At 70.8% G+C, this 115,343-nt stretch carries 87 protein-coding genes (2 of these 87 running past the window's edge); 38 read left to right on the top strand and 49 right to left on the bottom strand.

Annotated elements, in window-relative coordinates:
- The 3 genes from WME75_RS37505 to WME75_RS37495 form a co-directional block, all read right to left on the bottom strand.
- On the bottom strand, window positions 1-1,041 hold the start of the coding sequence (locus tag WME75_RS37505) for an Rne/Rng family ribonuclease (RefSeq protein ID WP_437481299.1). Its footprint begins 1,632 nt before the window's first position; 1,041 of the gene's 2,673 nt are visible here — the first part of the coding sequence; its start codon is at window positions 1,039-1,041; its stop codon lies beyond the left edge, outside the window.
- A gap of 664 nt (window positions 1,042-1,705) precedes the next feature.
- Entirely contained in the window at window positions 1,706-2,275 is a 570-nt protein-coding gene (locus WME75_RS37500) for a hypothetical protein (protein ID WP_437481296.1), read from the bottom strand.
- Between the two features lie 321 nt (window positions 2,276-2,596).
- Window positions 2,597-4,162 (bottom strand): acyl-CoA carboxylase subunit beta, encoded by a 1,566-nt coding sequence (locus tag WME75_RS37495; protein ID WP_437481293.1) that lies wholly within the window; start codon window positions 4,160-4,162, stop codon window positions 2,597-2,599.
- A 671-nt stretch (window positions 4,163-4,833) separates the two neighbouring features.
- Here WME75_RS37495 and WME75_RS37490 point away from each other — a divergent pair.
- Window positions 4,834-7,533: a protein kinase domain-containing protein gene (locus WME75_RS37490; RefSeq protein ID WP_437481290.1), complete on the top strand. Its 2,700-nt coding sequence runs from the start codon at window positions 4,834-4,836 to the stop codon at window positions 7,531-7,533.
- 9 nt (window positions 7,534-7,542) lie between these two features.
- On the opposite strand, the gene WME75_RS37485 is transcribed toward WME75_RS37490, so the two are convergent.
- The 3 genes from WME75_RS37485 to pyrH all read right to left on the bottom strand — a co-directional run bounded on the left by WME75_RS37485 (window position 7,543) and on the right by pyrH (window position 10,730).
- Window positions 7,543-8,778 carry a KamA family radical SAM protein gene (locus WME75_RS37485; RefSeq protein WP_437481287.1) on the bottom strand — a complete coding sequence of 412 codons (1,236 nt, stop codon included), beginning with the start codon at window positions 8,776-8,778 and terminating at the stop codon, window positions 7,543-7,545.
- Entirely contained in the window at window positions 8,765-9,835 is a 1,071-nt protein-coding gene (locus WME75_RS37480) for a peptidylprolyl isomerase (RefSeq protein WP_437481284.1), read from the bottom strand. The genes WME75_RS37485 and WME75_RS37480 overlap by 14 nt, the downstream gene beginning before the upstream one ends.
- Before the next feature lie 133 nt (window positions 9,836-9,968).
- A complete protein-coding gene (gene pyrH, locus WME75_RS37475) occupies window positions 9,969-10,730 on the bottom strand; it encodes a UMP kinase (RefSeq protein WP_437481281.1) in 762 nt (253 codons plus the stop codon).
- Between the two features lie 149 nt (window positions 10,731-10,879).
- On the opposite strand from pyrH, the gene rpoZ reads away from it, so the two are divergent.
- Entirely contained in the window at window positions 10,880-11,125 is a 246-nt protein-coding gene (rpoZ, locus tag WME75_RS37470; protein ID WP_437481278.1) for a DNA-directed RNA polymerase subunit omega, read from the top strand.
- Between the two features lie 121 nt (window positions 11,126-11,246).
- Window positions 11,247-12,116 carry a class I SAM-dependent methyltransferase gene (locus WME75_RS37465; RefSeq protein ID WP_437481275.1) on the top strand — a complete coding sequence of 290 codons (870 nt, stop codon included), beginning with the start codon at window positions 11,247-11,249 and terminating at the stop codon, window positions 12,114-12,116.
- Window positions 12,117-12,267: 151 nt separating this feature from the next.
- Here WME75_RS37465 and WME75_RS37460 read toward each other — a convergent pair whose 3' ends face one another.
- Window positions 12,268-13,005 (bottom strand): metallophosphoesterase family protein, encoded by a 738-nt coding sequence (locus tag WME75_RS37460; protein WP_437481273.1) that lies wholly within the window; start codon window positions 13,003-13,005, stop codon window positions 12,268-12,270.
- Between the two features lie 511 nt (window positions 13,006-13,516).
- On the opposite strand from WME75_RS37460, the gene WME75_RS37455 reads away from it, so the two are divergent.
- Both WME75_RS37455 and tssM read left to right on the top strand, forming a co-directional pair.
- Entirely contained in the window at window positions 13,517-14,014 is a 498-nt protein-coding gene (locus WME75_RS37455) for a hypothetical protein (protein ID WP_437495003.1), read from the top strand.
- 123 nt (window positions 14,015-14,137) lie between these two features.
- Window positions 14,138-17,050 (top strand): type VI secretion system membrane subunit TssM, encoded by a 2,913-nt coding sequence (gene tssM, locus WME75_RS37450; protein WP_437481270.1) that lies wholly within the window; start codon window positions 14,138-14,140, stop codon window positions 17,048-17,050.
- Between the two features lie 15 nt (window positions 17,051-17,065).
- Here the strand turns inward: tssM and rimI are convergent, their stop codons facing one another.
- The 6 genes from rimI to WME75_RS37420 form a co-directional block, all read right to left on the bottom strand.
- Window positions 17,066-17,590, bottom strand: a complete 525-nt coding sequence (gene rimI, locus WME75_RS37445; RefSeq protein WP_437481268.1) for a ribosomal protein S18-alanine N-acetyltransferase — start codon at window positions 17,588-17,590, stop codon at window positions 17,066-17,068.
- Window positions 17,587-18,783, bottom strand: a complete 1,197-nt coding sequence (locus WME75_RS37440; RefSeq protein ID WP_437481265.1) for a vWA domain-containing protein — start codon at window positions 18,781-18,783, stop codon at window positions 17,587-17,589. Before WME75_RS37440 ends, rimI begins: the two co-directional genes overlap by 4 nt.
- Window positions 18,784-18,854: 71 nt before the next feature.
- Window positions 18,855-20,135, bottom strand: coding sequence for an alanine racemase (gene alr, locus WME75_RS37435; protein WP_437481264.1), 1,281 nt, complete (start codon window positions 20,133-20,135; stop codon window positions 18,855-18,857).
- 98 nt (window positions 20,136-20,233) lie between these two features.
- On the bottom strand, window positions 20,234-20,743 hold the full coding sequence (locus WME75_RS37430) for a hypothetical protein (RefSeq protein ID WP_437481261.1): 510 nt from the start codon (window positions 20,741-20,743) through the stop codon (window positions 20,234-20,236).
- A gap of 426 nt (window positions 20,744-21,169) precedes the next feature.
- Window positions 21,170-21,760, bottom strand: coding sequence for a GTP-binding protein (locus WME75_RS37425; protein WP_437481258.1), 591 nt, complete (start codon window positions 21,758-21,760; stop codon window positions 21,170-21,172).
- An 11-nt stretch (window positions 21,761-21,771) separates the two neighbouring features.
- Entirely contained in the window at window positions 21,772-22,254 is a 483-nt protein-coding gene (locus WME75_RS37420) for a roadblock/LC7 domain-containing protein (RefSeq protein ID WP_012239856.1), read from the bottom strand.
- Between the two features lie 723 nt (window positions 22,255-22,977).
- On the opposite strand from WME75_RS37420, the gene WME75_RS37415 reads away from it, so the two are divergent.
- The 4 genes from WME75_RS37415 to WME75_RS37400 all read left to right on the top strand — a co-directional run bounded on the left by WME75_RS37415 (window position 22,978) and on the right by WME75_RS37400 (window position 30,504).
- Window positions 22,978-26,826, top strand: coding sequence for a DUF3857 domain-containing protein (locus WME75_RS37415; RefSeq protein ID WP_437481255.1), 3,849 nt, complete (start codon window positions 22,978-22,980; stop codon window positions 26,824-26,826).
- Between the two features lie 186 nt (window positions 26,827-27,012).
- On the top strand, window positions 27,013-27,210 hold the full coding sequence (gene rpmI, locus WME75_RS37410) for a 50S ribosomal protein L35 (RefSeq protein WP_437481252.1): 198 nt from the start codon (window positions 27,013-27,015) through the stop codon (window positions 27,208-27,210).
- A 26-nt stretch (window positions 27,211-27,236) separates the two neighbouring features.
- Window positions 27,237-27,596 carry a 50S ribosomal protein L20 gene (gene rplT, locus WME75_RS37405; protein WP_437481250.1) on the top strand — a complete coding sequence of 120 codons (360 nt, stop codon included), beginning with the start codon at window positions 27,237-27,239 and terminating at the stop codon, window positions 27,594-27,596.
- Window positions 27,597-28,635: 1,039 nt separating this feature from the next.
- Window positions 28,636-30,504, top strand: a complete 1,869-nt coding sequence (locus WME75_RS37400; protein WP_437481247.1) for a sigma-70 family RNA polymerase sigma factor — start codon at window positions 28,636-28,638, stop codon at window positions 30,502-30,504.
- Between the two features lie 163 nt (window positions 30,505-30,667).
- Here WME75_RS37400 and dacB read toward each other — a convergent pair whose 3' ends face one another.
- Complete coding sequence (gene dacB, locus WME75_RS37395) at window positions 30,668-32,242, bottom strand: D-alanyl-D-alanine carboxypeptidase/D-alanyl-D-alanine endopeptidase (RefSeq protein ID WP_437481244.1); 1,575 nt, start codon at window positions 32,240-32,242, stop codon at window positions 30,668-30,670.
- Between the two features lie 169 nt (window positions 32,243-32,411).
- On the opposite strand from dacB, the gene WME75_RS37390 reads away from it, so the two are divergent.
- Together WME75_RS37390 and WME75_RS37385 are read left to right on the top strand one after the other, a co-directional pair.
- Window positions 32,412-32,927 (top strand): hypothetical protein, encoded by a 516-nt coding sequence (locus WME75_RS37390; protein WP_437481241.1) that lies wholly within the window; start codon window positions 32,412-32,414, stop codon window positions 32,925-32,927.
- Window positions 32,924-33,406: a hypothetical protein gene (locus tag WME75_RS37385; RefSeq protein WP_437481239.1), complete on the top strand. Its 483-nt coding sequence runs from the start codon at window positions 32,924-32,926 to the stop codon at window positions 33,404-33,406. Before WME75_RS37390 ends, WME75_RS37385 begins: the two co-directional genes overlap by 4 nt.
- 37 nt (window positions 33,407-33,443) lie before the next feature.
- On the opposite strand, the gene WME75_RS37380 is transcribed toward WME75_RS37385, so the two are convergent.
- Entirely contained in the window at window positions 33,444-34,343 is a 900-nt protein-coding gene (locus WME75_RS37380) for a fumarylacetoacetate hydrolase family protein (protein WP_437481236.1), read from the bottom strand.
- Window positions 34,344-34,790: 447 nt separating this feature from the next.
- Between WME75_RS37380 and WME75_RS37375 the strand changes: the two genes are divergently transcribed.
- A complete protein-coding gene (locus tag WME75_RS37375; RefSeq protein WP_437481234.1) occupies window positions 34,791-36,476 on the top strand; it encodes a CTP synthase in 1,686 nt (561 codons plus the stop codon).
- A 161-nt stretch (window positions 36,477-36,637) separates the two neighbouring features.
- Here the strand turns inward: WME75_RS37375 and WME75_RS37370 are convergent, their stop codons facing one another.
- Window positions 36,638-37,600, bottom strand: a complete 963-nt coding sequence (locus WME75_RS37370; RefSeq protein WP_437481232.1) for an acyl-CoA desaturase — start codon at window positions 37,598-37,600, stop codon at window positions 36,638-36,640.
- Window positions 37,601-37,731: 131 nt separating this feature from the next.
- A complete protein-coding gene (locus WME75_RS37365; protein WP_437481230.1) occupies window positions 37,732-38,721 on the bottom strand; it encodes a diacylglycerol/lipid kinase family protein in 990 nt (329 codons plus the stop codon).
- Window positions 38,722-38,816: 95 nt separating this feature from the next.
- Between WME75_RS37365 and WME75_RS37360 the strand changes: the two genes are divergently transcribed.
- On the top strand, window positions 38,817-40,139 hold the full coding sequence (locus tag WME75_RS37360; RefSeq protein WP_437481227.1) for a hypothetical protein: 1,323 nt from the start codon (window positions 38,817-38,819) through the stop codon (window positions 40,137-40,139).
- 36 nt (window positions 40,140-40,175) lie between these two features.
- Here the strand turns inward: WME75_RS37360 and WME75_RS37355 are convergent, their stop codons facing one another.
- From WME75_RS37355 to WME75_RS37345, 3 genes are all read right to left on the bottom strand, one after another.
- The gene (locus tag WME75_RS37355; RefSeq protein ID WP_437481224.1) at window positions 40,176-42,047 is read right to left on the bottom strand and encodes a DUF6029 family protein; all 1,872 of its coding nucleotides are present in this window, start codon (window positions 42,045-42,047) and stop codon (window positions 40,176-40,178) included.
- Window positions 42,048-42,122: 75 nt separating this feature from the next.
- Window positions 42,123-42,650 carry a peroxiredoxin family protein gene (locus WME75_RS37350; protein ID WP_437481222.1) on the bottom strand — a complete coding sequence of 176 codons (528 nt, stop codon included), beginning with the start codon at window positions 42,648-42,650 and terminating at the stop codon, window positions 42,123-42,125.
- Between the two features lie 151 nt (window positions 42,651-42,801).
- Complete coding sequence (locus WME75_RS37345; RefSeq protein WP_437481219.1) at window positions 42,802-43,509, bottom strand: TlpA family protein disulfide reductase; 708 nt, start codon at window positions 43,507-43,509, stop codon at window positions 42,802-42,804.
- Between the two features lie 173 nt (window positions 43,510-43,682).
- Here WME75_RS37345 and WME75_RS37340 point away from each other — a divergent pair, with 173 nt between their 5' ends.
- From WME75_RS37340 to WME75_RS37330, 3 genes are all read left to right on the top strand, one after another.
- Window positions 43,683-44,978, top strand: a complete 1,296-nt coding sequence (locus WME75_RS37340) for a hypothetical protein (protein WP_437481216.1) — start codon at window positions 43,683-43,685, stop codon at window positions 44,976-44,978.
- 128 nt (window positions 44,979-45,106) lie between these two features.
- On the top strand, window positions 45,107-46,207 hold the full coding sequence (locus tag WME75_RS37335) for a P-loop NTPase (protein WP_437481213.1): 1,101 nt from the start codon (window positions 45,107-45,109) through the stop codon (window positions 46,205-46,207).
- A gap of 127 nt (window positions 46,208-46,334) precedes the next feature.
- Complete coding sequence (locus WME75_RS37330; protein WP_437481211.1) at window positions 46,335-48,551, top strand: S1 RNA-binding domain-containing protein; 2,217 nt, start codon at window positions 46,335-46,337, stop codon at window positions 48,549-48,551.
- Between the two features lie 74 nt (window positions 48,552-48,625).
- Here the strand turns inward: WME75_RS37330 and WME75_RS37325 are convergent, their stop codons facing one another.
- The 4 genes from WME75_RS37325 to WME75_RS37310 are packed head-to-tail and all read right to left on the bottom strand — an operon-like array spanning window position 48,626 to window position 53,330.
- A complete protein-coding gene (locus WME75_RS37325) occupies window positions 48,626-49,858 on the bottom strand; it encodes an ABC transporter permease (RefSeq protein ID WP_437481208.1) in 1,233 nt (410 codons plus the stop codon).
- Window positions 49,855-51,075, bottom strand: coding sequence for an ABC transporter permease (locus WME75_RS37320; protein WP_437481206.1), 1,221 nt, complete (start codon window positions 51,073-51,075; stop codon window positions 49,855-49,857). The genes WME75_RS37325 and WME75_RS37320 overlap by 4 nt, the downstream gene beginning before the upstream one ends.
- A complete protein-coding gene (locus WME75_RS37315) occupies window positions 51,072-51,869 on the bottom strand; it encodes an ABC transporter ATP-binding protein (RefSeq protein WP_437481204.1) in 798 nt (265 codons plus the stop codon). The genes WME75_RS37320 and WME75_RS37315 overlap by 4 nt, the downstream gene beginning before the upstream one ends.
- 6 nt (window positions 51,870-51,875) lie before the next feature.
- Window positions 51,876-53,330: an efflux RND transporter periplasmic adaptor subunit gene (locus WME75_RS37310; RefSeq protein ID WP_437481202.1), complete on the bottom strand. Its 1,455-nt coding sequence runs from the start codon at window positions 53,328-53,330 to the stop codon at window positions 51,876-51,878.
- An 81-nt stretch (window positions 53,331-53,411) separates the two neighbouring features.
- Here WME75_RS37310 and WME75_RS37305 point away from each other — a divergent pair, with 81 nt between their 5' ends.
- From WME75_RS37305 to WME75_RS37275, 7 genes are all read left to right on the top strand, one after another.
- The gene (locus WME75_RS37305; protein ID WP_437481199.1) at window positions 53,412-54,023 is read left to right on the top strand and encodes an FKBP-type peptidyl-prolyl cis-trans isomerase; all 612 of its coding nucleotides are present in this window, start codon (window positions 53,412-53,414) and stop codon (window positions 54,021-54,023) included.
- Window positions 54,024-54,063: 40 nt separating this feature from the next.
- Window positions 54,064-54,294 (top strand): hypothetical protein, encoded by a 231-nt coding sequence (locus WME75_RS37300; protein ID WP_437481196.1) that lies wholly within the window; start codon window positions 54,064-54,066, stop codon window positions 54,292-54,294.
- On the top strand, window positions 54,291-54,593 hold the full coding sequence (locus WME75_RS37295) for a DUF1844 domain-containing protein (RefSeq protein WP_437481193.1): 303 nt from the start codon (window positions 54,291-54,293) through the stop codon (window positions 54,591-54,593). The genes WME75_RS37300 and WME75_RS37295 overlap by 4 nt, the downstream gene beginning before the upstream one ends.
- Entirely contained in the window at window positions 54,590-55,741 is a 1,152-nt protein-coding gene (locus WME75_RS37290; protein WP_437481190.1) for a S1C family serine protease, read from the top strand. The genes WME75_RS37295 and WME75_RS37290 overlap by 4 nt, the downstream gene beginning before the upstream one ends.
- A 110-nt stretch (window positions 55,742-55,851) precedes the next feature.
- Window positions 55,852-56,658: a sigma-70 family RNA polymerase sigma factor gene (locus tag WME75_RS37285; protein WP_437481188.1), complete on the top strand. Its 807-nt coding sequence runs from the start codon at window positions 55,852-55,854 to the stop codon at window positions 56,656-56,658.
- Window positions 56,655-57,356 (top strand): anti-sigma factor family protein, encoded by a 702-nt coding sequence (locus WME75_RS37280; protein WP_437481185.1) that lies wholly within the window; start codon window positions 56,655-56,657, stop codon window positions 57,354-57,356. Before WME75_RS37285 ends, WME75_RS37280 begins: the two co-directional genes overlap by 4 nt.
- Window positions 57,356-57,874 (top strand): hypothetical protein, encoded by a 519-nt coding sequence (locus tag WME75_RS37275; protein WP_437481182.1) that lies wholly within the window; start codon window positions 57,356-57,358, stop codon window positions 57,872-57,874. The genes WME75_RS37280 and WME75_RS37275 overlap by 1 nt, the downstream gene beginning before the upstream one ends.
- 22 nt (window positions 57,875-57,896) lie before the next feature.
- Here the strand turns inward: WME75_RS37275 and WME75_RS37270 are convergent, their stop codons facing one another.
- The 7 genes from WME75_RS37270 to WME75_RS37240 form a co-directional block, all read right to left on the bottom strand.
- Window positions 57,897-59,057: a sensor histidine kinase gene (locus tag WME75_RS37270; protein ID WP_437481180.1), complete on the bottom strand. Its 1,161-nt coding sequence runs from the start codon at window positions 59,055-59,057 to the stop codon at window positions 57,897-57,899.
- A 35-nt stretch (window positions 59,058-59,092) separates the two neighbouring features.
- Window positions 59,093-61,114 (bottom strand): PAS domain S-box protein, encoded by a 2,022-nt coding sequence (locus WME75_RS37265; RefSeq protein WP_437481178.1) that lies wholly within the window; start codon window positions 61,112-61,114, stop codon window positions 59,093-59,095.
- A 132-nt stretch (window positions 61,115-61,246) separates the two neighbouring features.
- Window positions 61,247-62,269, bottom strand: coding sequence for a Holliday junction branch migration DNA helicase RuvB (gene ruvB, locus WME75_RS37260; RefSeq protein WP_437481175.1), 1,023 nt, complete (start codon window positions 62,267-62,269; stop codon window positions 61,247-61,249).
- A gap of 83 nt (window positions 62,270-62,352) precedes the next feature.
- Window positions 62,353-64,272, bottom strand: coding sequence for a sensor histidine kinase (locus tag WME75_RS37255; RefSeq protein ID WP_437481173.1), 1,920 nt, complete (start codon window positions 64,270-64,272; stop codon window positions 62,353-62,355).
- Window positions 64,269-65,837: a sensor histidine kinase gene (locus WME75_RS37250; protein WP_437481171.1), complete on the bottom strand. Its 1,569-nt coding sequence runs from the start codon at window positions 65,835-65,837 to the stop codon at window positions 64,269-64,271. Before WME75_RS37250 ends, WME75_RS37255 begins: the two co-directional genes overlap by 4 nt.
- 77 nt (window positions 65,838-65,914) lie before the next feature.
- Complete coding sequence (locus WME75_RS37245; RefSeq protein WP_437481169.1) at window positions 65,915-66,490, bottom strand: GNAT family N-acetyltransferase; 576 nt, start codon at window positions 66,488-66,490, stop codon at window positions 65,915-65,917.
- Window positions 66,491-66,494: 4 nt separating this feature from the next.
- Complete coding sequence (locus WME75_RS37240) at window positions 66,495-69,218, bottom strand: serine/threonine protein kinase (RefSeq protein WP_437481166.1); 2,724 nt, start codon at window positions 69,216-69,218, stop codon at window positions 66,495-66,497.
- Between the two features lie 642 nt (window positions 69,219-69,860).
- Between WME75_RS37240 and WME75_RS37235 the strand changes: the two genes are divergently transcribed.
- From WME75_RS37235 to WME75_RS37225, 3 genes are all read left to right on the top strand, one after another.
- The gene (locus tag WME75_RS37235) at window positions 69,861-70,199 is read left to right on the top strand and encodes a P-II family nitrogen regulator (RefSeq protein ID WP_012239819.1); all 339 of its coding nucleotides are present in this window, start codon (window positions 69,861-69,863) and stop codon (window positions 70,197-70,199) included.
- Between the two features lie 141 nt (window positions 70,200-70,340).
- The gene (gene glnA, locus WME75_RS37230) at window positions 70,341-71,747 is read left to right on the top strand and encodes a type I glutamate--ammonia ligase (protein WP_437481163.1); all 1,407 of its coding nucleotides are present in this window, start codon (window positions 70,341-70,343) and stop codon (window positions 71,745-71,747) included.
- 343 nt (window positions 71,748-72,090) lie between these two features.
- Window positions 72,091-73,176: a serine/threonine-protein kinase gene (locus tag WME75_RS37225; protein ID WP_437481160.1), complete on the top strand. Its 1,086-nt coding sequence runs from the start codon at window positions 72,091-72,093 to the stop codon at window positions 73,174-73,176.
- 197 nt (window positions 73,177-73,373) lie between these two features.
- Here WME75_RS37225 and WME75_RS37220 read toward each other — a convergent pair whose 3' ends face one another.
- A complete protein-coding gene (locus tag WME75_RS37220) occupies window positions 73,374-75,080 on the bottom strand; it encodes a permease (RefSeq protein ID WP_437481157.1) in 1,707 nt (568 codons plus the stop codon).
- A gap of 229 nt (window positions 75,081-75,309) precedes the next feature.
- Complete coding sequence (locus WME75_RS37215) at window positions 75,310-75,762, bottom strand: Fur family transcriptional regulator (RefSeq protein ID WP_437481155.1); 453 nt, start codon at window positions 75,760-75,762, stop codon at window positions 75,310-75,312.
- 276 nt (window positions 75,763-76,038) lie between these two features.
- Between WME75_RS37215 and WME75_RS37210 the strand changes: the two genes are divergently transcribed.
- A complete protein-coding gene (locus tag WME75_RS37210) occupies window positions 76,039-76,515 on the top strand; it encodes a hypothetical protein (RefSeq protein WP_437481153.1) in 477 nt (158 codons plus the stop codon).
- A gap of 16 nt (window positions 76,516-76,531) precedes the next feature.
- Window positions 76,532-77,446 (top strand): zinc metalloprotease, encoded by a 915-nt coding sequence (locus WME75_RS37205; RefSeq protein ID WP_437481150.1) that lies wholly within the window; start codon window positions 76,532-76,534, stop codon window positions 77,444-77,446.
- A gap of 89 nt (window positions 77,447-77,535) precedes the next feature.
- On the opposite strand, the gene WME75_RS37200 is transcribed toward WME75_RS37205, so the two are convergent.
- From WME75_RS37200 to WME75_RS37175, 6 genes are all read right to left on the bottom strand, one after another.
- Complete coding sequence (locus WME75_RS37200; protein ID WP_437481147.1) at window positions 77,536-78,303, bottom strand: hypothetical protein; 768 nt, start codon at window positions 78,301-78,303, stop codon at window positions 77,536-77,538.
- Between the two features lie 375 nt (window positions 78,304-78,678).
- Window positions 78,679-79,515, bottom strand: coding sequence for a type II CAAX prenyl endopeptidase Rce1 family protein (locus tag WME75_RS37195; protein WP_437481144.1), 837 nt, complete (start codon window positions 79,513-79,515; stop codon window positions 78,679-78,681).
- Window positions 79,497-80,657 carry a peptidase MA family metallohydrolase gene (locus tag WME75_RS37190; RefSeq protein ID WP_437481142.1) on the bottom strand — a complete coding sequence of 387 codons (1,161 nt, stop codon included), beginning with the start codon at window positions 80,655-80,657 and terminating at the stop codon, window positions 79,497-79,499. The genes WME75_RS37195 and WME75_RS37190 overlap by 19 nt, the downstream gene beginning before the upstream one ends.
- A complete protein-coding gene (locus WME75_RS37185; protein WP_437481140.1) occupies window positions 80,654-81,571 on the bottom strand; it encodes a hypothetical protein in 918 nt (305 codons plus the stop codon). The genes WME75_RS37190 and WME75_RS37185 overlap by 4 nt, the downstream gene beginning before the upstream one ends.
- Before the next feature lie 58 nt (window positions 81,572-81,629).
- On the bottom strand, window positions 81,630-82,622 hold the full coding sequence (locus tag WME75_RS37180) for an NAD-dependent epimerase/dehydratase family protein (RefSeq protein ID WP_437481137.1): 993 nt from the start codon (window positions 82,620-82,622) through the stop codon (window positions 81,630-81,632).
- A 34-nt stretch (window positions 82,623-82,656) separates the two neighbouring features.
- Window positions 82,657-83,793 (bottom strand): hypothetical protein, encoded by a 1,137-nt coding sequence (locus tag WME75_RS37175; protein ID WP_437481134.1) that lies wholly within the window; start codon window positions 83,791-83,793, stop codon window positions 82,657-82,659.
- A 153-nt stretch (window positions 83,794-83,946) separates the two neighbouring features.
- Here WME75_RS37175 and WME75_RS37170 point away from each other — a divergent pair, with 153 nt between their 5' ends.
- Window positions 83,947-86,190: a cyclic nucleotide-binding domain-containing protein gene (locus WME75_RS37170; protein ID WP_437481131.1), complete on the top strand. Its 2,244-nt coding sequence runs from the start codon at window positions 83,947-83,949 to the stop codon at window positions 86,188-86,190.
- Between the two features lie 33 nt (window positions 86,191-86,223).
- Here WME75_RS37170 and WME75_RS37165 read toward each other — a convergent pair whose 3' ends face one another.
- Window positions 86,224-87,816, bottom strand: coding sequence for a serine/threonine-protein kinase (locus WME75_RS37165; protein WP_437481128.1), 1,593 nt, complete (start codon window positions 87,814-87,816; stop codon window positions 86,224-86,226).
- An 86-nt stretch (window positions 87,817-87,902) separates the two neighbouring features.
- Window positions 87,903-88,943, bottom strand: coding sequence for a serine/threonine-protein kinase (locus WME75_RS37160; protein WP_437481125.1), 1,041 nt, complete (start codon window positions 88,941-88,943; stop codon window positions 87,903-87,905).
- Between the two features lie 849 nt (window positions 88,944-89,792).
- Between WME75_RS37160 and WME75_RS37155 the strand changes: the two genes are divergently transcribed.
- Window positions 89,793-91,208 (top strand): hypothetical protein, encoded by a 1,416-nt coding sequence (locus WME75_RS37155; RefSeq protein ID WP_437481122.1) that lies wholly within the window; start codon window positions 89,793-89,795, stop codon window positions 91,206-91,208.
- 23 nt (window positions 91,209-91,231) lie between these two features.
- Here WME75_RS37155 and WME75_RS37150 read toward each other — a convergent pair whose 3' ends face one another.
- Window positions 91,232-93,001 (bottom strand): PE-PGRS family protein, encoded by a 1,770-nt coding sequence (locus tag WME75_RS37150; protein ID WP_437481119.1) that lies wholly within the window; start codon window positions 92,999-93,001, stop codon window positions 91,232-91,234.
- 363 nt (window positions 93,002-93,364) lie between these two features.
- Between WME75_RS37150 and WME75_RS37145 the strand changes: the two genes are divergently transcribed.
- The 7 genes from WME75_RS37145 (at window position 93,365) to WME75_RS37115 (ending at window position 103,636) form a co-directional block, all read left to right on the top strand.
- On the top strand, window positions 93,365-94,492 hold the full coding sequence (locus WME75_RS37145; RefSeq protein ID WP_437481116.1) for a vWA domain-containing protein: 1,128 nt from the start codon (window positions 93,365-93,367) through the stop codon (window positions 94,490-94,492).
- A gap of 432 nt (window positions 94,493-94,924) precedes the next feature.
- Window positions 94,925-97,201 (top strand): hypothetical protein, encoded by a 2,277-nt coding sequence (locus WME75_RS37140; RefSeq protein WP_437481113.1) that lies wholly within the window; start codon window positions 94,925-94,927, stop codon window positions 97,199-97,201.
- Window positions 97,202-97,265: 64 nt separating this feature from the next.
- On the top strand, window positions 97,266-101,306 hold the full coding sequence (locus WME75_RS37135; protein WP_437481110.1) for a hypothetical protein: 4,041 nt from the start codon (window positions 97,266-97,268) through the stop codon (window positions 101,304-101,306).
- Window positions 101,307-101,408: 102 nt separating this feature from the next.
- Window positions 101,409-102,149, top strand: a complete 741-nt coding sequence (locus WME75_RS37130; RefSeq protein ID WP_437481107.1) for a Crp/Fnr family transcriptional regulator — start codon at window positions 101,409-101,411, stop codon at window positions 102,147-102,149.
- 243 nt (window positions 102,150-102,392) lie between these two features.
- Complete coding sequence (locus WME75_RS37125; protein ID WP_437481104.1) at window positions 102,393-102,701, top strand: hypothetical protein; 309 nt, start codon at window positions 102,393-102,395, stop codon at window positions 102,699-102,701.
- 124 nt (window positions 102,702-102,825) lie between these two features.
- Window positions 102,826-103,206, top strand: coding sequence for a dihydroneopterin aldolase (locus WME75_RS37120; RefSeq protein ID WP_437481101.1), 381 nt, complete (start codon window positions 102,826-102,828; stop codon window positions 103,204-103,206).
- A 58-nt stretch (window positions 103,207-103,264) separates the two neighbouring features.
- Window positions 103,265-103,636, top strand: a complete 372-nt coding sequence (locus tag WME75_RS37115; protein WP_437481098.1) for a YidH family protein — start codon at window positions 103,265-103,267, stop codon at window positions 103,634-103,636.
- A 138-nt stretch (window positions 103,637-103,774) separates the two neighbouring features.
- On the opposite strand, the gene WME75_RS37110 is transcribed toward WME75_RS37115, so the two are convergent.
- The 6 genes from WME75_RS37110 to WME75_RS37085 all read right to left on the bottom strand — a co-directional run bounded on the left by WME75_RS37110 (window position 103,775) and on the right by WME75_RS37085 (window position 112,178).
- Entirely contained in the window at window positions 103,775-104,209 is a 435-nt protein-coding gene (locus WME75_RS37110; RefSeq protein WP_437481096.1) for a hypothetical protein, read from the bottom strand.
- A gap of 300 nt (window positions 104,210-104,509) precedes the next feature.
- Window positions 104,510-105,121, bottom strand: coding sequence for a hypothetical protein (locus tag WME75_RS37105; protein ID WP_437481093.1), 612 nt, complete (start codon window positions 105,119-105,121; stop codon window positions 104,510-104,512).
- On the bottom strand, window positions 105,115-106,149 hold the full coding sequence (locus tag WME75_RS37100; protein WP_437481091.1) for a hypothetical protein: 1,035 nt from the start codon (window positions 106,147-106,149) through the stop codon (window positions 105,115-105,117). The genes WME75_RS37105 and WME75_RS37100 overlap by 7 nt, the downstream gene beginning before the upstream one ends.
- Window positions 106,150-106,168: 19 nt before the next feature.
- Complete coding sequence (locus WME75_RS37095; RefSeq protein WP_437481088.1) at window positions 106,169-107,068, bottom strand: hypothetical protein; 900 nt, start codon at window positions 107,066-107,068, stop codon at window positions 106,169-106,171.
- 394 nt (window positions 107,069-107,462) lie between these two features.
- Complete coding sequence (locus tag WME75_RS37090; RefSeq protein ID WP_437481086.1) at window positions 107,463-107,786, bottom strand: response regulator transcription factor; 324 nt, start codon at window positions 107,784-107,786, stop codon at window positions 107,463-107,465.
- A 597-nt stretch (window positions 107,787-108,383) separates the two neighbouring features.
- A complete protein-coding gene (locus tag WME75_RS37085; RefSeq protein ID WP_437481083.1) occupies window positions 108,384-112,178 on the bottom strand; it encodes an AAA family ATPase in 3,795 nt (1,264 codons plus the stop codon).
- A gap of 1,130 nt (window positions 112,179-113,308) precedes the next feature.
- Between WME75_RS37085 and WME75_RS37080 the strand changes: the two genes are divergently transcribed.
- Window positions 113,309-113,617, top strand: a complete 309-nt coding sequence (locus WME75_RS37080) for a DUF6968 family protein (protein ID WP_437481081.1) — start codon at window positions 113,309-113,311, stop codon at window positions 113,615-113,617.
- Between the two features lie 743 nt (window positions 113,618-114,360).
- On the opposite strand, the gene WME75_RS37075 is transcribed toward WME75_RS37080, so the two are convergent.
- On the bottom strand, window positions 114,361-115,343 hold the 3' portion of the coding sequence (locus WME75_RS37075) for an MvdD family ATP-grasp ribosomal peptide maturase (protein WP_437481078.1). 43 nt of this gene lie beyond the right edge of the window; only the last 983 of its 1,026 coding nucleotides appear in the window; its start codon lies off the right edge, out of view — the gene reads right to left on this strand; the stop codon is at window positions 114,361-114,363.

The following is a 115,343-nucleotide window of genomic DNA, read 5'->3' as shown; positions in this document are numbered from 1 at the left end:
GTTGCCGTTGCGCGCACGCGCTGCCGGCGGCACCTCATCGCCCGGCGCGGTTGCCGTGACGGCGCCCTCGGTGGCCGGCGACGCGCTCGCCTCCTGCCTGGCCGGCCACTCGCCGGCGGCATGCGCGACGGGCTCGTCCGATGCGCTCGCTGCCGCCGGTTCTGTCTCCCCGCTGTCCGCGGCGTCGCTGCGCGTCTCCGGGCGCTCCACGTCCGCGCTCCACACGTCGGCGGCATCTTCCGGCGGTGGGGAGGCGGGCTCGACGTCGTAGGCGGGCGTGTCGAGCTCGTCGTCGTCCTCCGCCTCCGCTTCGCCGGGGCCCGACTCCTCCGGGCCGCCCTCGTCGACGTCGTCGCCGCCGCCTGGCGCGACAAGCTCTTCGTCGTCGTCGTCCGCGCCGCCGTGCACGTGTCCGCCGTCGATCTCCGGCGCCCGCTCGTCGTCGGCCTCGTCGAGGGTCACCATCGAGCCCACGCCGGTGAACACCTGTCCGGAGGCGCTTCCGAGCACGTCGAGCGCGGTGGGCAGCTCGATCGGCACGTCGCTCGCCTCGTCGAGCGGGCTGTCCGCCGCGAGCGGGTCTTCGGCCTCGAACCCTTCTTCGGCCCCGAAATTCGCCCCCTCCTGGGGCTCGTGGCGTTCGGCTGCCGCGTCGGTGCCCTCGGGCGCGGCCTCTGCGCCGGTTAGCTCGTGCGCCTCGCTTTCTGCATGCCCCGGCGCCTCGCTGGCGCGCGCGGCGCGGCCGCGGGAGGAGGCGCGCTCCTCCTCGGCGGGACGGCGGTGACCAGCCAGGTATGCCTCGAAATCGTCGGGCCGGATGAGGTCCTCGACGTGCAGGAAGGCGGCTCGCTCGAGCCCCACGTCGATGAACGCGGCCTGCATTCCGGGCAAAACGCGGCTGACCTTGCCGAGGTAGATGTTTCCGAGCGTCCCCTTGGAGCTCTCCCGCTCGAGATGCAGCTCGGCGATGATCCCATTTTCGATCAGCGCGACGCGTGTCTCGCGGATGTCCACATTGATGACGAGAAGGTTCTTTCCCATGTCGGATGCCGCACATCGGCGGCGCCGCCAAGCGTTACCACGGGTTGCCCGGGCCATGAAGGCGCAACCCGGAGCGCGCTGCGCGATTGAGGGCGTGGGGACGGAGATCGCCGAGGCGGGCCGGTCGCCAGTACGTGAGCTACCTCGCGTATTCGCCGCTCCGCCCCGAGGAACGGCGGCGCCTGCTGCCGGTCCCGAGCGACGGCGGCGTCTGGCACTGGACCCACTCTCTGGCCGGGGGGCGCTGGACCGCGGGCCGTCGCCGGCCAAGGGGCCGTCGCCGGCCAAGGCGCCGCCACCGGGAGCAAGCGCCCAACCCGGGACGGGGCCAGGCCAACCGGGGACGGGGCCAGGCCGACCCGGGACGGGGCCAGGCCAACCCGGGACGGCGTTCTCCCAGCGGCGAGCAGGCGGCCCTCGCTCGGCGTCCGGCCGCACCCGTCCTAGCGGCCTCGCCGGCACGGTGCCGCCCTCCTGCGCCTGATCTCGGCCAGCGCTGGCGAGCCGCTCGCCGAGCGCGCGTGCTTCGTGAATGCAGTTACAGCAGATTGCGCGGGGGCTGCGGAGTCCGGACGACGGCGGTCGTGCCGGGGAGCGTACAAAGGGCCGAAGGGGGCGGCCATCGGACGCCCCCTTCGGAGATGACCTGCTGTTGGTCAGCGCCTCACATCGCGCACAGCGGCTCTTCGGATGCACCGCAGTTGTTGGCGCACTGCTCACAGACAATGCACTTGGTGACGGCGTCGTAGGCCTCCACCCCGGCCTCGTTCGCCGTGCGGCACTCTTCTACGCACGTGGCCGGATCTTCCTCTTTGGAGCAGCCATCCATGCAACTCGCCAGGGCAATACAGGGCGTAGGCCCACCCCCATTGCCCCCATCCCCGTTCCTCCCCCGGCAGTTGTCGAGGACGTCGCTGCACGCGCCCTCGGCGGCGCACTTGTAGCAGCCCGTATTCGTGTCGCTGCCGCACGTGTCCGTCTCGTCATCACAGGTCGGGGTCGGGGTCCCCGTCGAGGAAGAGCTCGTGGTGCTCGCGCCTCCGTCGCCGCCCGAGCCACCGTTGCCGCCTTCGCCGCCGTTGCCGCCGGAGCCGCCGCTGGCGCCGGAGCCGCCGCTCCCGCTCCCGCTCCCGCTCGCGGTGCTGCCGGTGCTCGGCGGGTTGGAGTTGTCGTCACCGCACGCTACGAGGGCGCAACCGGAAATCAAAAACGCAGCGAATACCCAAGATTTCATGCCCAATACCTCCACAGAACCCAACCGACCCCTCATTCGTATACTCGGCGACCCCCCCAACGCTCGGTATGCCCGCCAAACCACCCGTTCTCCTGCGACCGGCCCCAGGGTGCGCTCGTGCAGATCGTTGGTCAGAGAGAAGCGTCGCGCGTGGAGAGCAAAGAAAAACAGCCACGCAAGTTGTTTTTACACGCTTGGGATCGGCCGCGCAACGGCGTCGCTCGATCCGGCTCCCTCCTTTCCAGGCGTTCTACGCGGTTTTGCGGGCTGAACTCTCGCTGAGCGGGGCTCTCGTGGGGTCGGAGCTGCCCGAAAATTCTACTAAAGCGGGATGTTTCCGTGCTTCTTCGATGGGTTCTTGTCGCGCTTGCCGCGCAGGAGGTCGAGGGCTCGGGCCAGTCGAATGCGGAGCATGCGAGGGTAGATCACCTCGTCTATGAAGCCGAGCTCGGCCGCCTTGTACGGGTTGGCGAATTTCGTCTTGTAGTCCTCGACGAAGCGTGCGCGGGCGACGGCCGGGTCCGTCGCCTGCTGGATCTCCCTGCCGTAGACGACGCTCACCGCGCCTTCCGGGCCCATGAGCGCGATCTCGGCCGTCGGGAAGGCGAGGTTGTAATCGGCCCGGATGTGCTTGGACGCCATGACGTCGTAGGCGCCGCCGTAAGCCTTGCGGGTGATCACCGTGATCTTGGGCACCGTGGCCTCGGCGAACGCATAGAGCAGCTTCGCTCCGTGAGCGATGATCCCGCCATATTCCTGGTCGAGCCCCGGGAGGAAGCCTGGGACGTCCACGAGCGTGACGAGCGGGACATTGAAGCAGTCGCACAACCGGACGAAGCGCGCCGCCTTGATGCTGGCCTTGATGTCCAGGCAGCCGGCGAGCACCTGGGGCTGGTTCGCGATTACCCCGATGGGCGCGCCGCCGATCCGGGCGAACCCGACCACGATGTTCTGCGCGTAGCGCGCGTGGATCTCGAGGAAGCAACCGTCGTCGACCACGGCCCGGACGAGCCGCTTGACGTCGTACGGCCCGGACGGCTCGATGGGGAGCATCGTGTCGAGCTCCAGCACCTCCCGATCGACCGGATCGACCGCGCCGCGGCGCGGCGGAGCCTCGGTGTTGTTGGAGGGCAGGAACGAGAGAAGCTCGCGGACCTGCGCGAGCACCGCCCGGTCGTCGGGGGCGGTGAGGTGGCATATGCCGCTCCTGGCGGCGTGGGTAGCGGCGCCGCCTAGCTCTTCCTTGGTGACGTCCTCGTGGGTCACCGTCTTGATGACCTCGGGGCCGTTGACGAACATGTAGCTCGTCCGCTCGGTCATCAGGATGACGTCGGTGATGGCGGGCGAGTAGACGGCGCCGCCCGCGCACGGCCCGAGGATCGCGCTGACCTGGGGGACGACCCCGCTCGCGAGCGTGTTGCGGAGGAAGATGTCGGCGTAACCGGCGAGCGACTCCACCCCCTCCTGGATCCGCGCGCCGCCCGAGTCGTTCAGCCCGACGACGGGGGCGCCCACCCTCATCGCGAGGTCCATCACCTTGCAGATCTTCGCGGCGAACGCGCCCGAGAGCGAGCCGTCGATCACGGTGAAGTCCTGCGCGAACACCACGACCTTGCGCCCGTCGATGAGACCCCAGCCGGTCACGACGCCGTCGCCGAGGACCTTCTGCTGGTCCATGCCGAAGTCGGCGCACCGGTGGACCACGAACCGGTCGATCTCGACGAACGAGCCCGGATCGAGGAGCAGGTCGATGCGCTCCCGCGCGGAGAGCTTGCCGGCCTCGTGCTGCCTGGCGATGCGATCTTTCCCGCCCCCGTCGAGCGCGCGGCGGTTCATCTCGTCGAGGCGAGCGAGCGCCGGAGGCCTCAGGGCCGTCGGATCAGCCATGGCGCGCCCTACCTACCATGGACCCCCACGGGGATCGAAAACCCCGTCGTGCGCGACGGAGGGGCCGGCGCAGCAGGCCGGCGCGACAGCGGACCCCTGTGCCGGCGCGATGGGACGACGGACCCACCCCGCGGGTACACAACAACGACGACACCTGACAAGGTCGGCGGAAACGTGCGGGACGCACGAAACGTGAGACGCGCGGGTACATGCGACGAAAAATGACCGGGCGCCGGAGGACCGCCCCCTACTTTCTTGCACAGGCGAGGGGACACCACGTAACCTGGGCAGCGCTCATTTGTCGCTGGGAAATGCAGGAATTTCCGACACGTAGAGTCTCTGGGGACCGGGGCGCAGGGGCTGCCATCGCCGCCCTGGCCCTGCCGCGTCGCGACTTCCAACGGGGCAGCTCGGGCCGGTGCGGCAGCAGCGCGGTCGCCTGCCACGGCAGCTGACGTGCGGCGCCTCGTCGGATGCGCATGGAACCGCGGCACCGGCACCCCTGGCGCCGTCGCGGGAGCGCTACGCCCTCGCAGCTTGCGCCGCCTTGCGCTCGGCGGTTCCGGCGTGGCCTTCCGCCTCGCGTCGCAGGGTGAGATCGTTTCGGACGAGAGGTCGCTCGAGTGAAGCTCGCTCAGACTCGCGAGGCTCGTGCCCTGGCAGTCGCCGCCGTGGCGCGAGGGCTCATCGAGCCCAACGCCCTTTGGGACCTGGCCTGCCGATGGACCCTCGGCGGCGCCTCGACGCCCCAGGAGCTCTTCGAGGGGATCCTCACGCCGGAGCAGCTGGCGGCGCTGCCGGAGCTGCTCGCGCAGGAGGGGCGCAGCCCGCCCGTCGCGCGCGCCCTCGCGCCGCAGATTGACGATCCGGACGCGCTGCGCTTCGACACGCAGCGGGAGATCGACCTGCCGGGAGAGGAGGTCGTGGCCGATTTCCCGACGCTCGCGACCTCCGCCACGCGCGCCGTGAACACCGGCGGCAGCCGCTACGAGGTCGGCGAGGCGCTCGGGGCGGGGGGCGCCGGGAAGGTGGTGAAGGCGCGCGACCGGGAGATCGGGCGCGTGGTGGCGCTGAAGACGCTGAAGCCCGGGGCCGAGGCGGACTCCGCGGTGGGCAACCGCTTCCGGACCGAGGCGCGCATCACGGCCCAGCTCGAGCACCCGAACATCATCCCGGTCTACGACCTGGGCACGCTGCCGAACGGCCAGCCCTACTACTCCATGCGGGTCGTCAAGCGGCAGAGCCTGCAGAACGTGCTGACGACCCCCGAGCTCCGCAGGCAGTGGCCGCTCGTCCGGCTCATCGGCGCGTTCGTGCAGATCTCGCGGGCGCTGGCGTACGCGCACCGGCGAGGCGTCGCCCACCGCGACATCAAGCCGGAGAACGTGCTGCTCGGCGACTACGGCGAGGTGTACCTGGGCGACTGGGGCAACGCGAAGCTGCTCTCGAGGACGGAGGTGAGCGAGCCGATCGCCATCGACCCGGGCGGGCAGGACTTCGGCCGGAAGCGGCACGAGGCGGTCGCGAGCGCGCTCTCGGGCACGCCCGGGTACATCGCGCCGGAGCAGATCCGGGGGGACCACAAGCGGATCGATCACCGCGCGGACATCTTCGCGCTCGGCGTGGTGCTCTACGAGATCCTCACCGGCGAGCACCCGTTCGACGCGCAGACCGTGCTCGCCGTGATCCTCGCGACGCAGACGCGCGACCCCAGACCGCCGCGCTCGATCTCGCCGAGCTGCCCGCTGCTGCTCGAGGACCTCTGCCTGGCGATGCTCGCGAAGGATCCCGATCAGCGACCGCCGACCGCCGACCGCGTCGCGGCGGAGGCCGAGGCGTTCCTCGAGGGCGCCAAGGAGCGGATGCGCCGACGCGAGGAGGCGATCAAGCTCTGCGAGCTCGCAAAGGCCCCGCTCGAGCGCGACCGGCGGCTCTACAGCGAGCGCGAGCGGCTCGTCGAGGAGGCGCGGCGGCTGCTCAAGGACGTGAAGGAGTACGAGCCGATCGAGCGCAAGCGGGCCGGCTGGCACCTCGAGGACAGCGCGGCCGGGGTCGAGCGCGAGCAGGCGCGCGCGGCGGCGGAGGCGATCGACCTCTACACGAAGGCGCTGGCGTACGATCCGGATCTGGTCGAGGCGCGCGCCGGGCTCGCGGACCTGTACTGGTCGCGCGCGGTGCGGGCGGACCAGGAGCACCAGCACGCGGCGCGCATCTACCACGAGGCGCTCGTGGCGGAGTTCGACGTGGGGCGCTACACCGCGCTGCTCACCGCCGACGCGGTCCTCTCGGTCGACTCGTCGCCGCCTGGCGCCAGCGTCGTCGCGTACCGTTACGTCGAGAAGGATCGCATCCTGATGGCGGGCGACGAGCGCGCGCTTGGCCGCACGCCGCTCCGCGACGTGCACCTCAAGCCGGGCAGCTACCTCTTCATCCTGAAGCGCGCCGGTCACCGCGACGTGCGTTACCCGCTGCTGCTCAAGCGGGGCACCCACCACCGCGTCGAGGTGAACCTCTACACCGACGCCGAGATCGGCGAGGGCTTCGTCTACATCCCCGGGGGGACCTTCATCGCCGGCGGCGACGCGCAGGCCTACGATCCGCTCCGTCGCGCCGAGCTCCACGTACCCGACGTCGCGATCGCGAAATTTCCCGTCACGTTCCGCGAGTACTGCGAGTTCTTGAACGAGCTCGAGACGCGCGATCTCGACCTCGCGCTCAAGCGCGCGCCGCACGGGACGCGCGGCTCCGAGGGCTACGTCGCGCGGCCGGCCAGCGGCGGCGGCTGGGAGCCGTTGCCCACCGTGGTCGAAGGCGACGCGCAGAAGCGGTTCCCGGCGGAGGAGGGGCACCTCTGGAACCTGCCCGTCATCCTCATCGACTGGTTCGACGCCGTGGCCTACTGCCGTTTCCGGAGCGAGCGCGACGGGATCGAGGTCCGGCTCCCGACCGAGCTGGAGTGGGAGAAGGCGGCGCGCGGGACCGACGGCCGGTTCTACCCGTGGGGCGACCATTTCGATCCGACGTTCTGTTTGATGCGCTCGTCGCGACCTTTCTTGTCGCAGCTGGAGCCGGTCGGGACCTTCCCCATCGACACGTCGCCCTGCGGCGTGCGCGACATGGCGGGCGGCGTGCGCGAGTGGGTCGCCGACGTGAACGGCGAGAGGTCGTGGGCGGAGACGTCGCGCGAGATCGAGTCGGCCGCCGACGCCGGCGGGGACGCGCCGCCGTGGCGCATCGCCCGCTCCGGGAGCTGGGCCACGGACTCGCAGCAGTGCAGGAGCGCGTCGCGCACCCGCTTCTTCGGCATCGCGCGGGCCCTGAACCTGTCGTTCCGGATCGCGAAGCCGCTCTCGCGCGGCCCGGGCCGCTGAGCGGACGGCTCAGCCGCCGGGCTGCGGCGGGGGGTCGACGTACTCGACCTCGACGCCGCGGTGTGTGCGGAGCACGGTGCGCCCGGGTCGACGGTCGACGACGTAGTCCGGGCCGACGGGCACCTTGCCCATCCCTCCGGGCGTATCGACGATCAGCTTCGGCAGCGCGATGCCGGTGAGCCGGCCCTGGAGCTGCTCCATGAGCGAGATGCCGGTGGCGAGCGGCGTGCGCAGGTGCGCGGTGCCGCGCACGGGGTCCATCTGGAGCAGGTAATAGGGGCGCACGCGCCAGCGCACGAGACCCCGGAAGAGCGCCGCCAGCGTCGTCGCGTCGTCGTTGATGCCGCGCAACAGCACGGTCTGGTTCATGACGGGGAAGCCGTTGTCGACGAGCCGTTTGCAGGCGCGCTCGGCGGCGGGCGTGAGCTCCTTCGGGTGGTTGAAGTGCGTCATCACCCAGAGCGGATGGTGCGGCCTGAGCGCGCGCACGAGCTCTGCGGTGATGCGCTGCGGCAGCGTGACCGGCACGCGCGTGGCGATGCGGATCGTCTCGACGCTCGGGATCTGTCGCAGCCGGGCGATCAGCCGCACAACGCGGTCCGTCGAGACGGCCAGGGGATCGCCGCCGCTCACGATGACGTCGCGCACCTCCGGGTGCGCCTCGAGGTAGGCCATGGCCGGCGCGAGGCGCTCGAGCGCGACGGCGCCGCCGCCGTCGCCGACCATGCGCGAGCGGGTGCAGAAGCGGCAGTACACGGCGCAGCGATCTGTCGCGAGGAGCAGCGCGCGATCCGGGTACCGTTGCACGAGGTGGGGCGCGACCTCGTGCGCGACCTCGCCGAGGGGGTCGACGAGGTCGCCGGGCACCTCGGCGGCCTCGTCGGCGAGCGGCACGCACTGCCGGCGGACCGGGCACGCCGGATCGCTCTTGTCGCAGAGGCTCAGGTAGTACGGGGTGACGCGGATGGGCAGCCCGGCCTTCTCGGCGCGCCTCGCGCCCGCGAGCTCCTCCGGCGTGAGCGACAGCGTCCGGTGGAGATCGTCGGCGCTCGAGAGCGCATGGCGCAGCTGCCATGTCCAGTCGCTCGTCCGCGCCTTCGCGCGGGCCGGACGCGCTGCCTGCTGGTCGCCCGCGGCGAGCGCCACGGGGGGCTCCGGCAGCACAACAGCGCGGGCGCTCGCGCCGTCCTCGCTGGGTCGCCGGGCGAGCTGCGTGGCGGCGACGAGCGCGCTACCTGCCCGCATCGCTCGATGGGGGCGCGGCATCGCCGGCCGGCTGCGGCGCGCTGGGCTTCGCGGGATCGGGCTGCGGCGTGCTCCCGGGCTGCATGAGCTGCTGTGGCAGCTTCACCGAGGAGAGCGCCGCGTCGTTGATCTCGACGGGGAACTTCTTCCGCAGCTCGTCCTCGATGGCGCGCTCCTGCTCCTGCATCTTCTGCTGAAGGAGCGCGACGCGGATCGAGCGTTCGGCCGCCGCGAGCTCGCGCCGGTGCCCGCCCGTGAGCCCGCTCAGGCGGACGATGTAGAACCGGCCGTCGGCCTCGACGAGCTCGTCGCTCACTGCCCCCAGGCTGCCGATCCGGAAGACGGCCGCGCGGACCGGCTCCGGGACCTGCGGGTGGGCGCCGCGCGGATCGCCGGGCGGGCTGACGATGCCAAGCTCGCCCGCGAGGTCGAGCGGTGGCGCCGCGCTCTTGTCCTTCGGCGCGGTGAGCGAGTGCTTGAGCACGAGCTCTCCCCATGCGCTGCCGCTCCCGGCCTTCTGCGCCGCCTTGAGGACCTTCTCCCCGAGCGCCTTGTCGCCGACCACGATGGCGGCGGCGCGCCTTCGCTCGGGCTCGCTGAACTTGTCGGCGTTCGCCTCGTAGTACGCGCGCACCTCGGAGGCCGGGATGTCGGCCGGCGCGGGCAGGCCCTTCCGCGCCTGGGCGATCATCGCCTCGCGGAGGATCTGCCGGATCGCGTCCTCGACCGCGGCGTCCTTCTCGAGACCGCGGCGCCTGGCTTCCAAGGCGAGCAGCTCCGCGTCGATGATCTCGCTGAGCAGCTCGCGGCGTCGCTCCTTCGTCTGGTAGCGGAGCCGATCGAACTGATCCATCCGCTCCAGCGTCCTGCCGAAGTCGCCCAGGGTGATCACCCTGTCGCCGACCTTCGCGAGCACGCGCGTCGACTGCTCCGCGGTGAGCCCGAGGACCGGCTCCCCCGCGTCCGACGGGGCCTGGAGAGCGGGCTCATCGCAGCTCACGACGAGCGCGGCGAGCGAGATAGCGAGCAGGGATCGGCGCACCGGAGCTCGGATCATTGCTGGCTCGGGGTCTAGCACGGTTCCTCGTGGCTCGCGGGGGCGCCGGCCGGGTTCACGTCGGCGCGCGCGCTGGCGGGTGCCTCGGCTCGTCGCCCGCGCGGGGGGCCGCGGGGCGCTCGGGCGCGCGCGCTCAGTCGACGATCGTGCCGATCTCCTCGCCCCTGCACACCCGGAGGATGTTGCCGCGGGTCATGAGCTTGAACACCCGGATGGGCATCTTGTTCTCGCGGCAGAGCGTGACCGCCGTCGAGTCCATGACCCCGATCCTGTCCGCGAGGAAGCGGTCGTAGCTCAGGTGCGCGAACATCTGCGCGCCTACGTGGCGCACGGGATCGCGGTCGTAGATGCCCTCGACCTTGGTCGCCTTGAACAGCGCCTGCGCCTGGATCTCCATGGCCCGCAGCGCTGCCGCGGTGTCGGTTGAGAAGAACGGGTTGCCCGTGCCCGCGGCGAAGATGACGATGCTGCCCTTCTCCAGGTGACGCATCGCCCTGCGGCGGATGTACGGCTCGGCGACCTGCCGGATCTCGATCGCCGTCATCACGCGCGTCGGCACGTCCGTCTTCTCGAGCGCGTCCTGCAGGGCGAGCGCGTTGATGACGGTGGCGAGCATGCCCATGTAGTCGCTCTGGGAGCGGTCCATGCCCGCGCTCGCGCCCTTCAGCCCGCGGAAGATGTTGCCGCCGCCCACGACGACCCCGATCTGCACCCCCATCCGCTGGAGCTCGGCGATCTCGCTGGCCACGTGATGGAGCGTCTCGGGGCGTATGCCGAATCCGCCTTCTTCGCCGCAGAGCGCCTCACCGCTCAGCTTGAGCACGATGCGGCGGTATTTCAGCCCGGGGGCCGGGCGAGGGGGAGGGGGAAGGAGGGAATCCTGCTCAGCGGCCACGGTCGCACCTCGTAGTCGGGACCTGCGTCGAGGGCAACGAGCAACGTGCACCATCGATCGGTGACGTGGCAGCGCGCCGCGGGGTGCAGAGCCACCGGGCGGCATGTGCCTTGCGTTTGACGGGGCAGGGCGCTACTCTCGGCCCCCCTATGGCGCGTGTAACTGTGGAAGATTGCCTCGAACGCGAGGAAAACCGTTTCGCCCTCGTCGTGCTTGCGGCCAACCGGACGCGGCAGATCATGAAGGGCTCGGACGCCCTCGTGAAGACGAAGAACAAGCCTGCCGTGACCAGCCTTCGAGAGATCGCGGCGGGCAAGGTGCACTTCCACCGGAGCTCCCACGAGGTCGTGTGCGAGTGGCTCCAGCAGCAGAACGCCAACGGCCAGCAACGCTGACGGCCAGCGCTGAGGGCGCACCGGGCGAGCGTGCATCGGGTGATGCACGCTTCCGTCGGGGCCCTGTTCCTCAGCGCGCTCCCGTCGTTGTGCCAGCGCTACGCTTGATCTGTTGCTTCGCATGAAAGCTGAGGCCACGACGCGCACGAGGCGGTCTTCGAGCTCCGGCCAGCGTCGCGATCCGGAGCTCGAGGCGGGGACGTCGGCCCACTACGAGGATCCGGCGTATTACTCGAAGACGTACGCTCGCCGGCAGGATGACGTCCGTTACTACGTCGACCTCGCCGTGGCGTCCGGCGGGCCGGTGCTCGAATACGGCTGCGGTAACGGGCGGATCACGCTGCCTGTCGCGAGGGCGGGGGTCCGGATCACGGGCGTGGATCTGTCGGCGCCGATGCTCGGCGATCTGCGCGCGCAGCTCGGGCGGGAGCCGCGCGGCGTCTCCTCCCGCGTGAGTTTGCGGCGGGGCGACATGCGGGCGTTGCGGTTAGGGCGCCGCTTTCCGCTCGTGCTCTGCCCCTTCAACGCGTTCTTGCATCTGTATACGCGAGCCGACGTGGAGCGTTTCCTTGCGCGAGCGCGCGAACATCTGACGCCGAAGGGCGAGCTCGTCTTCGATGTGTCCATGCCCGAACCGGCCGAGCTCGCGCGCGATCCGGATCGCGCCTATGCCACGCCGCGCTTCCGGTATCCCGCAAAGGACGGTCCAGGCGAGGTCGTCCGGTACACCGAGCGGTTCGACTACGACAAGGTCCGGCAAATCCTGTTCGTTTCGATGGAGTTCACGGCCGTGAACGGCGGCGAGCGATGGATGACGCCGCTCGCCCATCGTCAGTTCTATCCGCAGGAGCTCGAAGCCTTGCTCCATTACAACGGCTTCGAGCTCACGGAGCTCCGCAGCGACTTTTCCGCAGCGCCGCCTGACAACCAGACGAGCATGCTGCTCTATCACTGCCGGCCTCGCCGTACCGTTCGAGCCGGCCGGTCCTGAACCCCGGGAGCGGCCGCGAAGCGTGCGCGTCGCCAGAGAAAGACCCGGGACAGCAGGGCAACAGCCAGCCCCCCGGTCCCCCTCGCATCAGCACGCGCCGGACGACTGAACGCGCGCGCGCCTGCCGTACGAGCGCCGTGCGCCGGTCGCCTCAGACGCCGATGTAGAGCCGGTGGGCGAAGTTGCGCTCGAGCTTGGCGCGCAGCACCTTCTCCGCCGCCGTCTCGATGTCGTACTCGACGCGCTTGAACTCGAAGCGCTTCGTGTCGCTGTCGTAGATCGTGTAGCTCGCGCGGTTGTCGTAGTCCCGCGGCTGTCCCACCGACCCGACGCTCACGATGTATTTGCGCCCCTGCTCGAGATGAAAGTCCACAGCCGGGAGCTCCTCGACGCTGTTCGGCGTGAGCGCGAACACCTTGCAGAGATGTGAATGGCCGATCAGCGTGATGTGACCGAGCTCGTTCCACATCGGTAGGCACTCGCGCGCCTGCTCAGGGGCGAAGATGTACTCGAACTCCTCGAGCCGGACGGGCGAGCCGTGGCAGAGGTCGACGTTGATGTCCGTCAACTTCTCCTGATACGTCAGGCTCCGGAGCCAGGCTGCGTTCTCGGAGGAGAGCATCGCAGCGTGCGTGTCGAGCGCCTGCCGGGCAGCCTCGTAATAGTACGAGTAGTCCATCCGACCTGCGACGGCCGCATCGTGGTTGCCGAGGATCGTCTTCTTGGCCACCTTCCGGACGAGGTCGGCACACTCGTTTGGCGAGCCGCCGTAGCCGACCGTATCCCCGAGGCAGTAATAGACGTCGATGCGTTCGTGGCGATAGGACTCGAGCACAGCGCTGAGCGCCTCGTAGTTGGCGTGCGTATCGCTGAAAATCCCGAGTCTCATTTCGGCGCGAGGGCGGAGCTTAGCACGAAGGCCTCGACTTCCGTTAGGAATTCAAACCCGAATCCACGGTCGGACTGGTCGGGCGGGGGTTGAGGGGTGCCGGCTTCTCGGAGCAGCTCCGGCGCCCCATGCTTCCGCTGCGCCCGGAACCTCCTGGAGGAGGTTGGAGGGCCGGCCGCGTTCCATCCCGAAGATCCCGAAACTTCCGAAACCACCCGGACTGCTGCGATCACCGAGCCTGCGGAGGCGCTCCCAGCACGACCACGTTGACTAGCGGCCACCCGCACCGGAGAAGGATAGCGTGGAGCCCATGAATACCAAACAGAACGGTGCAGGTGCCTCTCCGATTTCTGCGGAGCGGTCCGCCGAGTCTGGTCTGTCCGCTGCAGCTGTTGTCGCGCCGCCCGCGCCGCCTCCGCCACCCGCCGTGGAAGACCTCGCCGAGGGGTGCGTGCGGTTTGTGGAGCGCGCTCTCGGTGTACGTCTTGACTATCGGCCGGAGACCTTGCCCGTGCTCGACCACTACCTCGAGCAGGCGCGTGGTGCGACGTCGGAGAGGGTCGAGGCGTTGCCGGTGGTCGCGCACATGGCGGGCGTCTACTTCGGCGAGGTCATCCGGCGCCGGCACGCGTCGTGGTGGCGCATGGACGGAGAGGACCCGACCTACTGGCAGCTGGAGTTCGAGTCGGTCTACCTCGCGTTCAGCCCGGTGCTCTTCGTCCGCGAGGCGCTCTCGCGCGATCCAGGCGCGGAGGTCGCGCGGGATCTGGCCGAGGATTCGCTGAGCGGCGATCCGGCGGCGCTCGATCTGGCGGAGGACGACCGCGAGGTGGTCGCGGCCAGGCTCGCGGAGCTGCCGCAGGTCTCGGAGAAGGAGTACTACGCCCCGTCGACGCGGCTCGAGGTGATCGACATCGCCCTGGACGCGGTCCGTTCGCGCCGGCTCGCTGCCGGCGAGGAGACCGACGCCGCGCTCGATCCGGGCGACTACGAGCGCGGCGACGACTGATCCAGGGGGCGCCGCGCGCCAGCTGCTTGCGCTGGCGCGGCGGCACCACGCGGCGCGCCGCCGATCGATGCGCGGCGCCTGGGACGTGCTGCGGACGCGGCGACCGGTGGTATCGTCTCTGGCGTGTTGTGGGTCCTCTTCGGGCTGTTGCTCCTCATCTCGTGGGCGGCGTACTTCACGTTCGGCCTGTCCACGGCGATCCCGATCGCGGCGAGCGTCGTCATCGCGCTCGCCGCGATCGCGCTCTTCGTGTACCGCCGCGTCAAGGCGGGGCGCGCCGCGTCCGCCCTGGAGCGCGCGATCGTCCAGCAGGGGGCGCAGCAGGCGCTCAACGCGCGGCCCGAGCGGCGCGCCGAGATCCAGGAGCTCCAGCGACAGGTCCAGGGCGGCATCAGCGCGCTGAAGACCTCGAAGCTCGGCAAGGGCAAGAAGAACGGCAGCGCCGCGCTCTACTCGCTGCCCTGGTACGTCATCATCGGCCCGCCCGGGGCGGGGAAGACGACGGCGCTCAAGCACTCCGGCCTGGTCTTCCCCTACGCGCACCCGAGCAACGGCGGCGGCGTCCGCGGCGTCGGCGGGACGCGGAACTGCGACTGGTGGTTCACCAACGAGGCGATCCTCCTCGACACCGCGGGGCGCTACACGACGGAGCAGGACGACCACGAGGAGTGGCTCGCGTTCCTGCAGATGCTCCTCAAGCACCGCGCCCGCCGCCCGCTCAACGGCATCCTCGTTGCGGTGAGCGTGGCGGATCTCATCGACGCGAACGAGCAGCACATCGAGCAGATGGGGAAGAAGCTCCGGGCGCGCATCGACGAGGTCATGACGCAGCTCCACATGGTGCTGCCCGTCTACCTCCTGTTCACGAAGTGCGATCTCATCGCGGGCTTCTCGGAGTTCTTCGGCGACATGCGCAAGAGCGACCGCGCCCAGGCGTGGGGGGCGACGCTCAAGCTGAGCGCGGACAAGACCGACCCGGGAAGGCTCTTCGACGCCGAGTTCGACGCCATGGCGAAGCAGGTCCACGGTCGCTCGCTGAAGCGGCTCGTCATGGAGCGCAGCCGGGAGGGGCGCGAGCGCGTCTACCAGTTCCCGCTCGAGTTCTCGGGCATCCGCCGGAACCTCTCCGATCTGGTCTCGACCGTCTTCATGGTCAACGCGTTCCAGGGCACGCCCATCTTCCGCGGCTTCTACTTCACGAGCGGCACGCAAGAGGGCAGGCCGCTCGACCGGGTGCTCCAGCGCATGGGCCAGGCGATGGGGATCCGCACGCACGAGGCCGTGGCTCAGCAGATCGTGGAGTCGAAGAGCTACTTCCTCCACGACGTGTTCATGAACGTCGTCTTCCCGGACGGGGACATCGCCGCGAGGAGCGCGAGCGAGATCCGGCGCCAGCGCGTCGTGCGCGGCGCGATCAGCGCGGCGGCGGCGACCCTCGGGGTCATCCTGGCGATCCCGAGCCTGGTGTCGTTCGCCAACAACCGCGAGTTCCTGCGCGAGGTCGAGGCAGACGCGCGCGCCGTCAGCGCGCTCCGGTGGGAGGACACGCGACCGCTCTCGGACAAGCTCACCGCGCTGCGGCCCGCGCTGGGTCGGCTGCAAGAGATCGACAGGGCGCGCGAGGAGGGACCGCCGGACGGGATGGGCTGGACGATGTTCCAGGGAGAGACGGTCTATCCCCCGCTGTTGCACGTCTACATCGCGAGCCTCCAGAACGGCTTCGTGATCCCGTGCAAGCAGCGGCTCGAGGATCGCCTCAAGCTCGCGAAGGGAGAGCACTACCTGCGCGAGCGGAACAACCTCAAGCTCTACCTGATGCTGAGCGACGTCGAGCACCTCGACGTCGACTGGGCCAGGGACAGGTTCACCTCGCTCTGGGCCGAGGTGCTCCGGCCGACGTCGAACCTCAACGAGACCGAGCTGAAGAAGCAGCTCGAGCGGCACGTCACGTACTACCTGTCACTGATCAAGCAGAAGAGGGTCACGCCCATCGCGCACAAGGCGGAGCTGGTCGCGAGCGTGCGCGCGATGCTCCAGGCCGTGCCGGTGCGGAAGCGCTACTACGACTTCTTCGTCAACTCGATCATCGAGGAGAAGTACGACGAGACGGGCGACAACAGCCGCGCGAACCGCAAGTACCCCCCGCTCACGCTCGGCGACATGTTCGCCGACCGCCACGACGTGCTGAAGGTCATCGGCAGCAAGCAGTACGCCAAGGAGAAGCGCTGGAAAGAGGTCGACGGTCCGTACACCGAGAAGGGGCACTTCGAGGTGCTCGAGAAGGTCCGCCGAGGCGCCGATCTCTTGAGGGAAGAAGAGTGGGTCGTTCCGCTCGCGCCCGGAGAGAACGCCGCGATCGACAAGGACCTGGACGGCCTCGCTGCCGACTACGACGCCCGGTACATCGCGCAGTGGACCGATTGGATGGCGGACCTCACCGTGCGGATGCCGGCCAACCTGAAGGAGGCGAAGGAGCTCTACATGGAGCTCGCCAAGCCGGACTACCCGTACCTCCGCATCCTCCGCGCGCTCGAGGACAACACGCAATGGAAGCGGGATCGCAGCGCGCTCGAGGACACGGGCTTGTTCAAGCGCGGGAAAGAGCACGTCGAGAAGAAGATCGAGCAGAAGACGAGGTTCAAGGTCCCCCTCGACGTGAAGCTCATACGAAACCGTACGAGCTCGGTCCCGGACGAGTTCAAGCGGACCGTCGAGTTCGGCGTTCCCACCGCGCCGAGCGGCTCGGCGCCGATCACGGACACGCCCCTGGCGAGGTACATCTCGCTTCTCAGCTCCCTCCGCGACGAGATCCAGCGCCTTGAGGATGTGAACCCCAACGTCGACGCGCGCCTCATGGCCGAGCGGCTGGTCGAGGTGATAAGGCAGGCGGACGCGCTCCTCCAGCCCTTCGACGAGCGGGCCAAGACGCTGCTCCGGCCGCTCTTGCTGACCCCGCTCCAGGTGGTGGCCGCGCGGCTGCCGCCGCTCGCGGCGGTCTCCCGCTTCCCCGCAGCGTCGGCAGCTGCCCCGCGCTGAGCGGCGCGGCGCCGGTCAGACCTCGATGCGGATCTCGTCGCGGCCTGGCTGCACCGCGCCGGTCGCCGGATCGAGCGAGAGCACCATCTCGACCGCGTCCTCGCCGTTGTCGCTGTAGTACCGCGGACGCACACCCATCGCCGTGAAGCCGAGCTTCCGGTAGAGCCGGATCGCCGCCCGGTTCGAGCGGCGCACCTCGAGCAGGACCAGCCGCACTTGCTGTTGCTGCGCGTACTCGAGCGAGCGGCTCATCAGCGCCGTCGCGAGCCCGCGTCGCCGCGCGGTCGGGCACGTGGCGACGTTGAGCACGTGCAGCTCGTCGACCACGTGCCACGCGATGAGGAAGGCGAGCGCGCGTCGCTCCTCGCGCGCGACCCAGCAGCGCGTCCATGGGCGGCGCAGCTCTTCTCGCGCCGAGAACTGCGGCACGTCGAAGGCCGCGGCCGCGACCGCATCGATCTCGTCGAGCGCAGCGTCGTCCGCGGACTCGGCCGTCAGCTGGATCAGCGTGGCCGAGCCCTTCGTCGCGTCGCGCTTCACCTCGCAACCTCCGTGGGACAGCCGGAGACGATCTGGACCTGCCCCACCCGCCCGCTCTTGAGCTTCTGGCACACATCCCCGAGGAGCTCTACGACAGCGGGGGACCTCCAGCGCCAGCCGTTCTCCAGGTCGTACGGGACCACCTCCTCATCCAGGTAGACGTTGGTCTGCCCGTCCTCGGGTGGCGGATCGACGAGGTCGAACTCGCAGGAGACGACGATGCTGGCGATCCTTGAGAGGACGTTGCCCAGCGTGTCGAGGTCTTCCACCTTGAAGTAGAAGGGGCTCACGAACTGCGCCGCGCCGCCGGCGAGCGCCATCTGGTCGAGGACATCGCCGTAGAACTCGCTCCCCGGGATGCCGACCACATAGACCTCGATCCCGCTCGTCGCGAGCCGCGCGATCGCGGCGACCGTATCGTCGCGATCGAGGCACCCTCCTGGTCCCGAGAGGCCCGAGGGCGCGCAGCAGTTCTCCTCGGGGCATTGCTGCTCGATGTTGGCGATGCAGTCCTCGGCGCTGCACGTCGCGGAGCTGTTGCAGTTCGGGCCGCCGTCAGTCGCGAGCACGACGATGGTCTTGCCCGGGAGCTCCACGAGCTTCGGCGCGAGCGCCGCGAGCGTCGCCGCGGTCGGCGTCCCGCCGAGAGGCTCGATGCGCGTCGCCGAGCGGAACTTCGAGGTGGTCGTGGCGCCTTCCTGCGAGGCCGCGAAGGGATCTCCCGGGGTGACGGGGAAAACTTCACCGCCCGGCCTGCACGGCGCCTCGGCGGTCGCGTCCAGCGGGAACACGGCGGCGCCGACGTTGATCAGTGGACCCAGGTTGCGTACGAGGTCGACCGCGGCCTCGCGAACCCGGTCGTAGCGGGTCGCGCGCGATGAGGCGGGGCTGAGCATGCTGCCCGACGCATCGAGGACGAAGTAGAGGTTCGGCGCTTCGGAGATCTCCACCTGGTGGATCTGATTGCCGCAGAGCCCACCCGCGTCCACGGGTGGTGGTCCGCTCGATCCTCCGGGCCCTGGGTCGAACCCGTCCTCCGGCTCCTGTGCACCCTGGCCGCTGCCGCTGCGTGGAGGCTGCTTCGGGCCGTCGTCCTTGCAAGCGGACATCGCCGCGCCGCCGAGCGCGAGCGCGGCCCCGAGGCGGCAGAGCATGCCGCGGACGCCGGCCCGCTGCTTCACGGCCGTCTTCATGGAGAGCAGCGTATCACGCCCGTTCGCACCGGCAGCGCCGGCGCCGGCGGCGAGCGCCGACGCGTGCGAGCTCAGGGCTCTCGGTAGAACCTGGGCACCCGGCGCGAGATGCTCGTCAGCACCTCCCAGGCGATCGTCCCCGTCAGCGCGGCGATCTCTTCCACGCTGATCGTCGCGCGCCCGAGCGGGCCGTCCTGTGTCCCGAGGAACACGACCTCGTCGCCCACGCGTGTTCCCGGCACGTCCGTCACGTCGAGCATCGTGAGGTCCATCGACACGGCGCCCGCGATCGGCGCGCGCTGACCGCGCACGAGGGCGGCCCCGCGGTTCGACAGCTGGCGGCTCAGGCCGTCGGCGTACCCCATCGGCACGGTGGCCACGACGCTCTCTCGCGAAGCTTGCCAGGTGTGGCCGTAGCCGATCCTGTCGCCCTTCGCGATCGTGCGGAGCGCGACGACCTCGCTGCGCACCCGGATGACCGGCTTGAGGTCGGGCGCGAGCCCTGCGCACGGCGAGATGCCGAACAGCGCGACCCCGGGTCGAACGATGTCGAGCCACGCTGCGGGGAGGCGCAGCATGGCCGCGCTGTTCGAGGCGTGTCGAACCCGCGGCGTGAGCCCGAAGCTCTTCGCCCGCTGCTCGATTTCCTCGAAGCGCCTCATCTGCTCGATCGTCACGCCGAGATCGTCGGCGTCCGCGCAGGCGAGGTGGGTCATGAGCCCGTCGAGCCTGACCTCCGGGTGCTTGGCGAGCATCGCGAACACCGCCTCGAGCTCCGAGCTCGCGGCGCCGAGCCGTCCCATGCCGGTGTCGACCTTGAGATGGACGCCGACGCGATCGCGCTGCTCGAGCCGCACCACGCTCGCGAGGCGCTCGATCTGGCCGGCGTCGTAGACGACGGGCACGAGATCCCGCGCCATGATTTCCTCGAACCCCTCGCGGCGCGGGCCGTAGTAGCCGCCCATGACGAGGATGGGCAGCCGGATGCCGGCGTCTCGCAGCTCGATGGCCTCCTCCAGAAGTGCGACGCCCAAGCCGGGGATGCCGGCGCGCTCGAGCGTCCGCGCGACTGCCGGCGCGCCGTGTCCGTAGGCATCGGCCTTGAGCACGCCCCAGATCTGCGGCCGCTTCGCGCCGTTCAGCGCTCGCTCGAGGACCCGGAGGTTGTGCCGCAGGTGCGCGAGGTTCACCTCCGCGCGGGTCGGCCGCACTGCGTCCGCCGGCGCCGCCCGCCGTGGCCGCAGCACCCGCACGGGGCCAGCGCTCGATCCGAGCCCTTCGAGGGGCGACGCCGTGCCGTTGCGATCAGGAGTCGTGCTGCTGAGCTCTGTGGGCGCGTGCGAGGCGGACATCGTGTACGCGGATAGCCCTACGCTCGATCGCGGGTCAAGATTCCAGGCCATCTTGGTGGGACAAGGTGAGGCATGTTCGCCGAGCGCTGCGCGGCCGGTCAGAAGCAGCCGCGCATGCACCGCGTGTACTTGCCGGAGCATCCCTTCTCGCAGCCGGCGGACTTGCAGTCCCGCTGGCACTCCTTCCAGCTCGCCTCGCATGCCGCGCTGCACTCCGCCCCCGGCGGCGCAGCGTCCTCGGCGGCGCTCGGCGCAGTCTCGGGGGCGCCAGCGTCCGCCTCGTCCGCGGGCGCGACCACATCGGCGGTCAGGAGCCTGGGCGGTGGGGCGAGCGCGCTCGTCGGCTCCGGCACGGTGGGAGCCCGGCTGCTGGGCGGGCTCCACTCGCCTTCGTCGAAGTCGCTGGCGTGGCTCAGCTGCCTCGCCCGGAGCGTGGCGTACTCGACGCGATCGCGCGTCTGGCTGAACGTATAGAACTGGAGCCACTCGTCCCAGCACGCGCGCCGCAGCGTCGGCTTGACGTCGGCCAGCGAGTCGAGCGCCATGCAGTGCTCGAAGCGTACGTCCCCCTCGTAGACCGCGTTGATGCTCGCGCCGCACGCGGTCACCGAGGCGGCTAGGCATAGGAGGGTCCTGAACCGCACGGGGTACGAACACCGATAGCAGAAAAGCTCCGTCCCGGTGTCACACCTGGCCTGCCCTCGCAGGGACGTGGCGGGTCGCCTGGTCGAGGTGCTCTCCGGTTGAACTTTGCCCTGCGATGCCGTACGTTGCCGCCCCTTCGCACCGGCGGCGGCGGCACAACGCCTCCGCGCCGGGCGCCTCAACGGAGCCTGTCCATGTTCCTCATGCTGTCGAAAGGTCCTCGGAAGACCACGCGCTCCAAGTCGAAGCGCCATCGGTCCAAGCTGAAGGCGAAGAACCGCAACCGGCGGAACCGCATCTACCAGCGCACCTGATGGCTGCAGCGCGCGCGAGCGAGACTTCTGTCTCGCTCGCCGCGCTGTGCTTCGATCTCGGGGCTGCCCCTTGGACTAGGGGCCGCCCTTTTTCAGCTCGGTCAGCACCAGCTTGGCGACCGCCTTGAGCGTGTCGAACACCCCGACGCCGGTCCGCGCAACCCCCTCGAAGTCGGGGACGTTGGTCGGGTTGAGCAGCGACCGGAGCTCTTCGACCGTGCCGATCTCCGGCAGATCCCTCTTATTGTACTGGATAACGTACGGGATCTTGTCGAGCGAGTAGCCTTGCTCGCCCAGGTTCGTGCGGAGATTCTCCACCGACTCCTGGTTCGCCTCGATGCGGCCGAGCTGTGAGTCCGCCACGAAGACCACGCCGTCGACGCCCTTCAGGATGAGCTTGCGGCTCGCGTCATAGAAGACCTGCCCCGGCACCGTGTACAGGTGGAACCGCGTCTTGAAGCCGCGGATCTCGCCCAGCGCGAGCGGGAGGAAGTCGAAGAAGAGTGTCCGGTCGGTTTCCGTGGCGAGGGAGATCATCTTCCCCTTCGCGTCCGGGTTGGTGCGCTCATAGATGTACTGCAGGTTCGTCGTCTTGCCGCAGAGACCCGGCCCGTAATAGACGATCTTGCAGTTGATCTCGCGCGCCATGTAATTGATGAAGCTCATCGACCGCGCTCCTAGTCGTTGAAGAGGTTGTCGATGTCCTCGTCGGTGATCTCGGCGAACGGCGAGTCGGCGCCAGGCTCCTGCACCTTCTTGAGCAGTGCCTCGAAGATGTGGTTGAGCTCCTCGCTCGCCTTTCGCACCCGGAGCCTCACCAACCCGAGGCTCGACTTTGAGTCGAAGATCACCACGAGGATGACGCGGTTCCCGACCAGCTGGATGTGGATGTTCGCCTTCTCACCCTCGTGGAACTGCGTGGCGAACTCGTTCTCCTTGAGGAGCTTCGCCATCCCGCCCGTTGCGGCGATGTTCCCCGCCGTCAGCGAGGCGAGCGACGTGGTGTCGAGGTTGTCCACGTCTCCGCTCGCGGCGATCAGTTGCCCGTTCTTGTCAACGATGAAGACGACCTTCGCATTGGCGTCCTTGACGAGGCGATCCACCACGCTCTGGATCTGATTGAATTCCTCCTCGTACATCACCATCTGAGGGTTGACCATCGTTCCTCCGCCAGCGCTCTCGCGATGGGGCCCTGGGCATTGCGGGCTCTGTAGCCCTTGTCATCACCGGGCGCCGCACGTGCGGTCCCCGACCATCGTCATCCAACTGGCTTCCCGCTGTGCGGGCCTGCCTTACCACCGGTACCACGTTCGCGGCGCCACGCTCGCTGCCTAGGGCTTGCATGGCCGGCTCGCTGCGCGCAATGCGGCTGCTCCTCGACCGTGCGCCCGTACATCTTGGGACGTTTCTATCCGAAGCAGGTGCGGCGGAGCAAGGCGGCCCTTTCTGGAAGTTGGAGGATCCCGCGGCGGAGCCCCTCCGAGCGGTGCTCGAGCTCGACGGAGCTCGCTCCCACCCCCGACTCCATCCGCCTCGGTTCCGGTGCTCTCCTGGCGCCCTTCCGTGGTTGCCGACCGGGTGAGCCGATCTGTAAGTAATTGAATTTAATATATTTTCTAGAATCGGCTGCGTTCGGGTTGGCGTTCGGACTGCCGCTTCGGCCTCGTCCGGGCGCGCTGCTCGTGGACCCGCCCCGCGTCGCCCCTGTGGTTCGGGCAGAAGGTTCGAAAAATTCCTGGGATCGGCGCGGGCGATGCGGCGGGCTCATGAACGAGCTCCTCGACGTGCGAGATCCCGGATCGCCCTGCCGGGCGCCCCGCTGGGTCGAGCGCGTCAGCACTTGACCTGGGCCGCTGCGGCGCTCACGCGGGCGAGGCTTGCGCTTGACCGATGGCTTCGGCCACGGGATAGCGCCGTGGATGCGTGACGCGCTCAGCCGGACCGAGCCTCGTGAGATCGAGCTCAACCTGGGGACGACGAGGAAGCGCCTCTCCGGCGCGCTCGCTACGGGGGTGGCGGCCCTGGCGTGCGCCACGTCGATCGGCTCGGAGGCTCGCGCGGAGCTCGGCGCGGTTCACCCCGAGGTGCTCGCCGCGCACGCGGCTGTCCGCGCGGCGAGGGCGCCGGAGGTTTACGGCGCGTTGCGCGAGCTCTGGCGCACGTGGGACCGCGCAGATCCGACGCAGGTCGAGGAGGCGATCGCATCGATCGCGGAGAGCGGCGCGACCAGCGCGCCTGCCCGCGTCTACGCGGAGCTTCTTTCGGCGTACGCGCGCAGGCGGCGGGGCGATCTCGACGGCGCGGTCATGAAGATCCAAAAGCTCGGGTTCATCGGTCGCTGGGCGACGATCGGCCCGTTCGACAACGAGAACAAGGCGGGCTTCGATCGCGCGTTCGGGCCCGAGGAAGAGCTCGACCAACCGCTCACGGCGGGCAGGACGTACGACGGCAAGGCGCGGGCGGTCCGCTGGCGCGTGCCGCCCGAGGCGCCGCAGTACGGATGGTTCGATTTCGGCGACTTCATCCGTCCGGTAGAGGGTGTCTGCGGCTACGCGACGACGTCTGTCCGCGCGAAGGCGGGGACGCGCGCGCCTCGGCCGATCTCGGTCTGGGTCGGCTCGGATGGCGCGTTCAAGCTGTTCTGGAACGGCGAGAAGGTCCTTGCCGATCCGGGGTATCGCGAGCTCGACATCGATCGGTTCGCCGCGCTGGTGTCGCTCAAGCCCGGCTACAACCGCCTGACGATCAAGGTCTGCGGGGGCGCGTCGGCGCCCAAGTTCGCGCTGCGCATCGGTAACGAGAAGGGAGCTCCGGATCTCGATCTAGAGGTGGCCTCCGACATCGGGACGCAGGTGACGGCGCCGCAGGGGCAAGCGGGCGGCGCCAGACGCACGGGCGACGCGCGGGCGCAGGCCGAAGGATCGACCTCGGGCGTGAAGCTCGCCGCGCGTGCGCCTGCCGTCGAGGGGCCCATGCAGGCGTTCGAGCGCGCCGCGGGCGCCGCCCGGCCTTCGCCTGTCCTGCTGGAGGCGTTCGCGCGCTACCTCATGCTCACCGGCGGCGATGCCGAGGGCGAGCACAGAGCGCGCGATCTCGCGCGCCGCTCCGCCGAGGCCGAGCCGAGCGTGCGTCGCTACCTGCTCGCGGGCCAGCTCTCGGAGGATAGGAACCAGCAGCGCGCGTGGATCGAGCGCGCCGCTGCGCTCGCGGGCCGTGGCCGCGAGGACGTCGATGTCCTGCTCTCCCAGGCGCGGCTCGCGCAGACGAGCCCGAACTGGCGGGAAGCGGCCCCGATCTACGAGCGCATCCTGGCCGCCGATCCCGATCACGTGACCGCCACCCTCGGGCTCGTCGACCTCTACGTGGAGGCGGGGCTGAAGCGCACCGCCCTCGCCACGCTGGAGCGAGCGCTGTCGCGCCAGCCGAGCAGCGTCTCGTTGCTCCGCGCATCGGCGGCGCAGCTCCGCGCCCTCGGCCGCGACACGGAGGCCGTCGAGATGGAGGCGCGGTACGCGGCGCTGCGCTTCGACGACTCGAGCTTCCTGCACCAGCAGGTCGACCTCGCGGTGGCGCGCCGCGATCCTGCCGGCGCGGAGCGGTGGCTCGAGCGCTTCCTCCGCAGCGAGCCTGACTCCGTCTGGGCCCGCTCGGTCGCGGCGCGCACGTACCGAGCGCTCGGTCAGGGCGATCGCGCCCTCGCTGCCCACCAGCGCGCGCTCGCCATGGCGCCGGAGGACATCGGTACGCTGCGGGCGCTCTCGGATCTCTACGGCGAGGAGGGCAACCGGGAGGTGCAGCTGGAGATGCTGCAGCAGATCCTGGCGATCAGCCCTCAGGCGAAGGACGTGCGCGAGTACATCGAGCACATCGAACCGCCGAAGCCGCGCGCTGACGAGGCCTACGCCTGGGCGCCCGACCGCTTCCTGCCGATGCGGCGCAGCGCTGACCGGCAGTATCCCAAGCGCACGCTCCGCAGCCTGACGGTCACCACCGTCTTCCCGAACGGCCTCGCCAGCCGTTTCCGGCAGGTCGTCTTCCAGCCGCTCACGGACGAGGCTGCGGCGAGCGCCCGGCAGTACGCCTTCGAGTACCAGGCCGATCGCCAGACCGTGAGCCTCCGGGCCGCGAAGGTCTACCGGGCCGACGGCAAGGTCGACGGGGCGATCGAGAGCGGGGAGGCGGGCGCGAACAACCCGGCGCTCGCGATGTACACCTCGGCGCGCACGTTCTACGTCAGCTTCCCGCGGCTCAACGCCGGCGACGTTGTCGAGCTGCGGTACCGCATCGACGACGTCAGCCCTCGCAACGAGATCGCCGATCACTTCGGCGAGATCGAGTACCTCCAGGGAGACGAGCCGATCGCCAGCAGCGAGTACGTGCTGATCACGCCGAAGGCGAAGCCGTTCCACATCTTCGCGTCCCCCCTGCCTGGCCTCGTGCGCGAGACCAAGGAAGACGCCGACCGACGCATCTTCCGCTTCTCTGCCGCCTCCGTCCCGGCGGTCGCCCCCGAGCCGGCGATGCCCGCGTGGTCCGAGATCCTCGCGCACGTTCACGTCTCGACGTTCAAGAGCTGGGACGAGGTCGGCTCCTGGTACTGGGGCCTCGCGCGGGAGCAGTTCGATGTGGACGATGAGGTGCGCAAGCGAGTGCGCGAGATCACGAAGAACCTCAACGACGATCTGAGCAAGGTCCGCGCGATCTACAAGTACGCGACCGAGACGCGCTACGTGGCGCTCGAGTTCGGCATCGACGGCATCCGCCCGAGGAGGTGCGCCCAGACGCTCGCTCGCGGCTGGGGCGACTGCAAGGACAAGGCGACGCTGATCGTCACGATGCTCCGCGAGATCGGCATCCCCGCGACGATCGTCCTCGTGCGCACCCGCATGCGAGGCGGCATCGAGCCGGAGCCCGCGAGCCTCGCTCCGTTCGACCACGCGATCGCGTATGTGCCTTCGCTCGACCTCTACCTCGACGGAACGGCAGAGCACTCCGGCTCGACCGAGCTGCCGATCATGGATCGCGGAGCGATGGCGCTTCAGATCAACGAGGGCAAGCCGAAGCTCGTTCGCCTCCCGGAGCCCGCGCCGGAGGCTTCCGTCGTGCACCGGACCGTCGACATCGCGCTCGGCGCCGACGGGTCGGCTCAGCTCGGGGTCGACATCCAGGTGGCTGGCGCGTTCGCGCCGGATTGGCGGACCCGCTACATGGCGGAGGGGACGCGCCGCGATCGGGCAGGTCGGGACCTCGCGGCGGATTTCGGAACGGTCGAGCTGGCTCCCGGCAAGGCGGGCGTCGAGGTGAACGACCTCGAGGACATCGAGCTGCCGGTGAGGCTGCGGGCGAGAGGAAAAGCTGTCGCGCTTGCTCGCGCGGAGGGCGACAGCCTGTCGGTCCCAGCTGTCCCCGCCCAGCGCCTCGCCACCGAGTTCGCCTCCCTCTCGGTGCGCACCCGCGACGTGATCATCCCTGCGCTCACCACGCGCCGGGATGAATGGTCGATCCGCCTCCCTGCAGGGTGGCGCGTCACGAGGGTGCCGCTGCCCCAGGAGGTGGACACCCCTTTCGGCAAGTTCTCCATCTCGGTCGAGCAGTCCGCAGGGAAGATCGTCGTCCGCAGCCAGATTTCCCTCACGAAGTCCCGGATCAAGCCGTCCGAGTACATGGCCTTCAGGAGGTTCTGCGAGACGGCGGACCGCGCGTTCGGTCAGCGGGTCGTGCTCGGCAAGTGAACGAAGGCCTGCGCCTACGGCCCCAGGAGCTCGTCGACCGGCACCTGCCCCCTGCCTGGACCTTGACAACCTCGCGGCAGGTCGCCATAAAGCGCCCCCTCTACGCATCTCTGCGGCACGGAACAGCCTCTCCGGTGGTTCGGAGGGTGGCCGCTGGGAGCGGTAGGCACTCGGATCGAGGGCGTCATGCCGAAGATGAAGACGAACCGCGCCGCGGCCAAGCGGTTCAAGGTGACCGGCTCCGGCCGAATTCGCCGCAGCAAGTGCGGGCTCAACCACTGCATGCAGGAAAAAAGCAAGAAGCGCCTGCGTCGTCTCCGCAAGAACGACATGGTCGATTCGGCGATGGAGAAGCGCGTCAAGCTGCTTCTTCCTTACGGCTGACCCTGGATCAGTGAGGTAAAACTCCGATGCCGCGCGTAAAAAGAGGGTTCAAGGCCCGTCGTCGTCGCAACCGCGTCCTCAATCAGACCGAGGGCTACTTCCTCGGCCGGAAGAATCGCTTCCGTCAGGCGGTCGAGGTCCTGCGTCATGCCTGGGAGTACGGCTACATCAGCCGCAAGCTCAAGAAGCGTGATTTCCGCCGTCTCTGGATCACCCGGATCAACGCTGCCGCGCGCCTGAATGGCACGACCTACTCTCGTCTCGTCAACGGGCTCAAGAAGGCAGGCATCGCGCTCGACCGGAAGGTCCTTTCGGAGATCGCGATCCACGATCCGGCGTCGTTCGGTGCCGTGGCAAAACTTGCAGCGCCTGCCGTAGCGAAGTGACGGCTCCGGGCGGTCTGTCTGCTCGTTCAGCCGAGCTTCCGTCAGCTGACCGAGTCTGCTAGACCGCCCCGTCCAGACGCCAACGCTACAATCTGTAACATTTCTTACGCTGAGCTGGCCTCATTCAGAGGCCGCTCGGGCCATGCGCCGTAGGCATACAGGTCCGAGCGCGTCATCGTTGTGAGGGCAAGTCGTTACGTCCATGACGTAAACGGCGTCGCTCTTCCCCACGGTGAGGCGAATGAGTGCCGAACAAATGCACAGTGTGCACATCCTGCACGCCGGCTACGCATCTTTGATGGCACGCTATGACCCTGCTGCCAGGGTAAGATCGGACCCACCTTCAGGATCTCTGAGCGCTCCGCCGGGTAGCCACCGCCCTTCGACGTGGGCCTCGACGTTCAGGTCCTGACGTCTCCCTCAGGCCATTCCCGTCCGTCATCCCCGGTCTGGGGGTGTACTTCGCTGCGAACTCCGCTGAGCCTGGCCCGATGCCTGGAAATACTAACTTTCCAGGCGATCTGTCGTGAAAAATAACCTTCTCCGCCTTCGGCCGTCGGGTGAGGGCTCGACATTGCCATCGGGAGGCCCAGGTTCAGGAAACATCGAAGCTCACTGAGAGAACGGCCTCAGCGATCGGCTTCGGCCCATCCTATACGCTGGAAAGGACAGCGCATTCCCTTGCCTGTGCTGCGAGGGCGACCCACCAAACCGTGGGAGGCCGGCGAGCTCGATGTGCCCCCAAGGAGACAGGTTGCCGATGTTGTTGCGTCCCCACAAGCGTACCCAGCCATGCAGTTCGGCTCGGTCGCAGCGAAATGTTTCGCTCGACACGACACGGACGGCACCTTCCACTCTACACACCGCGCCCAGGTCAAGCTCTCAAACGGGAGAACACGGAACGCACGCCAATAAAGGCACTGTTCTTGCTTCTGGAGTTAGGCTGCCATCGGGAGCTGGCTCAACGGCAGCACTCTGCAAGAGCAGGCCTGCCCCAGGCGCGAAGAGTTCGACCGGAATCAAAAGAAAGCACCAGCGGTTGCCAGTTTCAACAGGGGCTCCTTCGGTCAGCACCTGCTCCCTGTTTGGCACGAAATCGTCTCGCCTGCCGCTGAAAGGTGGCGAGGCATTTCAATCTCGCAAGGTCAGCCGTTTAGAAGTGAACGCCGACACAAAGACCAAGATGAGCACGTCGACCGCCCGCCGTCCAGAAACTGCGCGGAGAAACTCCAAGTCCTCTGCTGTAGGTACCTCTGCGCGGCTCGCGGCATCCAAGAGCTCGCAGGGAGCCGAGACCGCATCGGCTCCCCGGCGGGCGGCATCGCAGACCACCGATCCGGGGGTCTCCGAGGTCGAAGGATTCGGGGACAGCCAGTCGCCGCGCTCGCACTTTCAAGGAGCTACCACCGTGGAGGGAGCCGCCATGAGGTCGACCAAGAGCAACGCCACTGTAGTGAAGGGCGACCCGCTCGCTCAGGGTGGGACAGCCACGCCAGAAGTCGCAGCCCTCAACCTTCTGGAAGACGACCAGGCGGAGGAGACCGCCGTCCGACCCCGCCCGGCGGAGATCCTGGATGAGGATCGGGCGGCCGACTTCATCGACCTGGACATCGGGCCGATCGAGCGGCTGCCTCAGCCCGAGCGGACGAGGAACCAGGATCGGGAGCTGAAGGATGTCGAGGACGGCGGCGGCGACTCGATGCTCGCCCGCTACTTCCGCGACATGGCGCTGCATCCTGTCATGGGGCCGGACGAGGAGCTCGACACCGCACGCGCGGTCGAGCGCACGGAGGTGGACCACTGGGTGGCTCTGCTCTCGTACCTGCCAGCGGCCGAATACATCCTCACCGCGCTCGAGGAGGATGTCGTGAAGGCCGGCGAGGATGAGGTGAAGGCTCCGCAGATCGCGGAGCTGCAGAAGCTCGTCCGCCTGGCGAAGAAGCAGAAGGGGAAGCTGCTGCCCGAGCAGGAGAAGCCGTGGACCCAGCTCTCCGAGGAGCTCGCTGCCGCCGTCCGGCTGCCCGACTCGGATCGCCTCTGGATGGCGCGTGCCTTCAACATCGCGCGCGATCTCGTGCGCGAGCCCGACTTCGAGGACGACGTGAGCGATCCCGAGGAGACGCGTCCCACGCGGCCGAGGCTCCCCTTGTCCAGCTCGTACCGCCGGTATCTCGACCGGGTCGAGCGATCCTTCCAGGCGCAGCACGACGCGAAGAACCGCTTCGTGAAGGCCAACCTCCGGCTCGTCGTGTCGATCGCACGCCGATACAACCGCGGGCGTCTGCCGCTCATCGACCTGATCCAGGAGGGCAACATCGGGCTGATGAAGGCGGTCGAGCGCTTCGATCACAGCCGCGGCTACCGCTTCTCGACCTATGCGTCCTGGTGGATCAGGCATGCGATCAGCCGAGCTCTGGCCGACAAGGGCCGCGCTGTCCGCATCCCGGTCCACATGCTCGACACGTACAACCGCGTAGCGCGGGCGACGCAGGCGATCATCGCGCGCACTGGGCACGAGCCGACGATCGAGGAGCTCGAGAAGGAGACGGGGGTTCCGCGCGAGAAGCTCGACAAGGTGAAGGACTTCTACGCGGAGACGCCGTTCTCTCTCGACCGCCCGGTCGGTGACGAGGACGGGCGGAAGTTCATCGACTTCCTTCAGGAGGAGAACGCGCTGTCGCCGTTCGACCACCTGGCGAACAGGAAGTGGAGCGACGAGGTCCGGCGGCTTCTGACGACGCTCACGCCGATCGAGTCGCGGATCATCCGCTGGCGCTTCGGGCTCGACGATGAGGATGAGCTCACGCTCAAGGAGATCGGCGACAAGTACAACCTGTCGCGCGAGCGCATCCGTCAGCTCCAGGAGCAGGCGCTCGGCAAGATCCGCAAGCAGATGCGCGACTACTGAGCGACGAGCTCAGCAAGGGCGATGATGCGGCCGCGCAGCGCAATGCTTGCGCGGCCGCACTGCTCGAGCCGCCTGATCCCGCTTGTGCGTGAGCACGCGCAGCGGCGAGCGGGGATCGGGAGCTCGTCGCGGCTGCAGTACGTGGCCGTGGACGCCCGCGCCTTCACGGTGTGCGCGCACCCTTCCAGAGCTCGTCGGCGAGCGCACCGACGAAGTCGTCGATTGCCCTTCGTACCGGCTCGATCTTCCCCGGGACGTCCGCGGCCAGGACGGCGAAGGCGATCGGAGATCGGCCGGGAGGCGGGAGGACGTAGCCGGAGAGGGCCACCACCGAGGCGAGCGTCCCCGTCTTGGCGCGGATGGCGCGCTCCTTCGACCACCCGCGGAAGCGGCCGCGCAAGGTCCCGTCCACGCCACCGATCGCGAGCTGCGCGGTGAAGTCCGCGCCGAGCGCGGGATCGAGGAGCGCGGCGCGGAGCAACCGGACGATGGACTCTGGCGAGGCACGAGCCGCGTCGAACAAGCCGGAGCCGTTCCGCAGGACGACGCCCTCTCCGAAGGCGTCGAGCTCGCTCAGGATCTCGCCGACCAGCTCCGCCGCAGCCTCAGCTGTGCCGGGGCGTCCGCGCTTCTCGGCGGCGAGCGTCTTGAAGATCGTCTCTGCGTAGAAGTTGTCGCTGTCCTTCCCGAGGGCGGCGAGGAGCTCGCCGAGAGGCGCCGAGCGGTGAGCCACAAGGAGCCGCTTCTGATGCTCGCCGCCGAGCCGCACCTCACCCGAGACCTCGACGCCCACCTCCTGCAGCATCTCCTTGAGCGCGTACGCCACGACCATGCGCGGATCATCGACGCGCCTCGCGAGGCTCACCGCGCGGCCGCCCTCCGGAACGTGCCCGCTGAGGTGCGCGACGAGGCGCTGACCGCTCGGCTCGAGTCGGAGGACGATCTTCTCAGGCGTGCCGCGCTTCGCGGTGGTCACGGTGCCACGGAGCACCGTGAAGCCTGGAGGATCGATCGCGACCGAAGCGGCCTGACCCGCTCTCGACGGGCGCACCGTGAAGCGCAGGGCATTCGCGTTCAGCGAGGCCGCAGCGACCGGGGCGCGGAAAGCCGCCCACTCATCCGGCTGCTGCTCGAAGGCCGGAGGCACAAAGCGCGCGTCGAAGTACCCCTGGTCGATCGCGATCGCCGTGACCTTGCGGATGCCGGCCGCGCGCAGCTCGCGCGCCATCTCCCAGAGATCGCGCGTCCTGAGCGACGGATCTCCCGCACCTCGGAGCACGAGCTCGGCGACGCTCCCGTTCGATGCCTCCCCGTAGAGGCCCGTCAGGTAGCGGTAGCCCGGGCCGAGCAGGCGCAGCGCAGCGGCTGCGGTGAAGAGCTTCGCGTTGGATGCGGGGTTGTACAAGCCGCGCTCATCGAAGGCGGCGAGGGTCGCTCCGCTCGCGATGTCGAGCGCGAGCACGCCGACCCGCCCCCCCGAGCGGCGCACGCCGATGGTGAGCTTCTCGAGCTGCTCTCGAGCGCGGCCTGGGTCGAATTTTCGAGGTCCATGCGCTCCGAGGGGCGACCGGGGTGCGCTCGGGGCACCGGGTACGCCGTGCGTGGGCTCCTCCTTGCGGGTCGAGCGCTCCGCGGGACTCGTGCCGCCGTCGAGCGGCTGTGAGCCGCCCGGGCGGGCGAGGATCGACGAGAGCACGAGCGCGACCACGGATACGGCGCGGCGGGGATGTCGAGGCATGACGGCTCTCCGGCTCTACAATGTCTCCACCGCGGGCGCTTCCTCCGGTCGACCGCTCGGCGCAGCCGGGCGATGCTCCTCCGTGCGCGCTCGGGGTTGTCCTTGTAAAGGAGAGCTTGCTAGGGTGCGCGCAGGCACTCCTTCACGTTCTGTTCGAAGGGAGGACACCGTGTCCCAGCAGCATTCGACCCGCGCGCTCTTGCCGCTCATCATCCTCGCGGCGGCGGCATGCTCCGGCGCCAAGCCCAAGCAGGCAGGGGAAGACTACAACTTCGACCAGGCAACCTCCGACCAGGCCGCACCGGCGGAGACGGGCAGCTCCGACGCCGCCGAGACGAGCGCGTCACCGGACAACGGCGGCGGGCTCAACGTCGACCAGAAGAAGCAGATGGAGATCGCGCTGCGGCGCGGGGGCGACAAGGCGGCGAACTGCGCCGAGGTCGTGCCCAGCGCGCCGACGGGCGAGGGCGAGGTCAAGGTCGTGTTCGACGGCCAGAAGGGGCGCGTGACCGACGTGCTGGTCGGACCGCCCTTCGCCGGAACGCCTGTCGAATCTTGCGTCAAGCGTGCCTTCGTCGGAGAGATCGTGCTGCCGTTCGATGGCGAGCCGCTCGAGGTCCCGTACACAGTGAAGCTGCCGTCGAAGAAGTCTGGCTCCGCGCCCTCCAGCACGAAGACTCCATGAAGAGCTCCGCCCTCGCCGTCGCCGCCGTGCTCGCGTTGACCGCTGCTTCCGCCGACGCGGAGGAGCCAGCGGCACCTCCGCGGTATCCGCCGTCGTCAGCGCGCGTGAAGGTCATCGTCGGCGGGGTGGCCGTGACGGCCCTCGCCTATGGCGCGGCGTTCCTGGCCGCGTCCTCTTGGCCCGAGGTGCCCGGGTCGAGCGAGCTGAAGATCCCGATCGCGGGCCCCTGGCTCGCGCTCGCCAAGAACGACTGCGCCGCTGACGATCCGGACTGCGGAGCGAAGCTGTATCTGCGCGGGGCGCTCACCGTCGTCGGCGGGCTCGCGCAGCTCGCTGGCCTCGGCCTCGTCGCCGAGGGCGTCTTCATGACCACCGAGGCACGCTTGGCGCAGCCGGTTGCGCCTGCGGCGCTGACGGTGCGGCCGGCCCCGGTGATCACCGCGACCGGCGTGGGCCTCGGCGTCGTCGGTACGTTCTGACAGCCGAGGGCCACGCGCGGCGATGCGCCGGCGCCGCTCACCCGCGGCGCCATGGCAACGGAGCGGGGCCGCGGACCGGCTTGCCGGTCAGTCGTCCGATGCGCTCAATCATCAGCTCCACGCTGGCGCCGTACGGCACGTGCCGGCCGGCGCTCCCGCCGAAGACCCGGCCTGCTCCGACCACGTCGCCTGCGCGCAGCTCGATGTGGTTGCTGATGTACGCGACCGATTCGGTCAGCGAGAAGGCCCACTCGCCGACGCGAGCGCAGGGGAGCGTCTCGGCGCCGACGCGGACCTGGGTCCGCAGCACCGCGACCGGGCCGAGCTCGTCGGGCGTGACGAGCACCGGACCGAGCTGCGTTGCGAAATCCTTCGTTTCTGAAGGCGGCAACCCGTGCGCCAGCGATCGCGTCTCCAGGCCGCGCGCGGTCCAGTCGTTCAGCACGGTGTAGCCGACGATCGCGCGCTCCACTTCCTCCGGCGTGGCGCGCCGAAGATCCTCGCAGAGGAGCGCCGCCAGGTTCAGCTCGTAGTCGGGCTCGTCCTCGAGCGCGGGGAAGGGGATCGCTGCATCCTGTCCAAGCAGCGCGCGGCTGTTGCCGAACCGATACCAGGGGCGCTCTGCGTCGTGCGCGTAAGGGCCGAGCTGGATGTACGCCGCGCGGTCGGTGGCGCAGGGAGGCAGCCACAGGACGGTGGCCGGTTGCAGCTGCGTCGACGAGGGGCGATCTCCGCTGAGGAGCCGGTCGTCCAGCGCGTGGAGGCCGGCACAACGGAGCGCCACAACGCGGGTGTGAAAGTCCGAGACGCCGCGGATGTCAGCGAGCTTCGTCCCGAAGTGACGCTCGAGCTCCGCGACGTCGTAGAGCGCACCGTCCCGTTCCAGCGCGACGACCGGGGTGGACGTCGCCAGCTGGAGCACGTGGGCGATTCGCATGGCGTGGCCAGGTCGCGGAGAGCTGGCGGAGTGTACCATCCCGGTCCGCCGAAGCCTCGGGCCACTGGAGCCCCCGCTCCCGCGGCCACGGTCGGGCCCGATTCCCAGGGGCCCAGGCCTTCTTGGGAGATCGGATTGCCCTTTGCATTGACGCGCTGGGAGAGCGGCCTAGAATGCCGGCGGATTCAAAGCGGCACCACGTCGCGCAGGCTTGCCTCGGGCCCGTCCGGTTGTAGACGGGCTCGCACGGCAGGTCAGGTTCTGTTGCCGGTGCGGGATTCCTCTCGCGGGGTTTCCTCCGGCTTCGGTCCTGTTGACGGGGCCGTGCGGCTTGTAAGCCGGGCAAGGTATTTGCCGTGGACAGCCGAGCCTCGTCGGCGCTCACCTTTGAGCGCCGATCGAGGAACTGGTTACAGGCGCGCACACGGCGCAGCGGAGCGATGGGTCATGAGCAAGCGGACCAAATTCGTCTTCGTCACAGGCGGAGTCGTATCGTCGATCGGCAAGGGACTGGCTGCGGCGTCGATCGGGGCGCTGATGGAGTCCCGTGGGTTGAAGGTCACCCACCTCAAGCTGGACCCGTACATCAATGTCGATCCCGGCACGATGTCGCCCTACCAGCACGGCGAGGTCTTCGTCACGGACGACGGCGCGGAGACCGATCTGGATCTGGGGCACTACGAGCGCTTCACGCTCGCCCGGATGACGAGGCAGAACAACTTCACCACGGGCCGCGTCTACGAGGCGGTCATCTCGAAAGAGCGCCGCGGCGAGTATCTCGGAGCGACGGTGCAGGTGATCCCGCACGTCACGGACGAGATCAAGCTGCGCATCCGCTCCGCCGCGGACGGGGCCGACGTGGCGATCGTGGAGGTCGGCGGCACCGTGGGCGACATCGAGTCGCTCCCGTTCATCGAGGCGATCCGCCAGCTCAAGGTGGAGTCGGGCGCGCAGAACGCCATCTCGGTGCACGTCACGCTCGTGCCGTTCATCGCGACAGCGGGCGAGCTGAAGACGAAGCCCACCCAGCACTCGGTGAAGGAGATGCGCGAGATCGGCATCCAGCCGGACATCCTTCTCTGTCGCTGCGATCGGCCGCTCCCGCGCAGCATGAAGGAGAAGATCTCCCTCTTCTCGAACGTTGCGGTCGATTGCGTGATCGCGGCCGTCGACGTCGACTGCATCTACGAGCTCCCGCTGGTCCTCCACGCCGAGGGGATCGACGAGAAGATCACCGAGCTGCTCAACATCTGGGCGAGGCAGCCGGATCTGTCATCCTGGCAGCGCATCGTCGAGCGGTTCAAGAAGCCGTCCCGCGGCATCGTGAAGATCGGCGTCGTCGGCAAGTACGTGCACCTGCGCGACTCCTACAAGTCGCTCCACGAGGCGCTCGTCCACGGCGGGCTCCACAACGACGTGCGGGTCGAGCTCGAGTACATCGACTCCGAGCAGATCGAGGCGCGCGGTGCGCCCGAGCTGCTCTCGAACCTCGACGCGATCCTCGTGCCCGGCGGCTTCGGCGATCGCGGGACCGAGGGAAAGATCGAGGCCATCCGTTACGCGCGCGAGGAGAAGATCCCGTTCTTCGGGATCTGCCTCGGCATGCAGCTCGCGGTCGTCGAGTTCGCGCGGCACGTGTGCGGCATGGCCGGAGCGAACTCAGTGGAGTTCGATCGTAACGCCGCCTACCCGGTGATCGATCTGATGCCCGACCAGAAGGGGGTCGTCGAGAAGGGCGGGACGATGCGTCTCGGCGCGTACCCGTGCGTGCTCGACAAGGGCTCGGTCGCTGCGGAAGCGTACGGGCAGACGAGCATCAGCGAGCGGCACCGGCACCGGTACGAGGTGGCCAACAAGTACCGCGAAGCGATGGCGCAGAAGGGGCTCGTGCTCTCCGGGACGTCGCCCGACCAGCGGCTCGTCGAGATGATCGAGCTGCGCGAGCACCCGTACTTCGTGGGCTGTCAGTTCCACCCCGAGTTCAAGAGCCGCCCCCAAAGCGCGCACCCGCTCTTCGCTCGGTTCGTCCGCGCCGGTCTTGAGCGACAGCGCGAGCGCAACAAGGCCGAGAAGCCGAAGCCCGGCGATTCCGCCACCGCTCACAGCCAGCAGGCTGTTTCGTCCGTGAATTAGCGTCCCCACCGGAGAGCCCTGACGGATCTCTGGCCGCCACTTCGGCGGCGGGATGCGTGGGCTGGCTCAGGGTATCGAGCGGGCTGCCGCAAGCGCCAACGGACGGAGGCTGACCAGCAGCCTTCGTCCGTCAGCGGTTCGATGCCGAACGGGGCGGGCGGTCAGACGTCGCCGAGGCTCGGCCGGCCCAGAGGCGGGGCGTCGAGCGGCTCGACTGGCGCGGCGTGAGGGGCGAGAAGCGGCGAGCGCTCGCCGACCTCCTTGATCAGGTTCCGCTGGAGCACGTGCGCCGGCGCCGTCCTGAGGTCCCAGATCAGGCGGAGCTTCTCCATCCCGCGCAGGATGTAGAAGCTGACGTCGATCTCCCACCAGAAGAAGCCTTGGTTCGCGCTGCTCATGTAGTGGTGGTGGTTGTTGTGCCACCCCTCGCCGAGCGTGATCAGCGCGAGCCAGAAATTGTTGCGGCTCGTGTCCGTCGTCGCGTAACGCCGCGAGCCAAATACGTGCGCGAGGGAGTTGATCGTGAACGTGCCGTGCATGAGCGCGCACGTCGACACGACGTAGCCCCACAGGAACGCATCGTAGCCGCCCAACGCGAAGAGCAGCGCCATCATGCCGAGCGGCCCGACCACGTGGTAGCGGTCCAGCCAGCGAAGCTCAGGGAAGCCCGCGAAATCAGGGATCCGCTTCAGGTCGAGCTCCTCGTGCTCGCGGCCGATCCACCAGCCGAGGTGCGCGTACCAGAACCCCCTGCGGAGCGGGCTGTGAACGTCGCGCTCGGTGTCCGAGTACTTGTGATGGACGCGGTGCGTTCCCCCCCACCACAGCGGGCCCTTCTGGGTCGCGGTGGTCCCGAGCAGCGCGAGCAGGAACTGGAGGCCACGGCTCGTCTTGTAGCTCCGGTGCGAGAAGTACCGGTGGTAGACCCCCGTGATCGCGAACATCCGGATGAAGTACGTGGCCGCAGCGAGCGCCGCGAGCTTCCAGGTGGCGCCTCGCATGATGGCGACCGCGGTGCCCACGTGGATCGCGACGATCCCGAGCACGTTGAAGAGCTGGCCGAGGCCCGGGCCAGACTTCGGTACGACGACTCGTGTAGGGCTCGATGCAGGGGCGTGCGTCATGGTTTCCAAGGTGCATGGAGCATCGAGCACGCCCGTCACTGGGGTTCACGACACTGGTCATGATTCCGTCACGCGACGCAGCGCTCGGTACCCGACGGATCCGGGCGCGCGTCGCCGACGAGCGCGCGGCCTCAGGGGCGCAGGGTCAAGACGTCGATGGACGGCCCGGCGGAGATCCGGATCTCGCTCGCCCGGAGGGGGTCTCCGTCGAGGATATAGGGACCGTCGCCGGGCGACGTCGCGCCGGGCGCGGCGTCGAACCGGACCGTGAAATCGCGGACGAGATCGTCGAAGTGATCCCTGCCGCCGATCCTCCGGCCCGCAACGACGAGCGGGGCGCGCGGGCCCAGCTCTCGCGGGGGCAGCGCGCTGGCGACGAGGTGCGGGCGCTCGAGATCCTCACCGGCCCGGTAGGTGACCCGCATGTGGATGCCGAGATCGCGCACCGCGGACGAGCAAATCAGCGACCAGGCGCGCGGGGCGAGCTGCCGTCCCTCCACGTCGATCGTGCAGCGCAACGGGTCGAGCACGCGCCGCGCATAGGAGCCGCCGTAGAAGGACTCGATGAACACGCGCGCTACAATGCGCGCAGCGGCCCCGTATCCGTCCCCTCCGCGCTCGTAGTAGACATCGAAGAAGCTGGCCACGAGCCCGGTGCCGAAGATGAAGCCGATGCGCTCCTCGACTCCGCCGTGCGTCGTCGCTCGCGCGCGCAAGGTGGGCCGGCGGACGGTTCCGCGGAGGGTGGCGCCGTCGTGACGGCCGCGAGCTTTGTGGATGATCCGCTCGAGGAGCGCAGCCGGATCGCCCGTCATGCCCCAGTTCCGCGCGACGGTCGCCACGGTTCCGCCTGGCAGCAGGACGAGGGGCGGCAAGGAGCTCTCACCGAAGGCGCGAACGAGCGCAGTGACCCCCGCCATGAAGCTGCCGTCGCCGCCGGAGAGCGCGACGAGATCCGTGCCCCGGTGCGCGATCCGATCGCAGACCTCCGCGAGCTCCGCGACGTTCGAGGTCAGGTGGAGCTTCGCCGCGCCAGCGCAGGCGGCCGACATGCGGTCGATGAGCGAAGGCCTCGCCCGGTACCGGCGCGCTGTGGTGTTGACGATGACGTCGATACGCATGGTGCCGGGACGTGAGCGCCGTATAGAACGGATTCCCCGGCTGGTCGAGCCGAAGGGGCTTCGAGCGCGCACTTCGGCGCGGTAAGAGGCGCCTCATGCATCGCGTGCTCTCCGGGTCGATCCTCGCCGGCCTCCTCTCGCTCGCCACGGTCATCGGCTGCGCGAGCTCGGCCTCGATACGCGCGGCCGAGGCGGGCAGGTTCGACGAGCTGCGCCGCGCGCTGAACGACGAGCTGCGCCGCGGCGCGCTGGACAGCGACGACGCACGCGCGATCGCCCGTGCGATCGCCGAGGGGGAGATCGCGCGCGCGACGCCGCCGTCCGGGGTCGATCTTTTGCGCGAGATCCGGACCTGTGCGCGCCCCCTGGAGGACGCGCTCGCCGAGCGCGCCGCGGGCTCGGACGCGGTCACGACAGCCGCAGCGATGATCCTCCTCGAGGCAGGGATCACCGATCCAGAGCGCGTGAAGCTGTACGCAAACGATGCGGCGGCGGGACGGTCCCCTGGTAAGAACGCGGCGCTTCGCGCGCTGGAGACGCGGGCCCTCGTCGCATCCGCGGACGGCGCGGTGCGCCGCTCGCGGATGCTCGACGGAGATCAGGAGGTGCGCGTCTCGGCGCTTCGCGCCGCGATCGCAGCGGCGGACCCGAGCGACCGGGGCGCGCTGCTCGAAGCGGCGCGGCTCGACCCGTACCCGCTCGCGCGGACGCTCGCGATCCGCGCCGCCGGCGCGCTCGGTGGTCGGGAGGTCGTGCTGGCGTTACGGGATATCTGGACCCTCTCGGATGAACCTGGGCGTGAAGCGATCGCCGAGGCGTGGGCGGCGCCGCGCGCCATCGGCGACGGCGGCCGCGCGCAGCTCCTCTGGGCGATCTCCACCGAACGCGGCGCCCCGGCGATCGCCGCGGCGCGCGCGCTGGTGCGCGTGGGCGGCGATGGCGCCGGGGAAGCGGTCTCCGTGCTCCTCGGCGCCATCCGCGCGAGCCAGAGCAGGGATCGCATCTACGCGATCCTCTCCGCGCCGCTCGAGGACCGCGCGGTGCGATCCGCGCTCCTCGAAGCGAAGGACGATCCGGACCACGCCGTGGCCTTCGCCGTCCACGCCCGCTACGTCGATGCTCCGCCGCACACCGTCGCAGCGCGCGAGCGCTCCACGGCGATCGCGTGGCTGATGAAGCTCGCCTCGGGCACGTCGACGCGCGCGGTGCTCGCGCGGGGAGCTCTCGCCCGTGCAGGCGTCCGCGCGGCGGTGCCGCTCCTGGAGCGCGATCTCCGATCCCGGGAGATCCCGGTGCGGGAGGCGGCGGCGACCGGCTTGGTCGAGCTCGGCGAGAGCCCTCGCGCTGCCTTGCTCCTCGCCGACGCCGTGCCTCAGGTCAGGATCTCCGTGGCCTGCGCCATCCTCGGCGCCTCCTGAGCGCCGCCGGCCCCGGCCCGACAAGCGCCCGGTCGTTCAGAACCGCGAGACGAGCTCGAGCCGCGCACCCTCGAACGGCGGGAAGGTCCGGCACACACCGGAGACGCAGCGCAGGCCTCCGCGCCGCTGGCCGACGAAGAGCTGCGCCGTGTCGACGATCTGAGCGAGCGTCGTCCTCTTTGATCCGGACTTCCACTGCAGCCCCCCGCTGAAGAAGTGGCAGAGCTCGCCGTCCTTGCCGGGCTCGCAACCAGGTACGGATGTGTATTCGTGACCGAAAATTGCAGCCAGATGGGGCGACCACTGGAGCGCGATGTAGTTGTCCCCTTCGATCCAGGACGATTCGAAATTCTCTGGCCTGTAGCGGCGGCGGCTGTTGCCCTGCGCCTGGATGGAGAATGCTCCGGCGAGGTGCTTCACGATGTCGTAGCGGACGTAGCCCTCGCTGTAGAAGGCGCGCTCCGAATCGGCCTCGTCGGATTGCCGAGCTCCGGCCCACGCGCGCACGTGCGAGCGGCTGTCGTCGAAGTGGAGCTCGGTGCCTGCCGCTACGTCCCACGTGTCGGTGCGGTTTGCGTCGTCCGTGATGCATTCCTCGTTCGCCTTCTCCGTGAAGCTCACGTAATGACCGAGCCAGGCGTACAGGGACACGCTCCGGTTGAAGCGGTAGTCGACGCGCCCGCGCCCGCCCGTTGCGCAGACGTTCGGCGCTCCGATCGGCTCGACATAGACGGGCTCTGCCGTGGGAGGTTGGTTGTACGCGAGGCCCTTGTACTCGGGCGCGCTGAAGCCGGGGTTCAGCACGTCGACATCGATGCTGGCCGAGAGCGGTAAGAAGCGGCGATAGTGCTTCCCTTCGAGCGACACGGCGAGCGGCCCGCTGCGGGCGTTCGCCGCCGCATAGATCGCATAGCCTGACCGGATGCGCCGGCCCTCTTCCGTTCGGCCCGGCTGGCCGGCCACCTCGACGTACACGTCCCCGCGCTCCGCGATCGAGGGAACACCGATCGAGCCGCTGAACGTGCCGATCTCGCCCCGGAGGAGCGCTCCGTTCGCGGCGAGCTGCACGCCCTTCACCCCCACCTCCAGGCTTCCGCCGAGCACGGTGTCCTCGACGTAGCTCGGCCGCGCCTCCGCGACGTTCCTGACAGGGCGCGGATTCCCCTGCGCGTCCAACGTCGACTCGTCCGTGATCAGGTTTCCCGCGCTCTCCGCGTCGGGGAACCCGAGGAAGAGGGGCGACCCGGCGCCGTGCAGCCTCCTGCCGCTCGCGCTGTCGATGCGCAGCGGGTTCAGCTGCCCGGCGAAGGCCATGGCCTTGAGCCGGAGGAACGTGAAATCGTGCTCGAGCGCGAGCCTGCCACCTCGGACCGTCGTGTCGATGGCCAGCTCGTCCATCTTGCGCGCGCTGAAGACCAGGCCGCGCCCGAGCTGGGCGTAAAAATCGCCTGCCGTGGCCTCGATGCCTGCCTGAGTGTAGGTTACCCAGAGCTTCGCCGGATAGACCGTGTTCCGGTACCGCGAGTGGAGCTCCCGCCTGGCGTCGTTGATCTCGAACAAGACCTCATCGTTCAGGATCTTCTGCTGCAGGTCGGCGCTGGTCGCCGAGGGCCTGCCGACATAGAGGGCGGCATCGAGCCGGGCGCCGAGCTGAAGACGCCACCAGCTGATCTGCGCGTCCAGCCGGTCGAGGATCTCGCCGTAGTGGTCGTCGAGGTAGCGCGACGCGTAGCGGGGATCGTCGTTCCGGTTGTCGAAGTGGTACACCGCGGCCGCGGTGTTCACGATGTCCACCGCCATCGGTTTGCCCCCGACGTTCGGGACATCGATCGCCGCCGCGGGGGCGGCGGCGAGGAGGAGGGACGCTGCGGGCAGACAGGCAAGGGCGGCTTGGAGCAGGGAGCGCACCTCGCGTTCCTACCATGGACCTATCGCCCGTGGAGCGTCGTCGCGGCGCGGCGCCGAGCGCGAGTCCCTCCGTTCCTACGGTTGGCCGAGCGCCTTCTCGACCTGCTCGGCGAGCATCGCCTCGTCGCCGGGCTGGTACCCGCCGCGCTTGTGAAGAATCGAGCCGTCTCGGCCGATGAGCACGGAGAACGGGAGCTCGCGCTTCGGATTGTACTTGGCCGCCACGGTCGTCTCCTCGTCGAGGAGCACGGGGAAGATCATCTCCCTATCGTGCGCCGTGCTGCTCACCTGCGCGCGGGACTCCGGTCCATCGAGGGACACGGCGAGCACGACGAACCCCTTGTCCCTGTGCTTCTTGTAGAGCTCGACGATGTGGGGCATCTCCGCCAGGCACGGATCACAGGTGGTCGACCAGAAGTCGATCAATACGACGCTCTTGCCGGAGTAGTCCGAGAGCCTGACTGTCTTGCCGTCGAGGGCGGGGAGCGAGAAGTCCGGCGCAGGGCTCGCCGCCGGGCCGCCGGAGGCTGCTCCGCACGAGGTGGTCGCGAGGCCAAGGACAGTGAGCACCAGCGAGAGCGCGCAGCGGCTATTTCGGTTCATCGAGGGTTTCCGTCGCGAATGGGCCGGCCTGAGCGGCCGACCCGGCATGAGGGCTTCACGTCGCGGACGCCACGAGCGGCGCCCTGGCAGATTCTCCCGCGCGGGCGTGCCGACCACGGTGGCTCGGCGATGCGCCCGCGCGGCGGCTCGTTCAGATCTCGCCGTTCATGATCCTCTCGAAGGTTCGCCAGAAACGGCTGTTCTCCTCGGGCACACCGGCGACGACCTCGACGATGGTCATGTCCTTCGTCTTGACCAGCATGTTCGCCGGGAACGCATCGGCCTGGAAGAGCGCGCCGAGCTTGTATGACGGGTCGATCGCGGACGGGTATTGCACGTCGTACTGGGTCGTCCAGCGGTACAGGTCGCGCGGCACGGCCGGCTCGCCCGGGTTCCTCCCGTCAGCGAGCTGGACCAGGAACTCGCCGCCCAGCGGTTGATACTGCTCGTAGAGCCGGGGCAGGACGGACTCCGCCTCGATTTTGCAGGGGCCGCACCACACGGACGAGACGTCGATCAGCAGCACCTTCGGCTTCGGCTCGCCAGCGCCGTAAGGCGAGCCCTCGGGAAAGACCTCCTCCCCGGACGGGTTGTAGAAGTCGGCGAGCTGAATCGGCTGCATCGTGTCTTTGTGTTCGGCGGCGTTGGCGTATCCGACGAACTGATAGTTCGCGATCACCCGGCCGGGGCTGATCCCATACGGCCCAGCCGGATATTGAGCAGCGTTGGCCGCAGGCTGACCCGTCCCGTCAGGAAAAGGAGGAGCCGGAATGGGATCCTCTTCTCCTGCGCAGCCGACGAGCCCCAGGGTTGCCACGACGCCAAGGCCCATCCAAACGAGAACTGCGTCCATTCGCATGATGCCACCGCCTGAAGTATGGTGTAGGAGTGCTCATTCTTCTGGGCGGCACGGGGGGCGTCAAGGGCAACCTTGTCGTCGCCGCCGCTTCGCTCGGGGGCTCGTTTCCGCAATCTCCGGCCAGGCCCGCGGTGCCTGCCCCGATCCGCGGGTGTTTCCCGCGCTGAGGTCCTATGCAGCAGGTTATCGCCTCTCACAGCGCCCGTCTCCGTCGTCTCCACGCGTTCCTGATGCTGGGCTGCCTGGCGAGCGCGGCGGCCCTCGCGAACGGCGCCTGCTCGTCGTCGGACGCGCCGCGGGACGAATGTTTCGGGGGGGTGATCATCAACGGCGTCTGCGAAGGCAAGTGCGAGCCGGAACTCTGCCTCCCGGGCAACGCCTGCGTCGGCAACCGCTGCGTGCTCAAGTGCAGCAGCCACCTGGAATGCACCCCGGGGCTCCAGGACTGTATGCCCGCCGAGGAGGACGACACAAAAGTCGGAATTTCCGTTTGTAAGCCAAACGGGAAAATGGTGGGTTTCGGTGCGCCATGTCCGTTCGGTCTCGAGTGCGGCCAGTTCGGGTACTGCCCTGATGATACGCCGTGCAACCCGGTGCAGTGCGGGGGTAAACCCGGCGAGTGCCAGCGCGACACCGCGGTGTGCGGCGACGATCCCGCCTGCTCCGCCGGCAAGTGCAGCGACGGCAGCCACTGCTTCATCCCGACCTGCTCCCCCGACGAGTGCACCTCGCACGGCCTGGAGTGCCTCGGCAAGGGAGAGGGCGACGCCGAGGCGTACTGCTCGCAGCTGCATTGCGCGAGCAACGCAGACTGCCCCGGCGGCTTCGAGTGCGCCGTGACCCGCGACCCTCACGCGATCTGCGGCACGGAGAAGGGGAATAGCAGCTTCTGCGGCGAGACCGACGAAGGATGCGTCGACCCGTCCATGTTCGGCGACCGCAACACCTATGTCGAGGGCTCGCTGTGCCTGCTGCGCAGCACCTGCGTCAAGCGCACGCAGTGCGCGCTGTGCAGCTCCGATCTCGACTGCTCGCTCGTTTCAGGGCAGCGCTGCGTCACGATCGACGGCGAGAGCCGGTGCGCCAGGTCCTGCAGCGAGGACGCCGACTGCGACCTCGACTACAGGTGCGAGGACGGCGCGTGCACACCGCGGTTCGGCGCCTGCGTCGGGAAGGGCAACTTCTGTGAGCCGTGCCGCAACGACATCGACTGCGGCGACGAAGACTCCACGATGGAGTGCACCACCACGCTGCGCGGCCAGCGGGTGTGCGTCGACGCGGCGCTCCCCATCCGGTGCACCGCGGAGGACGCGGCCGACGTCTGCCCGAAGTCGCCCAGCGGGCTCCCCGGCGCGTGCGTGTGCGTCGAGGTGAACTCGAGCAGGGAGTGCGTGGACTCGCGGTGCTATCTGCCGTCGCGCCAGCTCGACCCGGGCGACGAGGATTCCGTGGTCACCTCCTGCTGGTGAGGGAAGCGGCCGGACGCCGGGACGGCCGGTGCTCCGCGCGAGGCGAGGCGAGGCGAAATCGAGCGGCCGCGAGCGTGCCGCGCTCGCCGGTTGACGGGAATCCCGTGCGGTCCTAACTCCTCCGCCCCATGCCCATCACGAAGGATGCCGCCCTCGCCGCGCTCGCAAAGGTCATCGCGCCGGATCTCCAGCGCCCTCTCACAGACCTCGGGCGCGTCCGGGAGCTCTCGGTCGAGGGCGAGGCGGTTTCGCTCACCGTCGAGCTGACCAGCTACTTCAAGCAGCGGCTCGCTGCGGACATCGAGGCGGCGCTGAAGGGCGCCGGCGCGAAGGACGTCCGGATCGCGTGGGACATCGTCCTCCCGACGCGCACCATCCTCCAGGACGACCCGTCTCCGGGCGTGCGCAACATCGTCCTCGTGATGAGCGGCAAGGGCGGCGTCGGCAAGAGCACGGTCGCCGCCAACCTGACGCTGGCGCTGAGCCGCGAGGGGGCCAAGGTCGGCCTCCTCGACGCGGACATGTACGGGCCGAGCGTCCCGACCATGCTCGGCGTGATGGGACGCCCGACCTCCGCCGATGGCCAGAAGTTCCTGCCGCTCGAGCGCTTCGGTGTGAAGCTCATGTCGATCGGCTTCCTGCTGGAAGATCCGAGGTCGGCCGTCGTCTGGCGCGGACCGATGCTCCAGAACGCCCTGATCCAGTTCATGCGCGACGTGGAGTGGGGTGAGCTCGACTACCTCGTGCTGGACCTGCCGCCCGGGACCGGTGACATCGTGCTGACGATCTCCCAGAAGATGAGGACCACGGGCGCGATCGTGGTGACGACGCCGCAGGAGGTGGCCCTCCAGGACGTGTACAAATCGGTCTCGATGGCCCAGAAGGTCGGGATCGCCCTGCTCGGCGTGGTCGAGAACGAGAGCTACTTCGTGTGCGACGGGTGCAGCAAGCGGCACGAGCTCTTCGGCGCCGGCGGCGGGCAGAAGATCGCCGAGTTCGCCGAGGCGCCGCTGCTCGGTCAGATCCCGATGGATCCGGCCATCCGGGAGTGGGGCGACGCCGGCACGCCGGTCGTTCAAGCTGCTCCGGGCAGCCCGATCGCGCGAGCGTTCGTGGATGTGGCCGAGCGGCTGGCCGGCCAGATCAGCGCCCACAACCTCGCGAGCGGGGGCAGCCTGCGCATCGATCGGAGCGGGGGAACGAACAAGCACCTGCCCATCATGCGGTAGGCCCTCGCGTAAACGTCCCAGGTACGTTATGGTTCCGGCCCTTCCCCCCCATTGAACCGAGGGGGCCGCTGGAGAGAACGCGAACACGTTTCGCCCCCATCGGCATGCGTTGTCGCGCGAGGCGCGGATGAATACCCACGAAAATACCACCACGCCGGCGGACGCGCCGGCAGCTCCGGCCGACCAGGGCGGCCCGCTCGAGTCATCAAATGCTGCGCCCGAGCAAGCAGCGAACGCTGCGCCCGAGCAAGCAGCGAACGCTGCGCCCGAGCAAGCAGCGAACGCTGCGCCCGAGCAAGCAGCGAACGCTGCGCCCGAGCAAGCAGCGAACGCTGCGCCCGAGCAAGCAGCCCAGGCGCATGAAGGGGAGCTCACCTTCCCCTCCGAGGCGAGCGATGCGTCGGGCGGAGAAACTTCGCCGCAGGCGAGCTCGACCCAGTTCGAGGCAGCACCGGCCGCAGCGGTACCCACCGCCGCACCGGTGAGCGCCGACGACGATGACGACTGGGAAGAGCAGCCCGGCGACAACATCGGCAACCGCGTCCCCGGCCTGCCGCGGGATGATATTGGCAACCGTAAGCCCGGGTCCCCCCCGGGCAGGCGGAATCCTCCGGTGGCCGCGAAGCCTGCGCAAGCCGCGAAGCCCGCGCAAGCCGCGAAGCCCGCGCAAGCCGCGAAACCTGCGCTGGCGGGCGAAGCCGGCGCGGTCGCTCAGGCGGAGGGGGGCGCAGGAAAGAAGCGCCGCCGTCGCCGCCGACGCAAGGGCGCGGACGAGGCCGCTCAGCCGGGCGCCGAGGCAGCAGAGGCGAGCGACGCCGCGATCGACGCCGGCGACGCAGACCCGTCCGACGCTGCATCCGATGCTGCAGATGATGAGGGCGAGGAGGAGCAGGCGGCCGACGAGGCGGGGGGGCAGCCCCAGCCCGGAGGCGAGAGGCGCAAGCGGCGCAAGGGGCAGGGGGCGCCGCCGCTGCGCGATCGCCCCGCCTTCAGCATCGGCGAGGAAGTGTTTGGCAAGGTCAGCAAAATCACTGACCACGCCATCTGGATCGACATCGCCGGGAAGGCCACGGGTCTGTTCGACCGTCGCGAAATCCTCGATGAAGAGCCTCCCGTCGAGGGCGATCAGTTCATCGCGACGGTGGCGAGCACCGGCGTGCGCGGTGGCATGCTCCTCCTGTCGAGGGCGTCGGTGCAGCTCGACCAGGCGCGCGCGCACGCCGAGGCGGCGCTCCAGAGCGGCGAGCCGATCGAAGGGTTCGTGACCGGGGCGGTGAAGGGCGGGCTCGAGGTCGACCTCAGCGGCCTCCGCGCCTTCGCGCCGGCGTCGCACGTCGATCTGCGCCACGGCGCCGACCTCAACTACCTCGTGGGCCAGCGGCTCGACTTCATCGTGACGCAGTTCGCGAAGAAGGGGCGCGACATCGTCGTGTCCCGCCGCAAGATGCTCGAGGAGGAGAGCCGGAGGGCGCGCACCGAGGCGCTCACGTCGATCGAACCGGGCTCGCTGCACAAGGGCGTGGTGCGCAAGGTCGTCGCGTGGGGCGTGTTCGTCGCGCTCCCCGACGCCGGCGGCGTCGAGGGGTTGGTCCACATGAGCGAGGCGAGCCACGACCGCGGCGCCAAGCTGATGGACCTGTTCAAGCCGGGCGCGGAGATCGACGTGAAGGTCATGCGCGTCGACGACAAGGGCAAGCTCTGGCTGAGCCGCAAAGCCGCCACGGTCGATCCGTGGGACGCGGTGAAGGACAAGTACGCGGTCGGCACGCGCCACAAGGGCAAGATCGCCCGCTTGCAGCCGTTCGGCGCGTTCATCGAGCTCGAGCCGGGCATCGATGGGCTCGTTCATACGGCCGACCTCTCGATGAAGCCGATCCAGCACCCGGACGAGGTGGTGAAGGTTGGCGACGAGGTCGACGTGGTCGTCGCGAGCTGCGACGCCGCGGGTCGACGGATCGGGCTCCACCCCGCCCCGCCCGAGGGCGAGGAGACCGAGCCGCGCCAGCGCGTGCAGCAGGGCAAGGCGGTGAAGGTGGCCGTCACGCAGGTGACCGAAGGGGGGCTCGTCGTCCGGGTGCTCGGCGCGACGGGGCGAGCGGCCCGCGGCTTCATCCCGGCCGGCCACACCGGCACGCAGCGCGGCACCGACCTGCGCAAGGAGTTCCCCATCGGGGCCCAGTTCGATGCGAAGATCATCGAGGTGGATCCGCGCCGGGGAGAGGCCAAGCTGTCGATCCGTGCCCTCAAGGAAGACGCCGAGAAGCAGGCGTACCATCAGTACCGCGCCGGCGTCGCGCGCGAGGCCAAGTTCGGCACGTTCGCCGACCTCATGAAGAAGAGCTGATCCCGGGAGGCGCGCGCCGCCTCGCGGCCGCGCCTCCTCCTCCCACCGGCCGCCGCGCGCCGGAGGGGATCGCGCTACTCGCGCCCGAGCGCGTTCACCGGATCCATGCGCGCGGCCCGTCGCGCGGGGAAGAACCCGAAGACGATCCCGATCGCCGTGCTCACCCCGAGCGCGACGCCGAGCGCCGCCGGCTCGAGCTTCATCGGCCAGCCGAGGGCGCTGGAGAACCCGAGGATGACGCCGTACCCGAGCGCGCTGCCGACGATGCCGCCCAGCGTGGCGAGCACGAGCGCCTCGAGCAGGAACTGCAGCAGGATGTCGATCTCCCGGGCGCCGATGGCCATCCGGATGCCGATCTCCCGGGTGCGCTCGGTGACCGACACCAGCATGATGTTCATGACGCCGATGCCGCCGACGACGAGCGACACCGCCGCGATGCTGACGAGCAGCGCCGAGAGCGCCGCGAAGATCGCGTCCTGCATGGCCTGAAACTCCGCCTGGCTCCGGACGGCGAAGTCGTCCTCCTCGTCCTCGCCGATGCGGTGCCGCTGGCGGAGGATCGCCTCGGCCTGCAGCTTGGCGCGCTCGGACGTCTCCGCGGACGTCGAGCTCAGCAGGATCGCATGCACTTCCCCGGGCCGCGTGGCGACGACGTGCGACCGCATCGTGGTGATGGGCATCAGCACGATGTCGTCCTGGCTCTGCCCGAAGGGCGACGCCCCCTTCTCCTCGAGTACCCCGAGCACACGGTAGACCTGGCGGCCGATCCGCACCATCCGGCCGACCGGATCGAGCGCTCCGAACAGATCGCGCGCGGTCTGGGCGCCGATGACGACGACCTTCTCCGAGAGGTTCTCCGAGGCGGGGCTCCACGGCTCTCCCTGCGCCACCCTCCAGCTCCGGATCTCGAAGTAGTTGAGGCGCGTGCCGATGAGCGTCGGGCTCGCGTTCTGGCCCTCGTAGATGACCTGAGCGCTCGATCGGAGGAACGGCGCCACGATCCGGATGCTCGTCGACTCGCGCACCAGCGCCTGGCCGTCGAGCTCCGAGAGCCGGGCGCCGGTGGTGCTGCGGACGCCCGAGGCGCGCGCGGAGCGCGCGAAGACGATGAGCGAGTTGGAGCCGAGGTTCGAGATCTGCGCGTTGACGTTGGCGCGCGCGCCGCTCGCCAGCGCGGTGACGGTGACCACGGCCGCGACGCCGATCGTGATCCCGAGGATCGTGAGCCCCGCGCGGAGCTTGTTCCGGCGGACGGCGCGCAGCGCGATCACGATCGCCGACAGGACGCGGGTGAGCGTCGCGCTCATTCGTGCCTCAGGGCGGTGATGGGATCCTGGTGCGCGGCGCGCCGCGCCGGGAAGAACCCGAAGACGATCCCGATCGTCGCGCTCGTCCCCACCGCGATGACGACCGCGCTGACCGGCAACGTCATGTTCCAGCCGAGCGCCGCGGCGAGGACCTTGATCACGACGAGCCCCGCGCCGAGCCCCATGACGCCGCCGATGAGCGACAGGGTGATGGCCTCGACCAGGAACTGGACCAGGATGTCGCCCTCCGAGGCGCCGATCGCCATGCGGATGCCGATCTCACGCGTCCGCTCGGTGACGCTGACCAGCATGATGTTCATGACGCCGATCCCGCCGACGAGGAGCGAGACCGCGGCGATCGACGACAGGAGCATCGTCAAGGTGTCCAGGATCCGCTCCTGGGACGCCCGGAACTCCGCCTGCGTGCGGATCACGAAATCGGGCTCGTCGTCCGGCGCGATCTCGTGGCGCTGCCGGAGGATCCTGTCGATCTGCTCCACCGCGCGATCGACGGTCCGCTCGCTGGTCGCGGCGGCGACGAGCATCTGCACCTTGCCCGGCGCGCTCGGTACGACGCGCGACCGGAAGCTGCCGATCGGCATGAGCAGCCGGTCGTCCTGGTCTTCGCCGAACGGGGATTGCCCCTTCTTCTCGAGCACCCCGATCACCCGGAACGGGTGCTTGCCGATCCGGATGTACTGCCCCACGGCCTCGCTCGAGCCGAACAGGTCCTCCCGGACGGTCTCGCCGATCACGCAGACCTTCGCCTTGAGCTGCTCGTCCGCGTCGGTCCAGCCGTCGCCCTTGGCGACGCGGTACGAGAGGATCGAGAGGTAGCTCCGCGTCACGCCCATGACCTGGGTCGCGACGTTGGCCTCTCCGGCCACGATCTGCATCGAGGTCGAGCTGAACGGGCTCAGCGCGGCCACGCTTGTCGACTCCTTCAGGACCGCGAGCCCGTCGGCCTCCGACATCCGCACGCTCTCGCGGCGCCTCAGCCCGGAGGCCTGCGTCGACTGCGGGAAGATGTAGATCGAGCTCGCACCCAGGCCAGAGATCTCGCCCAGGATGCGGTTGCGTACGCCCGTCCCGAGCGCCACCACGATCACGACGGCCGCGACCCCGATCAGGATGCCGAGCACCGTCAGGGCGGCGCGGAGCTTCGAGCGGACGATGGCGCGCAGCGCGATCCGGACGGCGGCGAGGTAGCCCCTCACGGTGCCCGCTCGTCGCTCTCCGCCCCGGAGGGCGGCAGCGCGGCCAGGGCCACCGCCGCGTCGACGGGGCGCTCGTTCCTGAGATCGCTGCGGACCTCGCCGTCGCGCATCGTGATCACGCGACTCGCGCAGGCGGCGATGTCCGGTTCGTGCGTCACGAGGACGATGGTGATCCCGCCCCGGTTGAGCCGCTGCAGGAGCCCGAGCACCTCGTAGCTCGTGCGGGTGTCGAGGTTGCCGGTGGGCTCGTCGGCGAGGAGCAGCGGCGGGGAGGTGACGAGCGCCCGCGCGATGGCGACGCGCTGCTGCTGGCCGCCCGAGAGCTGGTTCGGCGTGTGGTGCAGGCGATCGGCCAGCCCCACCGCGCCGAGCGCCTCGAGCGCGCGCCTGCGCCGCTCCGCCACGCCGACGCCCCGGTAGACGAGCGGCAGCTCCACGTTCTCGAGCGCCGTGGTGCGCGGCAGCAGGTTGAAGCCCTGGAAGACGAACCCGATGAGGCGGTTCCTCACGATCGCGCGCGCGTCGTTGCTGCGTCGGGTGACGTCGAGCCCGTCCAGCCGGTATGTGCCCCGGGTCGGCCGGTCCAGGCACCCGACGATGTTCATCAGGGTGCTCTTCCCCGAGCCGCTCTGTCCGACGATCGCCACGAAATCGCCGTGCTGGATGGTCAGATCCACATGGCGAAGCGCCCTCACGACGACGGCCTCGGTCGTGTAGTCCTTGCCGACGCTCGCGAGCTCGATGAGCGGCTCGTCTCGGAGCACCGCGGCGACGCCTTGGCTCTGCGGCAGCATCACGCCTCAGAACAGCCGGGGGCCGCGCCCCCTGCCGCCCGATGACGGACTGTCGTTCTCGTCGGTGACGACCTTGACCGGCCCGAGATCGGTCGTGAGCGCGGTGAAGATGCCGTCGGTGATCCCGATGTCGACGACGCGCGGCTCGATCTTCTCCGCGCCCGGCGCGGCGTCGGCCAGCACGTAGACGCGGCCCTTCTTCGGCGGGAGCGGCTCGAGGGGTGGCGCCTTGATCTCCTTGCCGTCCTTGTCCCGCTCCGGGGCCGGCTTGAACCGGAGCGCCGCGTTCGGCAGCCGCCGCACCGCCCTGGCCTGGGCGGACCGGATGCTCACCGTGGCCGTCATCCCCGGCCGCAGCTTGACGTCGGGGTTGTCGACCTCGACCACCGCCGCGTACGTCACGACGCCGGACTGGTTGAGCGGGCTGTAGCGCACCTGGCTCACCGTCCCCCGGAACGTCTCGCCCGGGAAGGCGTCGACGCTGACGTCCGCCTCCATGCCCTCGCGGAGCCGACCGACGTCCGCCTCGTCGATGTCGGCGAGCACGCGCATCTTGCGCAGATCCTGGGCGATCACGAAGAGCGTGGGCGCCTGGAAGCTCGCCGCCACGGTCTGCCCGGGATCGATCGCGCGGCTGATGACGACCCCGTCGATGGGCGAGAAGATGCGCGTGTACTGGAGGTTCGTCGTGGAGGAGCGGAGCACCGCCCTGAGCTGCGCCACCTGCGCCTTCGCCGCCGCGAGGTCTGCGAGCGCGACGTCGTAGGCGCCCTGCGCCGTGTCCAGATCGGCCTGCGAGCCGACCCCCTCCGCGACCATCTTCTTCGCGCGGTCGAGCCGCTGCTTGGCGGTCCCCAGCGAGGCCTCGGAGCGCACGACGCTCGCGCTGGCCGCCTCGACCTGCGCCTGGTTCGAGTCGATCTGCGCCCCGAAGAGCGTCGGATCGATCTCGGCCAGCACGTCGCCGGCCTTCACGATGCTGTTGAAATCCACGTAAACCTTGGTGATTCTCCCCGAGACCTGCGCGCCGACCTGCACCTCGGTGAGCGGCTTGACCTGCCCCGTCGACTGCACCTCCTCGATCACGTCGCCCGTGGTGATGTCGCCCGTGACGTAGCGCGGCGGCGGCGGCGGCGTCGTCCGGATCCTCCACACGACGATCGCCGCGACGAGCGCGGCGATCGTCGCGAGGACGCCGAGCCGCCCGAGCCAGCGCTTCGTGCCCACCCGGGAGAGCTCCTGCTCCAGGCTCTCCTTCCCGCGCCCGGGAGGCGGTCCATCTGCGCGCGGGCCCCGGTCCGCTGCGGCGCCGTGCGGCGGAGGCGCTGCCGAGGCCGGTCGTATCCCGCCCGGCGGCGGCTCACCGGGGCGGACGCGCTCCGCTTCCGGGCTGGCCTGCGCAGCAGGGGCCGACGCGTCGAGAGGGTCGCGACCGGTCGCCCGAGCTATGGAATTGGCCATCGGACCTCCTCATAGCATGCCGCTATGCACGCGCGGCTCGCTTGAAACCGCGGAACCGCCATGGCAGACCAACCGCCGCCTATGGAGTCGCTGCCCATCGCAACGGACACGGTCGTCACGCTGTCCTACGTCCTCTACAACCAAAACGGCGAGACGGTGGACCAGGCGTCGACCGCGGAGCCGCTCGTCTACGTCCACGGATACGCCCAGATCGTGCCCGGCCTGGAGCGCGCCCTGGAGGGGCTGCGCGCCGGCGAGCAGCGCGAGATCACCGTCGAGCCGGCCGATGCGTTCGGCGAGCGCGAGGACTCCGGCGTGTTCGAGGTCGACAAGGCCGACTTCCCCGAGGCGGGCGAGGTCGAGGTCGGCGACGAGTTCGTCGCCGAGGGGCCGGACGGCGAGCCGGTCGCGCTCCGGGTTGTCGACATCCTCCCCGACGGCTTCCGGGTCGACACGAACCACCCCCTGGCCGGCCAGAAGGTGCGCTTTCAGGTCCAGGTCAGCGACGTGCGCGCCGCCAGCGAGGAAGAGATCGCAGAGGCCCAGACCGAGCTGGAAGAGCGCATCGAGGAGTCCGAGAGCGGGGGGTGCTGCGGTCACGATCACGACCATGACCATGACCATGAGCACGGCCACCCTCACGAGCACGGGGATGCAGACGTGCTCGTGACGCTCTCGAAGAAGTCGTCATAAACCCACCGCGAACGGGTGGGTTGTTCGAGGAGATCACATCATGACCGTAGGTGAGAAGGGCAAGCTGACGGAGCTGCAGCTTGATCGTCGGGTGCGCGAGCGCCTCCTGGCGAGCGGGACGCTCAGCGCCGCGACCATCGAGGCGCACCTCGCGAGCTTGCCGGATCAAGAGGAGCAAACCGAGTCGATCATCGTCGATCAGCCGGCGCTCGGCGCGTCAGCGCACGGGTCGCGGGTCGAGCCTGAGCTCGACGACGAAGGGTCAGAGTGAGCGACGCGCACGATCAAGAGGAGCTCCCTCCGCTCGGGAGCTCCGCGGAGCTGCCGACGCTCGACTTCTCGACGTTCGTGCTGTCGATCATCGGCTCCGCGTACGTGCACCTCGGCGACGCGCCCAGCCCTGACGGGAGGGAAGAGCAGAACCTGGTCCTGGCGCATCAGGACATCGACCTGCTCTCCCTGCTCCAGGAGAAGACCAAGGGGAACCTCACGGGTGACGAGGAGCGCCTGATCGAGCAGGCGCTCTACGATCTGCGGATGCGCTACCTCGAGGTCTCGAAACGCTCGTGATCGCCGGCGCCAGGGCTCTTTCCTGGGTCCTCCTCGCCTGCCTGATCGCCGCGTGCAACAAGGCCTCCCCCGGCCACTCTTCCGGCGCGAGCAGCTCCGCCGTCCCCTCGGGCGCCGTGCCGGTGGCGACCCCACCGCCGCCTCCTCCGGCGCCGCCCCCTCCTTCCATCGTCCGCTCCGAGGGCATGCCCGGCTCCTTCGCGCCGCTCGCGCGCAGGGCCGATCCTGCGGTCGCCACGGTCAAGGCCCGGGTCGAGCGACAGCAGCACCCGGGCGGCCGTCGCCGCACGGTCGCCGAGGGGCTCGGGACGGCCTTCGTCTATGATCCCGAGGGCTTTCTGCTGACGAACAACCACGTCATCGAGGGCGCGACCGACATCCTCGTGAGCTTCGTCGACGGCCGCGACATCAAGGCGACCGTCGTCGGCCGCGACAAGCACACGGACGTCGCCGTGCTGAAGGTCGAGGATCAGGGGCTCCCGTCGCTCCCGCTGGGCGACTCGGACACCATGGAGGTCGGCGACTGGGTGGTCGCGATCGGCAACCCCTTCGGCCTCTCCCACACGGTCTCGGCGGGCATCCTCTCGGCCAAGGGTCGCACCCGGGACGACGTGAAGGGGCTCGATCCGAGCGGCTACTTCAATTTCCTCCAGACGGACGCGAGCATCAACCCGGGCAACTCCGGCGGCCCGCTCCTGAACCTCAAGGGCGAGGTGGTCGGCATCAACGCGGCCGTGCGCGCCAACGCGAACAACATCGGGTTCGCGATCCCGATCAACATGGTGCGGCAGCTCCTGCCGATGCTGCTGCGCGACGGGAAGATCCGGCGGAGCCAGGTCGGGGTGATCGTCGACGTGCTCAACTCGATCGAGGCGGGGCGGCTGAAGCGGCCCGATCGAAAGGGGGCGTGGGTGAAGACCGTGGTGCCGGGGGGGCCCGCGGACCGGGCTGGCATTGCGCCGGATGACGTGATCGTCGGCTTCGAGGGACAGCCGATTTCCGACCCGAACGAGCTTCGGTGGATGGCGAGCATCGCCGGCGTGAGCAAGGTCGTTACGCTCCGCGTTGCCCGGCTCGAGCGGGTCTTCGATGTGCGCCTCACGCTTGGCGAGCTCCCCGAGCTCAACGAAGAGCCCGATGAGCCGTGAGCCGGGTGACCCCTGCCTTCTGCCCGGCACGCCCGCCGGCCGTGTGCCCGGCCAGGCCGTCTGCCGCGCGACGTTCCTTGTCCCCCAGCCTCCTCAGGTAAGCTGACCCCGTGGCCTCTGTACCTTCCTCCCCGGACGAGCTCGAGCCGGCCGCACCTCCCGGCCCTCCCGGCGATGCGCCGGGCGACATGGAAGGCGATCTCCCGTCCGCGGGGGGCGCACACCGCAGAGCGGAGCAGCTCCACGCGCGCCTGAATAGCGCTTCCGCCCGTGCGTCCAATCGCGAGGCACGACGGCGGGAAGCGGAGGAAGATCGTGAGCTCATCGAGCGGGCGCAGAAGGGGGACCAGGCGGCGTTCCGCTCGCTCGTGGAACGGCACCAGCGCAGGGCTTTCGCGATCGCGATGGGGCTCGTCCGCGACGAGAACGACGCCCGCGAGCTGGTGCAGGAAGCCTTCCTCCGCGTCTACAAGGGGCTCGGCTCCTTTCAGGGCGGCTCCTCGTTTTTTACCTGGCTCTACCGGATCGTCACGAACCTGGCGATCGATCTCATGCGGAAGCCAGGGCGCCGCGACGTCGAGCTTCAGGAAAACCAGGCAGCCGACGAGCAGTCCGATTTCCCGCTTGTCGCTCGGATCGACGGCGCCGACCCCCTCAACGTCGTCCGGCGCCGGGAAATCGCCGGGCGCATCCAGGCCGCGCTCGACGCGCTGCCCCCTTACCACCGAGGCGTGATCCTGATGCGGGAGGTCGAGGGGATGTCCTACGAGGAGATGGCGCAGGCGATGGAGGTCTCGAAAGGGACGATCATGAGCCGCCTGTTCCACGCCCGTCAGAAGCTTCAGCGCGCCCTTGCTGACTGCTACGCGGAGGAAGAGGGCAAGGCCGCCGCAGAGGACCCGGAGGAGATCGCGTGAGTACCGCCAACAGCAGCAAGGCGAATCACGGGGACGCGAGCACCCCGCCGACGGATCTGGAGCTGATGCTCTATGTCGACGGTGAGCTCGACGAGGCTCGCCACCGGCAGGTGGAGGATTACCTGCTCCATGACCCGCGCTGCCGAGCGAAGGTCGCAGGGCTCGTCACCGCAGCCGACATGATCCGGGACAGCGCGCTCGCCGCCAGCGCGGCCGACGGCATCGCCGACGGGGTCATGGCGAAGATCCTCGAAGGGCAGGGGGGGACCACGAAGGCCAGCGGAGGCGCTGTCGTGCAGCCGCTCGCGGCGTCGCCGTCGGGCGATGCGCCCCGCGCGCGGAGGCTCCAGGGGTCGCCGGCCAACGACAACGCGCGCGGGATCTTCGCGCTGACGGCGCTCGCCGTGGCGGCGGCCGCCGCGATGATGGTCTGGGGCCGGACGGGCGCGGAGGCGCCCAGCGCGGAGCTGACGGCGCCGGCACCCTCCGTGGTGCTCGCCCCCCCGGCAGCGGCGCCGGCGCACGAGCCCGCCGCCGTGCCGAGCGCCGAGGGCGAGATCGAGCCCGGCGTCGAGGTCGCCGCGGTCGACTTCGGGGCGCGCATGGGCACCATCTTCTACGTTCCGCGGGAGGCCGCGGCTTCAGGCCCGACGACCACGGTGGTTTGGCTCTCCGATGACGGTCCGGGAGGACAGTGATGAGATTTCTTGCGAGTGCGATCACCGCGATGATGGTCCTGGCGCTCGGCGCGAGCTCTTCCCCCGCCGTCGCGCAAGAGAAGGCGCCGGCCCCTGCTCCGGCGGCGCCCGCCGACGCCGCGATCACGTCCGAGGTCGTGGTCCTCCATGCGACGAACGACGGGACCGGCATCGATCCGAAGATCGGCAAGATGCCCGAGCTCGGGAAGCCGCCGTTCTCCGCGTACAACAGCTACAAGCTGCTCGATCGGCTGAAAATCAGCCTGCGGAAGGGTACGCCGACCACCACGAAGCTGCCGAACGGCAGCGTCCTCATGGTGTCGCTGAAGGACGTGGTGGCCGCGAAGAAGCAGGACGAGCCGAAGCGCTTCGTCGTCAGCGCGAGCATCCAGAAGCCAGGCGGCAACACGTTCCTGCCCCTGCTCGAGGTGAACGCGAAGGCCGGCGAGAGCTTCTTCGTGGCGGGTCAGCAGCACATGGGCGGCGTGCTCGTGCTCGGCATCAAGGTCGCGCCCTGAGCCGAGAGCGCTCGGCGCCCGCTCAGCGGCGCGCCGAGGAGGGCAGCGCGACGGGCAGGTCGAGATGGAAGACCGTCCCGCGCGGGGCGCACGCTTCCGCGCGGATGCTGCCGCCGTGCGAGGCGATGATGTTCCTGACGATGCTCAGGCCGAGCCCGGTGCCGGTCCCGTCGGTCTTTGTCGTGAAGAAGGGGTCGAAGATCCTCGGCAGGTGCGCGGTGTCGATCCCGTGCCCGTCGTCCCGGATGCTCACCGTGATGTAGCCGTCCTCCGGCGACATCGCGGTGGCGATGCCGAGGCAGCCGCCGTGCTCGTGCATCGCGTGCGCGGCGTTCGTGAACAGGTTCACGAACACCTGCGTCAGCGGATCGATGACGCCCCGCACGGGAGGTATCTCGCTGAAGCGCCGGTCGATGGTGACGCCCGTCTGGTCGAGGAGGTGCTCGCAGAAGACGAGCGCGCGCTCGATGATGTCGTGGAGGGAGACGGCGCCCGGCTTCTCCGTGGACGGCCGCGCGTAGGCGATCAGATCGCGCGAGAAGCGGCGGATGCGATCCGCCGCCTCGTTGATCCGCGCGAGCCGCTCGAGGTCCGAGGGGTCGAAGCCGCTGCGCTCGCCCTTGCGGCGCAGGTACTCGGAGTAGGCGAGGATCGAGGTGAGCGGGTTGTTGAGCTCGTGCACCACGCCGGCGGCCATCTTGCCGAGGGAGGCCAGCTTCTCGGCCTGGATGACCTGCGCGCGCAGCGACTCGTGCGCACGCGCCTCGCGGAGCGACGCGCCCAGGGTGAGCACGAGCCGGTCGACGAGCGCCTGGATCGGCGCGCTGTCGAGGTACCCGGCGTCGTCGGCCGCGATGTGCATCGTCGAGCGACCTTCGGGCTCGATGGATACGACGCGCTCGAAGGCGAACTCCGGGAGGAGCCGCGCCGGATCGCGGCTGTCGTCGCGGCGGGCGCGCGGCGACACCCGGACGGCCACCTGCGCGCCCGTCGCTCCCGGGATGTACACGCCGAGCCCGCAGCCCGGGAGCACCTTCGCGGCTGCGCCGAGCAGCGCCGAGGCGCGCTGCTCGATGGAGGCCGATGGATCCAGCTCGCTCGACGCGATCAGCAGGCTGTCTATCCACTCGAGCGGGATGTCCCGGGTGAGGGGCTTCCGGAGCGTGACGGGAGCGTCAGACAACGGCTGCTTCCCCCGGCGCTCCGCGCTCCTTCCGCTCACCCGATCACCCTGTTCGGGTCGTCGCCGCTCGATCGGTCAAGATCGATGATCTTCGCGGCACCGACATAGGATTTCGTTTCGTAGCGGGTGATCTTGCCGATCTTGCGGACGATCTCCGCCATCCGCTCGGCCTCGCTGCGGATCGTCGCCGCGGCGCCCATGATGGGGGACGCGTCGTCGATCCGGCGGCAGATCAGCTCGGCGTAGCCGAGCACGCTGGTCAGCGGCTGGTTCAGCTCGTGCGCGGCCGCGCCCGCGAGCTCGGCGATGATGGCCTGCTTCTCGCGAGCGCGGAGCTCCTCTTGCGCCTCGGTGAGGCGGGCCTCCATCCGCATCCGCTCGCGCAGGTCGGTGAAGATGCCGACGGAGCCGACCGGGACGCCGTTCTCGAAGATCAACGCCGCGGAGAGGTGCACCGGGACGCGCGACCCGTCCTTGGCCAGGACCTCGGTCCGATAGCCCTCGAGCCGGCCGGGTCCGCCGTGCTCCTTCGCGTGGATGAGCCTCATGATCTGCTCGGCGTTGTGGTCGGGGTAGAGCGCGCGGACGTTCATCGCGCCGACGACCTCCTTCGCGTCATAGCCGTAGATCCGCTCGGCGGCGCGGTTGAAGAGCAGGACGATGCCCTCCATGTTGGCCGAGACGATCGCGTCGACGGAGCTCTCGATGACGCGCTCCAGGAACTCCTTGGTCTTGGTGAGCTCCGCCTCGGTGGCGCGCTCCATGGTGACGTCGCGGAAGCTGACCAGGACGGCGCCGCTCTCTTCCCGGAGGACGCTGCTGAAGCTGAAGCTCAGGATGAGCTTCTCGTGCTCGCCCCGCCTCACCGTGAAGTCCACCATGTGCGGGAACGATCCCTTGGCGAAGCCAGCACGGATCTCCTCGAGGAGCGGGTGCTCGCGAGGATCGACGACGTCGGCCAGGTTTGCCCTCTCGAGGTCCTCCGCCGTGCGCCCGGTGATCGCCTGGGCGCGCGGGTTGGAGAAGAGGATGTGGCCGTCGGGATCGGCGACGATGATGCCGTCCGCCGTCGAGTGGAAGAAGTCGGCGTAGCGCTGGAGCGCCTTCAGCCGGCGCTCCGCCTCGAACCGGGCGAAGGTGCTCTTCTGTGTCTGATCGCGGAGCGACTGCAGGATGCGCGCGTTGCGCAGGGCGATCGCGGTGGCGCTCGCGACCGTGCGGGCCAGCGAGAGCTCGTGCGCATCGGGGGCCACCGGCTGCCGCCCGCGCAGGAAGAGCACGCCGAGCGGCTTGTCCTCGAACAGGATGGGCAGGAGGGCGAGCGAGCGGAACGCGTTCTCCGGGAGCTCCGCGCGCACGATGTCGAACAGCGGGTGCGCCTTCGCGTCGTCGATCACGAGCACGTCGCCCGTGCGCATGACGCGCTGGATCTCCGGGTACTTCCCGAGATCGATCGGCAGGTCGCGGAGCTCCTTGTCGTCGCTCGCGGCGACCACGTAGCCGACGTTGCCCGAGTCGCGCACGAGCACGATGCTGCAACGGTCGACGCGGGCCACCTCGGCGATGCGGCGCACGACCGTGAAGAGGATGTTCCGGAAGTCGAGCGTCGAGGACAGCGCCTGCGTCAGCTCGAGGACCACCTTCGCGTCGTGCTCCCTGCGCGCGAGCGCGTCGACGTAGTCGCGGATCCGGAGCTGCCCGCGGATGCGGGCGATGAGCTCCGCCGGGCGAAACGGCTTGCGGATGAAGTCGTCCGCGCCGAGCTCGAAGGCGCGGGCGACGTCCTCGTCCGCGTCGAGCGCCGTCAACACGACGACCGGGACGTCCTGCGTGCGGCGATCGTCCCGTACGGCGCTGAGGACGACGTAGCCGTCCGGAGGCGGCATCACGAGGTCGAGCAGCACGAGCGCGGGTACGCTCTCCTTCAGCCAGGCGAGCGCCTCCGCGCCCGAGGTGACGGCGACGGTCTCGATGCCCGCGTCGGCCAGCGCGTGCAGCAGCATCTGCCGGCTGACGGCGTCGTCATCCACGACGAGCACAGGATCACGGCGCCACACACCGTAAGCTTATCGATTCCACGCTGGAGCGATGAGAGATTTCCGGGGCACGGCGCAATCCCGGAGCGCGATCACGAAACATCGCGGACGGCACACGGCGGCGCGGCGCACCGGGGCGCCACGCGGCGTGGGTCAAGAGAAGAGATCCCCCTGCTTCACCGACGGATCCGCGAGGCCCAGGTGCTCGTACGCGCGGCGGGTCGCGACCCTGCCCCGCGGCGTGCGGCCGAGGAAGCCCTGCTGCAGCAGGAACGGTTCGTACACGTCCTCGATGGTGTCGCGCGGCTCACTGAGCGCCGCGGCCAGCGTGTCGACGCCCACGGGGCCGCCGTCGTAGTGATCGATGATGACGCGCAGCAGCCTGCGATCCATCTCGTCGAGGCCGGCGGCGTCGATATCGAGCCGCTCCGCCGTCTTCCGCGTGATCGCCATGGTGATCGCGCCGTCGCCGAGCACCTCGGCGAAGTCGCGGACCCGGCGCAGGAGGCGGTTGGCGACGCGCGGGGTGCCCCGCGCACGCGCCGCGATCTCGCGCGCTCCCCCGGCGTCGATCGGCACGTTGATCAGGCCGGCGCTGCGCTGCACGATGCGCTCGAGCTCCTCGACGGGGTAGAAATCGAGGCGGACGATGTGGCCGAAGCGCGACAGCAACGGCGCGGTGAGCAGCCCGGTGCGGGTCGTCGCGCCGACCAGCGTGAACGGCTTCAGCGCGAGCTGGATCGTCGTCGCATACGGGCCGTCGCCCGTCATGATGTCGATCTGGAACGACTCGATCGCGGGATAGAGGCTCTCCTCGACCGCCGGCGTGAGCCGGTGGATCTCGTCGATGAAGAGCACGTCATTGCGCTCCAGCTTGGTCAGCAACCCGGCCAGCGCGCCCTTGTGCTCGATCGCCGGCCCGCTCGTGACGTGGAGGGTGACGCCCATCTCGCGGGCGAGGATGTGGGCGAGCGTGGTCTTGCCGAGCCCGGGCGGACCGCAGAAGAGCATGTGGTCCAGCGGCTCGCGCCGCCGGCGCGCGGCCTCGACGAAGACCTTCAGGTTCTCCGTGTGCTTGGTCTGGCCGACGTACTCCGCGAGCGAGGCAGGCCGGAAGAGGCGGTCGAAGCGATCGTCGTCGCCTGTCTCGGCAGGAGAGAGCGCCCGTTCAGGCATGCCCCGGGAGTACCGCGGGCCGAGGGCGAAGGGAAGCGATCCCGCGCGCCGGCGACCCGTGATTCGCGCGGCTGCGGGCGAGGTCAGCCGAGCGCGGGGACCGATGAGAGGCGGGGGCGACGCGGGGGCGGAACGCGCGGCAGTCGAGCGCGGCAGAGCGGGCGGCCGTCCGGGGCGCCGTCCACCTCGAGCGAGCCGCCGTGGAGCTCGATCACCGAGCGCGCATGGCTGAGGCCGAGGGTCAGACCGCGGCCGCGCGCCGTGGTCTGCCGGCTGAACAACGCCTCCAGCTCGTCGGGCGGCACGTCGCGGCTGCCGTACTCGATGTCGATGCGGACCTCGCTGTTGAACTCGCCGGCCATCGTCGCGGTGAGGCGCACGAGGCGCGCGGACGGGTCGGCCGCGCCGGTCCTGAGCGCGTGCGCCACGATGACGGCGATCGCGCGCGTCATGTACGCTTGATCGACCGGGATCAGCGGCAGCGTGTCGCCGACCTCCACGACGACCTCCCCGTCGGCGTCGCTCGCGAGCTCGCGCGCCTTGCGGAGCGCGCCGGCGATGAGCGCGCCGACCGACGTCGGCTGGGGCTCGAGCGTGAGCTGCCCGGCCTCGACGCGCGCGGCGTCGAGGATCGACTCGATCAGGCCGAGGAGCTCCCGGCCCCGCGTCGAGATGAGCTCCAGGCTCTCGCGCTGCGCGGCGGTCAGGTCCTCCTGGCCCACGAGCTCGGCGAACCCGAGGATCGCGTTCAGGGGGCTCTTGAGGTCGTGGCTCACGCTCGCGAACAGGAGGCCGCGCATGCGCTGCGCCGCCTCGCGGGCCTCGAGCGCGCGCTCCTGCGCCGCGGCGAAGACGCGGAAGCGCTCGGCGAGATCCTCGATGGCGTGCCCGAGCCGAGCGACGACGGCGAACCGGGCGGGGCGCGCGATCTGCGTGCCGCCGCGGAGCACGCTGTCCGTGCCGAGCAGGCGCACCTGCTTCGTGGCGTGCACGAGATCGGCCGCGAGGACGCGGCCGAACAGGTTGCCGAGCGCCCCGGCGACCAGCACCGCGAGCAGCGCGACGAGCGCGCCCCAGATCGCGGCGGAGGGCTCGAGATCCGCCGAGAACCGGATGTTGACGCAGCCGCCGTCGAGCGGCGTGATCACGGCGATCTGCCCGTCGGCCTCGCGGCCGAAGGAGGGCTCCGCGCCCACGCAGTGGGGCTCCACGCGCGCGAGGAACCCGAACTCCGCCGCGGAGGCCACGACGTCGTTGCGATGGGCCTCGGCGATGGCCCCGAGCGACGGGTCGAGCGCCGTGCGCGCGATGAGCCCCGCGGTCGTGCGCCGGCTCCGCTCGATGAACGTCTGGAGGTGCGCGTTCGCGATGAGCACCGCCCCGACGCCGACGAGCAGCACCGGCGCGGCGACGGCCAGGAGCAGCTTGTAGGTGACCCGCCGGCGCGGCGTCTGGTAAAGCTCGGCCGTCTCGAGCAAGGCGCCGATCGCCTCGGCCGGGCTGATCTCGAAGAGGCTGAACGTGGTGGCGCGCGTCAGCACGTAGTGCGGGATCGCGGACGCGCTGAGGATCGTGATCGCGAGGATGAGCAGGCTGACCGCGCGGCCGTCGTCGAGCTTCTCCGGCCTGATCCCCGGGATCATCGTGAGGCTCGAGATCGTCGAGCTCGCCAGCACGAAGCGCAGCGCCAGCGACGGCGGCAGCTCGGCGAACCGCTCGAGCTCCTCGTGATCGATGTCGCGCGAGCCGATCATGAGCGAGCGCAGCAGGTCCCGGTGCGTGCGCAGCCGGAGCAGCGTCAGCAGCGTGGTCGCGAAGATCGCGGCGAGGGCGATCTTCGCGCCGACCGAGAGCACGCTCGCGGCGACGTCCTGCTCCAGGATGAGCAGCTTCGGCGCGAGCGCCGCGATCGCCCCGAACGCGGCGACGCCGACCAGCGCCTGGCGGACGAGCACGCGCCGCGCGAAGTGGATCGCGTCGTCCCTCATGCGCTCTTCGTTCATGCGATCCTCCCTCCTCCTGCTGGGCGGCCGCCGCCTGGCTCGCTCGCGGGCGGCGCCGCCGCGTCGGGCGCGGGCTGGACCGGAGAGGGCGCGGGGGGCGGGACCACCCAGATCGGCAGGGTGATCGTGAAGGTCGAGCCCCGCCCGAGCTCGCTGTCCAGCTGGATCGTCCCGCCGTGCATCAGGACGAGGCGCCGCGCGATCGAGAGCCCGAGCCCCGTCCCGGCCCGGCGAGAGCGCACGTCGCCGGTCTGCCGGTACTCCTCGAAGACCGCCGACGTCTCCTCCGGTGGGATCCCGGGGCCGGTGTCCTGGACGACGATCGCCGCGTAGCGGCCGCGCGCGGCGATGTGCACGCTCACCGAGCCGCGCGCCGTGAACTTGACGGCGTTCGAGACGAGGTTCGTCAGGATCTGCCGCACCCTCCGCGGATCGGCGTGCGCGAGGAGGCCGTGGTCCCCGGTGACGCGCAGCTGGATGGGCTTGTCGCGCGCCGCCGCGGACGCCTCCCGCATCACCTGATCGACGAGGACGCGGAGGTTGACGGCGCGGCGGGAGAGCTGGAGCTTGCCCGTCTCGAGCGCCGACAGATCGAGGATGTCGTCGATGAGCGTGCGCAGGTGCTCGCCGCTCTGCCGGATGACGGACAGCGCCTCGCGCGCGTCCTGACTGAGCGGCCCGTCGACCTCGCTCTCGAGGACGTGCGCGAACCCGAGGATGGCGTTGAGCGGCGTGCGCAGCTCGTGGCTGAGCCCCGCGAGGAACGCCGAGCGCTCGCGGTCCATCGCGGACGCCTGCTGGAGGTCCGCCCGGTAGGTGCGCTCCGCCGCGGCGAAGCGGGTGATCAGCAGGTTGAAGGCCGCCGTCAGGAGGCCCACCTGGTCCAGCGATCGGATCGGCACCGGCTCGATCTGGATCAGGTCCGTGCTCGACGCGCTCTGGCCCTGGCCGCGCGCCATCGCCGTGATGCGCTCGCGCAGGTAGTCGACGTCGTCGCGCGCCGCCTTGGTGAACGAGAGCGCGACCGCGACCGCCACGCCGAGCAGCAGCGTCGTGAGCGCCGCGACGGCGTTGCCGAGGGCGATCGAGTCGGGCGGCGGGCTCGGCGCGGAGACGAAGGTGATCACCGAGAGGTGGGACAGCGGCGGGCGGAGCGGGCGCGCCGAGAACCGGACGCGGCCGAGCGAGGTCACCGCCTCGCCCTTGCCCTGCGTGAGCATCTGGAAGATGTCGGCCTTGGCCGGCGCGCCGAAGCTCTCGTTGACCAGCACGTGGCCGCTGTGCTCGACGAGCAGGATCTCCGACCCGGCCCGCCGCGCCGCCTGCCCGAGGAGCTCGGTCCGCTCCGCGTCGGCGGTCCCCGGGAGCCGCGCCGACAGCGTCGCGGCCAGCACCTCCGCGCGCAGGCTCGCGGCCTGATCGCTCATCTTGGCGAGCTGGCGGATACCGATCAGCGCGATCGCCACCGCCGTGGCGATCGCCACGACGATCACGATCGCGGGCGCGAGCGGCACGAGCGGCATCGTGCCGCGAGGCCAGCGGATGAGGCGACGACGGCGAGCCACGGCGAAGGCAGGATGCTAGCGCGCTTCGGGCGGCGTACGGGCCGCCTCAGGCGCCAGAGCGCTGGGGACGGCGCGCCTCACCTGGGATCGGTCGCCAGGAGCGCGAAGACGGAGTGGTCGAGCCAGCGGCCGTCGCACCACTCGGCCTGGCGGGCGATGCCCTCGAAGCGGAAGCCGAGCCGGCCGATGACCGCGAGGGAGGCGTGGTTGTCCGTCGCGGCCGCGACCCGCACCCGGTGCGCGCCCATGTGGCCGAACGCGAACCCGAGCGCGGCCTGCGCGGCCTCGGTCATGAGGCCGCGTCCGGTCGCCTCCTTGCGCAGCCAGTACCCGAGCTCGCAGGAGCGGTGCAGGTGCACGCACGACTCGAGCCCGACCACCCCGGCGAGCGAGCGGTGCGCGCGCTCGCGGATGACGAAGCGCAGCGCCCTGCCGTGATCCCAGTCGGCGGCGCACGCCTCGGCGAAGCGCACGCTCGCGGCCGGATCCGTGTGGAACTGCACCCAGGGCAGCCAGCGCTGGAGGGTCGCGCGCGAGCCGCTGACCGCGAGCCAGAGCTCGGGGCCGTCGGACGGGTCGATGGGCACGAGGATCAGCCGCTCGGTCTCGATGGGGCGGGCGCGGACCTCGCTTCGAGGTGGGAGGATGAGCATGGGGTCACCGGCACTGGATGCGAGCGGCGTAGGGCTCGAGATGACCCGCCTCGTAGTCAAGCCAGGCGACATACCACTCTCCAGGCCTCGCGCCGGGGCTGATCGAAGGCGCCGGCTGATCGCCGCTGACGCGGGCGAACCTCGTGGGCGTGCCGATGCCGTCGCGGTTGATCGATGCGGTCAGCATGCGGCCCTGCTCGAACCAGACGAGCTGGGCCTGACCGCTCGGCGCGATCGCGACTGCCGGGCGCGCGCCGGCCTTCGAGAACCGCTTGCGCCAGAGCGGCTGGCCCTTGGCCGGATCGATGTAGGCGGCCGAGGCGCCCCCGATCGGCGCCTCGCCGTGCCAGACGACGAAGCAGCCGCCCGTGCCGCAGGCGAGCGAGGGGTTGTCGCTCCGGGCGCGATCGCTGTTCACGAGCGACAGGTCGCCGAGCGCGCGGTCGGCGCGCTTGCCGGGGGCGGCCGGCGGGAGCCCCTTGTCGGCGCTCGCGAGCGGCAGGCGCATGTACTGGATGACCCGCATCGGCTCGCGATCGAAGCGGAAGGCGAGGTGCATCACGTCGTCGGTCACCGCGATCGAGGGGAAGCGGACGCGCGGCTTCGAGGGGCCCGTCGGGGTGACGTCCGTCAGCCGGATGATCTCGCCGACCGGATCGAGATTCGGAGAGAGGCGGCGCATGAAGAGGTCCTCGGACGCGCTGTCGCCGTCGTCCGACCACGCGATCGAGAACCCCTCGGAGGTGCGCGCGAGCGAGGGCCAGGAGTTCCCTCCGCGAGGGAAGCGGGCGACCATCATCGCGGGCCCGTCGATCCGGCCGCTGGCGTCGAGCCAGCGCACGTGCACGCCGGCCTCCGGCCCCTTGCCGTCCCAGTACGTGAGCACCAGCCGATCGCCGGCGGTGGTCAGCTCGGGGCGCCCGATGGCGCGGCCCTCGGGCGTCACGTCGAGCGCCGGCGACGACGGCCGCATCGCGCTGTCGAGCACCGCCGTGTAGGCGTGCTCGCTTCCCTCGTGCGAGTCCGTCCAGGTGACCACCGCGCCGCGCGGCCCGAGCGTGATCGAGGGCCGGCTGGCGCCGATGGCGCGGCCGCCCTCGCGCACAAGATCGTGCGTGCGCGGCCGCGCGAGCCCGGTGAGCTGGCAGGGGGCCTTGCCGCTCGCGTCCTTCATGGCGACCTGCACGTGCTCGATCAGGGTCCGAGGCACGGGGTGGTTGCCCTTCTCCTGAGCGTCCCTCAGCTGCCGGAGCGCGGCTTTGAGGTCGCCCGCGGCGAGCGACTCCTGCGCCTGCGCGACGAGCGGCGGCCACGGCAGGCCGGGTGGCTCGGCCTGGGCGTCGGCGCGCGCCGGCACGGCGGTCGGCGCGGAGGACGACGGCGCGCTGATGGCCGGCGGCGGCGGCGGCGCGCTGCTCGAGGAGACGGGCGGCAGGGCCGTCGGCTTGAGGAACTGGAGGTAGCCCGCGTAAGCGGCGCCCGCGGCGAGCACGAGCACGCCGAAGACGACGAGCGCGCGACCGGCGCCGCCGCGCCTCGGCGGCGAGCGCTGCGCGAGCGGATCGGGGACCGAGGCGTCGCCCGGGCCTCCGGAGAACGAGATCTGCTGCCCCGCGCCCTGGCTCACGCGCCCGGCCAGCGCGCCGCCGTGCGGACTCGAGAGGTCGAGCCCGCCGAACGGGTCGCCCCCGCGCTCCGCCGGGCCCGAGGGGACGGTGCGCCGCGCTTCGTTGGGGGTCACACGGACGACCCCCGGCGGATCGAACGTCACGTCGGCTGGCGGAGCGCCGCCCGTCGGGAGGAGCCCTGCCTGCGACGGCTCCGCGCCGCGCGGGGGCGTCGGCTGCGCGACGCCGAGCGCGACCGAGAGCTCGTCGGCGAACTCCCTCGCGGTCTGGAAGCGGCGATCGATCGAGCGATCGAGCGCCTTCTCGAACCACACGGTGAAGCTCGGCGGCAGGTCCGGGCGGAGCGCCGCGGGCTGCGGCAGCGGCGCGTTCGCGATCTGCGCGAACGTCATCGCGACGCCCTGCTCGGTCTGCCAGACGGTGCGGCCGGTGAGGCACTCGTAGGTGATGCAACCGAGGGCCCAGAGGTCGGCGCGGTGGTCGACCGCCCCCTGGCCTCGCACCTGCTCCGGGCTCATGTACGCCGGCGTTCCGAACACGGCGCCCTCGCGGGTGAGGCGCGCCTGCGCGTCGCCGCCGTCGACGGGCGCGTAGAACTTCGCGAGCCCGAAATCGAGGATCTTCGCGCAGAGCCGGCCCTCCTCGTCCTTCGTGAGGAAGATGTTCTCCGGCTTGAGGTCGCGGTGGACGATCGAGGAGGCGTGCGCCTTGGTGAGCCCTCGACACACCTGGGACATCACCGTGACGGTGGTCTCGGGGTCGAGGTACCTGACGACCGTCATGCGCTCGTACAGCGACTCGCCTTCCAGGAGCTCGAGCACCAGGAAGGGCCGCCCGTCGTCGAGCTTGCCGGAGTCGTAGACGTCGCAGATGAACGGGCTGCGGATCGACGCGGCGGCACGGGCTTCACGGAGGAAGCGCTCGACCACGACGGCCGAGGTCGTCAGCTCCTGTGCGAGCACCTTGATCGCGACGCGCTTGCCGATGTCGATGTGCTCGGCCTCGTACACGGCGGCCATGCCACCGCGCCCGATCTCGCGTGTGATGCGGTATTTTCCGGCGAGGACCGTGCCTACCGGGATCTTCGCTTTGTTCGGCAAAGCCATCAGGCAGGGCGGTCCCGCGACTGGATTCGCCAGCGGAGACTATTCGAGCCGCGTCGCAAGAACAAGGCGAGCGCGGCGTGACCCGTCAGGAGGGGGGATCCACCCCTCGGGGGCGCCGTGGAGGCGAGCTCAGCCATTCCCGGCCGGAGCCGGGAGGCGGGGCCATGCCGGCCGGCCATGGACGAGGCGTGCCCCACCCCCCCCGGCGCCGCCGCGAGGGGAGCGGGCGCGCGCTCCTCCCGGGGGCTCCCGGGAGGGATTGAAAAACGTAAGCGGGATCCGATTTTCTGATGCCGGAACCACTTTTCTCACGCACGCATGATGCGCGAAACATTCCGGAAACATGAGCTTGGGTACACCAGCCTGGACCTCCGGTCGCTGCGCCGGCGCCCGGGGAGAGGGTCGTCCATCCAGCTCTGCTGGATGGGGGCCTGAGTCTGTTGACAAGCGTCGGGGCAATGCTCGGGAGGCCGAGAGGACCCCGTCACGGATCGGAGGCCGGGCGGCGCCCGGCACATCGACGGGAGGCCGCCGGCGGAAGCGACCCCCCTTTACCGGCTCTGCTCCGGCGGGGCTTTTCGGGTGAGCGCCCGGGTTTTTACCCTGGCGGGCATCCGGTCACCACAGGCGTGCGCAATGAAAAAGGTCGAGGCGATCATCAAGCCGTTCAAGCTCGACGAGGTCAAGGACGCCCTCGCCGAGGTCGGGATTCAGGGCATGACGGTGACCGAGGTAAAGGGCTTCGGTCGGACCGGTGGCAAGAAGGAGGTCTATCGAGGGTCGGCGTATGTCGTCGACTTCGTCCCGAAGGTGAAGGTCGACATCGTCGTGCCGGACAGCATGGTCAGCGACGTGATCGACGCCATCGAGAAGAGCGCCAAGACGGGTCGGATCGGCGACGGCAAGATCTTCGTCGTCCCCGTCGAGGAAGCCGTGCGGATCCGCACGGGAGAGCGCGGCGAGGACGCCATCTAGGCGAGCCGCGGGCAGAGCGTCACAGGGCAATCGCGGCGGGTCGCAGGCTCGACACCCCAGGCAGCTAGCAGCGAGCACGAGCCCGCGCGCCGTAAAGTCACATACAGCGAGAGCAGCGAGTCAGCGAGGTAAGAGAAGATCATGAAGGCGAAAGATGTCGTCGCGTTTGCGAAGGAAAACGACGTAAAGTTTGTCGATCTCAAGTTCATCGATCTGCCCGGCATCTGGCAGCACACGACCGTCCCGGTGTCCCGTCTGAACGAGGACATCTTCGAGGAGGGGATCGGCTTCGACGGCTCCTCCGTGCGCGGATGGCAGCCGATCAACGCCAGCGACATGCTGATGACGCCCGATGCGTCGACGGCGAAGCTCGACCCCTTCCACGCCCAGAAGACGCTCAGCATGATCTGCAAGATCAGCGATCCCGTGACCGGCCAGCCCTACGGGCGCGACCCGCGTTACATCGCCCAGAAGGCGGAGAACCACCTCCGCGCGAGCGGCATCGCTGACACGACCTACTTCGGGCCCGAGGCCGAGTTCTTCGTCTTCGACTCGGTTCGCTACGAGAGCTCGCAGCGCGGCGCGTTCTACGAGATCGACAGCGAGGAGGCAGTCTGGAACACCGGCAAGGCCGGCCTCGGCCACAAGATCCGGTCGAAGGAGGGCTACTTCCCCGTTCCGCCGACCGACACGCTCTCGGATCTGCGCGCGGACATGATGTCCACGCTCATCGAGACGGGCATCGGAGTCGAGGTCGGCCACCACGAGGTGGCGTCGGCCGGGCAGTGCGAGATCGGCATCAAGTTCTCGACGCTGACCGCGATGGCCGACAACCTCATGTGGTTCAAGTACGTCATCAAGAACGTCGGCCGCAAACACGGCAAGTCGGTGACGTTCATGCCGAAGCCCGTCTTCGGCGACAACGGCAGCGGCATGCACTGCCACCAGTCGCTCTGGAAGGAGGGCAAGCCGCTCTTCGCCGGCGACGGCTATGCCGGGATGTCCGACATGGGCCTCTGGTACATCGGCGGCATCCTGAAGCACGCGAAGGCGATCGCCGCGCTCACCAACCCGACGACGAACAGCTATCGCCGGCTCGTCCCGGGCTACGAGGCGCCCGTGAACCTCGCGTACTCGAGCCGCAACCGCTCGGCGTCGATCCGCATCCCGCTGCCCCCCGGCAACAGCCCCAAGGGCCGCCGCATCGAGGTCCGCTTCCCGGACGCGAGCTGCAATCCGTACCTCGCCTTCGCGGCCATGATGATGGCCGGCCTCGACGGCGTCCAGAACCGGATCGATCCGGGCGACCCGCTCGACAAGGACATCTACGCGCTCTCGCCCGAGGAGCTCAAGGAAGTGCCGCACATGCCGGGCTCGCTCGACGAGGCGCTCTCCTGCCTCGAGCGCGATCACGAGTTCCTGCTCCGCGGCGACGTCTTCACCCGCGACATCCTCAAGACCTGGATCGACTACAAGCGCGAGCGCGAGGTCGACGCGATCCGGCTCCGCCCGGTCCCGCACGAGTTCTTCCTCTACTACGACGTCTGATCCTCCCCACCCCCCGAGGCAGCGCAGGGCCCGGCGCACGGGAAAATTGCGCTGTGACCCTCGCTGCCCGCTCTCTTCCTCGCTCGCTGTCCTGTTCGTCGAGCGCCGCTGACGCCGAGACGAGGCGTCGCGGCGCCTCGAAATCCAGGGTTTCTCCGCCCTGCGCTGCGGCCCTCGGGGCGCAAAGTGGGCTGTCGCTCCCTCGCCTCGCGAACTCTGGGTCCCCGCTGGACCTGGCGGTGCCGCGGTACCGCTCGTCCATGCGCCGGGGTATCCTCCGACCCGTCTCTGATGTGGGTCCGGGGGTGAGACACCCTCGTCCCCGGGACACCTCGGCGCAGCAGTGAACCCCGGCGATCTCATCCAGTCTCGCTACCGGCTCGTGAAGATCCTGGGCCGAGGCGCCAGCGGGTCGGTGTGGGCCGCGAAGAACGAGCTCATCGACCGTGACGTGGCGCTCAAGGTGATGCGCCCCGAGGTGGCCGAGGACGCCGTCGCGCTCCAGCGCTTCTTCAACGAGGCGAAGGCGAGCGGGCGCGTGCGGAGCCCCAGCATCGTCGAGATCCTCGATCTCGGTCAGGCGGAGGACGGCTCGCCGTTCCTCGTGCTCGAGCTGCTCGTCGGCGAGGGGCTCGACGAGTGGCTGCGGCGCGAGCACACGATCGAGCCGGAGACGCTGGTCGAGATCTTCATCGGCCTCGCGCGGGCGCTCGACATGGCCCATCAGCAGGGGATCATCCACCGCGACCTGAAGCCCGCGAACCTCTACGTGCACCGCAACCACCTGGGTGAGCTCGTGGGGAAGATCCTCGATTTCGGGATCAGCAAGGTGCTGGAGAAGGAGCACAACTTCGCGCTGACCCACACGGGCTGCGTCGTCGGCTCGCCGGCCTACATGTCGCCCGAGCAGGCCGCGGGGCGCGAGGACCTGGACGGCCGCGCCGACCTCTGGTCGCTCGGCGTCGTGCTGCACGAGGCGTTGACCGGGACGCTCCCGCACGAGGCGCCGAACTACAACGCGCTCATGGTCCGCATCATGAGCAAGGACTGCGATCCGATCGCCTCGCGCAAGCCGGGGCTCCCGCCGCGCCTCTGCCGCATCGTCGACGCCTGCCTGCAGCGCGAGCGCGACGATCGGATCGCCTCGGCGGGCGTGCTCGCGAAGGAGCTCGAGGCCGTGCTCCGCGAGCTGCGCGCCGCGCGCTTCCGGGGACAGAAGGGGCGGCGCGCCTCGGACTTCGTGCTGGGCGACGAGCTCAGCCTCGCGCCGGAGAGCGCCGCGATGCGCGGCGGCGGCGCGGCGGGGACGCTGGAGCGGCTCGTGCAACACGGAAGGCGGCTGCCGCCGGCCATGCTCGTCGCGGCGGGGCTCGGCGTCGTGGTCTGGGCGATGGCGCTCGTGCTCCTCGGCCGGTACTGGAGCCGCTGAGCGACGAGGCTCGGCGGCGCGCTCGTCCCACCCCAGCGGCTCGCCTCTGCGCTCCTCGAACGCGATCCTCACGGCGCGGTCCAGCTCGGATGATCGCCGCGCCGCGCCGGATGCGCGATGCGTGAGGGCGGCGCGCGAGGGCCGGCCGCGACCGGCGAGCGGCGTCTCGTGGAACGAGCGGGGCGGAGCGCTCCGCGTCAGGCGCGCGGCGCGCTGGTGCCCGTGGGGGGCGCGTGCGCGCCGTCGCCGCCCAGGGCGTCGTGTGCAGCGCAGCGATGCGCGTGCGCATCCGGCGCGTACGGCTCCGCCGGGCTGGGCGCAGGGGCGCCGCCGGTGCCGAGCATGTGGCCGAACCACGCGCGCGGTCCGAGCCTCGTGAAGCTCCAGAGCAGGAGCGCGCCGAGCGCCGCCGCGCAGACCCACTCGACGGCGGCGTGCTCGTGGGCTGCGAGGTCGTGGAGGTCCGGGACCACGGCGCCGGGGACGAGCGCGTTCGCGACGAGGCCGACCACGACGGCGAAGGCGACGCTGAAGAGCGCGAAGGCGGCGGCGGCGCGTGCGCCGATCGACCGCTTCAGCAGGGCGAGCAGCGCGACGCTGGTCGTGGGCCCCACCAGGAGGAATGCGAGCGCCGCGCCGACCGAGAACCCCTTGTGGATCATCACAGCGGCGAGCGGCGTCGCGCCTTGCGCGCAGATGTAGACCGGCGCCGCGATGAGGGCGCTCACCACGATGTCGGCCGGCGCGCCGAGCGCGCGCGCCGCGGCCGGCTCGAACGTCGCCTCGAGGACGGCGGCGAGCACGAGGCCGACGAGGTACCACGCGGCCACGCGATCGAGCGCAGGACCGGCGGCCGTGACGGCGGCCGCACGGAGCCGCGCGCCCGGCGACGCGGCAACGCCCGAGGCGAGCGGCGCGCTGCGGCGCGGCGCCGCGCCGGGCGACCCGGCTACCCTGGCGACGAGGAGCGCGACCAGCACGGTGAGGAGCGCGCTGCTGGCGACGCGCACCGCGGTGAGCGGCAGGCCGAGCAACCGCAGCGAGAGCAGCGCGGCGCCGCCGTGCGGCTGTCCGATCGCGTGACGCGGGAAGAACGCGTGCATGAGCCCCGCCGCAGCGAGCCCCGCCAGCATGGCGGGCGCCGTCTCGACGAACAGCGGGCCCAGCGACTCGGTCATCGACAGCTCGGACGCGTGGGCATACGTGAAGAAGCTCTCCGGGCTGGGGAGCGCGAGCGCGACGCACAGGCCCGAGACGCACGCGACGGCGCTCGCGGTCCGCGCCGTCCGGCTCCGGGGCGGCGCCTCGTGCGTGTGGACGACGAGCCGCAGGAGGACGCCGAGGCCGAACGCGACGAACACCTCGAACGATTCGTGGGGGAGGCTTTCCATGAGGCGCTGGCCGAGGAGGGCGCCGAGCAGCGTGAGCAGCCCGAGGAGACCGAGGCGCAGGGCGAGCTGCCGCCAGCCCCAGGCAGGCAGGAAGCGCGCCGCGAGGGATAGGCCCTCGGGGAGCCGGTGCACGAGGACGGCGCTCGCGAAGAGCACCCCGTCCGCGCCGCCGTCGGCCGCGGACGCGGCCAGCGCGAGCCCGGCGCCGTCGAGCAGCCCGTGCACGGCGAGCGCTGAGAACGCGATCTCCCGCCCGAGGACCTTGCCGGTGTCGCGCCGCCGGTGCTCCGTGAGCGAGAGCGCCACGTACCCGAGCGCCGTCCAGAGGACCGCCTGCGCGCCGATCTCCTCGACCGCGTGCGGGAGGTGGCGCGCGAGGACCAGGGCGGGGACGAGCCCGAGCGTCAGCCCGTCGAGCGCTGACGTCGGCAGCGCCCGGCGCCGGCCGAGCGCCACGAGGAGCGGCCCCGTGGCGAGGCCGGCGATCGACAAGGCGACGACGAGCGCGAGCATGGGCCGGTGGGCTATGCCCGAGCCAGGGACCCTTATCAACATCAAATTGGTGTTGCAATCGAGGTGCGAACAGCCGTCGCGTCCCCGCGGAGCGACGCGTTGTCGCGCGGCTCAGAGGGACCTGCGATTCGGGGGCCCCGCGGCACAGGCCGGCCCGCGTTACAGGCGGCCCGCGGCGCCGGTCGCCCAGCGGCTCAGGGCTGCCGCGCTGCGCCGGTGGCCCCGCGGCTCAGGGCTGAACGCACCGGTCGCAGCGACCCTTGATCTGGATCTGGAGGCCCTTGCGGCGCAGCGCGCGGGGGGCGCCGCGCGCCGCCTTGATCTCGATGCTCTCGTCGGGGAGGCAGAGCACGTCTCCGCACGTGTCGCACATGAAGTGCGGGTGCTCGTTCGTCGCGTGGTCGCCGGTGCCCTCGCGCAGCTCGAACCGCCAGAGGTGGTCGCCCATGTCGGTGCGGCGCACGAGCCCCGCGTTCGTGAGATCGATCAGGTTCCGGTAGATGGTGGCGCGATCCCACCCCTTGGGGGCGAGCTCGGCCGCGAGCTCGGCGTGGCTGACGGGCGTCCGCGTGCGGCCGAGGCTCTGCAGCACGGCGATGCGCGGCGAGGTGGCTCGCAGGCCGGTCGCCCGGATCTGCTCGCGGAGCTGCTCCGCGGACTGACCTGCTTTCGAACGCGCCATGCGAGACATCTACCGTCGCCAGGACATTACTGCAATCAGGATGCACGGAGCTCGCCGGCCGCGCGCCCCGGGACGGCCGCGGGGGTAAGTGAGATCGCTCGACCGCCGCCGCCGCCTCCTCGCCGCGCCGGCCGTCGCGCGGCGAGACCGCCGCCGAGCGCCCTCCGGGCGGGTAGGAGCTCGCTGCGCTCCCGCCCGGACCCCGGGCACGCGTGCGCCGCGCCGCCCGGAGCGCGCCGGCGCAGCGAGCGCGGCCGTCGGACTACGCTGAGTAATGTGGCAGATAGCGAGTTGGACAACCTCGCGCGCCTCGATTCGAGCATGGCTCAAACTGCACAGGCCAGGCGGATGAGCCTCGATACGGCGTTCCTCAGAGGGCTTCTCGAAACCTGGATGAGCTCCTCGAGCCTGCTTCTGAATACGCAGAGGACATGGAAAATGGGCGGAACGGCCAGCGTCCTGGTCGTTATCTGGCCTCGAGTCGAGGGCCCCTCGGTCAGCGTTGATCTCGCCGTGTGCTCCATAATGGAGCGATCGCTCCATGTTGGAGCAGCCGGCGTGTCGGCGCCGCGCACGCCGTTGCGCCGCGTCATCGCGGCGCGCGCCCCGAGGCACCAGCTGGCGTTCGACGAGATGACGCAAGACGACCAAGACGTGGAATCTCACCTCGTCGTCTTGAGTGGAATCAGCCCTTTTGGAATTGAACTGATTGTCAAGGTGGATATATATTCCTGCTTCCTTTGCGGGGCCTGAACCAAGGAGAATGTCTATGCGAGCTCGGACGTGTGCGGAGGTACTTGCCTTAGTCTTGATCGCTGCCTTGAGCGCCGCCGCGTGCAACGGCGACCCGTCGACCCCGGCGGAGGAGGAAGAACCGGTCGTCGCCGACGTCGATCCCGAGCAGGTGGAGGCGGCCCCGGCTCCGCTGCGGCGCAGCTGCGCGACCGTCGAGCTGAGCGACGTTGAACGGGACACCGTCGACCAGTTCGTTCGCAGCAGGGCGGCGGTCGGGTTCACCGCGCAGACGGACGTCGAGATCCCCGTGCACGTCCACGTCATCAACAAGGGAACGAGCACCTCGAACGGCAACGTGCCCCAGGCCAGCATCGAGGAGCAGATCGCCGTGCTCAACGACGCTTACGCGACCACCCGCTTCCGCTTCGTTCTGGCCTCGGTGGACCGGACGACGAACGCGACCTGGTACACCATGAGGCTCGGCTCCTCGGCCGAGCGGCAAGCCAAGTCGGCGCTTCGCGTCGGTGGTCCCGACCACCTCAACCTCTACACGGCCAACCCGGGCGGCGGTCTACTCGGCTGGGCGACGTTCCCCTCGAGCTACACGGCCAACCCGGGCGACGACGGCGTCGTCCTGCTCCACTCCTCGTTGCCCGGCGGCGCCGCGGCGCCGTACAACGAGGGAGATACGGGGACGCATGAGGTCGGTCACTGGCTCGGCCTCTACCACACCTTCCAGGGCGGCTGCAGCAAGAGCGGTGACGGGGTCGAGGACACGTCGGCTGAGCGCAGCGCCGCGTACGGTTGCCCGATGAGCCGGGACACCTGCAGGGGCGGTGGGTTCGACCCGATTCAGAATTTCATGGATTATACCGACGACGCCTGCATGGACTCGTTCACTTCGGGGCAGGTCGATCGCATGTCGGCGTTCTGGGATACATATCGTTGATCGGGAGATGATGTGGGAGCGCAGCCGGCGAGCGGCGGGCAACTCCGCCGCTCGCCAGCCGGCGAGACGCGTCCGTCAGACGACGACGATCACATCGACTTGACCTGCGCCCGGCGCTCGAAGCTCCGGCCATCGGCGAGGATGCGAGGCGCGGGCTCGGCCTGCGGCGGGGCCGCGCCCGAGTCCCCGTCGCCCTGCGCGAGGCGCTGCTGACGACGGGTGCCGGCCTGGACGCCGAAGTACACGCCGAGGAACGTCACGAGGCCCCAGCCGAGCAGGGCGACGGCGACGAGGCCGGTCTGGCGAGAGGCGTCGCTCCCGAGCTGGCTCATCTCCTCCATCGGCGCCGACAGCTTGCTCACCTCCTGCATCGGCTCGCGCAGCGTCGCGACCTGCTCCATCGGCTGCTTCAGCCCGGCGACGTCGCGCATCGGAGCGTTCAGCGCCGCGACGTCGCGCATCGGAGCGTTCAGCGCCGCGACGTCCTCGAGCGGGCCGCGGATGCCCGCGAGGCTCTCGTTCATTGCGGCGATCGTGGCCTTCATCTCGCTCAGCCGGTCCATCGACTGCTCGAGGCTCGCGGTCTCGCGCAGGCTCCGCTGCATCGCGTCCATCGACCCCTTGAGCTCGGCCAGCCGCTCCATCGCCTCCTGCATCTCGGCGACCTTCTCCATCGGCTGGCGCAGGTCGGCCAGCCGATCGAGGCTCTCCTGCGACTCGCGCAGCGCCTGATTCGAATTCTCGATCGTCGACCGCGTGCGCCTCATCTCCTCGGTGGTCGCCTGGATGGAGCGCGTGTTCGTGTCGACCATCGTCGCCATGCCGCAGCCCGTCGACGCGAGGACGAGCAACGTCACCGGCGCAATCTGGCGGATCCTTTCCCAATGCATATGCGATCGTTGATTCCTCGAAGGCATTGCGTCAACGTGCATTTGACGCGGTGCGCTGGAATATGACATAGCCGTGTCCGGGGGGTGAGGCGCTGTGGGATGCTGCGCGGTCACGCCCGCGCTGCGCGGCGCGTCCTCGCACGGCGCTGTGAAATGCCGGTGTCGATCCGGCGGACGTTGGCGCGACGGCCGCCGGAAGGTGGAAACCGAGTGCGCAGCGGGGAGGAGCGCGGCGCCCCCAGCGCCGCTGTCCGGAGCTTCAACGCAGGCGAGGGGCATCTCATGCCGGCGCGGCGGCGCGTCAGGGAGCGCCCCGCGGCGGCCGCGCGCGGGCGAAGGCGCTCACCGCGTCGGTCGGCCAGGACGGGACGCGCCGGCGCGGAGGACGAGCGCGGCGAGGGCCGCGAGCGCGGCCGCGGCGAGCCAGGCAGGCGGGCCGAAGGCCCGGGTCCCCGCGGCGAGGGCGCCGTCGACCCACGTGACGTCGAGCAGGGAGCCGCGCAGGCCCGCGCCCGCGAGCGCGATGAAGCTCGCGTGGGCGGCGATGGGCGCGAACGCGCCGCGGCCGCGCAGGAAGAGCGCCGCAGCGAGCGCGCCGAGCGCGGACGCGAGGGCGAAGCTCGACGCGGTCGCGCCCGGCGCGAGCCCGAGGGCGGCGCCGTGCGCGAGGACGGAGAAGGCGAACGCGTGGCGGCGCGAGACGCCGGCGCGCGCCGCGGCGGCGAACGGAATGCCCGTGAGCAGGAGCTCGTCGCGGACGGCGAGGGCGATGGCGCGCGCCACGGCGAAACCGAAGCTCGCCGAGGGCTCCCCTGCGTCGACGGTCGCCCAGCCGAGGACCACGGAGACGCCGAGCGTCAGCAGCACGGCGAGCGCGCCCAGCGCCGCGCCGAGCCCGACGCGGCGGGCGATGCGCGCGCGGTGGCCCGGGCCCTCCGGCTCCAGCGGGTCGGTCCACGGAACGCCCGCCCGCGACGCGACAAGGTCGGCGACGACGGCGCCGGCGAGCGCCGCCGCGAGCGGGCTCGACGACAGGAGCACGGAGACGATCTGCAGGGCCGCGGCGAGGCCGACGAGCCAGGCCGCGCCGAGCGCGAGCTCGAGCAGGCGGCGCTGCGGCCCCGCGCCATCAGGCCGGGGACGGCCTCCTTCCGCGGCGTTCAGTGGAGCGTGTGCCACTGGCCGTTGTGCTCCACCTTCGGGACGTCCGTGTCGCCGTCCGCCTCGCTGCGATGACGGGCGCCCAGGGTGGCCACGAGCTGGGCCGTGGACGGGCGCACGGTCCGCTGGCGCATCTCCGCCGCCTCGCGCGCGGCGCGGAGCCGCCGGCGCGGCGCGGGAGGCGGCGGCGACCTCCGGGCGCGGAACCGACGCACGGCCAGCCTGCCCGCCACGAGCAGCCCGACCACCAGCAGCGAGCCCGCCAGCACCGGGACGAAGCCGTAGCGGCGCGCGACGTCGGCGCGCCACGCGAGCTCGATCTCGCGGCCGGTCGAGGCGTACGCGGCCTCGAGCGCGCCCGCGAGCGGGGCGCCGGCGCGCACCTGATCCAGGGCGCGCGCGAAGAGCGGACGGCGCTCGCCCTCGACGAGGAAGCGGACAACGTCGGCCGCCTGCGCGTGCGCCAGAGATCCGGCCGTGCCGCCGGCGCCCGGCAGGTTCGCCTCGAGCGCGTCGAGCGGGAGGAGGCCCCCCCTCAGCGCGGCGACGGAGAGCCTCTGCGCGCGGCGAGCGACGCCGTCGCCGGCCGCGTGACCGGCGAACCCCTCGTGAAACCAGCGCGGGACCAGGGCGCCGCCCGTCGCCTCGTCGAGGGCGAGGTGCGCGAGCGCGTGGCGGAAGGCGCTCTCGAGATCGGGCGCCTCGACGCCGAGCCGCGGAGCGTCGCTCAGGACGGCGAGCCGGAGCGCGCCGAAGGAGACAGCGGTCGCGGGGCCCGCGATGCCCCCGGGGATGAGGCCGTCGAGCTCGGCAAGGGAGGCCGCGATCCGGACCTTCACCGGAGCGACAAGCGCCTCGCGGCCGAGCAGGGTGCCGAGCTCGGCGCGGACGGCGTCGGCTCGGGCGATCAAGGGGCGGACGCGATCGCGGGTCGACGGGTGGTAGGCAAACTCGATCCAGTCGAGATCCTGGGTGTGGTACTCCGGCGGGGGCGGCGGGACAGGGGCAGCGGCCCCGCCGTCGCCCGTCGCGGCGGGCGCGTCGTAGACGCGGGGCGCGGCGCCGACGACGCGCCCGGGCGCGGCGACGAGCGCGAGGCACAGCAGCGCGGCGAGCCGCAGCCCCAACGCCGCCGAGCTGCGCCGGCAGGAGCGCGTCATGGAGCGATCCGACCCCGGAGGTGCACGGTATCACCGTCGCCCTCGCCCGTCTGGGCGAGCACGAGCACCACGATCCCGGTCGCGACGACGCCCGCGAGCGGACCCCAGAACCAGGGAGAGCTCCACATCGAGGGCCGCTCCGGCGAGCCGCGGTCACCCGCCGGCGCCGTCAGGTCGACGCCCGCGCGAGGACCCACCGGGCCGCGTTGCGACGGTGCGTGTGCGGGCGCGAGCGGCGCCGCGGCGCGACCGGTCGCGCCTGCCGGTCGCTCCTCTCCGGCGAGCAGCGCGCGGACGGCCGCGCCCGCGCCCGGCCAGTCGAACGCCGCCCCGGCGGGGGCGGCCGCGCTCTCCGCGGTGCGCTGGACCGTCGCGCCGAGCTCGAGCGGCGCGTAGCTCGCGCCCGCGACCCGGAGCACGCGGGCCACGGGGTGGCCGTGCGCCGTCGTCACCGCCACGACGAGCGCCGCGCCCGCGCCCGCGCCGAGCGACGCGAGCAGGCCGCGCGCCACCGGCTCGGACTCGGCACGCCCGGCGGAGCGGCGCACCTCCGCGAGCTCCCTCACGGAGGCCGGCGCGTCGGGCCGCGGCGGATCGCCGGCGAGCACCTGCGCGGCCGCCTCGTCGATCGGCGGGCGTAGCGCGGGGTCGCGGTAGAGCGCGCGCGCGAGCGCTCGAGCGGCCTCGGCGCTCGCGTCGTCCACCGCCACCACGACGGCGCCGCGCAGGGCCGACCGGGGCGCGGCGGCGCTCGGCGGAGCGTCCGCCGCCGCCGCGCCGCGCGCGAGCGGATCGCGCGGAGCCTGCGCCGCGGCGGCGTCGCCGGAAGGCGGCTCCGCGGCCTGCACCGGCGCGGCCGGCAGGCCGAGCGCCAGCGCGACGAGGCCCGGGGCAGCCGGCGGACAGCGGGACATGCGTTTACGGTACGAAGGCCGCGGGCGAGCGTCAAACGGCGCGCGGCGCGGCGTCACGTCACAGCCAGCCGTGCTCGCGGTACCAGGCGACCGCCCGGCGTGTCCCCTCGGCCCAGCCCACCTGGGGCTCCCAGCCGAGCTCCCTGCGGGCGTCGCCCGAGTCGCAGACCCAGTGCGACGCGGCGAGCTCGTTCAGCTTGTCGCGCGTCAGCATCACGGGCTTGCCGGTGAGGCGGCCGATCCCCTCGCTCGCGAGCGCGGCGCCGCGCATGAGCGAGAACGGCACGCCGACGCGGACGAGCGCCCGCGCGCCGAGCGCCGCCTCCACGTGCGCCAGCATGTCGCGCCACACGTACACGCGGCCGTCGTCGATGAAGTAGGCCCGGCCGCTCGGCACGTCGGCCTCGAGCGCCCGGATGCACGCGGCGGCCGCGTCCGAGGCGTAGATGACGCTGAGCGTGTTCCTGCCGTCGCCGAGCATCGGGAGGAAGCGGCGCGCGACGCTCTGGAAGAACGCGAACGACTCCTGGTCGCGCGGGCCATAGATCATCGGGGGGCGCACGACGACCACGGGCAGCGCGTCCTTCTCGGCGAGGACCAGCCGCTCGGCCTCGAGCTTCGAGCGCCCGTAGCGCGTCACCGGGGCCGGGCGCGCGTCGGCGGCGACGGGGCGCCCGTCGAGGCTCGGGCCGACGGCGGCGAGGCTCGAGACGAACACGAAGCGCTCCATGGACGGCGCCGCCTTCGCCGCGTCGAGCAGGTTCCGCGTGCCGCCGACGTTGACCCGGAAGAACTCCGCCTCGTCGCGCGCCTTGACCAGCCCGGCCGAGTGCACGATCGCGTCGACGCCCGGCGAGTCGACGACCGCGCGGCGGACGCTCTCCGCGTCCTCGATGGCGCCGTACGCGAGCTCGACCCCGCGCAGCGACGACAGGAACTTCGTGTTGGACGAGCGCCGCACGAGGGCCACGACGCCGTGCCCCTCCTGCACGAGCTGCTCGGCGACGTGCGAGCCGAGGAACCCGCTCGCGCCCGTGACCAGCACCTTCATCGATCCGCTCCTTCGGCCCCGGCGCCCCTGTCGATCAGAGCGCCCGCTCGTAGAGGCGGTACCTCTTGTAGAGCCGGCCGCCCATCAGCCGGATGCCCGCGTTGATGGCGGCGTTGTCCTCGAGCGTCCACCCGAGCTCGCCGCCCTTCATGCCGATCAGGTGCGCGGCCCGGTTCATCTCGGCGTAGAGGAATGCGCTGAGCCCGGCGTAGCGCCGCACGTGGCGCCACTTCTTGCGGATGCCGAGCACGACGAGGCGCCCGCTCTTCGGCCCGCGCACGCGCAGCCGCCACAGCAGCTTGAAGATCCCACCCGGCAGGAGCTCGCCGTGGAAATCCCGGATCAGATCGTTCAGGTCGGGCAGCCCGAGCGACACGGCGGCCGGCTCGCCGTCGATGAACGTGATCTTCGTGAGCTCGGGCATCAGGATGAGCCGCACGTCCTTCGCCCACTTGACCAGCTCCTTCTCGGTCATCGGCACGAAGCCCCAGTTGTCGCTCCAGGCGTCGTTGAAGACGTCCAGGACGATCCGGATGTCGTCGAGCAGGTTCTTCGGGTCGCCGCAGCGCGTGTGCACCTCCGGCATCGCCAGCACCTCGGCGTGGGCCCTCTGCGCGCGGGGCGGGACATCGCCGACCTCGTAGCGCCACCCGTAGAGGTCCTTCACCTTCTCGAGCCCCGCCTGCTCGATGAGCCGGCCCTGGTGCGGCCGGTGGTAGGCCATCATCAGCACCGGCGGGCGGTCGAACCCCTCGACGAGGCAGCCGGCTTCCTCGTTGATCGAGAGCGAGTACGGGCCCCGCATGCGCTTCATCCCGCGCGCGCGCAGCCAGCCCGCCGCCTCGGCGAGCAGCGCCTGCGCCGTCTCCGCGTCGTCGATCGTATCGAAGAAGCCGAACGCGCCCGTCTCGTCGCGGTGGAGCCGGAGGTGCTCGTGATCGACCTGCGCGGTGATCCGGCCGGCCGGCCGGCCGTCCTTGTACGCCACCCACGCCGTCCCCTCGGCGTGCTCGAAGAAGGGGTTCTTCTTCTTGTCGAGCCGATCGGCGATGTCCAAATCGAGCGGGCGGATATAGTTGGGCTCACCCTCGTAGACGGTGTCGACCACGTTCAGGAAGTCCTTGAGGACCTTCTTGTCGCCCTTCCGGAGCTCGCGGATCTCGATGGCCATACGGCGCAAGCCCGTACCTTCCGGGACGCGGCGCCGCAAGGGGCTCGCGCGGGCTCTGGCCGGCGCTGATCGCTGCGCGCTGCGCGCGCGGAGCCGGTAAGCTCTCCCGGAGGGCGGCTGTCCGGCCCCCCCGGCAACTCAGGTGGACGCTGCATGATGACCCCGAAGGAGTTCCAGAGGCAGTTCAAGCGGCTGCTCATGAGCCGCGTCGAGGGCATGGACTGGGAGGACAAGCTGGCCCGGGTCCGTCAGTACCTGCGGCAGCTCGAGGCGCGCCAGAGCCCGGAGGAGGAGTCGGCCGAGCTGTCGCCGTCGCTGGAGCTCATCCCGTTCGAGCCCGGCAAGCGGCCTGTCGACGAGGCGCTCTATCCCGGGCACGGGTGCAGCGAGCGCGCCGGCTGCATCAACACCGCGGGCGACCCGTCGGAACTCGGCGACGAGGTGTGGCTGCTCTACCGGCTGCGCGACATTTACGCGTTCGTCGCCCCCTTCGAGCGGCCGTTCGAGGTGACCCTGTCGGCGTGGTTCCTCCCGGCGACCCCCGGCGAAGGCGAGCCGTGCCCCGTGCCCGGCATCATGGACCTGCCGCTCAGCCCGCAGATCGTCTCGACGTCGTCCTACCCCGTCCCGATGCTCGAGCCCGCCCCGTGGAACTCGTTCCATCAGACGGTCTACGTCGCCACGATCGTACCGGCGCGGCAGCTCATGCCGCACCCCCCCGGCGAGGAGACCGGCGGCGGCTATCACTGGGTCGACCTGCCCGAGTCGTTCCGGCGGCGCATCCCGGACGGCGCCGATCCGTTCACGCTCGCGAGCCTGTTCCGGCAGCAGCTCCGGGTCGAGATCCGGCTCAGCGAGGCGGGCAGGACGGTCTCCTCCGAGACGACGGACGTCGAGATCTTCGACACCGGCCGCTTCGGCTCGCTCTACACGCGCCTGCTCGACCGGCTCGTCAAGACGGACACGGAGATCCAGCAGCAGGCGCTCGGGATCGACGAGCTGCACGTCGGCTACCACCCGTGGTTCCCCGTGCTGACCATCGGCATGGACAAGGCCCTCCTGTACCTCCGGGCCATCCATCAGGACCTCGAGCAGCACCGGCGCAACCTCCCCGACCCCCGCTGGTTGCTCCGGGTGGGGCTCTACCTCGAGCTCCTCACGTGCATCGGCATCTTCGAGGCGGTGAAGGACCAGTACCCCGACATGCTCTCGCCGGGGGAGCGCGAGGCCTTCGAGAACGGCGCGGCGTTCGCGCCCATCCGCTCGGCGATCGACGTCGCGGCGTGGAAGGAGGTCTGGGACATGCGGCACATCGCGCCGCGCGCCGCCGGCTTCTTCGCGGCCGGGCCGGTGAGCCTGACGAACCTGATGCGCAAGCAGAAGGCCACGCTCACCTTCCTGCACGCCCACCACGCGGACCTGCAGAAGGCGATCGAGCTCGCCGGCCCCAACCTGTGGAACGCGCAGGAGACCTGGCACCGGGTGTTCCGCGACGCGGAGCGGGCGGTGCTCAAGAACAGCGTGCTCGCGTTCCCGGAGCTCGCGCACCTCGACCCGCGGTGGCGCGACTTCGCGCTCTGGCACCAGCGCGGCGACGTGCGGCTGTTCGGGCTCAGCCTCATGCCCGAGGCGCTGACCGCGCTCTTCGGCGATCAGGACGGCATCTTCCCCGCGGCGTGCCGGCAGTACCGGAAGTCGATGAACGACGTGGCCCGCTGGGCCGCCGAGCGGAACCTCATGGATTACACGGGCGACGAGTGCATCCCGCGGAACGCGAGCCTGCTCGAGGCGTACATGGAGAAGAACCCGTCGCTGCTCGCCGCGCTGCAGCGGCGCGACGGTCACGGGGCCGCGTCGTCGATCGATCTCGACGAGCCGAGCAAGGCCGAGCGCGGGGCGAGCGCCGAGGACATCATGACGCTGCTCCGGAGGGCGCCGGTCTTCAAGCCGCTGCTCGATCGCGAGCTCCGCAAGCTCGCCACGAAGGTGCGCCGGGTGGAGTACGGCCCGCTCGACCGGATCGTGCTGCAGGGGCAGCGGGACTCGTCGATGTTCGTCGTCGCGTCCGGCGTGGTCGAGGTCGTGGTGCGGCACACCGACGGGCAGGACTCGACGGTCGCCGCGCTCGAGAAGGGCGCCGTCTTCGGGGAGTTCGCGCTGCTCACGGGCGAGGAGCGCACCGCGACGGTGCGCGCCGTCGAAGAGGTGGTGCTCTACCAGATCACGAAGGAGGCGCTGCAGCCGATCATCGAGGCGCGCCCGCAGCTCGTGATCGAGCTCAGCTTGCTCATGGCCTCGCGCCAGGCCCACCTGCGCGACGCGGCCGAGCGCTACAACGAGGCCGAGGAGAAGGTGCGGAGCCTCGCCGGGCGCATCCGGCGGTTCGTCCTCGGCTGAGCGCGGAGCCCTTCGCCCCCGGGCCGGGGGCGCTCAGCCCTTCAGGAGCCACGCGAGGGCGTCGGCCTCCGCGGTGAAGAACGAGTACTCGGGCAGCCCCATGGCGGCCGACAGGCGGGAGATCTGCATCTTCGAGAGCGCGCTGTTCACGAGGTTCGCCGCCTTGCGCATGCCGTGCTCGACCGCGTAGGCCATGGTCTGCTCGACATAGGGGCTCACGTCGGGCTTCTGCGGCGGGAAGTCCGCGATGTCGGCGAGCACGTACCAGGGCTTGCCGAGGTGGAGCAGCATCGAGGCCTTGTGGCGGAAGTCGTCGAGGTACGCCTTGCCCTCGTCGATGTCCCAGAACCCCCAGACCTTCACGTGGAGGACCCCCGTCACCGTGTCGGCCCGGACGTGGAACCGCCGCTGCGTGGCGCGCTCGCGCCGCGACGCAGGATCGGACTTCCTCGACGGCTCACCCGTCGAGGAGCTCGTCCGGCCCGGCGCCTCCGACGGCCGGGACCGGGTCTCCGGGAACCTCGACACGGGCGGCGGCGAGGGCGGGGGGCGGCGCGACGGCGGCGTCGTGGACGGCTCGGGCGCGGTGACGGTCGGCACGTCGGCGAAGCGCCCCGACTTGCCGGGCCGCGAGGGCTGCGTCGGGTCGGTGGGGCTCGGGTTCACGCTCGGGCTCGGAGCGGGCGGCGGCGCGTCCGGCAGGAGCACGACGCGCGACGCCCGCGGGAGCGGCACGTCGAGCGCGACGGCGAGCGCGCTCACCGCGGTGGACGCGCGATCGAAGCGGTCCTCGGGCCTGAGCGCCGTCATCTTGAAGAACCAGCCGTCGAACGCGCTCGGCAGCGCGGCGGAGCGGCGGCGCGCTGCGCGAGCGCTGGGCGCCTCCATCGCCCCGCGCAGGAGCTCGGCCGCGAGGAGGTACGGCGACGGGGTCGCCTCGGCCTCCTGGGACCAGTACGACTCGCCGACGAGGAGCGCGTACGCGACGTGCCCGAGCGCGTAGATGTCGGCGCGCGGACCGACGTTGCGCTCGGCCCGGATCTGCTCGGGCGCCATGTACACGGGCGTGCCGAGCATCTGCCGGGTCAGCGTGGAGGCCTGGTGCTGCTCGATGACCTTGGCGATCCCGAAGTCGAGGATCTTCACGCACGGCGAGCCGTCGTCGCGGACCGTGACGAACAGGTTGTCCGGCTTGAGATCGCGGTGGACGATGTTCGCCGCGTGCGTTTTGTCGAGCGCGAGCGCGGCCTGGAACAGGTAGAGGGCGACGTCCTCGGCGGGGAGGGAGCCGCGCTTCTTGAGGAGGCCGCCGAGCTCCTCGCCGCGGAGCAGCTCCATGACGATGAACGGCGTGCCGGTCTCGTCGTCGATGCCGGCGTCCGAGGTCCTGACGATGTGGTCGCTCTCGATGATGCCGGTGATGCGCGCCTCGAGGGCGAAGCGGGCGCGCAGCTCCTCGCTGTCGAGGAGGCTGGGCAGCATCACCTTGAGCGCGCGGCGCGTCGCGGTGACGTCGTCCATCACCTCGTAGACGGCGCCCATGCCGCCCGCCTTGATGACGCGCAGCACCTGGTAGCGGTCGCGGAACCGGGTATTCGGCTGCAACAGACCGGGCGAGGAGCTCATCCTGCGGCCCTCGATTCAGACATGGTCTGGGAGACGCTATCAGCGCCGCTTCCCGCGTCGCAAGGCGCACGGGTAGGGGAACGTGCTCACCGCGGGATCGCGCCGCCGGCGGCCTCGCCTTCGGCCCGAGCGGCGAGGTCGAGCAGCGGCCCCAGCGCGCTCCAGAGCGCGCGGACGTCCTGGAAGCGCTCCTCCGGGACGACGGCGAGCGCCCGGGCCACCCACGCGTCGATCTCGGGCGGCAGGTCGGGCCGGAGGGCGTACAGGCTCGGCCGGGGGCCGCGCGCGGCGGCGAGCAGGATGTCGACCCGGCTCGCCCCGGAGAACGGCACGCGGCCCGCGAGCGCGCGGAAGAGCACCGCGCCGAGGGAGTAGATGTCGATCCGGTGGTCGATCTCCTGGGGCCGGCCCTTCCAGACCTCGGGCGCGATGTAGCTGGGCGAGCCGGGGATCGCCCCTTCGCGGGTGAGGGGGTCGGCCTGCATGACCTTGACAAGCCCGAAATCGAGCAAGCGCACGCCTCCCCGAGCCGCTGCGCCGGGATCGGCCGGCGATCCGCCGCCGGCGCCGTGGGCCGCAGGACGGATCGGTTCGCCAGCAGAAGAGCGATCGTGGGTGATGTTGTCTGGATTACTTTTTTGGTGAGGCAAGGAGGGCGGGCCGCTTGCGTCGCTGTCCAGGACGAAGATGTTCGCGGGCTTCAGATCGCGGTGGACGATGCCGCGGGCGTGCGCGGCGTCGAGCGTGTCGATGATCGGGCGGAACAGCTCCTGGAGCCGGGCGAGCGGGAGCCGCTGGTTCTGCGCCTCGAGCCGGCGCAGGGTCGTCTCGAGGTCGCTGCCCCTCAGGAACTCCATCACGATGAAGAGCGTGCCGTCGGGGGCCTCGCAGAAGGCGAAGACCTGTGTCGCGCTGGTGCCGGACAGCGTGCCCATGGCGCTGGCCTCGCGCCGCATGCGGGCTTTCAGGGCGGGATCGCTGGAGAACTCGGGCCTGAGGTACTTGACCGCGACCTGCGTGCCGGTCTGCTGGTCCAGGGCGCGGTAGACGACGCCATGGCCTCCCTGGCCGACCACCTCGATCAGCTTGTACCGGCCGTCGATCACGTCGTCGATGTCGTGGTCCATCGGCAATCCTCGGTGTTCCGAGCGCGCTGCGCCAGCATGCCCGCGGAACGAGCTCAGGTTGTAGCCGCTCCGGCGCCCTGGCGGTAGGGACGGTTGGGCGCCGGCCTCGGCTGGCGGCCGGGCGCGGGGAGGGAGGGCCCGGGGAGGGAGGGCCCGGGGAGGGAGGGCCCGGGGAGGGAGGGCCCGGGGAGGGAGGGAGGGAGGGCGCGCGAGGCGCGCGGGCCAGGAGGGGCAATGCAACAGGGGCATCGCGCGCGGGCTCAGGCGTCTTCATCAGGAGTGACGGAAATCACCTGAGGAGCGTTGCAAGTCGTTACGTCGAAGTCACGGATCTGGCTGTGTTTGCCTGATGATGAACTATTGTCATCTCACAGGACATCTTGCGTTCATCCACTGCGCTCACCGGGTGAGTGAAGGCGCCCTCCCCGACGACAATCGCGTTCTCCGAGGCCGTGAGCGCCGCCGACGACCCGCATGAACCGCCTGCACCTGCCGCGGTGCGCGCGTGCGAGCGACGGCAGTCGCTTGAGCCTGCCGCGAGCGCTCCGACCGGTCCACCCGAGACGAAGCCGCCGGAACCGGGAGAGGCCCGCCCCTTGCTCGGTGAAGAGAGCGCGCGAAGGTGCCCTCCGGCGCGAGCCAGCAGGACTCGTGTGCGTCTTGCTTCACTCTTGACGGGCGTGACGCTTTAGGGCCTCCTACGTCACCATGCGCCGCGCTCCGCCTTCTCCTCCCCTCATTCGCGCCACCCGCGTGCTCGCCCTGGGTGCCCTCCTCAGCACTGCTTCGTGTGCTCAGGTACTGGGCCTCGGCGAGTTCGAGGACTGCGATGAAGATTCGTGCTCAGGATTGGTCTGGGCAAAGAGCTTCGGGAGCCATGAGTTGGTCTTTCCAGAGAGCGCTCGGCTCGACTCGAAGGGAAACCTCCTCCTCTCAGGAGTCTTTCAAGGCACCACGGATTTCGGCGGCCCACCGTTGATATCGTCTGGCTTCGCTTTCTTTCTCGCCAAGCTGAAGCCGGACGGTAGCCATGCCTTCAGCCGGTGGCTGCGGGTGAACGACTTGGATGGTGCGTTGGGATCGCGTCTTTCGGTGCTGCCTGACGACAGCGTCGTCTTGTCGGGCCTGTACGAGAACGCGATCGAGTTTGGTGCTGGCAATTCCATCACGGCGCCCACTCTCGATGAGGATGGTTGCTTCGTGGCCAGGTTCTCGTCCGACAACAAGTTGAGCTGGGGGCGCAACTTGTTCACGGGCACGGGTCGACTCGTTGTCCTGGATTCGGCGGCTACGCCCGACGGTGACGTGGTCCTGGTCGGCTCTTTCAGTCGCGAGGTAAGCCTGGGCTCGTCGACCCTGACGACTGCATCATCGAAGGACGCTTTTGTCGTGAAGTTGGACGGCGAAACGGGTGATCCGCTATGGAGCTTGCAGTTGGCCGACCCTGAATACGCCACGGCGACGACGAGCCTCGAGGCCAAGGCGGTGGCGGTGGACCCCGGCGGTAACATCGTCGTGGGGGGCCGGTTCACGGGATTCACCGACGCCGGCTTCGACAGGAGCATCGGCCCGAGCCCGTCGGGGGCTGGAGCTTTCGTGCTCAAGCTCTCGTCCACAGGGGAGTGGGATTGGACCGTTGGCCTCCAAGGAGAGGGGAATGCCTGGGTGACTGACATCGACGTCGATGCGCGAGGGGATATCCTCGTGGCTGGGGCTCTCGCAGGAGCGATCGCCGTCAAAACCCACGGGGTCCGAGGCGTCCAGCAGACCAGCGGGCCGGCGGACTCGGATATCCTGCTCGTGAAGCTCTCGTCCGCGGGGAACCACCTGTGGTCATTGAGATTCGGCGATGATTCGTCCCAGCTAGCTGTGGAGCCCAAATCAGGTTTTAGTGGATCGGACGTCGAGTCTATTTCGACGTTCGGGGTTCACGTTGCCGCCGACACTGCCGGAGACATCGTGCTCGGCGCCGGGGTCGCAGGCGCCGTCGACTTCGGGGGCGGGCCGCTCGGCGGCAGACAGGACCGGGACTGGACCGTCGCGAAGCTGAGCGCTGGCGGAGCGCACCTCTGGAGCAGGCGTTTCGGTGATGCTGCGACAGGGCAAGCGGTGGTCGGCATCGACACGGATCCGGGGACGAATGCCCTCGTGGTCGTCGGGCTCAACGACGGAACGCTGGATCTTGGCGATGAGATGAAGGTCGTGGCTTCGGGCGAGTTCGGCGCCGTTGTGACGAAGTTCGACCTGGGCCGGGTTGGGAGATAGGTCTCCGAGCGGCGCGACGCTGGTCAGTTGATCTGCAGATTCGCCGCCGCCGTCCCGTTCCGCCCTGGCCCCCCGGTGCCGCCGCTCGTGTTCGTGCCGCCCTCGCCGCGGAAGCCGGGCGTGCCGGTCGTGCAGCTATTGTCCGCGAACGTGAAGACCACGCTGCCGGACCGCGCCAGGCAGGCGCTCGGGCCGCCCCCGCCGCCCGCGCCGGGGCCGCCGTCGCCGCCGTCGCCGCCCTTGCCGCCGGTACCGCCGCCGCCGGAGTCCTCGCGGGCCGAGCCACCCGTGCCCCCGCTCCCTCCGCGCTGGCCCACACTACCATTCCCGCCTCGACCGCCGGCGCCGCCCGCGCCGGTCGTGATGACGTTGCCGGAGACGATCACCCGTCCGCCCACCGCAAAGATGCCGAAGCTTCCCCCGCCTCCTCCGCCACCGTTCCCGGGGCGGCCGCCGAGTCCGCCGCATCCACCGCTGCCGCCGCCGCCGCCGCGATCTTCATAGCAGAAGCATCCGACCCCGCACGAGCCGCCGCCGCCGCCGCCGCCGCCGCCGCCACCGCGCCCAATCGCCCCGTTCTGCCCGTTGGTACCCCTCGCCGGCTGGTAGATGCCCGAGGCGATGGTGCCCAGGTTCGCTCCCCCGGCGCCAGGCGTTCCTTGCAGCCCGACCGCACCCGCCACGCCGGTTCCGCCTCCCGCGCTATCGGGACCGCATTCGCGTGTTGAAGCGCCTCCCGGACCACCTGCCGCGCCGCCACTCCCCGGTGAGCCCGTGGAGCCAGTGCCATTGTTGTAGCCGCCCCGGCCGCCGGCGCCGCCGAACTCGGTGCACGTGGTCTGCGCGCCTCCGTATCCATAGCTGCTGCATGCGTCGCAGCCGACCTCCCCCACATTCCCCGCCGTCGCCGTCCCCGCCGAGTGCGCCGCCCCGTGCGTGCCATCCGCGCCGTCTCGACCGTCCTCCACGTCGATGATGTTGTACCGCACGAAGAGCTCCGCCAGCCCGCCGCCGAGCCGAACTCCATAGGTGCTCTGCCCGGGCGACGACGGCCTCAGCGCCTCGATCGTGATGCCCTCGATGTGCGTCGGCTGCTCGATCGCCGGCGCGTGGAACACGGTGCCCGGCGCACGCACCGTCGTCGTCACCGAGGGAGTCCTCCGGAACTTGACATCGGGATCTTCGTGATCAAACCCACCATAAATGCTGATACCGGACACGACCGTGACGGCCTCCTCGTAGAGCTCGCCGGAGAGACAGACCGCCGGCACCACGCCATCCCGCGCCACCCGGATGGCCGTGGCGATCGTCTTCACGGGGGCCGTGCGCGTCCCGCTGTTGGCGTCATCCCCGATGTCCGCCGAGACGTAGACGCACTGCTCCACGAGCCCGTCGCCGCCATCGCAGTTGTCGTCGACGAAATCGCCGTCGATCGGATCCTCGCCCGCCTCGCCCGCCGGGGTCGGCGTACACGCGTATTCACAGCTGCACACGCCGGTGAGCGGGTTGCCGTCCACGTCATGCGTGCCCGGGAGGCACCCCATCGCGCAAGGGTCGGCGACCTCGCCCCCACCGCCTCCCTCGCCGCTGCCCCCCTCCCCACCCGCGCCGCCTTCGCCCCCGCCTGCGCCGCTCGTGCCGCTCGTGACAGCCGCGCTGCTGCTCGATGACGTCGTTGTGGCGCCGCTCGCGGAAGGCGCTCCGCCCGCTCCAGAGCCGCCGCCGGTGCCGGAGACCGGCCCGATGGGACCGTCGATCGAGCTGCTCTCGGCGCAGCCGAGCGCGGAGAGCATCGCAAGCACAGAAGCCGTTCCGAGGAGGGAGCGAACGCGCATACTTGATTCTGCACCTTCGCGCGCTTTTCGGAAAGACTTTGTCACGCTGACGGTAATCACCAACGAGCCCATCAACCGATGGTGCCGTGCCGCACACACCGATGGTGCCGTGCCGTACACACCGATGGTGCCGTGCCGTACACACCGATAGCGCCGTGCCGTACACACCGATAGCGCCGTGCCGTACACACCGATAGCGCTGCGCCGGCGAGCCAGCTCACGATCCCGCGATTCGCCCCTCGCACGTGCCACCGAGTCCGGTAGTCTGAGTCTGCGCTCCTGCCGGGGCTCCCTGCCGTCCCTGCCGTCCGCCAGCACTCCATGCGCCTCGAACCGCTCCACCGCCTCTCGCTCACCTCCCTGCTCGGGCTCGCTGCCGCCGCCGGGCTCCATGGCGCCTGCGCTCCGGACTCGGGGATCGGCTCCGTATCGTCCTCGTCGGAAGGGGCCGACTCGGGCGGAAACGTCGAACCGGATGGAGGGCTGTTGGGCGACGCGCCCATCGATACCCGCCCCGACCCGGACGCCGCCTGCGGGCTCGTCACCGAGGAGGCGATCGCCGTCCCGCTCAATCTCTACATCATGATGGACAAATCCAACTCCATGGAGGGGGACAAGTGGGATAGCGCGAAGGTCGGCCTGACGGCGTTCGTCAACAGCGCGAGGTTCGCCGGCGTGCACGTGGCGCTGCGCTTCTTCCCGCGCGCCGCGGACGCCGTGCCGGCGTGCGATCAGAACGCCTACAAGACGCCGCTCGTCCCGTTCGGTCCGCTCCCCGACAACGCGGGCGCGATCGTCGAGGCCATCGAGGACGAAGAGCCGGACGGCCTGAGCACGCCCGTCTATCCGGCGCTGGGCGGCGCGCTGCTCCAGGGCATCGAGATGGCGAAGAACAACCCCGGCGAGGCCTCCGCTGTGCTGCTCGTCACCGACGGGAAGCCACAGGGGCCCGCGGCCCAGTGCGGCAGCGCCGACCCGGAGGACCCGGCCGCCATCGCGGCTCTCGCGGCGGCGGGCGAGCGCTACCGCCCCCCGGTGCGCACCTTCGTGATCGGGCTCCCGGGCGTCGACCAGAGCCTCGCCAACCAGATCGCGGCCGCAGGAGGCACCGACGCCGCGGTCCTCGTCGCGGCGACAAACATCGCCGTCGAGTTCCAGAACGCGCTCGCGAAGGTGACGGGTCAGGCGCTCCCGTGCGAGTACAAGGTCCCTTCCGAGGTGGCCGGCGGGCAGATCGCGTTCAACGACGTCAACGTCCTGTTCGGGCTCGACGGCGCGCCGCAGGAGATCCTGCCGCAGCGCCCCGGCTGCGACGGTCCAGGCTGGCGCTACGACAACCCGAGCTCGCCCACGGCGCTCGTGCTGTGCCCCGACACCTGCGACGCCGCGAGGAACGCGTCCGCTGCGAAGATCCAGATCCTCCTCGGCTGCGAGACCGTGATCCGCTGAGCGCGCACCCCATCATCGGCTGAGCCCGCTGCGCGCATCATGGGCCGAGCCGGCTGCACGCACGATCGGCTGAGCCTGCGGCACCCAACCGCAAGAATCGCGCAGGGCAGAGCGCGACAAGGGCAGAGCGCGACGCGCGCTTGTTGTGGAGATGACATCGGGAGCTACCGAACGGGGTTCGGGCGTGAAGACGCAGAGCGTCATGGACGAGGGGCGCCGTGGATCGAGGTGGATGGCGTGCTTCCCGCGCGCTTCCCGCGCGCGGGAAGCGCGCGGGAAGGTGAAGGCCGCGGGCGCGCGGGGGCATGAAAGCCGGCGGAATGTGGGGCGCCAGGGGCGCAGGGCGGGCTCGCGGCGCGGCAGGCGCGTCGTTGCAATCCTGCACTGCGCTTTGTGGACTCCCGGCCCCCAGCGCCGTAAGAGGACGGGACCATGACGACGGAGTCCCCCCTCGCCGCCGGCTCGCCGCGGCACGCCGCCCCCGCTGCGCTCCACCCCGCTCTGGTGCTGAGCGCGTACCTCGAGCCGCTCGTGCGCGGCCGGCGGGTCGCGGTCCTGGGGGACGCCACCATCGGCCTCGCCGATCGGCTGCTCCAGCGCGGAGCCCGCCTCGTCCACGCCTACGATCCGGACGCCGCCCGCGTCGCGGAGAAGCTCGCGCGATCGGCGAGCTCCCGGCAGCCGCACCCGAGCTTTGCCGTGTTCGACGGCGACCTCGGCGTGCGCGATGGCGCCTTCGACACCCTCGTCATCCCCGACCTCTCGATCTTCAGTGATCCGGCCGAGATCCTCCGGCGCGCCCGACGCCTCACCGCCGCGAGCGGCGCCGCCATCATCGCGTCGCCGAACCCGGACGTCGCCCGGGGGCTGCTCCCGGCGGGCGCGCGGCGCGGCGCGGCGCCCGGCTACTACGCGCTCTACGACCTCGTGGCGCTCCAGTTCAAGCAGGTGCGGATGGTCGGCCAGGCGCCGTTCGTCGGCTACACGGTCGCGGAGTTCGCGCCGAAGGGCGAGCCCGAGGTCAGCGTCGATACGTCGATCCTCGACGGCTCCGAGGAGCCGGAGTGGTTCATCGCCGTGGCCGGCGAGCGCCTGCCGCGGCTCGACGCGTTCGCCGTGATCGAGCTGCCGTTCGCCGGCTTTCCGGTCGCGACGGCCGGCCCGTCGGTCGAGGCGCTCACCGAGGCCGAGGGCCGCGCAGAGCGGCTCGGGGGCGAGCTCGCGGAGCTGCGCACCCGGCACCAGCGCGACCGCAACGACGCCGGGACCCGCGCCGAGAGCGCGGTCGCCACGGCCGCGCGCCTCGCCGAGGCGGAGGCCGAGCTCGAGGCGCGGGGAGCGCGCCTGCGGGAGGTCGAGGCCAGGGCGGGCGACACCCACGTACGGGCCGAGCGCCTGGCGCACCAGATCCGCGACATGGAGGAGGAGCTCCGCAGCCAGCGCGACCGCGCGACCCGGCTCTCCAAGCAGCTCGACGACGAGAAGCGGGTGCGGACCAAGGTCGAGCTCGAGCTCGGCATGATCCGCAACAAGCCCGAGATCGCCGGCGCCCGCGACCGCCTCGACGCAGCGATGGCCGAGCTCGACGCCGCGCGCGCCAGGATCGCCGAGCTCGAGGCGAGGCCCGCCGTCGCGGCGCCGAACCCGGCGCTCGCCGCGCGCGTGGAGGAGCTCGAGGCGGCCGCCGCAGGGGCGCGGCGGGAGCTCTCGAAGATCACGACGGAGCGAGACACCGCGCGCAGGCGCGCGCAGGAGAGCGAGCGCGCGCTGGAGGAGGCGCGGCGCGCGGCCGCGAAGCACGAGGAGCACGAGGGCGCCCGCGCCGAGCTCGCGCGCGAGCGCGATCGGCTGAAGGAGCGCGCGGACCGGCTCGAGCGGGACAACCGCGCGCTGGAGGAGCAGCGGAGCGCCCTCGACGCGCGCCGGCAGCTGCTCGAGGCGCGGATCGTCGAGCTCGAGCAGAGCGTCGTCGTCCTGGAGCAGCGGGCGGCCGACCTGGAGAAGCGCGACGCGGGCGAGGCGGCGGCCGCCGAGATCGCGAGCCTGGAGGCGGCGCTCCGCGACCGGGGCCACGTCATCGCATCGCTCAAGGCGCAGCTGCGCGAGAGCGAGCGCGTGGGCAAGGAGCTCGTTGACGAGCTCGGGACGGTCTTCACGTCGGCCACGGCCGAGCAAGGCGGTCCGGGCGAGGCTGCGGGCGGCGAGCCGGGCGGGACGCTCCCGGGGCCCGGCGGGCCGGGCGACGCCGTGGAGGCGCTGCGGCAGCAGCTCGACGCGCTGGCGCGGAGCGCCGCCGCGAGCGAGGCCGACGTGCACGCCGCGAGCTGGAAGATCGCGCAGCTCGAGCGCGAGCTGACCGAGGCGCGCAGCACCGCCGGCTCACCCCCGGCGCTCCACGAGGAGCTCGAGCAGGCGCTCATCGCCGCGCAGGCGGAGATCGCGGCGCTGCGCCGGGCGGCCGAGCAGGAGGATGTAGGGGCGGCGCGCGAGGCTGCGGGCGCGGCGGGCGAGGACCTGGGCGCGGCGCGCGAGGCTGCGGGCGCGGCACGCGAGGCTGCGGGCGAGGCGGCGGGCGCGGCGCGCCAGGATGTCGGCGTGGTGCGCGAGGGCGCGGGCGCGGCTCGCGAGGATCTCGGGGTGCCGCCCGAGGTGATCGAGCAGGCGGTGCTCCTCCAGCAGGTCGCCAGCGCCGTCGAAGCCGGCGTGTGAGCCCCGCGGCCTGGATCGGGGCGGACCTGTGCGCGCGCAGTCGCTCGCGCTAAGGACCGAGCCGATGCGCGCACCTCGCCCCCTCTCGACGCTCCTCCGGCTCGCCGGCGCCGCCACCCTGGCCCTCGCGCTCGGCGCCTGCAGCGCGGTCACCGCGCCCCGCGCGCCGGACCCCATCGCCTCGCTCCGCGACGCCGGCGCGCACTCGACCGACGGCGAGGTCGTCGGCCGCTGGCTGCTCGGGGAGCTCCTTGTCCCAGGCGGTACGCCCGCGGGGGTCAAGGCGGCGCGCAAGCGCCTCGACGGGATCGGCGCAAAGACCCTGCTCGCGTCGCTGGGGCGCGCGATCGACGACGAGGCGCACGGCCGCAACGCGCGCGCAGCGACGGCCTACCTCGAGGCGCTGGACGCGGCGCGGGTGAGCGCGCACCCGGACGCCCCCCTCGTCGGCTGGGTCGCCGCGAACCACCTCCTCGGGCTGCGATCCAGCGTCGTGGGCCTCTGGAAGAAGTCCCGCCAGGTCGTCCTGCGCGCCATCGACCATCCCGGCAACCTCGGCTGGCGGGCGCGGGGCGAGCTCGTCGAGTGGTGGAGCCTCGAGGGGCTGCCCGACGAGGCGGCCGCCGCGGCGCGCCCGGGCAACGCCGGCGGCGCCGGGGCCGCGCCGGCCGTGCCGCTCATCGACCTCGCGGCGCGCCGGTACGGGTGCATCGAGGACGCCCGCTTCGCCGGCCCGTTCGGCCACCTGGCCGAGAGCGACCACCGCGTGCGCTACGAGGCGGAGCGCGCCGGCCCCTGGCCGCCCGTGTTCCCGCGCGATCCCCGCCGCGCCGACGCGCCGCGCGTGCTCGGCGCCGAGCGCCGCGGCTGCCAGCTCTCCGCGGTCACGCCGGACGCGCGCGGCGAGGGCAGCGCCAGGGGAGGCATCTTCTACGTCGAGACCTTCGTCGACCTGCCCGCCGAGCGCGAGCTGATCGTCGCGGTCCAGGGCGCCCTCGCCATCCTCGTGGACGACGTCGAGGTCCTGACGCGCGACACGAAGCAGTGGGGGATCTGGCCCCGGTTCGGCGCGCGCCTGCGCCTCGGCCCCGGCCGGCACCGCATCCTCGCCCGCGTCGCGGGCGGCGACACCTCCATCCGGCTGCTCGCGCCGGACGGCACGCCCCTCGGCGTGGCCACGTCCGCCGACCCGACGCCCCCCACCTCGCACTTCCCGCCCGAGGTCCTCCCCGATCCCAACCCCATCGAGCCGTTCCTCACCGCGCTCGGGGTGCCGCCGCAGCCCGCGCCGAAGGTGGCGCGCGCGCTCGGCCTGCGCGGCGCGTCGCGCCCCGAGCGCGACGTGGAGGACCCGATCTCCCGGTACCTCGCCGCGACCATCGCGCACCTCGAGGGCCAGGACGACGTGGGCGCGGTGCTGATCGAGCCGCTCGTGGCCGACCCGGCGCGCGCCACCGGCCCCGCGCTCGCGGCGCAGGCCGTCTTCCTCGAGAAGGACCCGATCTTCCCGCCGTCCGACGGGCGCGACCTCGTGAAGGACGTGCGCGCCCGCGCCGCGGCGAAGGACCCGGAGCTCTGGTATCCCCGCTTCTGGCTCGCGCTCGACGAGGCCGACAAGGCCGGCCTGGCCGAGGTGACCCGCACCATCGAGGCCCTCGCCGACCGATTTCGTGAGGTGCCCGATCTCCTGAAGACGCTCGCCGCGATGTACGCGCGGCTCGGCTGGCGCGTCGAGCAGGTCCGCACCGTGAAGGAGGCCGCGGCGCGCTTCCCGGACGACGTCGAGGTGCTGGGCGCGCTCCTCCGCATCCACGACGCCGACGGGCTCGTCGCGCAGGCGGACGCGCTCGCCGCGCGCATCCGGGGGCTCGACCCCGACGCGGAGATCGAGCTGGAGCGGGCGATCGATCGGCGCGACTACGCGGCGGCGATCAAGGAGCTCGAGCGCCTCGGCTCCGCCCGCCGGGACCGCAAGGACATCGCGCTGCGCATCGTCGACCTCCTGACCCGCGCCGGCAAGCGCGCCGAGTCGTTCGAGCAGCTCGAGCGCGCGCTCGCGAAGTCGCCGGACGACGCGGACGCGCGCCTCGCGCTCGCCGACGCGCGCTTCGCCCGCGGAGAGCGCGGCGCGCTCCAGAAGGCGCTCATCGAGGCGATCCGCACCGGCGCCGACACCTCGGGCCTGCGCGACGCGATCGAGCTGCTCGACGGCACGACGGAGCTCAGCCCCTACCGGCTCGACTCGAAGAAGGTGATCGCCGAGCACGAGGCCTCGGGCGAGGTCATGCCCGGCACCGCGGCGCGCGTGCTCGACTACGCGGCCATGTGGGTCCACGAGGACGGCTCGGCGCGGATGCTCCAGCACGAGATCATCCGGATCCAGTCGCGCGAGGCGATCCAGGAGCACGCCGAGCAGCGCGTGCCCGACGGGCTCGTGCTCAAGCTCCGCACGGTCAAGCGCGACGGGTCGATCCACGAGCCGGAGTTCATCGAGGACAAGCCGACCGTGACGATGCCGCACCTCGAGGTGGGCGACTACATCGAGGTGGAGAACCTGTTCGTCCTGCGCGGCGACGGCCAGGGGGGGCTCACGTTCCAGGGGCCGCGCTGGTTCTTCCGCGAGGAGAAGGTCCCCTACTGGCGGAGCGAGTTCATCATCGTGTCGCCGAAGAGCCGGCCCCTCGACGTGGAGGTCTCCGGCCCGGTCCCGGCGCCGGAGATCGTCGAGTCCGGCGCGCTCGTCACCCGCCGCTACCGGGTCGACAAGAGCCCCGCGCTCCCGGAGGAGCCGGCGAGCGCGCCGATGGCGGAGTTCCTGCCGAACCTCCGCGTCGGCTGGGGCATCCGCCTGGAGAGCACGATCGCGCGCATGGTCGACGCGGCCGCCGACGAGACGCCGCGCGACCCGCGGCTCGTGCGCATCGCGCGGTCGATCGCGCGGACGCCGCTCTCGCCGGGCGCCTCCGGCGCGGCCGCGGGCGGCGGCGAGGCGGGGAAGGCCGCCGCGCGCCGCTCGGCAGGCGCGGGCGACGAGGCCGGGGGGGCCGCGCCGTCGAAGGACGAGCAGGCGCGCCGCATCTACCGGTGGGTGCTCGCCAACGTCGAGGAGGGGCGCGAGAACGACGGCCGCCGCGTCGTCATCGGCAAGAGCGGCAACCGGACCGAGGCGTTCCTCTACCTGTGCCGCCTGGTCGGGATCGACGCCGGCTACGGCATCGTGAGCGATCGGCTCACCGCGCCGCCGCGCGGGCCCATGAGCGAGGCCGAGACGTTCAACGCGCTCGCGGTGCGCATCGACACCGGAGACAAGCCCGGCGCGAGCGCGGTCCGCTGGATGTTCGTGCGCGACAAGTTCGCGCCGTACGGCTACCTGCCGAGCTCCCTCCGCGGGCAGCCGGCGATCGTGCTGCGGCCCGGGACGCCGCGCGAGGTGACGCCCTCGTCCGGCGCGCACGACGGCGTGGTCACCGAGGGCGTCGCCGAGGTGGCCAGGGACGGCTCGGCGTCGCTGGCGATCGAGCAGCGCTACGAGGGCAAGCTCGCGATCGCGCTGCGCTCGGCCCTGGAGTCGCTCCCCGACGCGCAGCTCAGGGACGCCGTCGAGTCGCGGCTCCTGCCGCAGATGGTGCCGGGGGCGCGGCTCCTGGAGATCCAGATCAAGGAGCTGACCGAGATCGACCGGCCGCTCACCCTGAAGATGAAGATCGCGGCCGCGGGCTTCGCGCGCGCGCAGGGCTCGGAGCTCGTGCTCTCGCCGCCCTTCGGCGTGCGCGTGGCCACCCTCGCCAGCCTGCCGGTCCGGGAGACGCCGCTCTACCTGTCCGAGCAGATCGCGACCCGCTCCGAGGTGCGGCTCCGCGTCAAGCTCCCCGCGGGCGCGCGCGTGGCCACGCGGCTCGCTCCGTTTGCGGCGGACAACGACGGGCGCACCGTGCGGGTGAACGATCGCCTCGACAGCGGCGCCTTGCTCCTCGATCGCTTCCTGGAGCTGCCCGCGGGCCGCGTGCAGCCGGACGCCTACCCGCGGTTCCAGCAGTTCGCCCGCGCGGCGGACGGCGCGCTCGACCGGGACATCGTCGTGCGGCTCGACCGCGACGGACGCTGAGCGCGCCGCCCGCTCGCCTCACGCCAGCGCAAAGAGCGCCCCGGCCCCAGGGGATTCCTGTGTGCCAACCTACGCAGTATGGATTACGCTTTTGCTCACCCTGTGAGCGATCTGGATTCCCAGTACGCGCCGGATGCCGGGCGCCATCCGACTGATCCCGTGAAGGCGCGGGTGGCGCGCGCCTTCCGGCTCTCCTCGCTCTTCGCGCAGGTGGACCGCGCGGTGCGGGATGCGCTCACGGACGCCGCCGTGCTCGAGGTGGTGGCGTCCGACGCGGCGATCTTCGAGCAGGGCGCCCCTGCGGACACGCTCGTGGTGCTCGGCCGGGGCCGGGCGCGCGTCGAGCGCGTCAACGACGCGGGCGCCGCGTTCCCGCTCAGCTACCGCGGCACGGGCGACGTGCTCGGCGAGTCGTGCCTCGGCGGGCTGGAGACGCGGACGGAGCGCGCCATCGCGATGGACGAGGCCGAGGTGGTGCGGGTGCCGCTCGCGCTCATCCGCGAGCTCTGCGCGCAGCACCCGGGGCTCGGGGGGGCGGTGTTCGCGCTGCTTGTCGCGCGGCAGCGGGAGACCGAGGACCGGATCGAGTCGATGCTGTTCAAGAACGTGGGGGGGCGGCTGGCCGAGTTCCTCCTGCACGCGGCGGAGCGGTGGGGCGTGCCGACGCCGCGCGGGACGCTGATCTCGGCGCCGATCACGCACGCGGAGATCGCGCAGGTGATCGGCTCGACCCGGGAGACGGTGACGCTGACGCTCGGGGCGCTGCGGAAGGAGGGGGTGCTCGACGTGGCCGGGCGGCGGCTCATCGTGAAGGATCGGGAGGCGCTCGCCCGCAAGCGGTAGGGCGGGTCGGCTCGCGCCGCCGGGCCGGCGCCTTCTCCGGGCGCGTCAGCCCGCCGCGCATTGCGGCGTCCTGTGCCCACGGCGCCGGAGGTGGCGCGAGCGGCGAGATCCTCGGTCATGGCGCGCGGCACATGCGCGGCGGTCCGCCGCTTCTCGCGCCCCCGCGGGCGCGGTTCCTTGTTGACGTGGCGCACGAAGCGCCGATACGCCTTCGCGAGTCGACCTCGCAGGAAAGGATTGCTCATGCCGAAGCTCAGCTCCGGGACAGCCATCGCCGTCGCGTTTCTCTTCGGTTGCTCCGCGTCGTACATCGCGCCGCGCTTCCTTGTGCCGCCGGTCCACGCGGGGACCGATCCGCCCCGATGGGAAGTGCGGTGCGTGGATGCCGAGACGGCGCAGGTCATCGACAGCCAGGTCCTCGAGGTGACCAGCGCGTCCGGCTGGAACCCGGTCCTCAAGCGGTTCGGTCAAGAGGGCTGGGAGCCGGTGCAGTTCCTGCGCAGCGAGCTCGCCGCGAAGATCGACGCCGTGTGCTTCAAGCGGCCTCTCTGACGGGGGCTGCGGCCTGCGCGCGGCGGCCGCGCGCGGGCGCGCCGGGAGGGCCGCGCGAGCGGGCGAGCCCACGGCCGCGCATCCTTCGGCGGAAGCCGGCCGGAAGGCATGCTAGGGGGCGCTGATGGAGTCTGCGATCCAGACGTATCGGATCCGCCTCGACGGCATCCGTTTTCGCGCCAAGCACGGCGCGTCCCGCGCCGAGCGCGATCTGCCCCAGGATTTCGCGGTGTGCCTGGAGGTGGAGCTCCCGGTCGCCCTGTTGCCCCGCGCCGACGCGCGAGCGCGGGTGTTCGATTACGACAGGCTGGCGAGCCTCGTCGTCGAGGCGGGGACGAGCGCTTCGTACAAGCTGCTCGAGACGCTCGCCGAGCGCATCATCGCGTGCGTGCTCGACGACACCCCGGCCCTCCGCGTCACCGTTCAGGTGAAGAAGTTCGGCCCCCCGACCTCGGTGTCCGTGGACTCCGCATCGGTGGAGCTCTCGGGGCGCAAGGGCGGGTGAGCCCGGGCTTGCAGGCGTGTCGGCCGGTCGCCATGGTCCTATGCCCGGCGAAGAGAGCGTGAAGCGGACAGAGGCCTACGCGCGGGAGCACCTGGCCAACGAGCGGACGCACCTCGCCTATGTGCGCACGGCGATCGCGCTGCTCAGCTTCGGTATCACGCTCAACAGGTTCAGCCAGTACTTCCTGGAGACGGCGCCCGGGGCGGCGCAGGTCGGGTCGCGGTCGTTGCTGCGCGAGGTCGTCGGCGTCGGCGCGGGGATGGTCCTGCTCGGGATGGCGCTGATGGCCTGGGCCGCGGTGCGGTACCTGCGGGCGTACAGCGATATCGAGCGCGGGGCTTATCGGCCCGACAGGACGGCGATCCTGATCTTCACGGCCGCGATCTTCTTGATCGGCGCGGCGAGCATTGCCTGGCTGTTCACGTCGTGAGGCGAATTCGGCGCAAAGGCGCAAAAAAGAATGATGGATAGAACTCGGCGCAAAGGCGCAAAGCGTGCGACCAGTTCGAGCCGGCCGCGAGCTCCTCGCCCTGGCTGCTCGGATCGGGCTCTGTCCCGCCCGTCTTCCTCAGCGCAGGTGTGCCATGGGGCTGCAGAAAGGCGACGCAAACTCGGCGTCCTGGATCTGCTCGACGCCGACACCCTCCCCGTTGCGCGGCTGGCCCAGGGACTCTGGGCGCACCCAGCACGACAGACTGTACCGGCCCTCGAACTCCGCCGAGGCGTCCTGAGGCGAGATGTCTGCGACTCCTCGGACGGTCCGGCCGCTCTCCAGCGAGAAAGAGAGCGTGCCGGATTCCACGTGCTGAGGCGCCTCGGCCTCCCCGAAGCGGACTGTCCCTGCTCCCTCCGACAGCGGTTCGCGGCGCAACTCGACGGTCGCCCCGGAGACCTGATCGAGGGAGAGCCCCATGACGGCAGACCACACCCGTCCGTCGTCTGCCCGGGCGCTTATCAAGGCTTGTGCCGTCGGCCCGCCGTTCTCCAAGAGTCGAATGTCCATCGGACCTCCCTCGAAGAGAGAGCCATCGCGCGTGGTGACACGCAGCTCGGCCTCGGCCACGTAAGGTGGCTCCCCCACGGGATCATACGCGGCGCTGAGACATCCGAGCGACGAAGCGCTGGCAAATAGCGAGAACGCTACAATAAAAACGGAATTCAATCGACCGTGCATGGTTCACCTCCGCAACGAACCTCGTTGCGCGCCAATGTTAGCATGGCCACGATCGCGCTCGACAGGCAACATCGTCGGATTCGTGCGCCTGTCGGAGCGCGACGCGCCTACCCGCAGCGCAGGCGCCCGTCACCGCAGGTGGGCCACCTGCTTGCAGAAGGGAGACTCGAAATCGCCGTCCTGGAGTCGCTCGACGCCGCCGCTGCCGGTGCCGTTCTCCGCTTTCCCTAAAGACTTCGGGGGCACCCAGCACATCAGGACGTACTTGCCGGAGAACTCCGCCGTGCCGTCCGGCGTCCTGACGGTGCCGCTCACGGTCCGGGCGCTGCCGAGGGAGAAGGAGACGCTGCCTGCGTCTGCGATTTGCAGCGCCTCCTTGTCCAGCCTCACGCTGACGATGCCTGTGCCCTCCGACGGGGGCCGGCGCTTCAGGTCGACGCTCGCCCGAGCGATCTGCTCCCGGGCGAGCCCGAGCGTCGCCGAGTACACGCGCCCGTCCGGAGCCCGAACGTTGAGGGTCGCCTGCGCTGTCGGACTGCTGCCCTCATACACCGAGATGACCATCGGCCCGCCCTCGAAGCGGGTCCCGTCGTCCGTGGTCAGGATCATGGCGGCCCCGCTGCTGGTGGGCGGCTCGGGCGAGCCCGCGGCCTGAGGACCGGCGTCGGAGCAGCCGAGCGCAGACGCGAGGGCGAGAACGGCACCGGCCTTGAAGCTGAAGTCAAGAGATCGGTTCAGCATGAGATCACCTCGAGCACGAATGCTTCGCGTACGACGTTATCATCCTCTCGGGTCTCTGACGCGACGTTCAGGACGTCGACGGCATGAAACACGAAGTAGGTGCCGACCGCGAGCGGCGGCAGCGTTATTGGGACGCTCCGGGTATGCGCAGTGCCCGCGAGGAAGGTGCCGTTGCCCCACTCTCCAATCTGGATGCCGCCATACGCCGTCTGGTTGATGCTGACGAACCAGCGCTCGGTCTGGGTGACGTTGACGGTCCCATTGTTGCCGACGGTCGCGGGGAGGTTCATCTGCCCGCCGCCTCCCGAGCAGGCGATCACCGTCTCGGCCCAGTTGAGGCCGATCACATCGGTCGAGGAATTGCGAAAGTGCGCCGAAGCGAACAGGTTTGTCTCCGAATTGCCGCTAGGATAGAGATACCGGCCCCCGTTGGCGTCATCGGGGAGGACGTCGACGTGCTCCCCGGGGCCTCCCAAGAGGGGCCTGGGCTGCGGTATGCGCATGATGTTGTAAGCCTGGTGGTCAGCCAGGCCGAGCGCGTGTCCGAGCTCGTGGAGGTACGTCTGCCGACCGGTGTTGCCCAGCAGCGTCTCGCTAGGGTTGGTGAAGATGGTCAGGTCGCTCGCCAGCATGACGTCGGCCTCAGTCCAGTCTTCGTCGCCGAGGAAGCACCCGTCGCTCCACGGCATCGTGAGCCCGTTGTTGCCGCCGATGTCGGCGCGGTTCATGATGGCCACGTCGCTCAGATCGTCGCCGTGGACGATCGTGCTCCCGGAGTTGAAGGTCCGCGCCTGGATGGCGTCGTTCATGCCGCGCACGCCATTCCACTGGTTGATAGCGTTCACGAGCGCCTCCTCGCGCACGCTGCCGATCGGGATGCTGAACGTGTTGTGGTGCGGGACGTAGGGGTGCTCGTCCCAGATGACATCGTCGCCGAAGCACGTGGCGAAGACGCTGTACGCGGACGCCTCTCCGATCGAGAGCGAGGTAGCTATCAAGGCGGCTGACAATGCGAGAGCGGGCTTCATGGATCTCGGTCCTTCCTCTTCACTCGGCAGAAGGGTCAATGCACACGAACTTTTCGGGCGCGACTGAATCGCAGACCAGGCCCTCCGGCGGGGCGATCTGCTCGGCTGGCATGGCGTTGGGCTCGACGTCCGCCGGATCGCCCGGCGCGACCTTCGTGATGTTCCACGTTCGTCCCGGCGCGACGCTCCGCCGGAACTCGCCGCGCGGCGCGGCGCTCTTCGCCAGCGAGGAGAGCGATGTCAGGAAGTCGCTCTTGGAGAGCGCGCCGGTCGCGCGGCTCTCCGCGCCGGCCAACAGGGCGGGCCGCTCGAGGCGGGTCGTCGACTCGTTCTGCACTGCGGACACCGGACGGCCGCTGAGCTCGATGCCGAGGGCGCTGGCGCCCACGATGGCGTGGCCCTGCTGGTTGATCAGGATCTGCCGTGAGCCGACGTTCTCCACGCGGAACGCGAAGCTGCTCACGACCGGACTGTAAAACCAGTCGGTCCTCGTCAGGAATACGATGTAGGTCGAATCCGCGTGAAACTCCGGCAGCTCGGGGATGTACAGCCTGCGCCCGTTGGGGTGCGGACCGCCGAGGGTTGAGATCTTGAGCTCGCCGCGGATGGGCGTCCCCAGGTGGGTCTTGACGTCGGCCAGCGTGGCGACGGTGCGGGGCCCCTCCACCGGATCGTAGGTGAACGCGATGTCGACGACGCGACCCTCGACGACAGCGGCGGTGCTGTTCAGGGCGTCGATGGTCGTCACCACCTGCGTGAGCGTGTCCGCCTTTGCACCGCTGGCCGCAGTGGTCGCGAGCAGTGCGGCTGCGCAGGCAAAAAACAAGTTGAGTCCTCTGGCCAAGGTCATGAAACCTGCCTCCTTCAGCGAAGTTTTCCGGGCGTTTCGGGCGGGGAGCGGTTTCTTGAGCTCACCCACGGCCAGTTCTATACGCGCGCACGCGATGCCCGGAGAGTCGCACGAATGTGGTAGTGTGCTCGACGGAATCGAGCTCCGAGGCGGAGCCGTCCAGGCGATGGTTTCTTGACGTGAGCGCCCGCCGCGCGAAGGCTTCCCCCGCTTCCGTCGGACGCGCCCGCGCGGCGCGCTGGTGGCGCTGGAGAGGTGATTTCTCGACGCAGGAAGGCCGCGTAGGGGGCGCGCGCGCTGCGATCTGGGAGGTGTGGCGACCGGGCGACCCGCGAGGTCGCGCGCACGACCTCCGGTGCGCGCCGCGGCGACGACGGGGCTGGCCGTGGCGAGAGGCCGATGGTGGATGGTGTGCGGACGCTGGGCGTGGAGGAGGCCTCCTGCGGACCTCTATCGCCGTCGCTCAAAGCTTCGCGCCACCCAGGGGCAGCTCTTGGCTCGGTTCCGCGTCCATCGTCGACAGCTGGCCGCGCTCGAGCCCCGGCGCGAGGCACCGCAGCACGAGGCCTGTCCGGGTGGTGACGCCGAACTCCGCGAACAGGCGGCGGAGGTGCGTGGAGATCGTGTGCGGGCTGCTGCTGAGCTCGGATGCGATCTCCTTGTTGGTTTGCCCTTTCGCCACGCGTTCAACGATCTCGCGATGGCGGCGGCTCAGGGGTCTGGCGAAGCGAAGCGGATGACCGTCAATAACGACGTCGGGTTGGTTCGTTAAGCGAAGCACAATCACCTCTAGCATCTACATTCGGGGGATCCCGCGGCGTGGAGAGCCGACTTCTGGCCATCCTCACGCACTGCGCTGCTGGAGATCGTGAGGGCGTGAGCATGGGGATCAGAGCCGGACATGACGCAGCACCGCCGCCCAGGACGGCTGTCTGACTCAAAGCAATTGCCGTGCCCACGCCCGCCGCTCGTGACCCCGTGTTGGGAGTGCGGGGCGCTGTGTGGAGGGACCAGCGTGCTCGCGTGCCACACGCTGTAAGCGCGCGAGGCGCGCTGCGCGGCGGCCCTCGCATGGGAGGGTGGAGGGCGTTGCCACCGTGACATGTCACGGTCGAGCGTCACGGTGCGGGGCGTTGCCGCCGTGACATGTCACGGTCGAGCGTGCAGTGGCGGATAGGTCGCCGTGACATGCCGCGGTCATGGGTCGATCCGGATCGGGTCGTTCCTATCGCCCGAGCAGCTGGCGCGGATCACAAGCCGGGTGAGGTGGCTCGACGAGGCATGGACCGGGTTCCCAGAGTTCAAGCTAACCGCGCCGTGACTCCTATGCGGTGGAGCGCGAACACGCGCGCGGCCCCGGTGGCGCTCGACGCGAGAGGCCCCCTCACCGCAGCCGGTGCTCGCGGAGCACCTCGGCCGGCACCGCCTCGCGCGCGAGCTCGCAGAGCCGCGCGTGGTGCGTGAAGAACAGCACCTGCGTCGTCGCCGTCAGCTCGCCGAGCACCGCGAGGGCCGCCCGGGCGCGGTCGTCGTCGAAATGGATCAGGAGATCGTCCAGGATGAGCGGCATCGGCTCGGCCGTCCGGGCGTGGTGCTCCAGGCTCGCGAGGCGCAGCGCGAGGTAGAGCTGGTCGCGCGTGCCGTCGCTCAGGCCGCTCACGTCCACCTCGCGCTGCACCGGCGCCTTCACGGGCTCCGCCGCGGCGTCCGCCGGCGGCGGCGGGGCCGCGCGGACGCAGCGCAGCATCGCCTGCTCGCTCTCGTCGTAGCCCACCCGGAGGCCGGCGAAGGCGCCCAGCGTCAGGCGATGGAAGAGCGCGCTCGCGCGCGCCAGGATCGGGCCCTGGTTGCGCTCCCGGTAGCGCTCGATCTCGCGCTCGAGCAGCACCGCGGCGAGGTGCGCCCGCACGTAACGGCGCACCTCGCCGCGCAGGTGCGAGAGGCAGATCTGCGCCTCCACGGCGGCCTCCGCGGCGCCCACCGTCGCCCTGAGCTGCTCGCGCTCCTGCTCCAGGCTCCCGAGCGCCCTGTCGATCCGGCGCCGCTCGTCCTCCAGCGCCGCGAGCCGCTCCTCCGCGCGGTCGAGCTCGAGCGCGAGCGCGTCCCGCTCCACCCCCGCGGTCTCCTGCTCCAGCGCCGCGACGCCCGCGCCCTCGCCCGCCTCGAGGAGCTTGCCCTCGTTCTCGACGAGCTCGCGGTCGAGCCGGCGCGCCTCGCGCGAGCGCTCCTCCGCCAGGGACAGCGCCGCGAGGTCGGCGGCGGCGTCGCCCGCGCGCGCGACGCCCGCCGCCTCGAACAGCTTCGCGAGGCGCGCCTCGGCGGCCGCGCGGCGCGCCTCCTGCTGGTCCCGCTCGCGGCGCTTCTCGGCCAGGCGCTGCGCGATCTCGCCGCGCTCGCGGAGATCGGCGCGCGCCTTGTGGTGGCGCTTGATCAGCTGATCGGCGGCCTGATCCGCGGGCAGCTCGGCCAGATCCGCCGCGTGCCGGGCCGCGAGCTCCGCGACGTCGGCCGCGAACGCCGCGGCGTCGCGCTCCATCCCGAGCACCCGGCGGCGCTCGTGGGCCGCGCTGTCCGTCTTGCGGAACAGCGCGCCGAGCTCGTCGAGGATCGCCGTGGCCTCGTCCGCGGAGGCGTCGCCGGGCAGGCCGAGCAGCCGCACGCCCTCCGCCCACTCGGCCCGCCACGCATCGAGCGCGCGCGCATGCTCGGCCCGCTCGCGCTCGAGGTCCTCGAGCTCGCGCTCGAGCTCCTTGCGCTCGCGCAGGAGCTCGCGGCGCTCGCGGGCCGCGCCCTCGATGGCCGCGAGCTCCTGCTCCGCCGCCTCGACGAGCGCCGGGAGGCGCGCGGCCGCGTCCTCCAGCGGCCCGATCACGCCGGCGCCCGCGACGTCCCCGCCCGCGCCGCCCGGCGCGGCGCGGGCGCCCTGGAGCGCCGCGCGGAGCTCGGCGGCGTGCGCCTGCATCCGGGCCCGCAGCGCCTCGGCCTCCGCCTCCGCCGCGCGCAGCCGGTCGACCGTGGCGGTCAGGCCCACGTGACGGCCGAGCCAGCCGCGCATCTCCTCGGGCGAGCGCGGCGCGACGCCCGCGGGCCGCCACAGCTCGAGCCACGCGGCCTCGGCCTCCTCCGTGCGGCGCGAAAGCGCGGCGCGCTCCGCGGCGAGCTGCGCCTGATCCGCATCGGCCCGCGCCTTGTCGGCGAGCAGCCGCGCGAGGCGGGCGACCCGGTCGGCCTCGCGGCGCAGCCGATCGGCCAGGGCGTCGGCGACGCGGACCCGCTCGGTGTACTCGTCGGCCTTGCCGCGCGCGGCCGCCTCGCCCGGCGCGGCGAGCGTCGGCCTGCGCCCGGCGCCGGGCGAGGCGGCCACGTCGGCGCCGAGATCGAAGAGCGAGGCGGTGTGGATCGCCGCCGCCGCGCGGGCGCTCCCCTTCGCCTGGAGAGCGCGCAGCAGCGCCTTGAAGACGGCGTCGCGGCGCTCGCGCGCCTCGGAGAGATCGGCCTCCGTGGGCACCGCGCCGGCGCGCTGGAGGGCGTCGATCTCGCGCGCGCTCTCGCGCAGGCGCGCCTCGACCTCGGCGGTGCGCTCGCCGAGCCGCTCGCGCTCGCGCGCGATCGCGCCCCACTGCGCCGCCGCCTGATCGACCGTCTCGGGGAGCGGGACGGGCAGGGCGCTCGCCTCGACGGCGGAGAGCGGCCGCCTCGCCGGCGCGTCGCTGACGTCAAGGCGCACCCGCGAAGCGGGCACGCCGGACCCGCCGCCGAGGCCGAGGCCGAGCCGGTCGCGCTGCGCGCCGGCCTCGCGGGCGAGCTGCCCCGCCGCCGTCGCCGCCTCGCGGAGGCGGTGCTCGAGGTCGCCCTGCTTCTGCGCGCGCGAGAGCGCGCCCCGGAGCGGGGCGGGGTCCTCGCTCGGCGGCAGCTCGGCGAGGCGGCGCGCGCAGGCGTCGCGCCGCGCGCGGTGCGCCGAGAGCAGCCGCTCCACCTCGCGCGGCTTGGCCAGGGCCGCGCCGCGCTCGCGGGCGAGCTTCTTGATGCGCGCCTCGGTCGCGACGTCGACGCGCATCGCCTCGAGCCGCTCGGGCTCGGCGCCGCCGACGAGCGAGGCGTCCCGCCCGAGCCTGCGGAGGATCGCGCGCGCCTCCTCCTCGATGCCGTGGAGCTCGGCCCGGACCCGCGGCAGGTCGACGGCGGCCTTGCGGTGGCTGCCGAGCCGGGTCACGAGGCCGTCGATCACGCCCGGATCGAGCTCGGCGAGCGACGCGGGGACGTGCAGCGCGGCGTGGCGGGCCTCGAGCTCCTCGATGTCGGCGCGGAGCCGCTCCGCCTGGGCGGCCGCGTCGGCGGCGCGATCCTGGGCGTCCTCGCGATCGCGCTGCGCGCCCTCGGGCAGGAGGACGACGTCGCCGAGGGCGGCGCGCCGGCCGGCGATCGCGCGCCGCGCCTCGAGCAGCGGGAGCACGCGGAGCGCGCGCCGGAGCCGCTTGTCGGTCGCCCGGAGCGCGCGCAGCTCCGCGTCGACGCGCTCCTGCTCGGCCCTGGCCTCGTCGATCTCCTGCCGCTTGCGCGTCCAGTCCGCGGGCGGCTGCGCGGCGGTCTTGGCGCGGTTGCGCGCCTCCTCGAAGGTCTTGATCGCCTCGTTGAGCGGGCGGGTCCTCGCCTGGGGCGTGAAGATCTCGTCCGCCTCCTGGCGCAGCTTGGCGAGGAGCTGCTGCAGCCCCGGGCCGCCGAGCCCCGCGCCGAACAGGCTCTGGCCGACGTCGCCCTTGCCCTGGAGCAGGGCCTCGGCGCCCTGCCGGAGCGTCTCGTGATCCAGCCCGAAGGAGGTCCGGAAGAGCTCCTCCGTCACGCCGCCGAGCACCGGCGCGAGCGCGGCGTCGTCGAGGGGGTTGTCGTCCGGATCGCGGAGCGTCTTCACGCGCCCCTTGCGGCGGACGAACGCGAGCGCCGCGCCGCCCCTGCCCGCGAGCCGTCCGCCGACGCGGAGATCGGTGTTGTGGTGCAGGTGGGCGTCGGGCGTGATGTGCGGGATCCCGTAGAGCAGGCCGCGGATCGCCCGCAGCGCGGTGCTCTTGCCGGCCTCGTTGGGGCCGTAGATGACGTGGAGGCCCGGCGACGGCGAGGAGAGGTCGAGCCGGAGATCCGTGAAGGGACCGAACGCGAGGAGGTGGAGCTCTAGGATCTTCACGAGGTCGCCCGCTGAACGCAGGGGCTGTGCTCTCCCCTGAACGGATAGCAAGTGCGAAACCTCGGCGCGTTGTCAAGGCGCTCTCGCGGCGCGGCGCGATCGCTGCCCGTCCGCTGCAATGGCGGGCGGGCTGTGCAGGAAGCGGCGGGCGGGCGGGAGCGCGTCCTTGCGCCATCCGTCGATGAGCTCGAGGCTCGACCAGGTGGAATGCGCCCGCCCCGAGCTCGCCGACGCCCACCTCGACCTCCGCGCCCGCGCTGCCGCGGAGAGGGCGCATAGGGCGCCGCCCAGCTCGCCTCGATCCCTTGCCGGCAGCGCGCCCGAGCTCGGGCCAGGGCGACGCCAGCGCCGTCACTCCCTGACCTGGACGCGGCGCGGCGCCGCCTGCTCCAGCTGTAGAGCACTCCAGTACCTTGGCGCTAGAGCGCTGTAGTTCTGGTGGCAAGTTCGGGATGCGCCCGCCGCGAGGCTTGGCTTTCATGCAAATCGATGGAGGACCCGGCCTCACGATGCGTTCTTCCCATCCATCGATTGCGGGTTGACCAAGGGCCGGCAAAGACACGAGATTCAGCACAGTGATAACGCAGAGCTGATGACGCGCCCCACGCCAGCACACCTCAAACCGGCACGCCGGTCGCAAGGGTGCCGACATGCGAAAACTCGACGTCATCACCACCGTTATAATTTACTGTTCCATTTCCGCGTGCGCGTTGGGCCCGACACCGGGATCGGAGGCTGTGCTTGATGAGGAGAGCAGTATCGCGGCTGAGCCCATGGAAGTTCGAGCCACACGAGGCAGGTGCGAAGATGCGGTAGACGATGGGGCCGATATCTGGCAGCTCATGTGTGGAGCGGCGGGCTCAACCGAGTACATGACGCGCGGGGACGTAACTCTGTGCCTACGAGAGCACATGCAGGGGCGAGCTGCAGGCCACAACAGGTGTCGTTCCAGCTGCGCTACTGCATGCTTCGCGCTATCGAGCCGATGGGATCTTTACTGCGAAGAGCGCGCGCCCCTGCTCCTGAGGAGCACCTGCGAAAAGGCGCGCAACAAGGGGAGGGAGAGGTGCTTGAGCTCCTGCTGAGCTCGGGCACTTGACACCGCCAACGAGTGCGCTAGCTGGGGCGTCATGTCGGACCCGATCGCGGAACGCACCCTCACGCTAACACGACCGAACGGGAGCCAAGAAAATATTCAGGTACGAGTCTGGGCGCCCGAGTACAGGCCAGCAGCCCTGTGCTGGCAATCTGACGTAGAAGTCACTGGGGCTGGGGACAGCCATAAGTCCCATGGAGCCGGCTTCGATGCATTTCAGGCGCTGTATGGCGCGCTATACTTGATCCCAACGATGCTATCCAAGTATGAGGCAGTTGGCCGGCTCTCGCGGTTCGAAATGGAGTGTGTCGGATTCCCCGAGATCGATATTTCGATGTCGTGAGCCCATGGCCTCGTCGATTTCGCCGACGCCCACCTCGACCTCCGCCGCTTCGGGGCCCCTGCCGCCGTTTCGGTGACAAGAGAAACGCTGCGGTGTGGAACCGGGATGGAAGGTGGTCGAGAGGATAGGACAAGCCGGCCGGATGACGCGAGGTAGAGCCGCGCGGGCCGCCAAGGCGGGCTGGGGAACCGGGATCCTCGGGGCACGAAAAGGCCCAAGAAGGAGTGCGCGGCTCGCAGTTCGTCGAGCAGCGGGCAAAGGTCGGCCTCCGGCACGCGCGGGCGGCACGCCGAGGGACGAGGCCGAGAGGCTCACGCCGCGTCGAACGACGGGTCTGTGGCCCTGGCGATGGGCGGCAGCTCGGTCGGGATGCCCAGATGGGTCGAGATCGCCACGATGGCCTCGCGCTGCGCAGCAGCGAGACGCGCTCCAGACTGAAGGGCGGGCGCGCGCCGTAGCGGCACAGTCGTTCGAGGCTGGCGCGATCCCCCGCGCGGATCGTCCTCGCTCGATTCGCCTGGCGGCGCCATGATGGAGCGGCGGTCGGTAGCCGCTCCGGCCGAGTCCCACGCGTCGCGATCCCACTGCGCGCCCTACCCTGAACGGATAGCAAGTGCGAAACCTCGGCGCGTTGTCGAGCGCTCCTCGCGGCGCGACGCGGCGCGGCGCGATGGCTGCCCGTGCGCTGCCATGGCGGGCGGGCTGCGCCGGAAGTGGCAAGCGGGCGGCGCTGAGCGCGCGGCTCAGCGGTGCTGCGTCACGGGCGCATGCAGGAAGGCGCTCCACGAGCCGCGGCGCGGCGCCTTGCCGAGGAGCACCTCGGCGAGCGCTTCGCTGATCGGGAGCCCGGGGGTCCGCTCGAGCCAGAAGAACTCGCCGGATGGATTGACCTCGAGAAAGATGTGCCGGCCGTCCGGTGTGCGGAGGATGTCGAGGGCGCCGTAGTTGAGGCCGAGCTGATCCATCAGCCGGAGCACCGCGGTCTCGACGTCGGGCGGGAGCGCGTCCTTGCGCCACGCGTCGATGAGCTCTAGCCCCTGCCGACGCCAGTCGACCTCGGCGCCAGGCGCCGCCTCCGAGTCGATCGAGGCCGAGAAGACGCGCTCGCCCACGACCGTCACCCGCAGCTCGCGCGCCTTCGGGATCTTCTCCTGGAACGTCATCGGGCAGAGCGAGAGCCCGCGCATGTCCGCGAGGTCCTCGGCCCCGAGGGCGTTCGTGAAGACCACGTGCTCCTCGCCGCCGCGGTAGACGGCGAACGACGAGAGCATCTTGGCGATCACCCCGCCCGGGCAGGTCGCGGCGAAGGCCCGCGCCGCGCCCTCGTCGTTGGTGGTGAGCGTGCGCGGCGTGTCGAGGCCGACCTCGCGCGCGATATCGAGCTGCACCTGCTTGTTCGACGCGAAGCGCACCGCCGGCAGGGGGTCGACCTGCGGGACGCGGAGCGCCGCCAGCATGCCCTCCACGGTCTGCTTCGCCTCCTGGACCGACGCGCTCCGGAGCTGCGGGTCCATCGACGCGGGCAGCGCGCGGCCGTAAGCGACCCGGCGATACCAGACGGCGGTCACGTCGCCGAGATCGAGCTCGCCCTCCTCGGTCTTCAGCGTGGAGCGGCCCGCCCCGGGCCCCGAGGCCAGCGCGAGCCGCGCCCCCTCTGGGAAAGCGTCTGTGTCGAAGCGGAAGGCCCTGCCGCCCAGCCTGGCGATCGCGTCGGCGACGCGGGTGA

The sequence above is a fragment of the Sorangium sp. So ce1014 genome (assembly GCF_051521505.1).
Lineage (GTDB): Bacteria > Myxococcota_A > Polyangia > Polyangiales > Polyangiaceae > Sorangium.
This window is presented reverse-complemented; position numbering and strand designations above follow the sequence as displayed.

Excerpts from the sequence above, each read along its gene's own strand:
- WME75_RS37500 (WP_437481296.1), bottom strand. The coding sequence starts at position 2,275 with ATGAAATCTTGGGTATTCGCTGCGTTTTTGATTTCCGGTTGCGCCCTC.
- WME75_RS37495 (WP_437481293.1), bottom strand. The coding sequence starts at position 4,162 with ATGGCTGATCCGACGGCCCTGAGGCCTCCGGCGCTCGCTCGCCTCGAC.
- WME75_RS37485 (WP_437481287.1), bottom strand. The coding sequence starts at position 8,778 with ATGCGGGCAGGTAGCGCGCTCGTCGCCGCCACGCAGCTCGCCCGGCGA.
- WME75_RS37480 (WP_437481284.1), bottom strand. The coding sequence starts at position 9,835 with ATGATCCGAGCTCCGGTGCGCCGATCCCTGCTCGCTATCTCGCTCGCC.
- rpoZ (WP_437481278.1), top strand. The coding sequence starts at position 10,880 with ATGGCGCGTGTAACTGTGGAAGATTGCCTCGAACGCGAGGAAAACCGT.
- WME75_RS37465 (WP_437481275.1), top strand. The coding sequence starts at position 11,247 with ATGAAAGCTGAGGCCACGACGCGCACGAGGCGGTCTTCGAGCTCCGGC.
- WME75_RS37460 (WP_437481273.1), bottom strand. The coding sequence starts at position 13,005 with ATGAGACTCGGGATTTTCAGCGATACGCACGCCAACTACGAGGCGCTC.
- WME75_RS37440 (WP_437481265.1), bottom strand. The coding sequence starts at position 18,783 with ATGAAGACGGCCGTGAAGCAGCGGGCCGGCGTCCGCGGCATGCTCTGC.
- alr (WP_437481264.1), bottom strand. The coding sequence starts at position 20,135 with ATGTCCGCCTCGCACGCGCCCACAGAGCTCAGCAGCACGACTCCTGAT.
- WME75_RS37425 (WP_437481258.1), bottom strand. The coding sequence starts at position 21,760 with ATGAGCTTCATCAATTACATGGCGCGCGAGATCAACTGCAAGATCGTC.
- WME75_RS37420 (WP_012239856.1), bottom strand. The coding sequence starts at position 22,254 with ATGGTCAACCCTCAGATGGTGATGTACGAGGAGGAATTCAATCAGATC.
- rpmI (WP_437481252.1), top strand. The coding sequence starts at position 27,013 with ATGCCGAAGATGAAGACGAACCGCGCCGCGGCCAAGCGGTTCAAGGTG.
- rplT (WP_437481250.1), top strand. The coding sequence starts at position 27,237 with ATGCCGCGCGTAAAAAGAGGGTTCAAGGCCCGTCGTCGTCGCAACCGC.
- dacB (WP_437481244.1), bottom strand. The coding sequence starts at position 32,242 with ATGCCTCGACATCCCCGCCGCGCCGTATCCGTGGTCGCGCTCGTGCTC.
- WME75_RS37385 (WP_437481239.1), top strand. The coding sequence starts at position 32,924 with ATGAAGAGCTCCGCCCTCGCCGTCGCCGCCGTGCTCGCGTTGACCGCT.
- WME75_RS37380 (WP_437481236.1), bottom strand. The coding sequence starts at position 34,343 with ATGCGAATCGCCCACGTGCTCCAGCTGGCGACGTCCACCCCGGTCGTC.
- WME75_RS37375 (WP_437481234.1), top strand. The coding sequence starts at position 34,791 with ATGAGCAAGCGGACCAAATTCGTCTTCGTCACAGGCGGAGTCGTATCG.
- WME75_RS37370 (WP_437481232.1), bottom strand. The coding sequence starts at position 37,600 with ATGACGCACGCCCCTGCATCGAGCCCTACACGAGTCGTCGTACCGAAG.
- WME75_RS37365 (WP_437481230.1), bottom strand. The coding sequence starts at position 38,721 with ATGCGTATCGACGTCATCGTCAACACCACAGCGCGCCGGTACCGGGCG.
- WME75_RS37360 (WP_437481227.1), top strand. The coding sequence starts at position 38,817 with ATGCATCGCGTGCTCTCCGGGTCGATCCTCGCCGGCCTCCTCTCGCTC.
- WME75_RS37350 (WP_437481222.1), bottom strand. The coding sequence starts at position 42,650 with ATGAACCGAAATAGCCGCTGCGCGCTCTCGCTGGTGCTCACTGTCCTT.
- WME75_RS37345 (WP_437481219.1), bottom strand. The coding sequence starts at position 43,509 with ATGCGAATGGACGCAGTTCTCGTTTGGATGGGCCTTGGCGTCGTGGCA.
- WME75_RS37340 (WP_437481216.1), top strand. The coding sequence starts at position 43,683 with ATGCAGCAGGTTATCGCCTCTCACAGCGCCCGTCTCCGTCGTCTCCAC.
- WME75_RS37335 (WP_437481213.1), top strand. The coding sequence starts at position 45,107 with ATGCCCATCACGAAGGATGCCGCCCTCGCCGCGCTCGCAAAGGTCATC.
- WME75_RS37330 (WP_437481211.1), top strand. The coding sequence starts at position 46,335 with ATGAATACCCACGAAAATACCACCACGCCGGCGGACGCGCCGGCAGCT.
- WME75_RS37325 (WP_437481208.1), bottom strand. The coding sequence starts at position 49,858 with ATGAGCGCGACGCTCACCCGCGTCCTGTCGGCGATCGTGATCGCGCTG.
- WME75_RS37315 (WP_437481204.1), bottom strand. The coding sequence starts at position 51,869 with ATGCTGCCGCAGAGCCAAGGCGTCGCCGCGGTGCTCCGAGACGAGCCG.
- WME75_RS37310 (WP_437481202.1), bottom strand. The coding sequence starts at position 53,330 with ATGGCCAATTCCATAGCTCGGGCGACCGGTCGCGACCCTCTCGACGCG.
- WME75_RS37305 (WP_437481199.1), top strand. The coding sequence starts at position 53,412 with ATGGAGTCGCTGCCCATCGCAACGGACACGGTCGTCACGCTGTCCTAC.
- WME75_RS37300 (WP_437481196.1), top strand. The coding sequence starts at position 54,064 with ATGACCGTAGGTGAGAAGGGCAAGCTGACGGAGCTGCAGCTTGATCGT.
- WME75_RS37275 (WP_437481182.1), top strand. The coding sequence starts at position 57,356 with ATGAGATTTCTTGCGAGTGCGATCACCGCGATGATGGTCCTGGCGCTC.
- ruvB (WP_437481175.1), bottom strand. The coding sequence starts at position 62,269 with ATGCCTGAACGGGCGCTCTCTCCTGCCGAGACAGGCGACGACGATCGC.
- WME75_RS37255 (WP_437481173.1), bottom strand. The coding sequence starts at position 64,272 with ATGAACGAAGAGCGCATGAGGGACGACGCGATCCACTTCGCGCGGCGC.
- WME75_RS37245 (WP_437481169.1), bottom strand. The coding sequence starts at position 66,490 with ATGCTCATCCTCCCACCTCGAAGCGAGGTCCGCGCCCGCCCCATCGAG.
- WME75_RS37235 (WP_012239819.1), top strand. The coding sequence starts at position 69,861 with ATGAAAAAGGTCGAGGCGATCATCAAGCCGTTCAAGCTCGACGAGGTC.
- glnA (WP_437481163.1), top strand. The coding sequence starts at position 70,341 with ATGAAGGCGAAAGATGTCGTCGCGTTTGCGAAGGAAAACGACGTAAAG.
- WME75_RS37220 (WP_437481157.1), bottom strand. The coding sequence starts at position 75,080 with ATGCTCGCGCTCGTCGTCGCCTTGTCGATCGCCGGCCTCGCCACGGGG.
- WME75_RS37215 (WP_437481155.1), bottom strand. The coding sequence starts at position 75,762 with ATGGCGCGTTCGAAAGCAGGTCAGTCCGCGGAGCAGCTCCGCGAGCAG.
- WME75_RS37205 (WP_437481150.1), top strand. The coding sequence starts at position 76,532 with ATGCGAGCTCGGACGTGTGCGGAGGTACTTGCCTTAGTCTTGATCGCT.
- WME75_RS37190 (WP_437481142.1), bottom strand. The coding sequence starts at position 80,657 with ATGACGCGCTCCTGCCGGCGCAGCTCGGCGGCGTTGGGGCTGCGGCTC.
- WME75_RS37185 (WP_437481140.1), bottom strand. The coding sequence starts at position 81,571 with ATGTCCCGCTGTCCGCCGGCTGCCCCGGGCCTCGTCGCGCTGGCGCTC.
- WME75_RS37180 (WP_437481137.1), bottom strand. The coding sequence starts at position 82,622 with ATGAAGGTGCTGGTCACGGGCGCGAGCGGGTTCCTCGGCTCGCACGTC.
- WME75_RS37175 (WP_437481134.1), bottom strand. The coding sequence starts at position 83,793 with ATGGCCATCGAGATCCGCGAGCTCCGGAAGGGCGACAAGAAGGTCCTC.
- WME75_RS37170 (WP_437481131.1), top strand. The coding sequence starts at position 83,947 with ATGATGACCCCGAAGGAGTTCCAGAGGCAGTTCAAGCGGCTGCTCATG.
- WME75_RS37165 (WP_437481128.1), bottom strand. The coding sequence starts at position 87,816 with ATGAGCTCCTCGCCCGGTCTGTTGCAGCCGAATACCCGGTTCCGCGAC.
- WME75_RS37160 (WP_437481125.1), bottom strand. The coding sequence starts at position 88,943 with ATGGACCACGACATCGACGACGTGATCGACGGCCGGTACAAGCTGATC.
- WME75_RS37150 (WP_437481119.1), bottom strand. The coding sequence starts at position 93,001 with ATGCTCTCCGCGCTCGGCTGCGCCGAGAGCAGCTCGATCGACGGTCCC.
- WME75_RS37145 (WP_437481116.1), top strand. The coding sequence starts at position 93,365 with ATGCGCCTCGAACCGCTCCACCGCCTCTCGCTCACCTCCCTGCTCGGG.
- WME75_RS37140 (WP_437481113.1), top strand. The coding sequence starts at position 94,925 with ATGACGACGGAGTCCCCCCTCGCCGCCGGCTCGCCGCGGCACGCCGCC.
- WME75_RS37135 (WP_437481110.1), top strand. The coding sequence starts at position 97,266 with ATGCGCGCACCTCGCCCCCTCTCGACGCTCCTCCGGCTCGCCGGCGCC.
- WME75_RS37125 (WP_437481104.1), top strand. The coding sequence starts at position 102,393 with ATGCCGAAGCTCAGCTCCGGGACAGCCATCGCCGTCGCGTTTCTCTTC.
- WME75_RS37120 (WP_437481101.1), top strand. The coding sequence starts at position 102,826 with ATGGAGTCTGCGATCCAGACGTATCGGATCCGCCTCGACGGCATCCGT.
- WME75_RS37110 (WP_437481096.1), bottom strand. The coding sequence starts at position 104,209 with ATGGACATTCGACTCTTGGAGAACGGCGGGCCGACGGCACAAGCCTTG.
- WME75_RS37105 (WP_437481093.1), bottom strand. The coding sequence starts at position 105,121 with ATGCTGAACCGATCTCTTGACTTCAGCTTCAAGGCCGGTGCCGTTCTC.
- WME75_RS37100 (WP_437481091.1), bottom strand. The coding sequence starts at position 106,149 with ATGAAGCCCGCTCTCGCATTGTCAGCCGCCTTGATAGCTACCTCGCTC.
- WME75_RS37080 (WP_437481081.1), top strand. The coding sequence starts at position 113,309 with ATGTCGGACCCGATCGCGGAACGCACCCTCACGCTAACACGACCGAAC.